The organism is Brevinematales bacterium, from assembly GCA_026415355.1.
In the GTDB taxonomy this organism is placed as follows: Bacteria; Spirochaetota; Brevinematia; order DTOW01; family DTOW01; genus SKYB106.
Genome location: JAOAHF010000002.1, coordinates 1 through 115,343, shown reverse-complemented (window position 1 = coordinate 115,343; position 115,343 = coordinate 1). Strand labels below are relative to the sequence as shown.

At 31.9% G+C, this 115,343-nt stretch carries 106 protein-coding genes and 2 tRNA genes (1 of these 108 running past the window's edge); 61 read left to right on the top strand and 47 right to left on the bottom strand.

The window, feature by feature from the left end; genetic code table 11:
* Positions 1-1,223, top strand: the 3' portion of a protein-coding gene (locus tag N2712_01190) for a thioredoxin domain-containing protein (GenBank protein ID MCX8028597.1). It extends 796 nt beyond the left edge of the window; only the last 1,223 of its 2,019 coding nucleotides appear in the window; its start codon lies off the left edge, out of view; the stop codon is at positions 1,221-1,223.
* Between the two features lie 112 nt (positions 1,224-1,335).
* Here the strand turns inward: N2712_01190 and N2712_01185 are convergent, their stop codons facing one another.
* Positions 1,336-2,616, bottom strand: coding sequence for a Mur ligase family protein (locus N2712_01185; protein MCX8028596.1), 1,281 nt, complete (start codon positions 2,614-2,616; stop codon positions 1,336-1,338).
* 237 nt (positions 2,617-2,853) lie between these two features.
* Between N2712_01185 and N2712_01180 the strand changes: the two genes are divergently transcribed.
* Positions 2,854-5,319: a CoA-disulfide reductase gene (locus N2712_01180; protein ID MCX8028595.1), complete on the top strand. Its 2,466-nt coding sequence runs from the start codon at positions 2,854-2,856 to the stop codon at positions 5,317-5,319.
* Here N2712_01180 and N2712_01175 read toward each other — a convergent pair.
* The 8 genes from N2712_01175 to N2712_01140 form a co-directional block, all read right to left on the bottom strand.
* Positions 5,308-6,063 carry a hypothetical protein gene (locus N2712_01175; GenBank protein ID MCX8028594.1) on the bottom strand — a complete coding sequence of 252 codons (756 nt, stop codon included), beginning with the start codon at positions 6,061-6,063 and terminating at the stop codon, positions 5,308-5,310. The genes N2712_01180 and N2712_01175 overlap by 12 nt on opposite strands.
* Complete coding sequence (purL, locus tag N2712_01170) at positions 6,038-8,260, bottom strand: phosphoribosylformylglycinamidine synthase subunit PurL (protein MCX8028593.1); 2,223 nt, start codon at positions 8,258-8,260, stop codon at positions 6,038-6,040. The genes N2712_01175 and purL overlap by 26 nt, the downstream gene beginning before the upstream one ends.
* Positions 8,261-8,478: 218 nt before the next feature.
* Positions 8,479-9,054: a DUF2231 domain-containing protein gene (locus tag N2712_01165; protein MCX8028592.1), complete on the bottom strand. Its 576-nt coding sequence runs from the start codon at positions 9,052-9,054 to the stop codon at positions 8,479-8,481.
* Positions 9,055-9,073: 19 nt separating this feature from the next.
* Complete coding sequence (locus N2712_01160) at positions 9,074-10,756, bottom strand: cbb3-type cytochrome c oxidase subunit I (protein MCX8028591.1); 1,683 nt, start codon at positions 10,754-10,756, stop codon at positions 9,074-9,076.
* Between the two features lie 15 nt (positions 10,757-10,771).
* Entirely contained in the window at positions 10,772-11,470 is a 699-nt protein-coding gene (coxB, locus tag N2712_01155) for a cytochrome c oxidase subunit II (protein ID MCX8028590.1), read from the bottom strand.
* Positions 11,467-12,249 (bottom strand): SCO family protein, encoded by a 783-nt coding sequence (locus N2712_01150; GenBank protein MCX8028589.1) that lies wholly within the window; start codon positions 12,247-12,249, stop codon positions 11,467-11,469. The genes coxB and N2712_01150 overlap by 4 nt, the downstream gene beginning before the upstream one ends.
* A gap of 1 nt (position 12,250) precedes the next feature.
* The gene (locus tag N2712_01145; GenBank protein ID MCX8028588.1) at positions 12,251-13,033 is read right to left on the bottom strand and encodes a heme-copper oxidase subunit III; all 783 of its coding nucleotides are present in this window, start codon (positions 13,031-13,033) and stop codon (positions 12,251-12,253) included.
* A 204-nt stretch (positions 13,034-13,237) separates the two neighbouring features.
* On the bottom strand, positions 13,238-14,083 hold the full coding sequence (locus N2712_01140) for an OmpA family protein (protein ID MCX8028587.1): 846 nt from the start codon (positions 14,081-14,083) through the stop codon (positions 13,238-13,240).
* Between the two features lie 2,070 nt (positions 14,084-16,153).
* On the opposite strand from N2712_01140, the gene N2712_01135 reads away from it, so the two are divergent.
* Positions 16,154-17,845: a polysaccharide deacetylase family protein gene (locus N2712_01135; protein MCX8028586.1), complete on the top strand. Its 1,692-nt coding sequence runs from the start codon at positions 16,154-16,156 to the stop codon at positions 17,843-17,845.
* Between the two features lie 211 nt (positions 17,846-18,056).
* Here the strand turns inward: N2712_01135 and N2712_01130 are convergent, their stop codons facing one another.
* From N2712_01130 to N2712_01120, 3 genes are all read right to left on the bottom strand, one after another.
* Positions 18,057-18,674 (bottom strand): hypothetical protein, encoded by a 618-nt coding sequence (locus N2712_01130; GenBank protein MCX8028585.1) that lies wholly within the window; start codon positions 18,672-18,674, stop codon positions 18,057-18,059.
* A 528-nt stretch (positions 18,675-19,202) separates the two neighbouring features.
* Complete coding sequence (gene cysK / locus N2712_01125; GenBank protein MCX8028584.1) at positions 19,203-20,168, bottom strand: cysteine synthase A; 966 nt, start codon at positions 20,166-20,168, stop codon at positions 19,203-19,205.
* Positions 20,169-20,413: 245 nt separating this feature from the next.
* Positions 20,414-23,386 carry a hypothetical protein gene (locus N2712_01120; protein ID MCX8028583.1) on the bottom strand — a complete coding sequence of 991 codons (2,973 nt, stop codon included), beginning with the start codon at positions 23,384-23,386 and terminating at the stop codon, positions 20,414-20,416.
* A gap of 136 nt (positions 23,387-23,522) precedes the next feature.
* Between N2712_01120 and N2712_01115 the strand changes: the two genes are divergently transcribed.
* From N2712_01115 to N2712_01105, 3 genes are all read left to right on the top strand, one after another.
* Positions 23,523-23,921, top strand: coding sequence for a hypothetical protein (locus N2712_01115; GenBank protein ID MCX8028582.1), 399 nt, complete (start codon positions 23,523-23,525; stop codon positions 23,919-23,921).
* Positions 23,922-25,157, top strand: a complete 1,236-nt coding sequence (locus N2712_01110) for a putative sugar nucleotidyl transferase (GenBank protein MCX8028581.1) — start codon at positions 23,922-23,924, stop codon at positions 25,155-25,157.
* A 78-nt stretch (positions 25,158-25,235) separates the two neighbouring features.
* Complete coding sequence (locus N2712_01105; protein MCX8028580.1) at positions 25,236-25,994, top strand: hypothetical protein; 759 nt, start codon at positions 25,236-25,238, stop codon at positions 25,992-25,994.
* Position 25,995: 1 nt separating this feature from the next.
* Here N2712_01105 and N2712_01100 read toward each other — a convergent pair whose 3' ends face one another.
* Complete coding sequence (locus N2712_01100; protein ID MCX8028579.1) at positions 25,996-27,177, bottom strand: hypothetical protein; 1,182 nt, start codon at positions 27,175-27,177, stop codon at positions 25,996-25,998.
* Positions 27,178-27,342: 165 nt separating this feature from the next.
* Between N2712_01100 and N2712_01095 the strand changes: the two genes are divergently transcribed.
* Entirely contained in the window at positions 27,343-28,323 is a 981-nt protein-coding gene (locus tag N2712_01095; protein ID MCX8028578.1) for an FAD:protein FMN transferase, read from the top strand.
* 2 nt (positions 28,324-28,325) lie between these two features.
* Here the strand turns inward: N2712_01095 and N2712_01090 are convergent, their stop codons facing one another.
* Both N2712_01090 and N2712_01085 read right to left on the bottom strand, forming a co-directional pair.
* Positions 28,326-30,236, bottom strand: a complete 1,911-nt coding sequence (locus tag N2712_01090) for a hypothetical protein (GenBank protein ID MCX8028577.1) — start codon at positions 30,234-30,236, stop codon at positions 28,326-28,328.
* A 219-nt stretch (positions 30,237-30,455) separates the two neighbouring features.
* Positions 30,456-31,370 (bottom strand): CPBP family intramembrane metalloprotease, encoded by a 915-nt coding sequence (locus N2712_01085; GenBank protein ID MCX8028576.1) that lies wholly within the window; start codon positions 31,368-31,370, stop codon positions 30,456-30,458.
* 525 nt (positions 31,371-31,895) lie between these two features.
* Between N2712_01085 and N2712_01080 the strand changes: the two genes are divergently transcribed.
* From N2712_01080 to fmt, 5 genes are all read left to right on the top strand, one after another.
* Positions 31,896-32,465 carry a TMEM165/GDT1 family protein gene (locus N2712_01080; GenBank protein ID MCX8028575.1) on the top strand — a complete coding sequence of 190 codons (570 nt, stop codon included), beginning with the start codon at positions 31,896-31,898 and terminating at the stop codon, positions 32,463-32,465.
* 126 nt (positions 32,466-32,591) lie between these two features.
* Positions 32,592-33,185 (top strand): TetR/AcrR family transcriptional regulator, encoded by a 594-nt coding sequence (locus N2712_01075; GenBank protein MCX8028574.1) that lies wholly within the window; start codon positions 32,592-32,594, stop codon positions 33,183-33,185.
* Positions 33,182-35,782, top strand: coding sequence for an MMPL family transporter (locus tag N2712_01070; GenBank protein MCX8028573.1), 2,601 nt, complete (start codon positions 33,182-33,184; stop codon positions 35,780-35,782). Before N2712_01075 ends, N2712_01070 begins: the two co-directional genes overlap by 4 nt.
* A 179-nt stretch (positions 35,783-35,961) precedes the next feature.
* Positions 35,962-37,296 carry a hypothetical protein gene (locus N2712_01065; protein MCX8028572.1) on the top strand — a complete coding sequence of 445 codons (1,335 nt, stop codon included), beginning with the start codon at positions 35,962-35,964 and terminating at the stop codon, positions 37,294-37,296.
* Positions 37,297-37,429: 133 nt separating this feature from the next.
* Positions 37,430-38,353, top strand: a complete 924-nt coding sequence (gene fmt, locus N2712_01060; GenBank protein ID MCX8028571.1) for a methionyl-tRNA formyltransferase — start codon at positions 37,430-37,432, stop codon at positions 38,351-38,353.
* Position 38,354: 1 nt separating this feature from the next.
* On the opposite strand, the gene N2712_01055 is transcribed toward fmt, so the two are convergent.
* A complete protein-coding gene (locus N2712_01055) occupies positions 38,355-39,113 on the bottom strand; it encodes an enoyl-ACP reductase (protein MCX8028570.1) in 759 nt (252 codons plus the stop codon).
* A gap of 105 nt (positions 39,114-39,218) precedes the next feature.
* Positions 39,219-40,010, bottom strand: coding sequence for a 4-hydroxy-tetrahydrodipicolinate reductase (dapB, locus tag N2712_01050; protein MCX8028569.1), 792 nt, complete (start codon positions 40,008-40,010; stop codon positions 39,219-39,221).
* Positions 40,011-40,240: 230 nt separating this feature from the next.
* Here dapB and N2712_01045 point away from each other — a divergent pair.
* The 7 genes from N2712_01045 (at position 40,241) to N2712_01015 (ending at position 45,505) form a co-directional block, all read left to right on the top strand.
* Positions 40,241-40,313 (top strand) — tRNA-Arg (locus N2712_01045).
* Between the two features lie 20 nt (positions 40,314-40,333).
* On the top strand, positions 40,334-40,729 hold the full coding sequence (locus tag N2712_01040; GenBank protein ID MCX8028568.1) for a 50S ribosomal protein L23: 396 nt from the start codon (positions 40,334-40,336) through the stop codon (positions 40,727-40,729).
* A 58-nt stretch (positions 40,730-40,787) separates the two neighbouring features.
* Complete coding sequence (gene rplB, locus N2712_01035) at positions 40,788-41,615, top strand: 50S ribosomal protein L2 (protein MCX8028567.1); 828 nt, start codon at positions 40,788-40,790, stop codon at positions 41,613-41,615.
* Positions 41,616-41,618: 3 nt separating this feature from the next.
* Positions 41,619-44,063, top strand: coding sequence for a hypothetical protein (locus N2712_01030; protein MCX8028566.1), 2,445 nt, complete (start codon positions 41,619-41,621; stop codon positions 44,061-44,063).
* Positions 44,064-44,123: 60 nt separating this feature from the next.
* A tRNA-Thr gene (locus N2712_01025) sits at positions 44,124-44,197 on the top strand.
* 16 nt (positions 44,198-44,213) lie between these two features.
* On the top strand, positions 44,214-44,369 hold the full coding sequence (rpmG, locus tag N2712_01020; GenBank protein ID MCX8028565.1) for a 50S ribosomal protein L33: 156 nt from the start codon (positions 44,214-44,216) through the stop codon (positions 44,367-44,369).
* A gap of 14 nt (positions 44,370-44,383) precedes the next feature.
* Positions 44,384-45,505, top strand: a complete 1,122-nt coding sequence (locus tag N2712_01015; GenBank protein MCX8028564.1) for a DegT/DnrJ/EryC1/StrS family aminotransferase — start codon at positions 44,384-44,386, stop codon at positions 45,503-45,505.
* A gap of 167 nt (positions 45,506-45,672) precedes the next feature.
* Here N2712_01015 and N2712_01010 read toward each other — a convergent pair whose 3' ends face one another.
* The gene (locus N2712_01010; GenBank protein ID MCX8028563.1) at positions 45,673-46,317 is read right to left on the bottom strand and encodes a hypothetical protein; all 645 of its coding nucleotides are present in this window, start codon (positions 46,315-46,317) and stop codon (positions 45,673-45,675) included.
* Positions 46,318-46,540: 223 nt separating this feature from the next.
* On the opposite strand from N2712_01010, the gene N2712_01005 reads away from it, so the two are divergent.
* From N2712_01005 to N2712_00985, 5 genes are all read left to right on the top strand, one after another.
* The gene (locus N2712_01005; protein MCX8028562.1) at positions 46,541-46,792 is read left to right on the top strand and encodes a HypC/HybG/HupF family hydrogenase formation chaperone; all 252 of its coding nucleotides are present in this window, start codon (positions 46,541-46,543) and stop codon (positions 46,790-46,792) included.
* On the top strand, positions 46,789-47,880 hold the full coding sequence (hypD, locus tag N2712_01000) for a hydrogenase formation protein HypD (GenBank protein MCX8028561.1): 1,092 nt from the start codon (positions 46,789-46,791) through the stop codon (positions 47,878-47,880). The genes N2712_01005 and hypD overlap by 4 nt, the downstream gene beginning before the upstream one ends.
* Positions 47,881-47,888: 8 nt before the next feature.
* Positions 47,889-48,923: a hydrogenase expression/formation protein HypE gene (gene hypE / locus N2712_00995; GenBank protein ID MCX8028560.1), complete on the top strand. Its 1,035-nt coding sequence runs from the start codon at positions 47,889-47,891 to the stop codon at positions 48,921-48,923.
* A 13-nt stretch (positions 48,924-48,936) separates the two neighbouring features.
* Entirely contained in the window at positions 48,937-49,296 is a 360-nt protein-coding gene (locus N2712_00990; GenBank protein MCX8028559.1) for a hydrogenase maturation nickel metallochaperone HypA, read from the top strand.
* A 236-nt stretch (positions 49,297-49,532) separates the two neighbouring features.
* Positions 49,533-50,483, top strand: coding sequence for a MoxR family ATPase (locus N2712_00985; GenBank protein ID MCX8028558.1), 951 nt, complete (start codon positions 49,533-49,535; stop codon positions 50,481-50,483).
* A gap of 71 nt (positions 50,484-50,554) precedes the next feature.
* On the opposite strand, the gene N2712_00980 is transcribed toward N2712_00985, so the two are convergent.
* The 4 genes from N2712_00980 to N2712_00965 form a co-directional block, all read right to left on the bottom strand.
* Positions 50,555-51,694 carry a diguanylate cyclase gene (locus N2712_00980; protein ID MCX8028557.1) on the bottom strand — a complete coding sequence of 380 codons (1,140 nt, stop codon included), beginning with the start codon at positions 51,692-51,694 and terminating at the stop codon, positions 50,555-50,557.
* A 170-nt stretch (positions 51,695-51,864) separates the two neighbouring features.
* Complete coding sequence (locus tag N2712_00975; GenBank protein ID MCX8028556.1) at positions 51,865-52,911, bottom strand: ankyrin repeat domain-containing protein; 1,047 nt, start codon at positions 52,909-52,911, stop codon at positions 51,865-51,867.
* Between the two features lie 17 nt (positions 52,912-52,928).
* Positions 52,929-53,375, bottom strand: coding sequence for a hypothetical protein (locus N2712_00970; protein ID MCX8028555.1), 447 nt, complete (start codon positions 53,373-53,375; stop codon positions 52,929-52,931).
* A gap of 163 nt (positions 53,376-53,538) precedes the next feature.
* Positions 53,539-53,766, bottom strand: a complete 228-nt coding sequence (locus tag N2712_00965; protein ID MCX8028554.1) for a hypothetical protein — start codon at positions 53,764-53,766, stop codon at positions 53,539-53,541.
* Between the two features lie 436 nt (positions 53,767-54,202).
* Here N2712_00965 and rpmE point away from each other — a divergent pair, with 436 nt between their 5' ends.
* The 6 genes from rpmE (at position 54,203) to N2712_00935 (ending at position 60,536) form a co-directional block, all read left to right on the top strand.
* On the top strand, positions 54,203-54,403 hold the full coding sequence (gene rpmE / locus N2712_00960) for a 50S ribosomal protein L31 (GenBank protein MCX8028553.1): 201 nt from the start codon (positions 54,203-54,205) through the stop codon (positions 54,401-54,403).
* A gap of 2 nt (positions 54,404-54,405) precedes the next feature.
* Positions 54,406-55,677, top strand: coding sequence for a UDP-N-acetylglucosamine 1-carboxyvinyltransferase (murA, locus tag N2712_00955; protein ID MCX8028552.1), 1,272 nt, complete (start codon positions 54,406-54,408; stop codon positions 55,675-55,677).
* A complete protein-coding gene (locus N2712_00950; protein MCX8028551.1) occupies positions 55,674-56,942 on the top strand; it encodes a hypothetical protein in 1,269 nt (422 codons plus the stop codon). The genes murA and N2712_00950 overlap by 4 nt, the downstream gene beginning before the upstream one ends.
* Before the next feature lie 250 nt (positions 56,943-57,192).
* Entirely contained in the window at positions 57,193-58,185 is a 993-nt protein-coding gene (locus tag N2712_00945; protein ID MCX8028550.1) for a flagellar basal body P-ring protein FlgI, read from the top strand.
* A 31-nt stretch (positions 58,186-58,216) separates the two neighbouring features.
* On the top strand, positions 58,217-58,969 hold the full coding sequence (locus N2712_00940) for a response regulator (GenBank protein MCX8028549.1): 753 nt from the start codon (positions 58,217-58,219) through the stop codon (positions 58,967-58,969).
* A 1-nt stretch (position 58,970) separates the two neighbouring features.
* Positions 58,971-60,536, top strand: a complete 1,566-nt coding sequence (locus N2712_00935) for a HAMP domain-containing histidine kinase (GenBank protein MCX8028548.1) — start codon at positions 58,971-58,973, stop codon at positions 60,534-60,536.
* A 152-nt stretch (positions 60,537-60,688) separates the two neighbouring features.
* Here the strand turns inward: N2712_00935 and N2712_00930 are convergent, their stop codons facing one another.
* Positions 60,689-61,753 carry a DUF4912 domain-containing protein gene (locus N2712_00930; GenBank protein ID MCX8028547.1) on the bottom strand — a complete coding sequence of 355 codons (1,065 nt, stop codon included), beginning with the start codon at positions 61,751-61,753 and terminating at the stop codon, positions 60,689-60,691.
* A 191-nt stretch (positions 61,754-61,944) separates the two neighbouring features.
* Here N2712_00930 and argH point away from each other — a divergent pair, with 191 nt between their 5' ends.
* Complete coding sequence (gene argH / locus N2712_00925; GenBank protein ID MCX8028546.1) at positions 61,945-63,252, top strand: argininosuccinate lyase; 1,308 nt, start codon at positions 61,945-61,947, stop codon at positions 63,250-63,252.
* Positions 63,253-63,301: 49 nt separating this feature from the next.
* Here argH and N2712_00920 read toward each other — a convergent pair whose 3' ends face one another.
* The 5 genes from N2712_00920 to mnmE all read right to left on the bottom strand — a co-directional run bounded on the left by N2712_00920 (position 63,302) and on the right by mnmE (position 68,000).
* A complete protein-coding gene (locus N2712_00920; GenBank protein MCX8028545.1) occupies positions 63,302-64,225 on the bottom strand; it encodes a M23 family metallopeptidase in 924 nt (307 codons plus the stop codon).
* Positions 64,197-64,871, bottom strand: a complete 675-nt coding sequence (locus tag N2712_00915; GenBank protein ID MCX8028544.1) for a protein-L-isoaspartate(D-aspartate) O-methyltransferase — start codon at positions 64,869-64,871, stop codon at positions 64,197-64,199. The genes N2712_00920 and N2712_00915 overlap by 29 nt, the downstream gene beginning before the upstream one ends.
* A gap of 1 nt (position 64,872) precedes the next feature.
* The gene (locus tag N2712_00910) at positions 64,873-65,700 is read right to left on the bottom strand and encodes a FliA/WhiG family RNA polymerase sigma factor (protein ID MCX8028543.1); all 828 of its coding nucleotides are present in this window, start codon (positions 65,698-65,700) and stop codon (positions 64,873-64,875) included.
* A 139-nt stretch (positions 65,701-65,839) separates the two neighbouring features.
* Positions 65,840-66,529: a PD-(D/E)XK nuclease family protein gene (locus tag N2712_00905; protein MCX8028542.1), complete on the bottom strand. Its 690-nt coding sequence runs from the start codon at positions 66,527-66,529 to the stop codon at positions 65,840-65,842.
* 13 nt (positions 66,530-66,542) lie between these two features.
* Positions 66,543-68,000, bottom strand: coding sequence for a tRNA uridine-5-carboxymethylaminomethyl(34) synthesis GTPase MnmE (gene mnmE / locus N2712_00900; protein MCX8028541.1), 1,458 nt, complete (start codon positions 67,998-68,000; stop codon positions 66,543-66,545).
* A 374-nt stretch (positions 68,001-68,374) separates the two neighbouring features.
* On the opposite strand from mnmE, the gene hemW reads away from it, so the two are divergent.
* Positions 68,375-69,511 (top strand): radical SAM family heme chaperone HemW, encoded by a 1,137-nt coding sequence (gene hemW / locus N2712_00895; protein ID MCX8028540.1) that lies wholly within the window; start codon positions 68,375-68,377, stop codon positions 69,509-69,511.
* Between the two features lie 92 nt (positions 69,512-69,603).
* Here the strand turns inward: hemW and N2712_00890 are convergent, their stop codons facing one another.
* Positions 69,604-70,098 carry a DsrE/DsrF/DrsH-like family protein gene (locus tag N2712_00890; GenBank protein ID MCX8028539.1) on the bottom strand — a complete coding sequence of 165 codons (495 nt, stop codon included), beginning with the start codon at positions 70,096-70,098 and terminating at the stop codon, positions 69,604-69,606.
* Between the two features lie 11 nt (positions 70,099-70,109).
* Positions 70,110-70,352, bottom strand: coding sequence for a sulfurtransferase TusA family protein (locus N2712_00885; GenBank protein MCX8028538.1), 243 nt, complete (start codon positions 70,350-70,352; stop codon positions 70,110-70,112).
* Positions 70,353-70,478: 126 nt separating this feature from the next.
* Between N2712_00885 and N2712_00880 the strand changes: the two genes are divergently transcribed.
* The 4 genes from N2712_00880 (at position 70,479) to gatA (ending at position 73,492) form a co-directional block, all read left to right on the top strand.
* Entirely contained in the window at positions 70,479-71,297 is an 819-nt protein-coding gene (locus tag N2712_00880; GenBank protein ID MCX8028537.1) for a pirin family protein, read from the top strand.
* 161 nt (positions 71,298-71,458) lie between these two features.
* Complete coding sequence (locus N2712_00875) at positions 71,459-71,695, top strand: bL27 family ribosomal protein (protein ID MCX8028536.1); 237 nt, start codon at positions 71,459-71,461, stop codon at positions 71,693-71,695.
* Between the two features lie 4 nt (positions 71,696-71,699).
* A complete protein-coding gene (locus N2712_00870) occupies positions 71,700-72,059 on the top strand; it encodes a TraR/DksA C4-type zinc finger protein (protein ID MCX8028535.1) in 360 nt (119 codons plus the stop codon).
* Complete coding sequence (gene gatA, locus N2712_00865) at positions 72,056-73,492, top strand: Asp-tRNA(Asn)/Glu-tRNA(Gln) amidotransferase subunit GatA (protein MCX8028534.1); 1,437 nt, start codon at positions 72,056-72,058, stop codon at positions 73,490-73,492. Before N2712_00870 ends, gatA begins: the two co-directional genes overlap by 4 nt.
* A 197-nt stretch (positions 73,493-73,689) precedes the next feature.
* On the opposite strand, the gene N2712_00860 is transcribed toward gatA, so the two are convergent.
* Positions 73,690-76,269 (bottom strand): ATP-dependent Clp protease ATP-binding subunit, encoded by a 2,580-nt coding sequence (locus tag N2712_00860; protein ID MCX8028533.1) that lies wholly within the window; start codon positions 76,267-76,269, stop codon positions 73,690-73,692.
* A 170-nt stretch (positions 76,270-76,439) separates the two neighbouring features.
* Here N2712_00860 and recN point away from each other — a divergent pair, with 170 nt between their 5' ends.
* From recN to N2712_00840, 4 genes are all read left to right on the top strand, one after another.
* Positions 76,440-78,143 carry a DNA repair protein RecN gene (gene recN / locus N2712_00855; GenBank protein MCX8028532.1) on the top strand — a complete coding sequence of 568 codons (1,704 nt, stop codon included), beginning with the start codon at positions 76,440-76,442 and terminating at the stop codon, positions 78,141-78,143.
* Positions 78,144-78,271: 128 nt separating this feature from the next.
* Positions 78,272-79,561, top strand: coding sequence for an extracellular solute-binding protein (locus N2712_00850; GenBank protein ID MCX8028531.1), 1,290 nt, complete (start codon positions 78,272-78,274; stop codon positions 79,559-79,561).
* Positions 79,562-79,687: 126 nt separating this feature from the next.
* On the top strand, positions 79,688-79,894 hold the full coding sequence (locus N2712_00845) for a hypothetical protein (protein MCX8028530.1): 207 nt from the start codon (positions 79,688-79,690) through the stop codon (positions 79,892-79,894).
* Positions 79,895-79,904: 10 nt separating this feature from the next.
* Positions 79,905-80,372: a CoA-binding protein gene (locus tag N2712_00840; GenBank protein ID MCX8028529.1), complete on the top strand. Its 468-nt coding sequence runs from the start codon at positions 79,905-79,907 to the stop codon at positions 80,370-80,372.
* Positions 80,373-80,378: 6 nt separating this feature from the next.
* Here the strand turns inward: N2712_00840 and tmk are convergent, their stop codons facing one another.
* From tmk to N2712_00825, 3 genes are read right to left on the bottom strand one after another with little or no spacing between them, the layout of a single operon-like run.
* The gene (gene tmk / locus N2712_00835; protein MCX8028528.1) at positions 80,379-81,005 is read right to left on the bottom strand and encodes a dTMP kinase; all 627 of its coding nucleotides are present in this window, start codon (positions 81,003-81,005) and stop codon (positions 80,379-80,381) included.
* 1 nt (position 81,006) lies between these two features.
* Entirely contained in the window at positions 81,007-81,252 is a 246-nt protein-coding gene (locus N2712_00830; protein ID MCX8028527.1) for a metal-sensitive transcriptional regulator, read from the bottom strand.
* Between the two features lies 1 nt (position 81,253).
* On the bottom strand, positions 81,254-82,462 hold the full coding sequence (locus tag N2712_00825) for an OmpA family protein (GenBank protein ID MCX8028526.1): 1,209 nt from the start codon (positions 82,460-82,462) through the stop codon (positions 81,254-81,256).
* Positions 82,463-82,652: 190 nt separating this feature from the next.
* On the opposite strand from N2712_00825, the gene N2712_00820 reads away from it, so the two are divergent.
* The 3 genes from N2712_00820 to N2712_00810 all read left to right on the top strand — a co-directional run bounded on the left by N2712_00820 (position 82,653) and on the right by N2712_00810 (position 85,963).
* Positions 82,653-83,960 carry a sugar phosphate nucleotidyltransferase gene (locus tag N2712_00820; protein ID MCX8028525.1) on the top strand — a complete coding sequence of 436 codons (1,308 nt, stop codon included), beginning with the start codon at positions 82,653-82,655 and terminating at the stop codon, positions 83,958-83,960.
* A gap of 255 nt (positions 83,961-84,215) precedes the next feature.
* Entirely contained in the window at positions 84,216-85,010 is a 795-nt protein-coding gene (gene flgG / locus N2712_00815; GenBank protein ID MCX8028524.1) for a flagellar basal-body rod protein FlgG, read from the top strand.
* An 11-nt stretch (positions 85,011-85,021) separates the two neighbouring features.
* The gene (locus N2712_00810) at positions 85,022-85,963 is read left to right on the top strand and encodes a M23 family metallopeptidase (GenBank protein ID MCX8028523.1); all 942 of its coding nucleotides are present in this window, start codon (positions 85,022-85,024) and stop codon (positions 85,961-85,963) included.
* Positions 85,964-86,076: 113 nt separating this feature from the next.
* On the opposite strand, the gene N2712_00805 is transcribed toward N2712_00810, so the two are convergent.
* The 4 genes from N2712_00805 to rpsL form a co-directional block, all read right to left on the bottom strand.
* Positions 86,077-86,559: a hypothetical protein gene (locus tag N2712_00805; GenBank protein MCX8028522.1), complete on the bottom strand. Its 483-nt coding sequence runs from the start codon at positions 86,557-86,559 to the stop codon at positions 86,077-86,079.
* A gap of 2 nt (positions 86,560-86,561) precedes the next feature.
* Positions 86,562-86,942, bottom strand: a complete 381-nt coding sequence (locus N2712_00800; protein MCX8028521.1) for a pyridoxamine 5'-phosphate oxidase family protein — start codon at positions 86,940-86,942, stop codon at positions 86,562-86,564.
* A gap of 185 nt (positions 86,943-87,127) precedes the next feature.
* Positions 87,128-87,598, bottom strand: a complete 471-nt coding sequence (gene rpsG / locus N2712_00795) for a 30S ribosomal protein S7 (protein MCX8028520.1) — start codon at positions 87,596-87,598, stop codon at positions 87,128-87,130.
* A 15-nt stretch (positions 87,599-87,613) separates the two neighbouring features.
* On the bottom strand, positions 87,614-87,988 hold the full coding sequence (gene rpsL / locus N2712_00790; protein ID MCX8028519.1) for a 30S ribosomal protein S12: 375 nt from the start codon (positions 87,986-87,988) through the stop codon (positions 87,614-87,616).
* A 150-nt stretch (positions 87,989-88,138) separates the two neighbouring features.
* Here rpsL and N2712_00785 point away from each other — a divergent pair, with 150 nt between their 5' ends.
* The 6 genes from N2712_00785 (at position 88,139) to folK (ending at position 95,780) form a co-directional block, all read left to right on the top strand.
* The gene (locus N2712_00785; GenBank protein ID MCX8028518.1) at positions 88,139-88,570 is read left to right on the top strand and encodes a hypothetical protein; all 432 of its coding nucleotides are present in this window, start codon (positions 88,139-88,141) and stop codon (positions 88,568-88,570) included.
* A gap of 205 nt (positions 88,571-88,775) precedes the next feature.
* A complete protein-coding gene (dnaA, locus tag N2712_00780; protein ID MCX8028517.1) occupies positions 88,776-90,206 on the top strand; it encodes a chromosomal replication initiator protein DnaA in 1,431 nt (476 codons plus the stop codon).
* A gap of 168 nt (positions 90,207-90,374) precedes the next feature.
* A complete protein-coding gene (locus N2712_00775) occupies positions 90,375-92,876 on the top strand; it encodes an adenosylcobalamin-dependent ribonucleoside-diphosphate reductase (protein MCX8028516.1) in 2,502 nt (833 codons plus the stop codon).
* Between the two features lie 204 nt (positions 92,877-93,080).
* On the top strand, positions 93,081-94,409 hold the full coding sequence (locus N2712_00770; GenBank protein MCX8028515.1) for a sigma-54 dependent transcriptional regulator: 1,329 nt from the start codon (positions 93,081-93,083) through the stop codon (positions 94,407-94,409).
* Positions 94,376-95,179, top strand: coding sequence for an MBL fold metallo-hydrolase (locus tag N2712_00765; GenBank protein MCX8028514.1), 804 nt, complete (start codon positions 94,376-94,378; stop codon positions 95,177-95,179). Before N2712_00770 ends, N2712_00765 begins: the two co-directional genes overlap by 34 nt.
* Before the next feature lie 97 nt (positions 95,180-95,276).
* Positions 95,277-95,780 (top strand): 2-amino-4-hydroxy-6-hydroxymethyldihydropteridine diphosphokinase, encoded by a 504-nt coding sequence (gene folK / locus N2712_00760; GenBank protein MCX8028513.1) that lies wholly within the window; start codon positions 95,277-95,279, stop codon positions 95,778-95,780.
* Here the strand turns inward: folK and fliF are convergent.
* The gene (fliF, locus tag N2712_00755) at positions 95,752-97,452 is read right to left on the bottom strand and encodes a flagellar basal-body MS-ring/collar protein FliF (GenBank protein MCX8028512.1); all 1,701 of its coding nucleotides are present in this window, start codon (positions 97,450-97,452) and stop codon (positions 95,752-95,754) included. The two genes, folK and fliF, sit on opposite strands and share 29 nt — an antisense overlap.
* A 212-nt stretch (positions 97,453-97,664) precedes the next feature.
* Between fliF and N2712_00750 the strand changes: the two genes are divergently transcribed.
* Positions 97,665-98,096 carry a hypothetical protein gene (locus N2712_00750; GenBank protein ID MCX8028511.1) on the top strand — a complete coding sequence of 144 codons (432 nt, stop codon included), beginning with the start codon at positions 97,665-97,667 and terminating at the stop codon, positions 98,094-98,096.
* Positions 98,097-98,185: 89 nt separating this feature from the next.
* Here the strand turns inward: N2712_00750 and ruvB are convergent, their stop codons facing one another.
* Complete coding sequence (ruvB, locus tag N2712_00745; protein MCX8028510.1) at positions 98,186-99,190, bottom strand: Holliday junction branch migration DNA helicase RuvB; 1,005 nt, start codon at positions 99,188-99,190, stop codon at positions 98,186-98,188.
* 563 nt (positions 99,191-99,753) lie between these two features.
* Here ruvB and N2712_00740 point away from each other — a divergent pair.
* Together N2712_00740 and N2712_00735 are read left to right on the top strand one after the other, a co-directional pair.
* Positions 99,754-100,077: a hypothetical protein gene (locus tag N2712_00740; protein MCX8028509.1), complete on the top strand. Its 324-nt coding sequence runs from the start codon at positions 99,754-99,756 to the stop codon at positions 100,075-100,077.
* Between the two features lie 9 nt (positions 100,078-100,086).
* On the top strand, positions 100,087-100,383 hold the full coding sequence (locus N2712_00735) for a hypothetical protein (GenBank protein ID MCX8028508.1): 297 nt from the start codon (positions 100,087-100,089) through the stop codon (positions 100,381-100,383).
* A 32-nt stretch (positions 100,384-100,415) separates the two neighbouring features.
* Here N2712_00735 and N2712_00730 read toward each other — a convergent pair whose 3' ends face one another.
* Positions 100,416-101,525 (bottom strand): hypothetical protein, encoded by a 1,110-nt coding sequence (locus N2712_00730; GenBank protein MCX8028507.1) that lies wholly within the window; start codon positions 101,523-101,525, stop codon positions 100,416-100,418.
* A 204-nt stretch (positions 101,526-101,729) separates the two neighbouring features.
* Here N2712_00730 and N2712_00725 point away from each other — a divergent pair, with 204 nt between their 5' ends.
* Together N2712_00725 and N2712_00720 are read left to right on the top strand one after the other, a co-directional pair.
* Positions 101,730-102,239 carry an ankyrin repeat domain-containing protein gene (locus N2712_00725; protein ID MCX8028506.1) on the top strand — a complete coding sequence of 170 codons (510 nt, stop codon included), beginning with the start codon at positions 101,730-101,732 and terminating at the stop codon, positions 102,237-102,239.
* A gap of 166 nt (positions 102,240-102,405) precedes the next feature.
* Positions 102,406-103,026, top strand: a complete 621-nt coding sequence (locus N2712_00720) for a hypothetical protein (GenBank protein ID MCX8028505.1) — start codon at positions 102,406-102,408, stop codon at positions 103,024-103,026.
* Positions 103,027-103,118: 92 nt separating this feature from the next.
* Here N2712_00720 and N2712_00715 read toward each other — a convergent pair whose 3' ends face one another.
* A complete protein-coding gene (locus tag N2712_00715) occupies positions 103,119-104,300 on the bottom strand; it encodes a pyridoxal phosphate-dependent aminotransferase (protein ID MCX8028504.1) in 1,182 nt (393 codons plus the stop codon).
* Between the two features lie 169 nt (positions 104,301-104,469).
* Entirely contained in the window at positions 104,470-106,251 is a 1,782-nt protein-coding gene (aspS, locus tag N2712_00710; GenBank protein MCX8028503.1) for an aspartate--tRNA ligase, read from the bottom strand.
* A gap of 168 nt (positions 106,252-106,419) precedes the next feature.
* On the opposite strand from aspS, the gene dgt reads away from it, so the two are divergent.
* On the top strand, positions 106,420-107,685 hold the full coding sequence (dgt, locus tag N2712_00705) for a dNTP triphosphohydrolase (protein ID MCX8028502.1): 1,266 nt from the start codon (positions 106,420-106,422) through the stop codon (positions 107,683-107,685).
* A gap of 67 nt (positions 107,686-107,752) precedes the next feature.
* On the opposite strand, the gene N2712_00700 is transcribed toward dgt, so the two are convergent.
* From N2712_00700 to N2712_00690, 3 genes are read right to left on the bottom strand one after another with little or no spacing between them, the layout of a single operon-like run.
* Positions 107,753-108,208 (bottom strand): hypothetical protein, encoded by a 456-nt coding sequence (locus N2712_00700; protein MCX8028501.1) that lies wholly within the window; start codon positions 108,206-108,208, stop codon positions 107,753-107,755.
* A gap of 11 nt (positions 108,209-108,219) precedes the next feature.
* Positions 108,220-108,555 (bottom strand): hypothetical protein, encoded by a 336-nt coding sequence (locus N2712_00695; GenBank protein MCX8028500.1) that lies wholly within the window; start codon positions 108,553-108,555, stop codon positions 108,220-108,222.
* Between the two features lie 15 nt (positions 108,556-108,570).
* Positions 108,571-108,726, bottom strand: coding sequence for a hypothetical protein (locus N2712_00690; protein ID MCX8028499.1), 156 nt, complete (start codon positions 108,724-108,726; stop codon positions 108,571-108,573).
* A gap of 239 nt (positions 108,727-108,965) precedes the next feature.
* On the opposite strand from N2712_00690, the gene N2712_00685 reads away from it, so the two are divergent.
* From N2712_00685 to N2712_00665, 5 genes are all read left to right on the top strand, one after another.
* Complete coding sequence (locus N2712_00685; GenBank protein ID MCX8028498.1) at positions 108,966-109,742, top strand: SDR family oxidoreductase; 777 nt, start codon at positions 108,966-108,968, stop codon at positions 109,740-109,742.
* A 1-nt stretch (position 109,743) separates the two neighbouring features.
* Positions 109,744-110,436 (top strand): phosphoribosylglycinamide formyltransferase, encoded by a 693-nt coding sequence (gene purN / locus N2712_00680; protein MCX8028497.1) that lies wholly within the window; start codon positions 109,744-109,746, stop codon positions 110,434-110,436.
* A 119-nt stretch (positions 110,437-110,555) separates the two neighbouring features.
* A complete protein-coding gene (locus N2712_00675; protein MCX8028496.1) occupies positions 110,556-111,125 on the top strand; it encodes an RNA polymerase sigma factor in 570 nt (189 codons plus the stop codon).
* A 2-nt stretch (positions 111,126-111,127) separates the two neighbouring features.
* The gene (locus N2712_00670) at positions 111,128-111,898 is read left to right on the top strand and encodes a hypothetical protein (protein ID MCX8028495.1); all 771 of its coding nucleotides are present in this window, start codon (positions 111,128-111,130) and stop codon (positions 111,896-111,898) included.
* Positions 111,843-112,715, top strand: a complete 873-nt coding sequence (locus N2712_00665) for a hypothetical protein (protein ID MCX8028494.1) — start codon at positions 111,843-111,845, stop codon at positions 112,713-112,715. The genes N2712_00670 and N2712_00665 overlap by 56 nt, the downstream gene beginning before the upstream one ends.
* On the opposite strand, the gene N2712_00660 is transcribed toward N2712_00665, so the two are convergent.
* Complete coding sequence (locus N2712_00660; protein ID MCX8028493.1) at positions 112,716-113,849, bottom strand: hypothetical protein; 1,134 nt, start codon at positions 113,847-113,849, stop codon at positions 112,716-112,718.
* 252 nt (positions 113,850-114,101) lie between these two features.
* Here N2712_00660 and N2712_00655 point away from each other — a divergent pair, with 252 nt between their 5' ends.
* A complete protein-coding gene (locus N2712_00655; protein ID MCX8028492.1) occupies positions 114,102-115,229 on the top strand; it encodes a hypothetical protein in 1,128 nt (375 codons plus the stop codon).
* The last annotated feature ends 114 nt before the right edge of the window (positions 115,230-115,343 follow it).

The window sequence follows — 115,343 nt, the reverse complement described above, 5'->3', positions numbered from 1 at the left end:
TTGAAAAAATGTTATATGATCAAGCGTTTGGAATTGTTGCATATTCGTTATTTTATGATCTTACGCATGATGAATTATTGAAACAGACTGTCATTGAGATTTTTGAATATCTGATTTCTAATCTTTTAGATAGGGAAGGTGGATTTTTATCATCTGAAGATGCTGAGAGTAATGGTTTTGAAGGTGAATACTACACTTGGAGTACTGATGAGATAAAGTTTTTGCTTGAGGATAGCTATTTGTTTTTTTATGATTACTTTTATCTTGAGGATGATGGTAATTTTCTTGAAGAAGCAACCAAAAAGAAAACTGGTAAAAATGTTTTGGTTTTTAAGAAGCGTTATGTAGATAGTTTGAGATATGATGAATATCTTAGGATTAAGTCCTTAATTAGTAGATTAAGGTTGGAGAGAGATAAGAGATCTAAACCATTAAAAGATAATAAGGTACTAACAGATTGGAATGGCATGGTTATATTTGCTCTTGCTTTGGCAGGAATTCTTTTGGACAGAGAAGATATGATAGAAACTTCTAAAAAGGCTGCTGAGTTCATAATTTCAAGACTTTATTTAGATGGAAACTTGTATCACAGATATTGTGATGGTGAGGTGGCAGTTGAAGGAATGCTTGATGACTATGCCTTTTTGGCTATGGGACTTTTTCAGCTTTACCAAGCGACTTTCGATGATAGATATCTTCAGTATGCGATTGAAATTACTAAAAAAGGTATTGAAAAATTCTTTGATAGTAAAAGCGGTGGTTTTTTTATCTCGAATAGTTATGAATTACCTATAAAAACTAAAGAATTTTCTGATTCTTCGTATCCTTCTGGAAATTCTGTTATGCTTAGAAACGTTGTTATACTTTATAACATAATTTGTGATAGTTTACTTGAGAATGTTATTCAGAGAACTGTAGATATTTCATATTCTTACTTTATTTCATCACTTTTGAGTTTTACATTTCTACTTTACTCGATAAACCTTTGGATGAGAGAACTAAACAAAGTAATTGTCGTTGATAAGGATGTAAAGGATGCTATTAAGATAGTAAAGTGCTTTCCGACAAATACTCTAATACTCTTAAAGAGTGGTTACCTGAATAGTGTATCAGGAATTTTTAGTAGCATTAAAGGTAAAGGATTTTTCGTGTGTAGAGGTAAAACTTGTTTACCAGAAGTTCAAGATGTTGATGATGTAATATCGAGAATTAGGAATTGTTGAAGATTTCTAGTGTTGCTGGATATTTCAAGAGATGGAAGATTTGTATCTTTCTTTGATTTTTTTTGAATATATTTAGTTTATAATGCTAGCTTTGCAAAAAGCGCTAAAGTATTTACATGCCAAGTTCATTAATTACATTTTCGTACAATCTGAAGCTACCTATTATTAGTGTGTTTATGTTTTCACAATTTACTTGGTCGGAGACTGATATGTTTCTAAATCCTATTTCTGAAAGTTCTGATTTTAGAGTATTACTTCCATCTGAGCTAGTTTGTTTTATTATTTCTACTTTTTGTATGTAATTTCTGTATTTACCAATAACTTTTGATATTCTTTTTATATCTTTGTCATTCATAAATGAAGCGATTAGTTTAAATTTATCATAGTTAAGTATTTTTAAGTAGTTTTCTATTACGGCATTTACAGATTTTGGGGAGTGAGCTACGTCAAAAACTATTAGTGGTCTTAGTTTTAGGATATCAAATCTACCTTTTATTCTGACAGGTAATGATTGTATGTAATGTGCTGGTATATCAAAAATTTTTCTTACTGCCTCGTACGATACTAATATATTCTCTACGAAATGCTTACCTATCATGGTTGTAGAAATGTTGAAAACATTCTCACTTGGTATATGTTTTACAGTTGCTATTGTTCCTTCGGAGTTTACCTCCGTTTTTAGTATTTTGTAAATATCATTTATGAATGTTAGTTCACAGTTTTTAATTCTTGATACTTCCTCTATTGTTTTCCTAGCGCTTTTTCTCTGACTAGATGATACTACTGGGATATTGGGTTTTATTATACCTGCTTTTTCATATGCTATTTTATCTAGTGTTTTACCTAGTACATTTGCATGATCGTAGTCTATAAGCGTGATGACTGATACTTTCGGAGTACAAAAGTTTGTTGAGTCAAGTCTGCCACCAAGCCCTACTTCTAAAACTATGTCGTGGATTCCTTTATTCTCGAAATATACCATAGCCATAACAGTCAGAAAGTCAAAAGTTGTTAGTTCTATATTATTTTTCTCAATAACTTCCCTTACTATTGTGGCTATTTCTGAGAAGTCTTCATTAGAGATATCTCTTTTAATACCGTTTTCTAAAATAGATATCCTTTCATTTACACTCAAAAGATGTGGAGATGTATATAAACCTACTTCTTGTTTGAGGAATTTTGACATTAAATAACTACAAAAGTACGAGACAGTTCCTTTACCTTTTGTACCTGCTACATGTATTATGTTTTTGGATTTGTAGTTTATACTGAGTAAATCAAGGGTTTTTTCAACATTCTGAAAACCTGTAATATTTTTGAACCTTCTGGAGTTTTCGAAGTCTGTAAGGGTATATATGTATTCAAGCGTTTTGTGATAATTTGTCTCTGACATAGCTTTTTCTCTGGGTGATTTTTATATTAAAGATTTTATATCCTGATTTAGTTTTTTCAAGTTATTCTTCATGTTAGTGATGAAATGTAAAATTTATTCATAAGCTGGTTGAAGTTTAGAAAATTCTTAATTTTGAGCTGTGATGTTTTTAATAATAATGTGATTTGTTGTTGTAAACTTTATTTTAAGTTATATTATCATATACTATATACTGGTAGGAGTTTATGGAGGGATAGTATGAAGTGTGTTATAGTTGGTGGAGTTGCAGGTGGAATGTCTGTAGCTGCTAGACTAAGGAGACTTGATGAGAGTGCTGAGATAGTAGTTTTTGAGAGAGGAGATTATATATCTTATGCAAACTGCGGTTTACCTTATTACATAGGAGGAGTTATAAAAGAGAGAGAGAATTTGCTAGTTCAGACTGTTGAAGGTTTTGTTAAGAGGTTTAATGTTGATATTAGGACTAGGAGTGAAGTTTTAAAAATAGATAGAGATAAGAAAGAAGTTTTGGTTAAGGACTTAAGGACTGGTAATGAATATACTGAGAAGTATGATAAACTTGTTTTATCGCCTGGTGCTATACCTGTCAAACCGCCTATACCTGGTATAGATTTATCTAACATATTTACCCTTAGGGATATAAAGGATACTGATAAGATAAAGGATTTTATTGATTTAAATAAGCCTCGTAGAGCCGTTATAGTTGGAGCGGGATTTATAGGTCTTGAGATGGCTGAAAACCTATCACACAGAGGTATTTTGGTTACTATTGTTGAGGCTATGGAACAAGTTATGGGGGTTATTGATTTTGAAATGGCTGCTTTAGTTCATCAACATCTCAAGACTAAAAACGTTGAGTTTTATCTAAAAGATAGTGTAGCTAGTTTTGATAAAGAAATTGATGGTAGAATATCTGTTAATCTAAGCAGTGGTAGGAAATTAACGGTTGATATGGTAATTCTTTCTATTGGTGTTAGGCCTGAAAGTAAATTAGCGAAAGAAGCAGGTCTTGAATTGGGGGAGAGGGGGCACATAGTTGTTAACGATTATTTACAAACTTCTGATCCTGATATATATGCTATAGGTGATGCTATTGAAGTTTACCACCCTGTAATAAAGAAGAGAATAGGTATTCCTTTAGCATGGCCTGCTAATTTACAGGGTAGAATTGTTGCGGACAACATTGTTTTTAACAACAAGAGAAAGTACAAAGGTTCAATAGGTACTGCAATTGCTAAAGTTTTTGACATAACTGTTGCTGTTACTGGTGCAACAGAGAAGCTACTTAGAAGAGAAGGAATACCTTACAAGTATATTATAATCCATCCTTCATCACATGCTGGATACTATCCTGGCGCTTTACCTATGTCTATTAAGCTTATATTTTCTCCTGATGATGGGAAGATACTTGGTGCTCAAGCAGTTGGTTATGAGGGAGTTGATAAGAGAATAGACGTTTTATCTACTGCTATACAGGCAGGATTGACCGTATATGATTTGGTTGATCTTGATCATGCTTATGCTCCACCATATTCGTCGGCTAAGGATCCTGTTAATATAGCAGGTTATGTTGCTGAAAATGTTCTAACTGGTAAGCAGAAAATAATAACGTGGGATGAATTTTTAAGTAGTGATAGATCAAACATTTTTGTTCTCGATGTAAGGACAAAGGATGAGTACGATTTGGGACATATTGATGGTGCTGTTAATATACCAGTTGATGAAATAAGAAACAATATTGATAAATTACCAAGAGACAAAAAGATAGTTGTATATTGTGGAGTTGGACTTAGAGCTTATGTTGCGTGTAGAATTTTATATCAGCACGGTTTTGAAGAAGTCTATAATTTTACAGGTGGTTATAAAACTTATGAAGTTGTGACTCAAAAGCAGGGTAATGAAGATATATTTGCTGGCTATAGAGTTGATTTATCTGATCTTGTAACTCAGGAACCGTTGAAAGAAGGTAATGGTATGGTAGTTGAAGTTGATGCTTGTGGGCTTCAGTGTCCAGGTCCTATACTTAAGCTAAGGGAGACGGTAGATAGAGTTCCTAGAGGAGCGAGATTAGTAATAAAAGCAACTGATCCTGGTTTTGCTAATGATGTAAAGGCTTGGGCTGATGTAACAGGTAATAAACTCTTATCTATAAAGCAAGAAAAAGGTGTTATAGAGGCAATTTTAGAAAAATCTTCTCAACAAACTATCTCTGATACAAGGGTTGTTTCAAACAGCGATTCTGCTACTATAATAGTTTTTGATGATGATCTAGATAGATTAATAGCGTCGTTTATCATAGCTAATGGTGCTTTGTCTGCTGGTAAGAAAGTGTCTATGTTTTTCACTTTCTGGGGGCTAAACGCACTCAAAAGAGATTCTAAAGTAAAAGTTGAGAAAGATCTTGTATCAAGAATGTTTGGTATTATGTTACCTAAGGGTACCAAAGATCTCAAGCTATCTAAAATGAATATGTTTGGTATTGGGCCTAAGATCATAAGATGGATCATGAAGAAAAAAAATATTGCTACACTCGAAGAACTTATACAGAATGCTATGAAAAGTGGAGTTGAAATAGTTGCTTGTCAGATGTCTATGGATGTTATGGGTATAAAAAAAGAAGAGTTGATTGATGGCATAAAAGTTGGAGGTGTTGCAACATATATAGCAAATGCTTCGAACTCGAATCTTAACCTATTCATCTAAGGGTTCATAGGATATGAAAATTTTATTTTCAAAGAGGTTTTGTGAAAACCTCACTTCCAATCCTAGTGTTATATCCAGTGGAATGAATATTTTTATTTTTGTAATGTAAGGATAAAGATGATATCCACCGAATACTCCGTTATATCCAAATCCTACGTTTAGTTTAGTGTAATTAATGTCTACTATTCTGATTTCTGAAAATATCTGTATTGTTGGATAGCTTAGTTGAGTTTTAAACATTGAAATGCATAACTTTTGTAAGAATTCACTGCTTACGAACTCAAGATAACATTTCAAGTCTAAGTTTGGATAAAATAGATTTAGTTTGCTAATATCAATTCCAGCTTTTAGGTTTTTAGTGATTTCAAAACTAGTGTTAAGTCCGCAACTCAGCTTAATTATTTGAGTTTGAAAGCTTACACCATTTATTTCAATTCTACCTAAAACTGAAATTTTGTTGAATTTAAAGCCACTATCTAGTATCGTTATGATGTCATATAGGTTGTTTTCTCCTTCGTAAATGTAGTAACTAGGGTTTACTAAATAGTAGTTTTTAAAGGATCCATAATCTGATAAATTGAACAAAGCATTAACTAATATGTTGTTATACTCTATGCCTACTTCTAGTTGAATATATTTTCTTATATCCGAAAACCCACTAGATAGTGTAACCGTATTGTAGTTGTTGAATGCATAGATGTTGATTGATATTATTAGACTAAAAATTATTGCTATAATATGCATTCTTTAGCTCTTCTTTTGTGATGATTATGCTTTCTTGGTTTTTAAAGCCTTTTATGATGAGTTTATTTTCTTTTATTACTTCTCCTATTACTCTGAACTTGAGGTTATAATGGTGAGATATTGTTTTGATAGTATCTAAGAATTCAGGATCGAATGAGAATATGCCTCTACTTTGGGTTTCTGAGAATAATGCTATTGTTGGATATACTGGTAATGAAGATAAGTCGATTGCTGCTCCTAATTCGGTATCTACCATGCTTTCGATGATTGATACTATTAATCCACCTTCTGATAGATCGTTTGCTGATGATATAAGTCCATGTTTTATAACAAACCTTGCAAACTCTTGTAGTTTCTTTTCAACTTCAAACTCTATTATAGGGGGTTTACCGCAGAGTTCTTTATCTAGGACCTTAAGTATTTCTGCCATACCGAAATCTTCTTTTGTTTCGTTACCAATTAAAGCTATAAGGTCTCCGGGTTTTTTGAATTCGCTATCTACTATTTTGCTTATATCGTCTATTATACCTACGCATCCTATAGTTATTGTGGGATAAATTGGCTTATTTTCGTATTCATTGTAGAGTGATGCATTTCCGCCTGTTACGGGTATATTAAGCTCTTTACAAGCTTTAGCTACGCCTTTTATGCCTTGTTGTATTTGATGTGATACGTTTTCATTATCAGGTGATCCAAAGTTCAAGCAGTTTGTTATTCCTGCAGGTTCTGCTCCTACGAATGATACATTTCTTGCTGATTCAGCTACTGCTACCATAGCCCCTATGTAAGGATGTGAGTACATATATCTACCGTTGCCATCAACTTTAATTGCTATTCCCTTATTCGTTCCTTTTATCCTAATTACGGAAGCACCAGCTTTGCCAGGTGGTATAACAGTGTTTGTTTGAACAGACCAATCATACTGCTCATATATCCATTTCTTTGAAGAGATATTCGGAGATGATATTAACTTTAGTATGGTTGATTTGTAGTCTTCTATGTTTACAGTAGGTTTTATATCTCTTATTCTTCTAACTTCTGGATCCTCTTTTGATGGTTTTAAGTAGAATGGTACCTCTTCTACGAGGTATTTAAGTGGTAAATCTGCTATTACTTTATCTTTATATTTTATCACACAGTGTTTTGTATTTGTTATTTTACCTATTACAGCCCAATCTAATTCCCACTTTTGTAGTATTTTTGATACTTCTTCTAGCTTTGATGGTTCCACTATTGCTAGCATTCTTTCTTGAGATTCAGATAACATTATTTCATAAGGAGTTATGTCACTAACTCTAACTGGTACTTTTTCAAGATTTAGTTCGATTCCAACCCCTCCTTTGGATGCCATTTCGCAAGAAGAGCTGGTTAATCCAGCAGCTCCCATATCTTGTATTGCTACTACAAGTTTTTTTTCCGCTAATTCGAGTGTTGCTTCTATAAGTTTTTTCTCAACGAAAGGATCTGCTATTTGGATGCTGGATTTATCCTCTTTTGAGGATGTATCAAGTTCTGCTGAAGCAAAAGTAGCCCCATGTACTCCATCTCTCCCTGTTTTTGCTCCGTAGTACACAACTAAGTTACCAATTCCCTTAGCTACTGACTTGACTAGGTTATCAATTTTTGTTATTCCGACGCACATTACATTGACTAAAGGATTTTTTTCATAAGCATCCTCGAAATAAACTTCTCCTGCTACTGTTGGTACTCCTATACAGTTTCCGTAATCTGATATACCTTTTACAACTCCTTCGATAGTATATCTTACCTCTGGTTTTGAAGGATTGCCAAATCTTAGAGAATCAAGAAGTGCTATAGGCCTTGCTCCCATAGCGAGTATATCTCTTACTATACCTCCAACACCTGTTGCAGCTCCTTGGTATGGTTCAACTGCGCTAGGATGATTGTGACTTTCTATTTTGAAAACTATTGCGATATCATCGACTTTTATAACACCTGCATTTTCTCCAGGTCCTTGGTAAATGTATTTACCTTCAGTTGGTAATTCTTTTAGTAATTTCCTGGTATGCTTGTATCCGCAATGTTCACTCCATAACGCACCAAACATCCCAAGTTCAACTTCATTAGGTTTTCTACCTAGGTAATTAATAATCATTTCATACTCTTCTAAAGAAAGGTTTAGAACTTCCAATTGCTTCTTAACGTTTTCTTCTATAGGTTTTACTTCAGTTGACATTTTTCTCTCCAGATAAGTTTTATAGCTATAATTATAAAATATCCAATCGTTTCTACTCAATTTGAAAGAAACTAGAATTTGATGAGTATTTTTAATTCCTTGATTTTTACTAGCTTTATGGTTAGAGTTATTATCTTAGTTTGGTAAGATAACTGTTCAGAAGTCAAAGCTTTTTCTATTTGTTAGTTATTTAATGTTAGTAAGAGTTAAGGCTATCTTTACATTAAGTACTGGTATATAACACCTATACCGTATTCATATACCATTACTCCGCCTAACCATCCTTGATATAATAGTAATAGTACTGAGAATGCTAGAATAGACAAATATATCCACCTAACTAGACTTTTTGCTTTTTCATCTTTAACTACTTCGTATAGTATTCTTATACCTAGTATTACAAGGTATATTATGCTGAGTATTATTCCTAGTATTTCATGAGCTTCGAATACTTCATGTGCTTCTTTTATAACGGGTTCTTGCATGTTATAGTAGATGTATAATCCACTTATTGTTCCTAATAATACTCCTCCTACTGCTACTATAACCATGAAAAGCTCTATTATGTCTGGTTTTCTTTTGGTTATAAGGTATAGTATTTCAGCTAGTAAAAGGAATATTGGGAATCCTATAGCGAAATGAGTTGTTGGTGGATGTAGTTTGGTAATGCTAGGATATACTTGTATTTTTTCAACTTCAGAAGCTGGTATTTTACCTTTGTCATGTGCGAATATTGATGTTGTTGATAATGTAACTAGTAAGATGGTTAGCAAAATTAATAGTGTTTTTTTCATAATTACCTCCTAAAATCTATTAGAAATGTTCATGATATCCTTTATAAAAAGAATACGGATGCCAGTCTTTTGAGACTTCTATATTTTCTTTTTTGAAATTCCCTATTGTAACGGGGGTGTATGTAGAACTCCATTCAAGTGATGGTGATTGCCAGGGATTTAATGTTGCTTTCTGATCTTTTCTAATAGATATAAATATGTTTACTACGAATAGTAATATTCCAATGAAAATTAGTACTGCTCCTACTGTTTGTATTTGATTTACTAATACCCATTCTGGTATGTTTGGGTAGTCTGCGTATCTTCTAGATATACCTAATACTCCTGAAAAAGTTTGGAAGAAATAAAATATATTTGCTCCGATGAAAGAAAGAGTAAAGGACCAGATACCTAGTTTTTCATTGTACATTTTACCTGTGACTTTTGGAAACCAGTACATTATCCCTGCTAAAGCTGCGAATGTAACTGACATTCCTAGAACATAGTGGAAATGTCCTACTACAAACATAGAGTCAGTTAATCCTAGGTTAGCTGAAACCATTGATAGTAGTACTCCAGTTAGTCCTCCTATAAGAAATGTGAAAAGTCCACCTAAGACGAATAGCATCGGTGTTGTAAGTTTTATTGATCCCTTGTACATGGTTGCAAGCCAGTTGAATATCTTTATACCTGTTGGTACACCTACTAGTATTGTAGTGTAAGAAAATGCAACTCTTGCCCAATCTGGTATTCCTGCTGCAAACATGTGATGAATCCACACAGTAAAGCCTATTAGTGATATAAGATATATTGCTATAACCATTGAAATATATCCAAATATAGGTTTTCTTGACATAGTTGCTATGACTTCAGAATATATTCCAAATGCTGGTAATATCATAACGTATACTGCTGGATGTGAATAAAACCAGAATATGTTTTGATAAAGTAATGGATCTCCTCCTACTTCAGGATTAAAAAAGTTTGTACCTATATACTTGTCTAGAAATAATAGATTTACCGCTCCTAAGAATGCTGGAACACCAAATAACTGTATTAAATTTGCTCCTAGTATAGTATGTACAAATAGGTTTACTTTTCTTAGGTTCATTCCTTTTGCTCTCATAGATAGTATTGTAGCAACAAAATTAACAGATCCTGCAGTTGCAGCTATTCCATATAGGTTTATAATGAGTGTATAAAATGCTACAGGACCTGCATTAGGATTATTAGCAAATGGTGGATATGCAGTCCATAGTGTCTTTATCCAGTTTCCAGGTATCATGGTAAGTAATACCATGACACTTGCTCCAAGGAATACCCAATAGCTAAAAGCATTTAACCTTGGAAATGCTACATCCTTTGCTCCTATCATAAGTGGTACAAGAAAATTACCGAATGCTCCAGTCCATACTGCTACTGCCCACCACAAAAGCATTAATACACCATGTCCGGTAAGTAGGAAGTTATAAAGATCTGCTCCTTCTTGACCTGCTATACTAGGCAACTGTATACCAGGATTTGTGAGTTCATACCTTATAAGCATTCCCATTATTCCTGCTATGAGAAAAAAAGCAAAGGATGTGAAAAAATATAATATTCCTATCTTCTTGTGATCTGTAGTAAATATCCACTCTTTAAGACTTCCTGAATACCAAGGTTTATCATCATGTTTTTTCGTATCTTTTTCTTCACTGAGTATTTCTTTTTTGATATTCTCCATATATACCTCCAATCATTACTTTTGAGAAAGCCATTTATTAAACTCTTCCTCGTTTACTACTTTTAGTACAGCAATCATATAGGAATGCCAACTACCACAGTATTCTCGACAAAAAGCATAATACTCTCCTTCTTTATTTATCTGAAACCACATGTAAGTTATTCTACCTGGAACTACATCTTCTGTTATCATTGCTGGTTGAACATAAAATGAGTGTACTACATCTCTTGAAGAAAGAAGTACTCTTATTTTTCTGCCTACTGGTAAATAAAATTTTTCCTCTTCAGATTTTTCGAATGGTTTTTCTGGATTGAATGATGTGACTACGGTTTTGCCGTTTTCGTATTCTATTTCCCATCCCCACATAAAAGCAGTTATTTTTACTTCAATACCATCTGCAGGTAATGTCCTTTGGTACATGAAATTTGCAAATGAGTAGGTTGCTAGAAATATTGCGAGTATAGTTGGAATTACAATCCAAACTATCTCAAGTGTAGTGTTACCTTCAATATGAGCTCCTTCCTCGTTTTTACCCTTTATATACCTGTATCTTATAACTATGTATATTCCTATTACTAATATAGAAACAAAGAATATTATTGATGTAATAAGCCAAACTAAGTAAGAATTTTCCCAATATGCTCTAGGTTGGGCTATGTTTTCAGCAGTATTTAGAAAAGGGAAAATCATTTTTGAAAGTAAATCCAATATCATTCTGTTCTCCTCCTAGATAGTATTATTGAAATTGTGACAGTGATTCCAACTAGGATAATTCCTATACTACCAAAAATTATGGTAGGATTAATTAGGTATTGTCTCGTTTTGATGTCATAGGAGTAACATACTAAGAATGCTAAGTCTATTATTGAGTTTATAGAAAACTTACTTATGCTTGCTTCTGCGAGTGCTAGGGAAATATTACCTTCTTTGGGATTAGACCCTAAAAGGTATCTGGTTATTTTGCCTTCAGGTGATAAGAATATCAAGACTAGAGTATGTACAAAAGTATTATCCCTAACTGAGAAGAAAAACTTGAAACCAGTTGAATTTGTAAAATTATTTAGGCTATCTTTGGTTAGTATAGCATATTTTACTCTAGGGTCTTTATAATTTCTTGAATGTAATTCTTTAAATTCTTTCATGGTTTGAAGTGTATCATTGTAATCAAATGATAGAACTAGAAGACTAAAATCTCTTTTTATATTTTGTATACTGTTCAAAGTACTGTGTAATGTTAATGGACATCCTGTTGTACAGTTAAAAAAGATAGGTAGTATTATTGTTGGTTTACCTTTCGTAAAATTTTTTATTGAATTTGTTGAACCATCTTCAGTTATGAAATTAAAATCTTTTGTTATCTTTCCAATATAGTTTTTTTCATCTATTACCATCACATTTGGATCTAGGAATGATGTAGTATGTTTCATAGATGGTGTTGAATATAAAATATTTTCTATGAATAATATCAATACTATAGCTAAATGCCATTTCATTCTAAAACCTCCCATATCCACCTAGTAGGTATGCAGTTGATGCTACTAGAAGCCAAGCAATGTCAACAAAATGCCAATACAAGCTACCTGCCTTTATTGGTGTAATGTATCCTAATGCTTTATTTGAGTTTATAAGTAGGATTATTTGTATCAAAATACCTACTAAGACATGAGATGCATGAATACCTGTTAGTGAATAAAATATTGTTCCGAATATACTCGATGATATTGTGAATCCTTCTTCCCATAAGTGTGTCCATTCGTAAGCATGGATAGCTAAAAATGTACTACCTAATAGTATGGTTAGTATAAGGCCTAACTGGTATCCTTTGAGATTATTATTTTCAAGGGACTTTTTTGCTTTCCATATTGTGTAACTAGATGTCCACAATATAAGTGTTAAAAGTCCAACTAAATAGTAGTTAAACTTAGGTATTGATAATATCCATTGATCAAAGTATTGTACTCTAGCAGATATGAAAGATACTATTATTACTCCAAATATTATAGTTTCAGCACATATAAACCATATTGTACCTCTAGCACCAAGTTTTTCATCTCGGCCTATATAAAATATTTCTCTAGTCCAACCTGCTGAACTGAATACTATTATCGCTAGACTAGCTCCTATTATTATTGTTCCAACTAATTGAGAGTTATAAACAAAGTAAAATAATATACCAATAAATATTAGAAATACCGAAATAGCAGAAATAAAAGGCCATATACTTAGGTGTTCTTGAGATTCAATTTGAAATCCTACATTTTTTATAGTGTTTTTCATGGTATAAATAATATTAAAAACACTTTTTAAATTCAATAGAATTTTTCTAGAACTATGAAGACCACGAATTACATATTTGGTAGTGATGTTCTTGAGTTATTTAACAGATACTAACCGATTTTGGTATGGAATTCTTTGTAAGTTTAGAGTACTTATGGTTGCTGATTTGATAAGCTTGAGGGGGTATCCCCCTTTTAAGATTACTTACTTTATGAGTATAAATTCAACTCTTCTGTTTCTTGCTCTACCTTCTTCTGTATCATTTGGTGCTATAGGTCTATCGAATGAGTATCCTTCTGTTGTTATTCTATCTTCTCGCAATCCGTTCCTTACGAGTTCTCTTTTGACTGATTCTGCTCTTGCTTTTGATAGTTTTAGGTTGTAGTCATAAGATCCTATGTTATCTGTGTGTCCTTCTACTCTTATTCTATATCCTCCAAATTTTTTGAGTTTATCTGCTACCCTTCTTACTATTTGAGCTCCTTTGGGAGTTAGTTCTGCACTGTTAAATGCGAATTCAATGCTATGTACTCTTATTTTATATCCATATGGTGTTACTTCAATTAGTATATCAGTTGGTAAAACAGCAGGTCTAACGGATGTTTTATTGCCTAACTTGTCTGAAATTTCGAAACTTAAGGGATATTCTTCTGCACTGTCAACTAAATCTCCGTTATCTCCTGTACCATCCCATATTATTTCTGTTGGTGGAATTCCGCTACCTTTAAATTCTTTGAAGACTTTTTTACCATTAGGATACCATATTTTAAATACCCAGTTTTCTATCTCGGAATCGTCTGAAACGTTTATTTTGAAAGTGACCTCATCATCAACTCCGTCATTGTCTGGTGAAAATATCGATGGCTCAAAAGATATTTTTGTTTGAGGTGGAGTTATATCTAATTTTACTGATATTTCAGGTGATACTGGTTTATTACCGTCTATATATTCTGCATCAGCATATATTATATACACATCATCTTGTACTATGTTTCCTGTGTTATCTGTTCCATCCCATATTATGTTTGTTATAAACCTTCCGCCTTCCATGTTCCAGCTTCTTAGGACTTTTCCAGTTCTTGGATCTTTGACATATATATTAAGCTTTTGAAGGCCGTTGAAATCGTCGATAAATATATTTATGTTTGCTTTGTCAAATATTCCATCGTTGTTTGGTGATATTTCGTATATATCTGAAGATATAAGGATATTTCTGAGTTTAGTTGATATTAATATACCTTTTATGTTTGTTATGAAGATATTTCCTGCTAAGTCTTCACCTTTGAGATAGAAAGTGTAGTTTCCGTCTGGTAATAATTTCCCATTATCTCCTAATCCTGTCCACACTATCTTATCCTGTGGAGTGATTCCTAATTTCCAAGTTTTTAGTTTGTTATCTTTTTGATCTTCTATCCAACACTCCCATTCATCTCCTGTTGTAAGATTTCTTAGAAAAAATGTTATATCATCTTTATTTCCATCTCCATTTGGTGAAAATATTAGGTATGGTACTGATACACTACCTATTGGTGGTGTATTGTCAACTATAACTCTGAATATCTTTGATGCTGATTCATTTCCTTCTATATCCTTAGCAAATACTTGTAATGTATATTCGCCGTCTGGTACAACTTTACCTTTTGTGTCTGTTCCATCCCAGTGTACAAAGTTTGGTACGTTTACAGATTCTTTTGGTATGAATAATCTTCTAAACAACTCTTCAAAGTCCAAGGAGAAATCTCTTCTGATTTTAGATTCAATTGTTTTTACAACATTACCTTTGTTGTCTTTGATTATTATTTTCCACTCTCTTAGAATACCACTTTCCTGAATGTTTAGATTTATTTTCACTTTATCTTTTCTACCATCATAGTTGGGAGAGATATAAATTGTTTTTTGTTCGGTTGCTGTTCCAAAGTTTAAGAATTTTAGATTTTTTGATAGGTTTACATTGATTGTATTTTGAGTGTTTTCTTTTGCTGTATCTAGGTTTATTTCAATTTTGGGTGGAGTGGAATCTATAGTTCCCAATGCAAAATCAAATCCAAACCAATGTCCTATGTCTCTTATTCCTGAGGATGAATTTACTATGTTGAGTAATGAATAATGAAACCTAATGTCAAGTCTTTCTATACCCCATTGTCTTTCTATAGCATATCTCAGTGTTGTTCCTACTCCCCATCCAAGTCTGTTGTTACCTGCTAGTCCACCTCCTTTTATTATTATAGTATCTAGTATATTTATTTTGAGTCCGCTGTTTACTTCAGCGTTAAGTCCCCATGCACCTAAAGTAACTCCTGCGTCAACTGAAAACTTGACAGGATCGGTTCTCAAAAACATTAAGTCAATACCACTTTTGAGAGTAGGTAATGATGGAAAAGGGTCATAGTTTGATATGATAACAGGTAATCCTAGATTCAAAAGGGAAGTTCCCCAAGAAAGATCCTTTAATCCAAGACCTGGGGTGAAATCTCTTATAGGTTTGTAAGTGAAACCTAAGTTTATACCTATGCTTACTCCACTAGTTGCAGTAATTCCAAAGCCTATGCCAAGTTCATCGGCAACATCCTTTGAGAATGCTAGTGTACCACCAAAGATATTAGGTCCTGATGGTAATCCATAGTAGAGTAATTGTCCTGAAAATGTACCTATTAGAGTAGGGTATGATATTCCTAGTATTCCATAAGTACCAGTTGAAGTAAATCCACCTAATGAAGTTGTTATCGAAAATTGCTTTAGGTAAGCGCCTGAAGAGGGGTTTATGAGTATTGAAGAGGAAGTTTCTGTGTTTGCTAAACTACTTCCTCCTACAGCTTGATCGTTTGCAGATATGTTGGCATTTAGAAATTCACTACCTTTTACTAAGTCGGCGAAAAGATTGTAACTGATGACACTCAAAAATAGGATTGATGCTACTATTTTTTTCATATACACCTCCTTAAGTACTTTTTATGTATTCTAAATATAACCATTTGTCTTTTAAAAATAAAGCTGAGTTGTAAGTATGACTTGTTTTAATAAAAAATTCGCTTTGATTTTTAGATAAGGTGTTAAAAATAAATTTAGCATGTCTATTTCCGAAGTATTATACTGAAAGTTGAAAATGGGTAGTATGGTTTTATGAGAATCGAGTTAATTGTGATAAATCTTATTTTGAAAGTTAGTTTGGTTGTTTTTGCGTTTAGTTCATCTTATGCTAATAGCATCGTGTTATGTTATCATAAGATTGGTTACTCTATGAAAGATATATACTCTGTTTTACCAGAGATGTTAGAGCTTCAAATTCATGAAGCAAATAAAATGAATTTTAAACTAGTTGGCTTGGATTACTTTACGAATACTATGGCTACTTCAGAATACACTATTTCAATAACATTTGATGATGGATGGAAGTTACCTCAAAGAACTATTGAATTTCTAAAATCTAAAAATACGAGGACAACATTTTTCATATATCCAAAAGTTATTGGGGGTAAGGATTTTTTTTCTTGGGATGAGATAAAAGGCTTATCTTCTAGTGGTTTTATAATTGGCTCTCATAGTTATTCTCATCTTTTTCTAAAGGATTTACCGAGTGATATACTCTACCAAGAAGTTGTGTATTCCAAAAAATATATAGAAGATAAGGTAGGTATCGAAGTGTTTGCTTTTGCTTATCCATTCGGTGTTGGAGATAGTTCTGCGTATAAACTTGCTTCAAAAACATATAAAGTTTCTTTTACAGTTGATGATAGTCCTATTGTGGGTAGTAAATCAAAGTATTATAAGTTACCAAGATATATTATATTCAACCATACTACTTTGGGTCAGTTTAGAGAGTTTTTAGATAGTGTTTATGGAAATTCCAATCTTGACTATAGGGTTTATCATGTGAAAAGTGAAGTAAAAGGTCTGAAGGCAAAATTGTATCACTTTCCTGTGGAGTATCCAGAATTTTCTGTTCTAGTTGTTCCTTCAATGTATGTTGGTCCTTCTTGGTTTAAACCTATGATTGATAGATTAAGAGAGTATAATGTTGATGTGTGGGTTTTTTATAGTGAAGTATATAGTTTTCCTTTTTACAAGTATGAAGTCTATTATGATTTGATTAAGGATATTACATTGCAAGGTGTGAGTAAGTCTCTCGAAAGTGTACTGAATATTTTACCTAGCAGAAATGTAATTATTATAACTTGGGGTGATGGGTTTGACCTTCTTTTTTATTGCTTTAATCGTATGCCTTTGAAAAAAATCCTGAAGATCCTGGCAATTAATCCATCAATTTTGGAAAGTAAAACGTTGATGGATTTGGAATCTAATATAAAGCTTTATAATTCTCTTATTTCACGTGGCAAATACGATTTTAATAATGTTTCTGAAGGAGTTAAAGTATCAGTTCTTCTAAACTTAGCTTACATTAGTCCTTATTCAAAAACACCTTTCAGTAAAGAGTTTGGAGACAAAGTTAATATTAAAGTATTTATTGATTATGTTGGTGCAAATATAAACTTGAAGTTTTCTCACTTGGAAGAAGAGAAAGTTAGAGATATTATTTATAAGATTCAATGGTCGCCTTTTCTGGTCTTCTCATTCATACAGCCTATATCCTATTTTTTAGGGTTAAACCAGTTTTGGAAGTCTATTTTGAAAGAAGGCCGTAGAATTAACTACGATCAGAAGATTTTGGTTATGTACAATGATAACTTTGAATACAATGTAAGAGTTATTACTAACGTAGTTCCATCCATAGTAGAGAAGTTTAATCTATCAACTGTTGAAATGTTTTTGTCAGGTGATGTTTTTTTGAAGATACTAGATTTCATCAAGAATTAGAGGTGACTATTAGTACTAAGATATAATTGTTTTTCCTCTGATCATGGTTAGAGTAATTAATTTTAGAACTTTTGTTGGTAGTGTTTTTTGGTAAAAGTTAAGATTTTTTGTATACTTAAGTTTGATGATAATTGTTTTAGAATAAAACCTTTTATCAAACTTTACATGTTACTTGTGTAATTACATATTTTAGGTATGCTAGTTGGAGTTTTTAGGGTAGCGGCCTAAAGTCGAATTTGTAGAACTCTTTTGCTTGTATATTAAATAATATCCCGCTTATAGTTTTCCTATCTTTTTTATTATCTCGGTAGGCACATAAATACGACCATAACATTATGTTATCGTTGTTTTCTTTAAGCCAGTAGTCAACTCTTTGGATTAAGTTTTCTGCTATATATAGCACTATATAAGTTTTCTCGTTTTGCCATAGGGATAATATTTTTGTATCTCCGTAATTTGCTACTTGAAACTTTACAAATCTCTTCTGATATTCCTTAGTTGGTAATAAGTATAATACTTCCATTCCTTCCATGAAAGGAATAGTTAGTCTTGATAGATTGATATTTGTTTTTTCATTTGTGATGTTAAGTATTAATGAATTATTCGATAATATCAAAAAGGATGATACTTTATCAATCCCTATATACTCTTTTGAAAACTCTTGTATGTATGTTGAGTAAACTTCAAGGTTTGGTAGTGATAAGTTTATATAGGTTGAATTTATGATTTTTTCGAAGTATTCCCTATTAGTTTCTGACATGTCAATCAAAAAACCAAAGACGTTCACCGATAGCATTAGAAATACGATTATTATTTTTTCCCTTATCATACATACTAATTATAAACTCATTACATTTGCTTTTTCTAAATATACTGTTGTTATATCTTCTTGGGTTAGAGTATTATTCTAACTTTGTCTCAAGGTAGTGTTAGTTTGTTTAAGTAAACAACTGATTCTGTTTAGTACACAACTGGATGCCATGTATATTATTTGCAAAAATATCTTTCCTGATGCCTTAAATCAGTGTTTTAAGCGTACTATAATAACATAGTATTTCATAGATAGGATTTTCACTTAGAATGGTTGTACCAAGATTTTCTGATGTTATTGTGTTTGAGTTCAAATTTATATTTTGGCAAATTCGTGTAAAGTTAGTGTTTTACCTACGGCTTTTTGAGCGTAGAAATGGTTCTTTCAGTGAGTAAGTGTTTATCTAAAAAATTGATATGGGGTCGTATTTTTCATGTTTCAAGTTACTACTATATTTTTGGGAGATTATGTTATATAGTGTGATATTGTTGTATAATCCTATTTTCTTTGAAAAGCGAGGTTAAATCTTACTTCTTAGAATAAGATTTAGAAGTCAAAATATTGTTTTAGTGAGAAATATCTATCACCTGAATCTGGAAGTATGGTTAGTACTTTTTTGCCTTTGCCAAGTCTCTTTGCAATTTTCAATGAAGCGAATACATTAGCACCCGAAGATATACCTGCAAATATGCCTTCACCAACTGCAAGTGCTTGTGTTGTTTTGTATGCATCCATGTCTGATACTTTTATTATTTCGTCTATTACATTTAAGTCAAGTATTGATGGAATAAATCCTGCTCCTATACCTTGGATTCTATGAAAGCCTGGTTTACCTCCACTTATTACTGGAGATCCTTCTGGTTCGACAGCAACTACTAGGGTATTTAGACAGTTCCTTTTTAGTACCTTACCGACTCCTGTTATAGTGCCTCCTGTTCCAACTCCAGCAACAAAAGCATCTATGTTGCATCCCATACTCTCTATTATTTCGGAAGCAGTAGTTTCTTCGTGTATCTTTGGGTTTGAAGGATTAGAAAACTGGTCTAGCATTATAGAGTTAGGAATTTTTATCAATAAATCTTTTGCTTTTTGTATTGCTCCATTCATACCAAGTTCTCCAGGTGTAACTACTACCTCAGCTCCATAGTTCTCAATTATGTAAACTCTCTCCAAACATAGAGTTTCAGGTATGACGATTATAGATTTGTATCCCTTAGCACTAGCTATTAAGGCTATAGCAATACCTGTGTTACCACTGGTTGGTTCTATTATAACACTGTCTTCTCTTAGTAATCCCTTGTTTTCTGCATCTCTAATCATCCCAAAAGCTACTCTGTCCTTTATGGATCCGCCTGGGGACATAAACTCTAGTTTAACATAGACATCGGCCATATTTTCGTCTACTAACTTGTTCAATTTGACAATTGGTGTATTAAAAAATAAATCAAGTATGCTATTACCTACCTCTGTCCCAGATTTTATGCTTGTTCTGTTACTTATATTGCTTTTCATATGATTAATTATGATTTTATATATTTGAATTTTTCAACTTTTTTAATTATTTATTTTTGATTAAGTAAATTGTAGTTTCGTATAAAATTTACGATTGGTAAGTAGGAGAGTTTTAGGTGGCATATACTGGATTGTTAGTTAATTTGGTTTTACTAGTTTTGAAATAATTTTTTGTTAGAGTTGTTTCCTTATTTCCTGAAAGGAGTTGATTGGTTTTATCTTTTGAATGGTTTATTGATTTTTTTTTAGAAAGGGTTGGTGTTGTTGATTATTTTTCTGTACTTATTTACTATTTCTAGGTACTTTTTTCTTATGAATGGATCTTTTATACTGATTTTTTTATCTGATATATTTGGTATTATAGCTAGTTTAGGTGGGTTGTAGTGTTTAGGTTTTTCTGCTTCTCTTTTTTCGGATATACCTCTTTCAAACATACCTCTTTGGTATTCGAGTAAGTTAAGTTCAGTGTTTTTTGCTTTTTCATATGCAAGTTCAAGTTTTCGTTCTTTGATTTTGTTTAGTATTTCTTCAAGTTCTTCTCTTATTCTTTTGGCATTACCGCTTATGTTATCTTTGCCTTCTAGTGATTTTGCTTGTTTGATTGCTTCTTCTAGTAGTTTTTCTATTTCTGAAAGCTCTTTTTCGTTTATACCATTTTCTAGCATTTCTTTTAGTGCTTTTGATATTTGCCTATACGTTTCCATTATGTCATTAATATTTACACCTGCTTGTTGTATATTCATTCCTTCGTTCATTTTTTCGTATAAGTCTAATAGTTTAGACAGAATGAATGATATTTTGTCAATTATGTTTTGGGTGCTTGATGATATTGAAAAGCTTATTCCAGATGATATTGCTTCTGTAAAGAAGTTAAATTCTTTTTCTAACTCTCTTGTGACATACTCTATTTCAGAATAAACTTGTGATAACTCTGGATTTAGTGAAAAATCATTTAGGAATTCATTTAAGGTAAGTCTAAAGTGTTTGATTGCAGTTGATACGTCTCTAAATTTATCTTTAAGTATTTCTACTGCTATCTTAGGGTATCGTAGTGCTACTTTGTCTATTTCCTTTTTGGATTTTTGTATTAAGTATTGAGATGAAAGTATATTAAAATAAACCTCCCAGAGTTTACTCTTTTGTTTTTTGTTTATTTCTGATAGTTTTCTCATTATTTCTTTGTAAATTTCGAAGTCCATATCTTTTAGGATTTTTGATATTTCTTTACTAAGATTTTCTTTTTGCTTAATAGCATTTTCAATTTGTTTTACTTTATCTAGAAAACTGCTTTTGAATTCTTGGCTCATTCTTGAGAATTCTTCGCTTTTTGTAAATTCTTTTATTTTGTCATCTATTTGATTATTGTTTTCTTTGTGTGATAGTTCTTCTAATTTATTTTCAATTTCTCTTATACTTGAAATAGATTTTAGAATATCTTTGAATTCCATTATTTTATTGACTTGCATTTCAAGTTCTGTTAAGGCTTTGGTTATATCTTCTAATTTTGTTGAGAGTTGTTGGGGGGAGTATTCTCTTTTTGATAGTTTTTCTACTATTTCTTTGAATTCCTTATCGTTTAGTATGTTGAGTAATTTTTCTGATATTTTGTCAAGTTTTTCAAATTCTTCTTTTATGCTTTTTGTTTTATCTATCTGTTCATATATATTTTTGATTGCTTCTGTAAGTTCTGTTAGATTTGTTGATAGTTCTTTTAGACTTTGTATTCTTTCAATTAGTTTTGATGTGTCTATTTTTCTTTTGTTAATTTCGTATCTTGATTCTATGATGTTTTCTTTTTGTTTTGATATTTTTTCTTTTGTTTCTTGTAATCCCTTATCAAGCATTTTTGCTATTTGAGAAAATGTTGGAAGATAAATAGTTCTCTTATCGAAACCTATGTCTCCGTATATATCTTTCGCGAAAATGGTAACTTTTACATAGTCTCCAGGTAAGAAGTTATATATGGTTGAATCTAGTACAAAACTAAAGTTTTCCTCGTATTTGAAGGATATACCGTTTATATTTGTAGGTGTTTTTATTTTTTTAGTTATTCCTATTAACGAATTACTGATTTCAATTTCCATCCAACTATTTATTATTCTATCGTTATCTACTATTTCCCCGTATCCTTCAAGAATGAATTTTGAAATGAGTATGAGATCTTTTTCTGGATATTTTATGTTTACAATAGGAATGTCATTTGTTCTAATGAGAATTTGTATACCTTCGAGATTTAAGTTTCTGCTGAATATATCTGAAACTTTTATATCAAATTCAAATTTTTTAGTAGGTTTAATCGTCAAGGTAACTTTGTTTCTGTTTAGATTTATGCTGACTTCTCTTAAATTAGGTTGTGTTATTGCATCTTTTATGTTGTGGGAGAACTCTAAGTTGAGTATTATTTTACTTCCTTTGACTGCTTCGATTGTTGGTATGTAATCATAAGAAGACAATTTTATGTTGTTGAAGTATATTTCGACAATTTGGTTTAGTAATGCTAGTTCAGATATGAATTTTGGAGTTAGTTTTTGAATTTCTTTTATTATTCCGTACTTTCGTGCGAAAATAGTTATATTTGTAGAAGATGTATAGAAAGATGTATTCAGAATGTTGTTTGAATTTGTTAGATAGTAAATGTTTTCGGCAGATGCAAAGAATTCTGCTTTGTAGGTAGGTATTAGTTTGATAGATATTGGTATTGAGGAAGATATGTAGTCATTATACTCTATGTGAGGACTTGAGAATAGAAAGTTGTATAATTCTTCTATTCCATTCTTGTTTTTGATAACGATTCCCAGTATTCCTACTAGTAATAATATGGTTATTAATAAAATGCCAATTTGGGTTTTTAGTAGCTTTTTTAGGGATTTACTTATTGTTTCTTCGTCTTTTTGTGTTAGGATATTAATATTTTTTCTATCAGCCTCTATTAAAGAGTCTATGAGAAATTGTCTTTTAGAAAGAATTAATCTTTCGATGTTAGCATTTGTTGTTGGTAATAGTTTAAGTATTTGTTTTAGTACTAATGTTATAATTACTGCTAAGGTTATAGTTATTAAGATTATGAAAATAATTGGTGGAATGATAAAGTTAAAGTCTAAAATAGTGAGCAATATAGAGAAACTCAAAGAAATTAATAGTACTCCTAATAAGGAGATGAGTATGTAGTTGAGTATGCTTATTGTTTTAGCTGATTTTACAAGTTTGGTTATATACATATACAGAAGTATAGATAAATTTACTATATTACTTCAAGAAGTAAATAGATTTTTTACTTGCTTTGTGTTATATATGTTTGGGGATGTATAAGTTTGATAGAGTTTAGATTTATTGATTAGAATTAGAGTAAGTATTATGAAGAACATAATTGTGTTTTTTTTGATGGTGGTTTTAATGTCTGGGTGTGGGATTGCTGTAAGAGAGAGCAAAGAACAAATAGATAAGATGGATATTGATGATGTATACAGGCTTGCTATAAAGTATTATTCAGAAGGTTATGTTAGGGAAGCAGAGTTTCTATACGAAGAAGTTATTAGAAAATATTCTGATATTAAAGAGCCATCTGATGCTCTGACTAGAGTTTATCTATGGTCGATATATGAATTAGGTTTTATAAACTATTTAAATAACAACTATGATAAGTCAAAGTATTATTTAGAGTTATTGTTTGAGAAATCTGGTAGTTTTGGGGATAGAATTCCCCAGGTTGTGTTAGGTCGTAGATTGTATTCAAAGATGAAGAGAGGGTTTTAAATGATAGTCCTCTTTGAAGAAACTAGTTCTGTAGAGAGATTAGAACCATTTTCGCTCGTTAGACCTTTACATGACCTGAAAAGTGGTATAATGACTGTGTATGAGAGAATAGCAAATTTGTATGACTCAGAGGTTAAGGTTATTTCACGTAAGGAAGTTTCTTTTTATTTTCCAGACAGTAAGATACTATCAGTTCAAGATATATCTAGAAAAAATGAAATTATCTTTCTTAACACGATGTATTTGTATCCGTCCCAAAATTTTAAGGATACTCTTAATACAATCGGCCTTTATAACGGTATTATAGTGTACTTACATATAAACTCTTCCGACATATCAGAGCCAGAATTATTGTTTGATGGGCTATACAAAAACGATGTTCAGATGGTAAGAGATGCTTTAACCGTAAACATTGATGAAGTAAAGATTTATACTATCAATAATTTTTGTTTTTATCCTTGGGATTTAGTTTATCTTAATACTTTTCTTATTGAGAAGGATTTTGAGATATTATCTAGGATTTCTCGTAGCTTGTATGCTACTAATATCGAGTTAGAAGGTAGCAAGGACATGATAATAATTTCTCCTAAAGCTAATATTTCAAAAGGAGTTTTTATTGATGTATCTAGCGGGCCTGTTTATATTGATACTGAAGCTAGAATAAACTCTCTTACAGTTATAACTGGTCCTGCCTATATAGGCAAGAGATCTGTGGTAAGTCAAGCAAGGATAAGAGAGGGAAGTAATATTAGAAATGTTTGTAAAGTGTCTGGTGAAGTTGAAGAGACTATAATTGATTCCTACTCGAACAAAAATCACGAAGGATTTATAGGGCATTCTTATGTAGGTCAGTGGGTAAATATAGGAGCTATGGCGACAAATAGTGATTTGAAGAATACTTATGATGAGGTTAAAGTTTTTATTAAACCTAACAAGATTGTTAACACAGGCTTACTTAAGGTTGGATGTTTTATTGGTGATTTTTCTAAGATAGGTATAGGGGTTTTGATAAATACAGGAACTATTATAGGAGTAGGTGCTAATGTTTTCTTTGAGGGTGAATTAGTTAGAAAATATGTACCACATTTTGCTTGGGGTGGTAGGGAACCTTACAAGAGGTTTCCGCTTGATAGATTTATAAACATGACCAGGGTTATGTTTTCGAGAAGAGATAAAGTGTTTGATAAATTTATTGAAGATTTGATAAGAAACTTGTATAATTCAGCAAGAGAATAGCTATTCCCAAACCTTATGTTGAGTTAGTAATTACTGGTAGAGTTTGTAATTTGAATAGTTATCTTGGGGGTAAATTCCATGGAAAATTTTATAGGTATCGGTTATAGTCTTCTCTATTCTGAGGAGGATGAAAATATGTATGATAGAATTGATATAAATGTGAAGTCAGATGAAGAATTTATTAAGCTGGTTTCTGAATTGATAAAGGGGGGTAAATATTTCTATTTAAAGTTTTACGGGATATCTCATGAGATAGAAAGGAGAGTTAATATTGTTATATCGAAAATATTCGAAAATTACTGTAGACAGGATTTATCAGACATTATATATACTTGTGTAAAGGAGCTTATATTGAATGCAAGTAAAGCAAATATAAAACGTGTTGTATTTGAGGAGAATAATGTTAATATAAATGATGAGAAGAGTTTTTTGTTGGGTATGATAAAGTTTAAGGAGGAGTTATCGGAAATCAATCTTCCAAAGTATATGTCTAAGCTAGCAGAAAAAGATTTATATATTAGTGTTGCATTTTATCACTCAAAGGATGGTGTTAGAATAGAAGTAGTTAATAATGTAAGTATGAGTGAATTTGAAAATAGAAGAATAAGGGAAAAACTTAAGAAAGCTATGGGATATGACGACATATCTCAGTTTTATTTAGAGCAAGGAGACGAACTTGAAGGTGCTGGTCTTGGTATAGCGTTGATAGTTATGCTACTTAAAGGAGTAGGAATTGATCCGTCTCTCTTCAGGATTTCAGGTCCTAACAATAGTTATGTTTTAGCGAGAATAGAAGTCCCTCTTACTGAAAGCTATGTAAGTGTTAGGAGAAAGTAATTTATCTATTAACTAAAAACCTGTTTAGCCAGAAGTCTGCTTCTTCTGGTATAATTGCTCTGGCTTTGAATAGTATATCTATAGCTTCATTTTTGTTACCTAATGCATATTCCGCTCTGGCTAGATAAACCATAGCTAGACCTCTAATTTTTGGCGTACCACTTGTATTTGATAGTAGATCCTTAAGTCTTATCTTAGCATCATAATACCTTTTAGTATTAAAGTACTTTCTGACTATTTCTTTTAAGTATTCTTCTATCTCATTTTCGTCTAAGAATATGATAGTTTCACTGTTGCTTATATATTCAGTTGTAGATTCTTTTTTCTGTTTGTTTCTAGTTTCTACTGTTTGAAAATTAGTTATGTTGATTAAGTTAGTTATAGTCAAAGTATTTGTTTGAATAATTGTGTTTGTAATGTAATTAGTTACGAGGACATTTTTGATATCTGACATTAAGATCTCATCTCTTTTGATATTTTCGCGATTATTTGTGTTTTGAATAAGCTCGATACTATCTCTAGTAGGTGATACTATAATACTATTGTGCTTTTTTGAAAAGTAGAAATTAGTTATCGCTCCGGAAAAAGGTATTACGACGTAGAATACATTTGTATCTGAAGGTAGAACATCGAAAAATATTGTTTCTTCTGGAGATAGCTTAGCTATGGGAGTATATCTAGATATATCATCTACTTGAGTTCCGAAGATTTTGTATATTAGGTATCCATCAATATTACTTACCTTATTCCACTTTATTATTGTATTTCTCAAATCTTTGTCGTATTCAACTTCGACTTTAGGAATTGGAATGAATATTAGATTTGCTGTAGAATAGTTTTGTTCAGGAAAGAAGCTTATGATATCTTTTCCTTCTCTGTTTGGAAGTATGAAATAATAGTTTGTCCCTATGTTAGGTGTAGGATCTGTTATGTAAAGGAGTTCGCCTTTTTTGGCAACATTATTGTACGAAAATCTGCCTATCATCTTGATATTAGTTATATTATTTGAAAAAGAGGTTACGTTGGATATTAGTACCGGGCTTCTGTAGATAGAAAATGATATGTTAGTGTCTGAAGTTTTCCAACTGACTAACACATCTCCATCGACTATTCCATAACTAATTAGAGATATCTGTGAAAAGCCAATGCTATTTATAGTGATAAGTATGATTACTAGTATCATGATAGAGTATAATCTCATGAGATAATTATCGTATTTCTTCAACTGTCAACTCAAACTCGAAACGGATATGTTTTTGAAGTGGTTATGAAGATAGAAAAACGACTTGGCAAACCATAATAATTATTATTAATGAAATTAATTAGGTTTTTGTTAATATTATTACTTGTGCTTTTTTTTAATAAGTTTGGTTTTTCTAATCTGGCTACTGAGTTTTTTACATACAATGGTGTTCCTATTGTTGTTAAGATATTTTCTACGAATTCTGAAATAGTTAAGAAGCTGCCAAAAGAAATTTTTGAAACTTTGACAAATCACATTTACAACTATTCGTATGAGAATGGTAGTTATATATCTCAAATCACAAAAAAAGGATACAGAAGAGCTGTTATGATAAATGATGATTTGAGATTAATGCTAGGAAAAATAATGTATTATCATTATTTAACTAAATCAATAAGTCCTACTATTGGTTACATAATAGATATATGGGGATTTGAAAAAAATTCTTTTTATGTTCCAACTCCTAGTGAGATTTCTAATGCTTTAAAGATATCTTCGCCTAGGAATTTGATATTCTCAAACGACTTTATAATACTAAAGAATAAACAGACAAAATTCTACCTAGTACCTTTTGCTATAGGTTTAGGTCTAGATAAAGTCAAAGTTATCCTAAGGAAGAATGGTATTAGTAATGCTTTTGTTTCTGTTGGTAATAGTTTTTCATTAGCTTTGGGGAGTAAAGAAAATTATGGTTGGACTGTAGGTATAATGAATCCCCAAAACAGATTGGAAAACGAAATATTTGTAACTATAAATATATCTAACTTAGGAATATATACTGCTGATATTTCTGAAAATGCTTTTGTTGAAGGTTTCAAAAATTATCATTCTATAATAAACCCTAGGGATGGTTATCCACCTCAACATAATCTTTTATCAGTATCAGTTGTTGATGATTCACTTTTAGATGCTACTGTACTTGCAAGGTCACTTTTTGTTATGGGAAAGGATGCTGGAATGTTATTTGCTGAGAAGAATAGGATAAAAGCATTATTTATAACTTTAGAAGATGGTAAAACAAGAGTGTACAAAACTTCTCATTGGATGAAAATTTTTGATAGAGAGACTACCAAAAAGGCTAAGTGATTTTATTTTTTCTTGACTCTGTAATAATTTGTACCTGCTCTCGATTTAACTGTTACGTTATAGTTCTTTTTTATGTAGCCTTCTATTATTTTTCTTTTGCTTATATTCCACATATTGTCATTTCTTCTTACCATAACTTCCGTTCCGTCAACCATTTTGAGTTTATTGCCAGGATATACCCAGTCAGGATCTTCCCACTTTTTAGGATTTCGGTACGTCAAAGGTTTATATCCGTTTATTACTGCTACTTTGTTTACATAAACCCATATGTCGTAGTCAGTTATGATTATACCTAGAGATTCTTGTATTTTTGTTAGTTCTGGTTCATAAGTATCTTCTAGTTTACTTATTATATCTGTTATCCTTGATTCTTCTTCTGTTAGAGGTCTTTCGAAAATTCCTACTTCATTCAGTAATAATATCCCACTAACTAGAAGTAAAAAGGTAACTACACCAATGATTAAGTACCTGAATCCTAACTTCCTGAACAGGTGTTCCTTAAACTGTTTTTTTGTTTCTTTGCCATTTTTGACTGAATGTATTTCTATTTGTATGTTTTGGTGTTCTTGTTTTTGGCTTGTTTCTGATATTTGTTTCGCCAATTTTTGTATTTCTTCTTCTCCTTTCGTTCCTTCTAGTTTTTCACTTTTTACTATCAATTTCAGTTTTTCAGAATATGGTAATGAGGATACTAGCTCATATAGTGATACTAATTCTTCAAGTCTTTTCCTATCATTTATTATCCTATTGTTGTCTTTTTCAAACTCCTTTAGGATATCTGATAGTGTAACATTTTTGTTGAAGATTTGCTTTATCTGGATTTTTAGTGAGTTAAAAACATTTTCGTAATCTTTCTCGTCAGGTGATTTGAGTAATATGTTTGTTGAGATATAGGGTGTTGTTTTTATTGAAAAGTCTTTAAGTAGTACATAATCCAGGTTATTTAGTCTTATGGAGTTTTTGTCATTACTTTTACCAAATACTATATTCTTTTCCTTTCCATCATTATCAACAAGAGGGATACTGTATTTATTGTCTTTTGATGTTATATTGACGTTGTTTATTAAGTTTATTCTGTCGCTTATCTCAACAAACTTTATACCTAGTGTGAATTTCTTAAAATCTTCGTAAGTATCTCTATTTGTATAGACTCTTAAATTATTTCTATTGTAGATAAGCCTGATGGTATCTATTAAGGATATTACGTCATTTCCTATTATACTTTTAACGGTAGTTAGTGGTATTGGGCTTCTGAGAAATTCTTTTTCATCGAATTCTTCTGTTGCTATAAGTATTTCACCAGATCTACTTCGTATTATGTAGTTACCACCAACTCTTATTATAGCGTTTTGAGGTAGCAGATGGTAGAGTTTTGAGGATAGGAGATTTAGTATTTTGGATGTTGTTAGATCGTTTGTTATTGATGAAAACATATCAAATATTTTCTTTCCACTGAAAGTGATGGTGAAGTTTCCATTATCGTATAATAGTACATAGGTTTTATACTTTTGTGTTATCTCTTTTAAAACTTTGCTACTTTCTAGTGCTTCTTGATATTTGTCGATAACATTTACATTGACTTTATGATGTAGGTTGGGAGATATGAATTTTATGATGACATTGTTTATGCTACTGGGTACTATAAAGTTGGTTTCAAATTCATCACTTTCTATCTGTTTTATTTCCTCTTTTAGGGATGATAGGTATCCGGATGCTATAATAACATTACTTATGTGGTTTTTGATTTTTTCAATATACGTGGAGTATCCTATTCTTATGAATGGTTTTTCATCGAGTGCTGAGAAACCTGTAAAAACTACATAACAATCCCTATCAACTCTAAAAACTCTTTGGCTGGGGTTGTTATTATACATTCTCACCAAATCAACGAATTTTTTAATAGTATTTTCCATAAAATCTCCTCTGATATGAAATTATAAAGTATAACTTTAAAACTAACACAATTTTTATTTGTTAGAAATAATGTATAAAGTTGTGTACTTGATGTGCTTTAGCAGGAAAATTATACTTACCTAATTGTTTTTAGACTTTGTTTGACTTAAGTAACAGGACTTTCATTAGTTCAAATGTTGTTTTAGTTTAGTAGAGGTATTTAAGTATCTTTTGAGATTTTATGTTGCACTTGTTTTGGAATATAATCTTGATGAGATAGATATTACGAATATTATAAGTAGCACTGATATTATTCCTGATATTCCTGCGGTGTTGTAGAGTATATCGTTTTTTAATGTGTTAGCATATATTGATATTCCTGCTGTACCATTAAGTACTCCATGCATCATTGAAGAGAGTACAACGGAGCCAGATTTTTCTCTAAAATAGTTCATTACGAATGAGAATACTATGCAGAAACCTATCATAAGGAATATACCTTCAAAGGGATGATTAGGAAAGTTGTGTCCCATTACTATTATAGGTGCGTGCCATACTCCCCATATAAGACCAGTAATTAGAGAAGATTTTATGAATCCAAACCTTTTAAACTCTTCGAATAAGAGTCCTCTCCATCCTAGTTCTTCACCAAATGCTGCTATTGCGTTGATGCTTATACCTGCTATGGTACCTGATAGCAGTATTATTAAATACAGTATCCAGATGTTATAGTTAAGATATTTACCAATTTTATCGAATTGGCTCATGATTTCTGACAATTGATTGTTATCTCTTATGTTTTTGTAAAATTCGAGTATGCTGTTTTTGAATTGTTCCCAATTTGTGTTCAGTCCTGAACCCATAAGTGTTGCTATGAGTATGTTGATTATTACTATTAACAGTACGCTAAATATTCCTAATATCCACCAGGTATTGAATTTGAATCTTATTCCTAGATCAAAGACCTTACCTCCTGATAATCTTTGGGATATTATTGCACCTACAGCAGGTCCTAACATATATGCTACTAATAATAGTGTAATTAACAACCTGTATTCACTTTGTGAATATATTCCGCTAATCCATAAAAGTAGAGCAATAGACCAGCTAAATGTAAATGAAATCAATAAAAATATTATAAGTCTTCTACTCATACAAACCTCTGAAAGATCTTGCAATATTGTAATGAATGTTTGATTTTGTAATCAAAATACTTTTTCTTGCCAACGAAGTCTAAAATTTGATGAAAAGGAGTTGTGGTTGATGTTTTTAGTGAGATAAAAGTTTTTGCTCTGGGAAATATTTGGAATTTAAATTTTGAAAGGATGTAATCAATCTCTTGAGTAGTAGGATCTATAAGTTTCTTGTGCATTTCAGAAGAAATTGGTGGAGAATTTGGAGTTTTCGGATGAAACTTTCTAAGAGTATATACACAAGTACACTGTCTTCTTAGTCAAATGTTTTATCTTTAGATAAGAGGATAATTGTCTTATAGGGGGTGTTTCATTATCATAGTATCTTGCAGACCTCTTGACTCTTGATAACTAAACATATTATCATTCTAAATAACCACCTAGAAATTCTAGGTTTTACTATAGTTACATAACTAAGCTTGATGATGTATTGAAAAATGATTTACTATTCATCTGGGTATATGTTGTTTTTAGTAGGAGATCCATATGATTATTTTATTTTTATCGTTATCAATAGTGTTTTTAATACAGCTTTTAGATAAATCCTTACTGGTAGTTCGTAAAATGTTTGATACTGAGAGTAAGCCAACTTTAGTTTTAGGTATATTCATAAGTTCGTTAGTTATAATTTTGATACCAGTTTTAATTGGATATTTACTTAACAAATTTGTACCAAAAGCATCTCTTGTACTTGCTAGTGGGCTTATTTTTTTAATGGTTGGTTTATTTATGATTTTTGAGAAAGATGAGGAGATTAAAGAAAGGTTTTCAAAACTACCGTCTTTGTTTAGAGTCATTACAAATCTTGTTGGATCAGAGCTTGGAGAAAAAACCCAAATACTTGTAATTGGGGTTATTCTAAACTCAAAGGAAACATTTTTTACTTTTGTTGGAGCAACAATAGGATTCCTGATTCCTAATCTTTTAGTTTTGTTTCTTAGAAGGCAACTACTAGAAGAAAGGATAAAAATGGTTTTAAAGTATATTGTATCATTCATATTGATAGCATTAGGAATTATAGTGCTTCTTGAGTATTCGGGTGCTTTTGTGTTTTGATTACTGCGTTTGTTTGGTAAATTTTTATAAGAAGTTCTATTCCTCGGATTTAGATTGAGAGAACTTGAAACTTGGTAGTATTATTTTTATCATATCTAACTAACTAGTAAGTTAATAGGGTAGTTTATGGAATCTCCTAAGGATAAAATAATGAATTGTGCTATAAGTTTATTTTCGACCAAAGGTTTTGATGCTACTTCAGTTGATGAGATTGCTAAGGAATCTGGTGTTAATAAGGCTATGATTTATTACTATTTTTCTAGTAAAGAGGGGCTTCTTAATAGTATCATAAGGAAAGGAGTTAACGAATTTAATGAGTTATTTGAGAAAATAGATATATCGAATTTTTCTTCTCCAAAGGAGTTTGTAAGCGAAATAGTTAGAACTGCTATAAAGCATTTAAACAGGCATATAAGTATGGCTAAAGTGTTTTTTAGAGAAGGACTTATATACAAAGATGTTATTGGTACTACGATAACAGAAACTATTTCTTTAGTACTCGATAAGTTTATATCAAAAATGAGAGAGAAGTTTAACATACCAGATTATATTTCTTTTGTGGATCAAGTTATTATAACAAATTTAGTTGTGGGGGTTATTGATCTACGGACAAGGATTTCAGAGCAAAATCAAGAGGAATTCGAAGCTTCTGAGGAACAATATTGTGATAAAGTTTCCGAGATAATTTATTTTCTTTTGATGCCTAGGGAGGCTTTATGAAGGGATATATTGAGAGATTTTTTAGTTGGGTTGTTAAGAAGAGTGATTGGGTTATAGTATTGGTTTTTGCTTTTTTAGTTGTTTTATCTTTTGGAATATTTAAATTATATATAGACAATGATTTGCTAAACTGGTTTTCAAGTGAGGATAGAATAGCGAGTTTGACTCGTTATGTGAATGAAAAATTTAAGAACAACAATCCTATACTTATTATGGTAGAGTTTGAAGATGATGTGTTTAGTAAGAGTAATTTGATTTTTGTAAGAGAACTATCGAGGTTTATAGAGGGTATTGAAGGAGTTTCTGGAGTTATCTCTATTACAGAGGTTGAGGATATAAGAACTACGAGAGAGGGTATAGTTGTAGAAAAGTTATTTCAGGAAGAGATACCCAGTGGTAGAGAACTTGATATACTTAGAACTTATGTGATGTCAAGAGAGAGTTATAAGGGGTCTTTAGTTTCTCTAGATAGTAAGTCGGTAAATATTGTAGTGATACCAGAGGCAGATTTGAAGTCTGATATCGTTGCTCGTAAAGTGAGATCTGAGGTTGATGGATTCATAAAGAATAGCAACGTAAGATGTGATGTGTATTATGGTGGTTCTCCGATGCAAATTAATTCTATGTCTAAATTGGTATCGGATAATATATTGAAACTTATTCCAGTTGTATCAATTATAGTGCTTGTAACTTTATCTTTATCCATGAGGACACTAGTAGGTACTTTTCTACCGCTTGCTACTGTTTTGATTGCTTTAGCTATGGGTATGGGTATTATGGGATATTTAGAGTATCCCTTAACAACTTTTGGTGTTGCAATACCTGTTATACTTATAGCAGTAGGTAATGCTTACTCTATACACGTTATAAACGAATACTACGAAAAATTAAGTCAGATAGGAGATAAAGATGAAGCTATAGTAAGAACCATGGTTAGAATTTTCATACCTGTACTTATGAGTGGACTGACTACTATTGCTAGTTTTGTATCAATAGGGCTTGCAAATGAAATGATATCTTCCAAAAACTTTGCTACAGTTTCTTCTTTAGGTATAGGTATTGCTACAGTGCTGACGTTAATTTTTGTCCCAGCAATTCTAACGAAATTGAACCTAATTCATATAAAACATCACCATGAGAATACAAGTAAATTAATGATGTACATATCTAGATTAGTCTTTAGTGCTAGGATACCTATACTGTTTGTTTTTATTATTGTTGCTTTGTTGTCGATATATTTTATTTCAAAAATACATGTAGAGGTTGACTATCTGAGATATTTTGATAAAGATACGGAACCAAGAAAGGTTGCTGAAGTGATAAACAAAAACTTTGATGGATTTTTTGAGTTTAAGACATATATAAAGGGGGACATTCAAGATCCAGTATTGTTGAAAATTATGTACATAATAGAAGAAGAACAGAGGTATTACCTGAATGGTAAGAGTAAACCCCAATCAATATCAGAGATAATAGCAAAGTTAAACGAAGGAATGGTTGGCCTTAAATCAATACCAGATACTAGGTATGAAGTTCAAAATCTTTGGTTTTTCATAGAAGGAAGTAAAAATGTTTCGAGAGTTGTGTCTGAAGATAAAGATGAGGTAGTAATAAATATGCTTATAGGTGGTATGTCATCTACCAAAAGATATGAGCTCATCGAGATGACTAAAAGACTTCTTTCAGAGTATTCAAATTCTATACTCATAAGTCCTATGGATGATATAGAATATACTTCAGAAATAATATCAAAAGCTATATATAACAGAATTCTCAGAGTAGGTATTACAAACACTCTTTCAAAAGAAGATTTCAAAAACCAAATAAAATCAGTTGTTAAAAATTATCTGTCTCAGAATATGCTACTTTCTACAGATTATGAGGGGAGGAGGGTATTTATTAATAAATTCTCAAAGTATATTTACGATACTTTGAAAATAGATGAAAAGTTAGTTTCTGCTGAGGATATGATGTATGCTTTATCTCCTAGTGTTTGGAATAAAATACCTATACCTTCTAAAACAAATAAGAACTCTTTTAATGTAATTAAAGAATCTGAAGTTATTGGGATTGCTAGGCTATTTACGAATATAGAGAATAAGCTACTACAAAATCAGTTAACAAGCCTTGTTATTATAATATTAGCTGTTTTGATAATGAATTTCTTTGCGTTTAGATCTTTTCTTGAGGCTCTTATATCCATAGTTCCTATAATATTTACCTTGCTTGTCAATTTTGGTGTTATGGGACTGTTTGGTATATACCTAGATTTTGTAACGGTTACAATAGCATCAATAGCTGTTGGTGTTGGTATTGATTATACTATACATTTCATATCAAGATATGTATACGAGGTTAAGAATGGTTTAGACTATGAAAGAGCATTCTATACTACATTTTCTACAACTGGTAAGGGTATAATTGCTAATGCTTTGGCAGTAGGGTTAGGATTTGCTACTCTACTAATCTCAGATATAGTACCTTTGAGAAATTTTGGCCTTATGATGTTTCTTACAATGTTAGTAAGTAGTATTTCAGCTTTGACACTATTACCTATATTCATAATAGCGTTAAAGAAGAGACTTAGGCTAGTTTAGCTGTGTATTCTTTAAGCTAAAGTTTAGTAAACGGCTTAGTGTAGATATTTAAAAAGCATAATTTTGGTTTTAAGTGGTAAAAAAAGTGTTGTTACAGAAGCTTAATTCAGGTAAAGCATCACTTGAATTAGTAGTTATAAATAGTACATAATTCTAGTAGAATTTTAAGGAGGTCTTGTATGAATCGTATTATAGTACCTTCGATTTTGGTATTTTTATGTACGAGTATATTATTTGCTTCTGAATCGAGGCTAATAGGATTGAATTACTTCAATTCTTACCCGGAAGTAGGTACATTGTTTTTAGTTGAAGATCCTTTTAACATTACTTACGTTTCAGGTTACGTTAACTATGATACGAATTTTATTATACTTGAACCTAGGCAAGGGGCTTTGGGAATATTCAATAACTCTTATGGATTGTTGAAATATGCTTTGGTAACGCCGATTGAAAGGCTTAACTTTTCTGTGATATTCAATTATTCGTATCCGGAATTAAGTTTAATAACTAATATTGCTATTTCTGATCCTTTTGATCTGCTAGATCATTTAAGAAATAGGATTGATGTAATAGTGGGCATAAGTGGTATTTTGGGTATAAAGATGCTAAAACCATACATAGGATTTGGGTATGCTAGTGACTTTACTAATGTGAATATATCCTATTATCAAGGAGATACTATAACTAACAAAATTTCTCAGAATCGTTCGATACAACAGATTAAACTCATACTTGGTAGTGTAGTTGATTTGTCTTTTATTTCAGTTGATGCTGGTGTAAAGTTGTATCTTCCTTATGCTGAGGTATCATTTAAAACAAACAATCCTACTATAAACAATTATCAAAACTTCCGTGAGAATAAAACGGAAGGTGCTTTTGGGTTTGACATATCCCTACAGCCTAAGTTGAAGTTTTCAGCTAATTCATATCTTATGGGTTTTGCAAGGTACTTTAGTTATGCATTACCTGCTAAGGAAACAGTAATAGTTGATATTGATGGTAATGGTACTCCAGAGTCACAAACTAATATATCAAAAGGCTTACAAAATGTTGTGATTAACGCTGGAGCGTCTTATAACTTATATATAAACAATCTATTTATTTCTTTTGGAGCTTCTTTTGGAATTCGTAATCTTTACTTAAAACTCAATGACCAAACAGAATTGAATGGTTCTACGTTTGTACCAGTTTTTGTATCTTTTGAAGTTCCTTTTGTTGATTGGTTTGTAATTAGGAGTGGAGTTTCAAAGAGCATATATCGAGTAACTTACTATGGGAGTGATTCAAAGCAGACTAGTGGTGTGATATCTGATTTATCGTTGGCAACGCCTTTATCATCATTATCATTGGGGTTTTCGATCAAGCCTTTGAAGGATTTATCTCTAGATTGGGTAGTTAGTTACAATTTTTTGGATGGAGTATTAGTTAATGGAACTCTACCTTGGATATTAAGTGGGGATAGTGGATTTAACAATATTACATCACTTTGGAGTATTGAATATAGAATACCATAGTATTTTTTGTAGGGGTTATTGGCCCCTTTTTAGGATTTACTATTTCTTGAATGCTAAGAAGTTTTAGTTAGATTATTTTCTTTGATTTGAGATAGCTAACAACTTAAGAATATATATGTTTTAGGAGATTTTGATGAGAATAGCTTATTTTGGTTCAGGAGTTTTCTCTAGGTATGTTTTGGAAGGAATATTGAGTAGTAGCTATGGAGATAGTGTGAAGCTTATCATAACGAAGCAAGATAAGCATAAAGGTAGAGGTAAAATTTTATTGCCTACACCTGTCAAAGATTTGGCTTTATCTAGGGGTATAGACTACGTAGATAACTATGATATTAAATCTCGAGAGTTTGTTGAATTTCTGAAAAGCGGAGATTTTGATGTATTTCTGGTATGTGATTATGGGAAAATAATACCGAGGAGTGTTTTTGAAATTCCTGTTAGAGGTAGTGTTGGAATACATCCATCTTTATTGCCTAGCTATAGGGGGCCATCTCCTATACATTATGCTATACTGAATGGTGATAAAAAAACAGGTACTACTCTCTTTTACATAAATGAAATCATGGATGCTGGTGATATAATATTGCAGAAAGAAATAACTATAGATGATAATGATGATTACACTTCACTTTCTAAAAAACTTTCTGATCTTTCGGTGGAATTAGTTTTGGATTTCCTGTCTATGGAGAATATTAATGCTATTCCACAGAATGAGAGTATGGCTTCTTATACGAGAATGATAGAAAAGAAAGATGGTAAGATAGACTGGAATGAAAGCGCAGAAAAAATTCATTGCAAAGTCAGGGCTTTTATAGAGTGGCCTAAAGCATATTGTTTCTATAAAGGAATGCTTATAAAAGTACTCAAAGCGAGGTATGTAGGGGAAGATTTAGAAGGTGAAGTTGGTCAAATTGTTAGATTAGGAGATACTCTTGGTGTAAAGACAGGTAAAGGAATACTGGAAGTAGAAAAACTACTTCCAGAGAGTTCGAAAGCGATGGACGCGAAATCGTTTATAAATGGATATAGAGTTAAGATTGGCGATAAATTTGAGTAGCTTACATACCCATTATTTCGTATCCGGCATCAACATATATAACTTCACCGGTTATTCCTGAAGACATACTGCTTAGTAAGAATAGGGCAGTATTGGCAACTTCTTCTGCTTCCACATTTCTTTTTAATGCTGCTCTTTTTGGATATTCTTCGTACATGTTCATAAATCCACTTATACCTCTTGCTGCGAGTGTTTTAATAGGGCCTGCTGATATTGCGTTACATCTTATTCCTCTTGATCCTAGATCGTAAGCAATATATCTTACGCTTGATTCTAACGCTGCTTTTGCAACTCCCATAACATTATAGTTGGGCACTGCTCTTACAGATCCTAAATATGTCATGGTGATTATCGATGCATTGTCGTTTAGATAGTTTTCGGCTTCTTTAACGATCTTGACTAAGGAATATGCACTTACATCAAGAGCAATTTTAAATGCTTCTCTAGATGTATCAATATATCTACCTTGTAATGCTTCTCTAGGAGCAAAAGCTATTGAGTGAACGATAAAGTCTATTTTCCCGTATTCTTTGCCTACAAAATCGAATAATTTTGTGATGTCATCATCCTTTGATACATCACAGGAAAAAATTCTTGCGTTTATTTCGCTTGCTAGTTCTTTTATTTTATCTTCATCTCCAAGGTAAGAAAGAAGTATTTGTGCTCCTTCTCTATGAAGTACTTTTGATATACTCCATGCAATACTCCACTTATTAGCAACACCAAAAACTACTCCTTTTTTACCATCCATTAATCCCATAATCTACCTCCTAAAATTCTTACAGAATAATAGATAAGTTTCTACTTTCAATTCAAGTTTGTAATTTGAGATTCTAGTAGGTATTGTACTTAGTTTATAGTGTTTTTACAATCCTAGAACATCTTTCATAGAAAACAAGCCTTTGTTTTGGGTGTACAAAAATTTTGTAGCTCTTAGGGCTCCTCTTGAAAATGTTTCTCTTGAAGAAGCTTTGTGTATTATTTCGATTCTTTCTCCATATCCCAGAAACATAACATTATGTTCTCCGATAACGTCACCACCTCTTATAGCAAATACTCCTATTTCTTTACTTGGTCTTTCTCCAATGATACCTTCTCTACCGTAGATGGTATTATAATCTTTTCTATGTTCTTTTATACTCTCTAGTAATTTGAGTGCTGTTCCTGAAGGAGAGTCTTTTTTCTTGTTGTGATGTATTTCAATAATTTCAACATCAAAGTTTTCGCCTAGTACTAATGATGCTTTCTTTACTAGTTCAAACATAAGATTTACACCGATGCTAAAGTTAGGACTTTGGACTATTGCTATTTTTTCTGAAGCGAATACTACCTTATCCATAATGGATTTGTCAAGTCCTGTTGTTCCTATAACTAGTTTTTTGTTGTATTTTAGGGCTAAATCTATTAGGGTACTTGTTGAGGAGGGCACTGAGAAATCTACGATAACATCACTTTTTTCGATGTAATCTTCGACGTTATCTGAAATCTTTACTCCTATGTTTCCAATGCCTGCTACTTCTCCTATGTCTCTACCTACTGATGGATTGCCTTTTTCTACAATACCACCTACTATTTTTATTTCTTTATCTTCGCTAAATACCCTAACATTTGTAGTACCCATTCTACCACTGGCTCCATTTATTAAAACATTTATCATATTACACCTCCTTGATGAAGATAATTTTTTAATAACTATTAGTTGAATTAAAAATTCAGTTTTGTTATAGTTATTAACAAGGTAATAAGAGAGTTTGTTAGATAAAATGTTAAGAAAATTCACAGGTATACTTATAGAGTAATGAATACTGAGTGTAGGTATATTTTGCGAAAAGTAATTTGATAAAAGATGGTTTAGTTTATTATAATTACTAAAGCATTATAGGTTTGGCGCCCATAGCTCAAAGGATAGAGCATCTGCCTTCTAAGCAGAGGGTTGTGGGTTCGAGTCCCGCTGGGCGCACATTCCTACTGGAGGATACGATGCCTAAATCCATAATCATATCGCCGCTGCTTTCGGAGAAAGCGCAGTTGATGATGTTTGATAAACAGAATAACCCTACGGGGTATTATGTTTTTAAAGTGAGAAAAGATGCTACGAAAATGGCAATAAAGCAAGAAATTGAGAAGCTTTATGGGGTTGAAGTTGAAACCGTTAATACTATAGTTGTTCCGAGAAAGAGAAAAATATTCAGAAGTAGGGTGAGATATAGTGAAGGATGGAAATCAGGGTGGAAGAAAGCTTACATTAAACTTTCTAGGGGTATTATCCCTATATTTGAAGAATTACAGCCAGTAGAGGATCAATCTAAAGCAAGAGATTTTAAGAAGGAAGATAAGCAAAAAGATAAACAGAAAGAAAAAGAAAAGAAGAAGTAGGTTTTAGTTAAAGATTAGTTTTTGTTGGATTTAATCTAAATTTTGTTTGGAGGAGTTTATGGGTATCAAGACTTACAAACCTGTCACAAATGGTTCTAGAAATAGAACGGGTTACGATTTTTCTGAGATAACTGCTGAAGAACCATATAAAGGGTTAACTGTAGGGTTAAGAAAAAAAGGTGGAAGAAACAATTTGGGTAGAATGACGGTTTTCACCAAAAGTGGTGGACACAAAAAGCTTTACAGAATAATAGATTTTAAGAGAGATAAAAGAAACATGTGGGCTAGAGTTGAAACAATAGAGTATGATCCTAATAGAACTGCTAGGATATGTAGAGTTGTTTATGAAGATGGTGAAAGAAGATATATTTTAGCACCGCTTGGTATAAAAGTTGGTGATAAAATAATGGCTGGCGAGAATGCACCAATTGAACTTGGTTGTGCTTTACCTCTTAAGAACATACCTGTTGGAACTATGGTACACAATGTTGAGTTGTATCCAGGTAGAGGTGGACAAATTGCTAGAGGTGGTGGTACGTTTGCTAGACTTGATGCTAAGGAAGGTAAATATGCAATATTGAGAATGCCTTCGGGTGAAATTAGAATGGTTTTGTTGAATTGCTATGCTACTATAGGACAGGTTAGTAACCCTGATGTTGTGAATATAAGAATAGGTAAAGCAGGTAGAAGTAGGTGGTTAGGTATAAAGCCAAAAGTTAGAGGAGTTGCAATGAACCCAATTGATCATCCGCATGGTGGTGGTGAAGGTGGTAAGCAAAAAGGATATCCATATCCAATGACACCTTGGGCTAAACCAACTTTAGGGTACAAAACAAGGAAGAAAAATAAGTCAACTGACAAGTATATACTCCAAAGAAGAAAATAGTTAATGTTATTAATACCCTTAGGTTTAATAGGAGTATATACATCTTTCTCGAAAGAGTCTATATTAACAATACCTCTTATTGAAAAGCTTGCAATACAAAACGGTTTTAAAGCTATAGGAATAGCCGATCCTAATTTCTTATGGATGGAGAAAATACTACATCTTCCGAAGTCTTCTGTTATATTTTTTCCTGCTATTAGGAATTATATAAGTGGACAAAATGAGAAAATAAAAGTATATATCCTTCCTAGGGATTTCTCTTCTCTTGAGATAATAGGTAGAAAAGAGCAGATATCTATCAGAGATCTAAGATCCTTGAATATAGTAGCTTTCTACACGGGGAGTAATTTAGAACACTTCAAGTATCTTTATGAATCTTTATTGGGAAAAGTTGGCCTAGGTATAACCAATCATAATATTAAGTTTGTTGAGACTGCTTCTTCAAAGGTTGATTATATAATTCCGTTTAAGTACTCCACAGCACCTAGTTATCTTGAAAAGTATGAAAATATAGTTAGGAAGTTTATTCGTAATTTTTCTTCGTTTCCTAATGCTCTCTCAATGCTTAGAGAAGTTGAACTTCTACCTAATCAGATAGTGAGTAAAATATTGTACACTGTTGAAGTATTGAAGGATATAAGGGATTATGAATATCCAAAATATCAAGAGAATGATGAATATTTTGCTTCACTTTTGTGGAAGAAAATAGTGTCAAAAGCTACTCCTGATGAAAAGATAAAAAAAGAATTTAACAAAATTACAAGTCTGGGGTTGTCTGAGTTTTTCTATAGGTTATTAAATTCATTTGAAGAATTCTCGGGTAATGGAGTTATAACGTCGAATTTGTTGTCAATGTCGTTTATATTTGAGAAGTTGGGATTAATTAAGATAAATAAATCAAAAGTTATTTCGCTAAGCCATATTTTGTTTGAAAAACCACTTCATGTTGATGTTGTGGTCTCGTCTAAGGAAAAGTTTCTTGAAATACTCAATAGAAACTTTGAAGATAAGTTGTTTCATAGAGTTTATCCTGTGCACTATAGATATAGTTTTATTAGTGATGAAATTAGGGGTTTACCTAAAGAGGATAGAGATGTTCTTGAAAGTTTGCTGAAAAATTCTGTTTATGGTTTTAGAGTGAGTAATAGACTTTTTTATTCTAGTAGCTATTTGAGGAAGAGAATAAGATTCAAGGATAATGTCCCTGTAGAGTTTTGTGGTAAGTACTATGATGTTGTTCTAGATGTTAAGAAATTAGAGTATTTCCCTAGTAGTAGGAATTTGGGGAATATTTCAAGTGTTATCAAGAATGATAAATTGTTTGTGACTCCAGATACGATATCAGTTTTTTGGAATAAACTTAGAAATGAATATGAGGTATCGGGAATCAATAGTCTTTTAAAACTTTTTTACCTAGGAAAAGTGTTAGCATTAAAGCCATATTACAAGCCAATGGTTGATGAGTTGATATCTCAAAAGTTACCTATTTTTGTGGATAGTCTTTTTAGAGATGTTAAAGATGAGGATATAGAAGTATTACTTAATATTCTTTGGTCCAGAGATAAAAAGTATACTGGAGTAGGTGAAGTTGAGCTTTTTAAACTTCTTGTTGATAATAACATTGATAAACAGACTTCAGAAAAGATCATCAGATTTGTAGCAAAGTATAAGAATATAGTAGGTATAAAGTCATATGAAGTTCCAAACTTTTATAATTTTCTATCCTACATAAGGTTAAAACAAGAAGATGAGGTTAAGTTTATAATTACTCTGATAAAAGGTGTTTTGAAATCTCGAAGAAATAGTTTTGTACTTTTTCAATTTTTGAAAAACTTGGGAATTTCCGTTGAAATTGATATAAACTTATCTTCCATTAGTAAGATAAAATACGATAATGGTAGATATATTTTGCCTTTGTCTGTTTCTGGTGTAGAGATGGGTGTTCTTGAAAGAATAGTTAAAGAAAGACAAAACGGTAATTTTAAGAACTTTTCTGAATTTTACGCAAGAGTTGGAAAAGATTTTCCTAGAGAGAGTAACAAACTCATTAAGATAGGTTGTTTTGATAGTATTGATACTAGAGAGAATCTATTGAGGATAGGTGGTAGTTTATCCTACTATGATAGAAAGTCTATTCTCATAAGGGATGAGTTTAAGATACTTGGTTTTTCTCTTTATCTGCTGAGAAGTAATTTTAGAGGATATCGTGAAAGAATCAAGGTTGGTAGTGTGAAAGATGCTTTTGTTCAAGATGAAGCAAGAATATTTGGTTTTATTCCTTATGTTGACAAATATGGTAATTTTTTTATTCAAGATGAGGAAAACACTATATTTGTTAGAAATAGAACGTACACGAACTTGAAAATCGGAGATTACAAGGTTTTTGAAGTATCGAGTAGGGATGGGTTTTTGGGTAAGAATTTCTTTTTGAAAATGATCGTTGTTTAATTCAAACCTATCAAGTTTGAAATAGGTTTGTTTTTATGTTTATAATTCTAGATACTAATTGCCCAGGTAGCTCAGTAGGTTAGAGCACTTCCTTGGTAAGGAAGAGGTCGTCGGTTCGAGTCCGATCCTGGGCTCATTAGGAGTTATATTATGGCTACCGATGTTATATCGATGGTTTGTCAAGAATGTAAAAATAAAAACTACTACACTAAAAAGTCAAAGAAACTCCAGAGAGAGAAGCTTGAACTAAAGAAATATTGTCCTAGATGTAACAAAAGAACAATTCATAAAGAAGGCAAAGCTTAAAAGCTATTTTTGCTATGAATGTACCTTTACTTGATCTAAAGAGGGAATATAAGCTTATTAGAGAAAAAGTTTTAAGAGATATAGAAGAGATATTTGAAAACCAAGCGTTTATACTTGGCAAGTATGTTAATCTTCTTGAAAATAGGCTAAAATCATATTTGGGTGTTGAGGATGTAATTGGAGTTTCTTCGGGAACTGATGCACTTTTGATATCTTTGATGGCTATTGATATAAAGTTAGGTGATGAAGTTATAGTACCATCATTTACGTTCTATGCTACTGCAAGTAGTGTTTCTAGGTTGGGTGCTAAACCTGTTTTTGCTGATATTGATCTTGAAACATATAATATAATGCCTGATGAAATAGAAAAAAAAATATCATCTAAAACAAAAGCTATAATTCCAGTTCACCTTTATGGTAATCCTGCTAAGATTGATACTATAATTAATATAGCCAACTCTAGGAATATAGCAGTAATAGAAGATAATGCTCAATCTCTTGGTGCAGAATATGATGGTAAGAAGACAGGTACATTTGGTTTATTTGGATGTATATCTTTCTATCCTACAAAAAATCTAGGTGGTGCAGGAGATGGTGGAGCAATATCAACTAATGATATACAGCTTGCTAAAAAGGTTAGAATGCTTAGGGTGCACGGCTCAGAGAAAAGATACTACCATGACTACATAGGTGTAAATGGAAGACTTGATGAAATACAAGCATCTTATATTAACAACAGATTAGACAGGATAGAGCAAAATAATCAAGAGAGGATAAGTATAGCAAGTAAATATAACTCTTTACTAAAAACGCTTGAAGAAAAGGAATTACTTTTTACCCCTAGATCAACAGATTCTTCAAAGCATATATACCACCAATACACTATAAGAATTCCAAATTACAGAGATAAGTTGCGGGAGTATTTAACAGGTAAGGGGATTGGAACGGAAATTTATTATCCTTTACCGCTACATCTTCAGAAGTGTTTTTCAGAATTGGGATATAAAGAAGGAGATTTACCGAATACAGAGAAGGCTTCAAAAGAGGTACTTTCTTTACCTATCTTTCCAGGGCTTACGGATGAGGAAATAGATTATGTTGTACAAACTATTATGGATTTCTTTAGGTCCATTTAGCATTGAAAGAAATTGTAATCGAAACTTTTAGAGGTAAAATTCTTGCTTACTTGAATTCTATGTAGTGTAAGATTTATGCATAAGCTTAGAAAATGAAATAACTTTCTAAGATTCTTTAGAGTATTTTAACAACTTTTTCATAGGGTATTTGCTAATATTAGGAGACTTTAGAAAGTGTAGGTTGCGGATACAAATAATACTGGTATCCCTACCATACTACCTAGTGGTAGATATATATTAGCTATGCTGTTTAACCTCAATTCAGGCGATATTGTTAATTTATCGAATATTCTGAAATTAAGTCCGATTCCTAGGTTAAACTTAAGAGATATTCTTGGGTTGTATGGATCAATTGAAATTTCAAAAGGTAGATATATATCCCATGTTTCAAACCTCCAAACACCTGTGCTACCGACTAGAGGATAAAATACCATATCGAAGTACCCAAAGTAAGTTAAAATATTAATTTGCCCATAGATGTTAATACTTGGTACATAAGAGATATCACTTTTAAAAATATTACCTACTACAAATACATCGCTTAGAAGTGAATTGAATAGAAGAGATAAGGGGTATATTTTTATACCTATGTTCAAGTCTTGGTATACACCATGTCTTGCTCCTATACCTACATTAGGTAATGGTAAAGGTATTGAAGTGTAATAAAAAAATGCACCACCTATAGACAACTCAGTATCGAATTTCCCGTTATCTATTATCTTTCTTCCTGCAGAAGGAGAACAGCTGACTGTTATCAGACTTATCCAGAGTAGTACCGTTACTAAAGTGAATAATGTTGCTATCTTTTTCATAGCATGCAATTATGAAGTATGTTAATTTGTATTAACAACTAACTTGATTACCAAATAGGAATTTTTCTAAGCCTTGTTGAACGCTTGTTTTAGATAAATATTTGTTTTTTGTTAAATGGTAAGACTGAATTTGAAATCCTACAAGAAAAATAGACTTTTATATGTTGGTTGTTTCTAGGTAAACGAATTAATTACTCTTAATAGAGAGGTGAGGTTAGGTAATATGTGTTTGGGTATTCCGGGTAGAGTTGTTGAGATTGATTATGGTTCTGAACCTTTAATGGGTAAGGTTGATTTTAGTGGAGTTAAGAGGGAGGTTTGTTTGGAGTATATACCTGATGTAAAGGTAGGTGATTATGTAATAGTACATGTTGGTTTTGCGATAAGCAAATTAGATGAAGAGGAGGCTCAAAGTGTATTTAGGTATCTTGAGGAAATGGACAAAGTTTCGGAGCAGATAGGGGGACAAGAATGAGATATGTAGATGAGTACAGGAATTCTGAAATTGCCAAGAAGTACATAGATGAGATATGGAAGGTCACTAAGGGTAGTTGGACAATAATGGAGGTTTGTGGGGGTCAGACACACACTATTGTTAGGTTCAACATAGATGAAGTTTTACCCCCGAGTATATCTTTTATACATGGTCCGGGGTGTCCTGTATGTGTTACACCGATTGAAATAATTGACAAGGCTATAGAGATTGCGTCTTTATCTAATGTTATATTTTGTTCATTCGGTGATATGCTTAGGGTTCCTGGATCTCATAAGGATCTTTTTGCTGTTAGAGAAGAAGGTGGTGATGTTAGAATTGTTTATTCTCCGATGGATGCTCTGAAAATTGCTATCAAAAATCCAGATAAAGAGATTGTGTTTTTTGCTGTTGGTTTTGAGACGACTGCACCTGCTAATGCTATGGCTGTTTATCAAGCTAAGAAGATGGGTATTAAGAATTTTTCAGTTTTAGTTTCTCATGTTTTAGTACCACCTGCTATTGAGACTATTCTTAAGTCTCCGAAAAATAAGGTTAACGGTTTTCTTGCTGCTGGGCATGTATGCTCTGTTATGGGGTATACAGAGTACGAACCTATAGCCAAGAAATATAAGGTACCGATAGTTGTTACGGGATTTGAACCTTTGGATATACTTCAAGGAGTTTTAATGTTGGTAAAACAACTTGAAGAAGGTAGGTATGAGGTTGAGAATCAATACACAAGGTCTGTTAGGAGGGAGGGAAATATAGAAGCACAGAGTTTGATAAAGGAAGTTTTCGAGATTGTCAATAGAAATTGGAGAGGTATAGGTACAATATCGGGTAGTGGTCTTGGTCTTAGGAAAGATTATGAAGATTACGATGCTGAGAAGAAATTTGGGTTGACATTCAAATCTGTTTCTGAACCTGAGGATTGTATAAGTGGATTAATACTCCAAGGAGTTAAAAAACCTTATGAGTGTAGTGCATTTGGTACTAAATGTACTCCAGAGTATCCTTTAGGGGCACCTATGGTATCTTCTGAAGGTGCATGTGCTGCTTATTACAAGTATAAGCTACACAAGGTTTAGGAGGTAATATGAATTTTGATTGCCCAGTTCCTATAAATGCAAACGAAAGAATAAGGATGGGACATGGTGGAGGTGGAAGATTAACAAATAACCTTATAGAGAATTTATTCAAGCCTATACTTTCTAATGAGTATCTCGATAAACTTCATGATGGAGCAGTAATTGATTTACAGTCTAGAAGAATAGCGTTTACGACTGATTCTTATGTTATAACACCTATATTCTTTCCAGGAGGAGATATTGGTAAGCTTGCTGTAAATGGCACTATTAATGATTTAGCGATGTGTGGTTCTAGACCTATGTTTTTGTCTTTGGGGTTGATAATTGAGGAAGGATTTGAGATAGATAATCTCAGGAAAATACTCTGTTCAATAAGGGAAAGTGCTGATAAGATTGGAGTGAAAGTTGTATGTGGTGATACAAAGGTAGTAGGTAGAGGAAAAGGAGACGGAATTTACGTAAATACCTCTGGTATAGGTATTATTGAACATAATCTTGAAATCTCTCCTACAAGTGTTAAACCTGGAGATGTTGTGATTTTAAGTGGAGATATAGGTAGACATGGGGCTGCTATAATGGCCTTAAGAGAGGGTATAGATTTTGAAACATCAATTGAGAGTGATTGTAGAGAATTGTGGACACCTGTTGAAAACTTATTATATAGTTCTATAGAAATACACTGTATGAGAGATCTTACTAGAGGAGGACTTGTTAGTGCGTTAAACGAAATTGCCAAAGCCAGTAATTTGGGAGTTTATATTTACGAAAAAGATATAGAGATTATAGATGAAGTCAAAGCTGTATGTGAAGTCTTGGGGCTTGATCCTCTTCATATGGCTAATGAAGGTAGATTTATATGTATTGTTCCTGAAAGTGATGGGGAGAGAGCTACTTCTATTATTTCGAATACTCTTGGAACAAATGCAAGGATAATAGGTAAAATAACCGAAGACAACAAAGGTCTGGTTGTTATGAAGTCTATAATAGGTAGTAATCGCCTACTTGATATGATGAGTGGCGAGCAGCTACCTAGAATATGTTAGGGGGAGGTATTGTATGCACGAGTCTTTGCTTGCTAAAGATACTTTGGATCTAATACTGAATGAGGCTAAGAAACATAATTCATCGAAAGTTTTAAAAGCTAGTATAGTTATACATGATGCAGAAGACATAAGTATAGAATCGTTTAAGTTTCATCTTAAAAATTATGCACAAAATACTATTGCGGAAGATATGGAGATTGATATTGAATTTATACAAGTTCCTATAGTTTGTAACGATTGTGGCAATATATTTTACGCTGATGAGCATAACTACATTTGTGAAAAATGTGGTAGTCAGAATACCTACATATCTGCCGAAGAGTGTATAATGGTAAAGTACCTTGATGTTGATATTGAAGAGGCGAGATTGTAGGTATATTATTTGCTGAGTTCTTTTTGTATTATAGTTTGAGTAATCTTACATAATCCTCCTTTAGAGGAATCTACTATAATCAAGCTGAATGTAGAAAGTGTGATTTAAAATAAATCGTATTTGTTTAGAGAAAAAAGATACGAATGTTTTTTAACTTCCTTGTTTGAGAGCTTTAGTTAGTTCGGTGCTGTTTTGTTGAAAAGAGGTAAATTATATGTTTAGGATACTTTTACTTTATGGTGATACTTAATGAGTTGAAGAAAGAAAAATCCAAAATAATTGTAGGTCAAGATGATGTTTTTACTAAAATAGTTGCTTCTCTTTTTGCTGGTGGACATGTTTTGATGGTTGGTGTACCAGGATTGGCTAAAACGCTTTTGGCAAATACTGTTGCTAAGATGTTTGATCTTGAATTTAGGAGGGTTCAATTTACTCCTGATCTTATGCCTGCGGACATTATCGGTTTTGACATAATTGAAGAAGATCCTGAAACTGGGAAAAAAGTTATTAAATTCCATAAAGGACCTATATTTACAAATATTTTGCTTGCTGATGAAATAAATAGAGCATCCCCTAAAACTCAATCAGCTCTTCTTGAGAGTATGCAAGAAAAAAAAGTTACAACCTTTGGAAAAACTTACATACTTGATGATCCATTTTTCGTTATAGCAACTCAAAATCCACTAGAACAGGAAGGTACCTACCCATTGCCAGAAGCACAGCTTGATAGGTTTATGATTCAAATAAATATGCGATATCCTTCTTTTGAAGAAGAGTTGGAGATATGTAAAATAACTCCTGATATTTCAAGGATTACACCTATTGTTGACTTGAAATCATTCTTTGAGTATCAGAGAGAAATTGATAAGGTGTTTGTATCTGATAAGATTGTGGAATACATAGTTAGGATTGTTAGAAATACTAGGCCTTCAGATAGTGATATTCCCAAAGTTAAGGAATTTGTTGATTGGGGAGCAGGCCCTAGAGCTTCTCAACATCTACTCCGTATTTCAAAATCTTTAGCATTCTTAAGAGGAGACAAAAAAGTTATCAAAGAATATGTTGATGAGATTGTGTTTGATGTTTTGAGGCATAGAGTTATATTGAATTATTCTGCAAAAATAGAAAATGTATCTCCAGAGGATGTTATTCTATCTGTTATCCAAAGAGTTTCTTCAAGCATTTAAGATAATTTTGTTTGTACATTCTAATAGTTCTTCTGATTATGTTGTTGATTTTGGAATAGCCTTTTTAGGGTTTATTTGTCAAAAAGGTAAACTAATGTTTCCAATATCTTGTTATCTTTGAAGTTAATTGCTAAGAAAAGTCCTTCGCATCTTTCTACTTTCACTGGTACCTCAAGTACAAATTCACTATCACCAAGCATTATCTTATCTAGTGTTATTATGCTAATGTCTTTGTAATTAGTATTATTAGTTTTTATTAACATACCTGATTTACTAATATCCATTAATGCTCCTTCTACTATTTGGTTATTTATTCTTAGGAATACTTTTGAAGGTTTTTCTAAAGTTAGTCTTGGTGACGTTCTTCTGTCTTCTTGGTCTACATAGTCAAATCTGTCTGTTATTCTGTTTTTTCCTCTTGATTTTGAAAAGTATAGCATTTTATCTGCGGTGTTCATTATTTCATCGAAGTTTTCACCATCAAAAGGAAAAGAAGATATACCAATGCTAGTTGTTATTTGTATATTTTTCTGTTTAAAATACGTTTCAACACCTTCTCTTATTCGTTCTGCTACTATTCTTGCACCTATTCTTTTAGTTTCTGGACAGAAGACCACAAATTCATCTCCACCGTATCTAAATAGCAAATCTGATTTTCTCATATTTGAGATAACTATTTTTGAAAATTCTGATAGTATTTCGTCTCCAAATCTGTGTCCATGGGTATCATTGTAATATTTGAAGTTATCTAAGTCAATTAATATTACTGAGAAGTATCCACTATAGCGTTTAATTCTTTCTATCTCGTAGTTTATTAGTATTTTCATCATGTTGTAGTTGTATGCAAGAGTTTTACTATCTTGTAGCATTGTTTCAAGTAGTCCTATAAATTTTTCCATTTCTATTATCTTTGGATTATAAATTTTGTGATTGTTGAGAAAATAATCAAAACTTATTATTCTTATGTCATAGTTTGGAAATCCCTTTCTTATGTCAAATATGTTTTCCCAGTGATAGACTACTTCTTTGTCACTCATTTCAATACCGAATACAAGTCTGGTAGTATCTCTGAAAAGGTTAATTTTATCCTTTATTGCATTTTTATTGCCTTTAATAAACTCATGATATACTTTTTCGATATCTTTTACGTACTCATTTGATAAAAACTTTTCTTTTGAAGTATAAAGAAAAAATTCTTTTACTTCTAACATATACTTTCATTTTATCAAATAACAATTGAAATTTCAATTAAATTTAAAAAGTAATGGTATCTATAGAAAGTCCTTTTAATTGAGTTAATAAGAAAGAGAAGGTACTCGAATAGATCCGATCCTCAAAAGCGATACTAACTGACCAATATTGTTACCACTAGAATATCAATCTACAATATATAATTTGGTCTTCTTGAAATTCTAGTCAGTCTAAAACCATTATCCAATTTTATGCTCTCTGATATTGTAAAGGTTTCCTTGAGATGATCAACTATATTAGAGTTTTCTATGCCTGATTTTGTGCTTTCCGATCCTGAATCATAGATACCCAAAGGATTAGTAATTTTCCTAACCGTTCCTTGAATTCCGGAAAACACTCTTACCATGTGGTAAAAAATCTTTGCATCACTTAACAAACTTTCTCCTCCTTCAAAACTCTTTACAAAATCAAGAACTTTAGTGCTACGATAGATATCTGCCAGAACTATAGCAGGCGTCCCTTTACCATCCATGACCCCAAGATCCTTTACGTCTTTTATAGTTGCCATGATAACATCTACGTTATCTCTCATACAAGCCAGATGCAGTGGAGTCATACCACTATTGTCTCTATTCTTGCTGTCTGCCCCCTTGCTTATAAGGGGAAGAGCAACATCAGAACTGTTGTAGTAGAACGCATAGTGAAGTGGTGTCCACCCCTGAAAATCTCTAGCATTTATATCTGCCCCTCTTTTTAATAGAATTTCCGCAATTCTTCTAAAATTATTAATACATGCTATGTGCAGTGGTGTCTTTCCTTCAAAATCTACGGCATCCACCCTAGCTCCTCTTCTCAAAAGAAGATCTACTATCTTCTTGTTATCCCTATCCACCGCTATGTGCAGTGGTGTAAGACCATAACTTGTCTTTTCATTAACATCTAGTCCAATATCTACAAGGAACTCAACCATAGAATATTCTCCTGAACCAACGGCATAATGTAAAGGAGTCTGACCATTTTTATCGTCCTTGAATTTAAAGTTAAGTCCTTTTGAATACAAAAACTTGGCTATACTAGTCCTGCCGTAGGAAGCACAATGAGTTGCTAATGTTTTGGAAGATTGTTCATTCTTGAGAATTTCAGAAAGTGTAGAGATAGGTATCTCTTCAATAGTTTTCAGTTCGTCATTCCTTGTAGCACCTAGAATATTTTCCAGATAAAACTCTTCACTTTTCATAACATTCCTCCTTATTATCATACCTCGCTTTTAATAAATTCTTCCAATTCGTCAAAGAATTCATCCTTGAAAAATTTGCTTTTCCATATTCTTTTAAATATTACTGGTCTGAACATTTCAGGATACAGTGCTATAGTGGGAGTTATACCCTTGAAGGCCTGTATTTTCTGGAGATCTTCTATTTTTTGAAGATCTACCTCCACATCTCTAGTGAGAGACTTTTTGCCAGATCCTCCTTCTGGATAATTACCAAAATTCACAAAAACAACATATCCACGATACTCTGGTGGTTGCCCTGAAACATCTTTCAAAAATTGCGCTATCTCCTCTTGTGACCTAAATCTCTCATAGGCTACTGCGTTAGCAAGAGACTCCGAAATAACATAGTAATGTACATTTCCCTGTGAATTTGTGTCTCTAATAGGAGTATAAAAATATGCATGTCCCAACTCGTGATAATACACCGACTCAAAAGATACTTGAAGACTAATATTTTCTTCTTCTGCTTGATTGTATACCCTTTCAAGACATATAAATATGCTTGGATATTCCAGCCTTAGTAATACATTATCATATTTAGGCTCCCCAGTTTCCTTGAAATTAGAGACAAAGACACCTACACAGGGCCTATTTTTTGTCTATCTCTGGTCTTATCTTCGGTTTAGGTGGGCATAACAAATCTATAAGCTCCTTATTCACAAAATACAATGGTGTTTCTATTGCCACATTCATCAAATAATCCAGCTTTGAGACTACACTAACAGGGTATATATCTCTTAGAAAATCTTCATACTTCGTAGAGTTAATATTCTCAACACTCCCAGCACCAAGGTAAATACTCTCATTCTTTCCCATATCAAGACTCCACTACGAGTGTATCATAAAACTCTAAACCTTTATTAGCATTCTTTGTATAAGAGTAATCTGAATACCATGTGCTCATAACTCATCCAAGTAGTTTTTAAATCTTTTCTTTCATAAGAAAAGACAAATAGAAAGTTTTTAATTTATTGTTTGATACTTGAATGAAAAATTGGATAGAATAGGATATGAAACTGGAATACTCAATAATAGGTAAGTTTTCAGATCACCTCCTTTTGGTGTTATTTTCAAAAGAAAGAAAACAGAGAAGCAAGAGATGTTATATACTAAAAATATCCATTTCCATAACCTTAAGCTATTTTATGAAGCATCTCTCAAAAAATTTCAGACTTTATTGTTTAAAAAGGACTTTTCTTGAAAGAAGTTGTTGTTTGAGTGTATAATAAATACTAAATGTTGTGAGGATGGTATGAAAAAAGGAATTCATCCTGCTTTGAAAGTCTCGAAGGTTAGATGTGGTTGCGGTAATGTTATTGAGATATTATCCGTTTTTGATGAGGAATATATAGAAGTTTGCTCAAATTGTCATCCCTTCTATACTGGTAGAAAAAAAATAGTAGATGCTGGTGGTAGAGTTGATAAATTCAAGAAGAAATACAAAGTTAGGTAGTTATGGATAAGTTGGTAGTTGAGGGAGGGATAAAATTATACGGTGAGGTTGAGATTAGTGGAGCTAAAAATTCAGTTCTTCCTATAATTTCTGCTACCATCTTATTAGAAGATGATGTTATTATACACAATGTACCTGATTTAGAAGATGTCAGAGTAATGAAAAAACTCCTTGAAATACTTGGTAAAGAGATCAAATTTTCCAATGGTACGATGGTAATAAAGAGTAAGACTGAGGAACCGTATGAAGCACCTTATGAGATAGTTAAGAAAATACGTGCTTCAATAGCGGTTTTAGGTCCCCTTCTTGCTAAGAGAAGAAGAGCTAGAGTTTCTTTTCCTGGTGGTTGTGCTATAGGACCTAGACCTGTTGATCTACATATAAAAGGGATGCGAATACTTGGTGCTAGTGTTAAGGTAGAGCATGGTTACATTGTTGCTGAAACTGATGGACTTACGGGTGGTTTCGTTAATATGCTTGGTATTAATGGTACTAGTGTTGTTGCTACTGAAAACGTTATGATGGCTGCTACGCTTGCTAGAGGAACTACTGTCATTGATAATGCTGCTATGGAGCCTGAAGTTGTAGATCTAGCTAATTTTCTCATAAAGTGTGGTGCTAAGATAAAAGGACACGGAACTAATACGATAGTGGTAGAAGGTGTTAAAAAGCTAAAAGGATGTGAATACACTGTTATACCAGATAGAATTGAGGCAGGTACTTATATTTTAGCAGGTATGATGACGGGTGGAGAGGTATTACTTAGAAATGTTGAGCCAAGCCATTTAACTGAACCTATAAATGTTTTTAGACAAATGGGTGCAAGAATCGAGACTACTAAAGATACTATACTTGTTAAGGGTATAGATAGATATGAACCTGTTAATGTAGTTACTTTGCCTTATCCTTTATTCCCAACAGATTTGCAGGCTCAGCTTATGGCTGTTTTAACAAAATCAAGGGGTATAAGTGTGATAACTGAAAGAATATTTCAGAATAGATTTGCCCATGCGGCTGAAATGAATAGAATGGGAGCGGATATAACTATAGAAAACGCTTCCGCAATAATAAGAGGTGTTGAGAAGCTTTATTCTGCTACTGTTATGGCTTCAGATTTGAGAGGTGGTGCAGGATTGATAATTGCACTTTTGGGAGCAGAGGGAAAAGGTGAGTTGCTTAGACTCTACCATGTTGATAGAGGTTATGAAAGAATTGAAGAAAAACTTTCTAAACTTGGAGCAAAAGTCTCCAGAGAAAAAGCTGATCTTATATGATTTCTTGGTTTCTTAATTTTTTGAGTATACAAAAGTTACTACTTCAAAAAGGGAAGATTTATCTTGTTTTTCTGTTAATATCAATATTTGTATTTTCTTCTTTTGTTGTTGTAATTCTAGGTGTTAGGAATGCTGTTAATAAAACTGTCGAGGAGAGTATAGGTTCCAAGTTACCACCAGATACTATAAAGGTAACTCCTAGAGTTATACCGAAGACTATATTTGCAGGTGAAGTCAAAGGTTCTAGAATTACTCAAAATGAATACATGAAAATCTCAAGGATAAAAGGTGTTAAAAAAGTTTATAGGGTAATGGAGGTACCTTTTCCAAGTAGTGTTATATTGAGAGTGTTTGGAATAGTTGGTAGATCTGATATGATTACTTATGGTATTGATTATGAGCTTGTTAGAAAAGATATATTTAAGGGGTACTCTTTCAAATATGTGGAAGGAGAAAAGAGTATACCTTTTGTGGTCCCAAAAAGTATAATAGAAGGATACAATCTAGCATTTGCTAGGGGACAAGGTACTCCAACTGTTAATGAAAATATTCTCAAAGGGCTGAAGTTTTCTTTTTTTGCGGGTAAATCGAGTTTCAGAACATTACCAAAGTACTTTGAGAAAGAGGGACAAATAGTTGGTATAAGTGAGAATATACCTGCTTTGAGTATATGTATGCCTATAAATGCTGCTACTTACCTTGCTAAAGAGTTAGTTCCTGAGTACAAGCCAAGTTTCTCAATGTTGTATGTTGAGGTTGTTTCTCATGAGTATGTTAATTCAGTTATCGAAAGAATAAAAAGGATGGGATATGTTATTGAAACTTCAACGGATAAAACTGTTTTTGTTGAGAATATAAAATCATTCATATCTTACATAGTTTTGGGATTGATAATTCTTGTTGGAATATTTGCTGTTGTTTCTGTTTTTATATCAATTATGCTTTTTGTTGCTACTAAAGTTGAGTTTTTGTCACTCCTAAGACTATTAGGAGCAAATAAGTTGTATATTTCTCTTTCAATATCAATATTGATTACTCTTATTGTTTTTGTTTTTTCTCTTATTTCTAGTTTGATATCTCAGAGTGTATTTACTAGTTATGCATCAATTCTTATAGATCAATATGATGTTATTAAGACATTTGTCAAAAAAGAGTTTTTCCAAATTACATCGAGTGATATTCTAGTTCCGGTAGTTTCTAGTGTAGTACTTTCGATTTTGTCTTCTGTATTTGTATCGTTTAGATTTTTAGTTAAAACAGTTTAGAAATAAGTTCGTCTGGTGAAAAGTGATTAATTGATATTTAAGAAGTTTTAGTTAAGTTTTGTGAAAGGTTATGGTAAGCTAATTTAAAGGTTGATAATGGGTTTTTGAGGTTGAATTAATGAGTTCAGAGTTTAGTTGATCGGTGATGTTTTGACTTAAATGTAATACCTATTGCTAAGTTGGTTATAGATTCAGGATTTTGTGTTTGTTAAAAACTTTTGTTGATTTCTTTGAAAACGAAAATTTTAATATGAGGTTTTTGTGTTTTGTTTCTTTAATGTTACTTATATTGCCTTTAGGTTTGTATTCTGAAAGTTTGAAGATAAAAGATATTGCTAGGATAGTTGGTAGTGATAGCATACAGGTTTACGGATATAGTGTCGTTGTTGGTCTTAAGGGAACTGGAGATACTTCAAAAAACTATGCTACTTCACTTTCAATAATAGAGCACTTGAGAAAATTTGGAATAGATATATCTCATACTAATATTCAAATGAGGAATACTGCGTTTGTTTTGGTTTCTGCTAGAATACCTAGTAATTTTAAGAAAGGTACTACTTTCGATGTAAATGTTTCTTCAATATTTGATGCTAGGTCACTTGAAGGTGGATTTTTAATTACTACTCCACTTAAGGATTCTGAGGGTAATGTAGTAGCGTATGCGCAGGGTAGTGTAATAACTCCAAAGGGCAATGTGAAGACAACTGGAATTGTGCCAAATGGAGGATTAGTTAGTGTTGATTTAGGAACTTCATCAATAGATCAAGGTAGTTTTAGATTGTTTTTCGAAAATTTATCTCCTCCTTCTATAAATGGAGTTATTAAATTACTGAAGGAGAATTTTGAGAAAATTAACATAAAAGTTATTGATGTTAACACTTTAGAGATAGAGATACCGCAGGAGTTTCAAGGTAATGAGTTTGATTTTGTATCTAGAGTTATGGATACTGAAGTTAGTATTCCGGACGAGTCTTTTGTTGTTATAGACCAGAGGAGTAGCAGCATAATAATAACCGGTAATCCTAGAGTTTATAATACAAGTATTTCTTATAAGGGAATGAGAATAGAGTTTGGAGAACTAAACTTCTTTGAGAGAGGTGAAGTGTATTATATTCCATCAAATTATCTAAAAGATTTTGTTGATCATCTATCGAAGTTAGGTGTAAAATCTGACGATTTGATTCAAATTTTACTTCTCATGAAGGAGGCAGGAGCTATAAGATCGAGATTTATTGTTTATTGAAAAATGAATTTAAAACTCATATCATAATAATATGAAGATTTTATTGGTTGAAGATAACCCATTAAATATCAGATTATTTTATGATACTTTAACAATGAAGGGGTATGAAGTTGTTGTTGCTATGAATGGTAATGAAGCATTGAATGTTCTTAAAACTATATTACCAGACATTATAATACTTGACTTATATATGCCAGGTATGAGTGGCTTTAGATTTGCTAATACTATATCAAAGGATTTGAAGTATTCAAAAATACCTATAATAGTTGTTAGTGCAAGTTCGTCAGTGTACGATGTTAAAGAGATGGCTTCGTATAATATAAAAGCGTATCTTGTTAAGCCTGTATCTCCTACAAAACTACTCGAAACTGTAAAAAAGATTATAATTGAAGAAGAGCTCAAAGATGTTCCATCTTATGTTTCAAAGTTAAACAAAGATACTACTACTACTACTCAATCATCCATTAGTTCTGTTTCAGATTCTTCGAATCAAGGTAGTTTTGAAAATAGCAGTGTGAAAAAAGAGCTTGAAACGGGTATAAAAGTTTCCGTTGATGATCTTGTTGAAGGTATGGTTTTAGGTGCTCCAATTTTGAAGAATAAAGCTGTGATATATAAAGAAGGTTTTGTGCTTGATGATAAATCAATCGAGAAAATTAAGTCTCTAGGAATACGCGAAGTATATTTAACAAGGGAAAGTTTTGAAAATTTTAGAGATATAATTGGTATCAAAAATGATACCGAAAACTTGAATTTTGATCCATTCAAAGAATTCGATGAGTAGTATGAGTAATGATAGTTTTTATAGCAAATTAGTGGATATACTATCTCTTGAGACAAGACTTGGTAGTGTTTTTCAGGATTTATATTCTTTGCTAGAATCTGAATGGGGTGTCAAGGAGTTTGTTTTTGGAGATTTCGAAAATACAGTATTTGTAGGTAGTCAGGATATTTATTCTAAGTTTGTAGAGTATGTAAGGAATTTGCGTAATTACGAGGTAGGAAAAGAATTTTGTTGTTTCAAATTTGTAGATAGGTACTTTATGTGCTTTGATATTCCTAGTACTGTAGAGAAGGGAAATATAGTTGTTTTGTACCATTTTGTAGATAACTATCTAAGAAACTATGTAAAGTTTGAAGGTATATATAATAGGTTTAAGTATCTGAAGTCACTTGTTTTTGCTATAGAACCTCTAATATACGAAGTTTCTATAAAAAGTGCTTTTTCTCAATCTCTTTTATCACTTGTGACATTTACGGACATAGAAAAATCTTTAGTAGGGATTTTAAGTGGTAATGTAATAAACGTAATATCAAGTTTTGGTGAAGATATTAATTTTATCAAGTCTACAAATATGTTGGAACATGTAAAAAATCTAATAAAGCATAAAAAAGAGGAGTTTTTTTACATGGAGAATGGTAATGAAAATTCATCAAGGCTAGTTGGTATACTACCGTTAGGGGAGTTTGGAGATATTAAAGGTATTTTTGCAGTTTGGTTTAACAAAAACAAAAATTCTATAACGGATATTGACAAAGAAATCTTGAAAGTTCTTTCGTTTGTTATGACACATAGAATAAAATTGCATGAGATAAATACTAGCCTTATAAAGGCTAAGAGAAGAGCTGAAGAACTGTCAAGACTCAAGTCTGAATTTGTTGCTAATGTGTCGCATGAACTTAGAACTCCTCTGAATGCTATACTAGGTTTTGTTGAGTTGCTTAAAATAGGAAGTTTTTCAGAAGAAGAGCAAAAAAAATACTTGGATTATATACTTTCTGCGGGTACTTCTCTTCTTAGTATGATCAATAATATACTTGATCTTTCAAAATTAGAAGCAGGAGCAATGACGCCAGTTTTTACTGATGTTAACCTTTCTGAACTTTTAGATGATGTGAAAAAATACGGAGAAGTTCTAGCTATGAATAAAGGTATTTCTTTATTTGTTTATAATCTTATAGGTGAAGTGTATATAAAAACTGACTATATGATGATAAAATCAATACTTACAAACTTAGTATCAAATGCTATAAAGTTTACTGAGAAAGGATGGGTAAAGGTTTATCTGTACAAGGTAAGAGAGAGTATTGTTTTTAAAGTAGAGGATACAGGAATAGGTATATCAGAAGATGATATTGAAAGGATTTTTGATACGTTCACTCAACTAGAAGAAGTTAGAGTGAAAAGATTTCAGGGTACTGGTATAGGATTGTCTCTGTCAAAAAAGTTTGCTTCTATGATAGGTGGTCAAATAATACCAAAAACTAAAGGAATTGGCAAGGGTAGTATTTTTTATTTAGTTATCAAGAGTACTAACTTAAATCAGAATAATGTGAAAGTGAGTTATTAAATGTTTAGAAACTAGGAATATTTTTTAGCATGAATCAAGAGAATAGGTTCTTTGTTTTCCTTATATATAAACTAAACTACCAGCTTTTACTAAGAGCATCTTTTTTGAATGATCTTCAAGATAGAAAAATTACTTTGTAATTTATTATGGTATTATCTTTTTATGTCCTCGTATCTTTCTGTTTTCTTCTCGACTATTGGTATGACAGATATAGTATGTGTTCCATCAGATGATGTTCCAACGATAGGTATGTTTCTTATTCCGTCTGGTAAGTACATTTTTAGGTAGAATTTACCATCTTTGTCAAGCTTTATTTTTTCTCCGAATATAGTTACTGTTGCATCTGGTTCGGTTTGTCCGTAAACAGTTAGTTCAGTATGTACCTCGAGCCAGAATCCTTTTCTATGGGGTGGTCTTTCTGGTATAGCAAATGAGCTAACAAACTCTGCGGATGATAGGTTAAAAGGTAGTTCTAATGCTCTTATCATCATTCCTGAACCAACAACCTCATGTAATACTCCAAGTCCTGATGCCTTCAATATATCGTCGGTTACTATCATCCACTCTTCATCATAATAAGGTGATATACTTCCTCTTGGTACTCTGACTATGTTAGACCTTGCTATGACTATGAAATTGCCGTCAATTATCACCCCTAAGTCTACGCAATAACTTCTATCATACTCTGGTACATTTATATACCAATTGTTGGTATAGTCATTTACGTATACATCGAAGAAGGAGTTAGCATTTAGCCCATTAAACATTTTTTCTACTCCAGTAACATCATAAACCCTTACTACTAACTGTTTGCCATGTTCCGCTCTTGGCAATAATCCTAGTTCTTCTCTCTTTCTATGTGAGATCTCCCAGTATACATGTGTCCAGTATGGATCTTGTACTAGCAATACTATTTTAGTATCTCCGTACTCGTAAGGTAGTTCTCTAGTTTGCTCTACAAAATATACAACACTCTGTTCTGTTTCATAAATTTGTGATGATGAAATTGTTGTTTCAATACTTTTTTCTATTTGTTCAAGTATCTTTTTAGTTTTGGTAGCTTTTGAGGATGTTTGTTTTCTAGTAGTTTTGGTTGTTGTACTATTTTGTAGAAGATTAATTATTTCATCTTTTGTCATTTTTGAATTAACGCTTAACCCTTTTTCTTTAGCTAGGTCTATAAGTTCGTTTTTTGTCATTTTATCAAGATTTTTCATAAAATCCTCCTAAAATTCTTCTTCCTATGATAGTATAAACTACCTATCTCAAGTTTTCAACAAAACCAAAAAAAAGAAGAATTTGGTTGTATCAACTTTAAGCTTTAGTTATTTGTTGTTTGTTCTTTGAGAGGAGGCTGGTAATACTTTGATAATAAACTAGAGTTTTGTCAGTATATAAGGAGATTTTTATGAAGCTTTGGCAAAAAAGTAATACTCCCATTTTAAGTATAGTAGAGGAGTTTGAAGTTGGAAAAGATTACATATATGATAGCAAGTTGGCAACTTATGATGTAAAAGGTACTTTAGCTCATGTAAAAATGTTAAATAAAATTGGTATTCTTACTGATGATGAGACTAGAAAGGTAGTTTTGGAATTAGAGAGTTTGCTTAAGAAGTTTGAGAAAAGTCCTCCCCAACTAAAGATTGAGGATGAAGATATACATACTTACATTGAGAACTACATAACTTCAGTATTAGGTGATGTGGGAAAAAAAATACATACAGGTAGGAGTAGAAATGATCAAGTTTTGACTGCTATAAGGTTGTATGAAAAGGACAAACTCAATCAGATTATTGAGAAGATCGATATGGTTATCAATAGGATTATTGATCTTTCTAAGAAATACAAAGGTAAACCTTTTATAGGCTATACTCATCTAAGACAAGCAATGCCAATTACAGTTGATTTTTGGTTGAGTTCTTTCATAGAGGCATTTGAGGATGATAGAAAATTCATTAAGTATGTATATGATTTTATTGATAGAAATCCTCTAGGTAGCTCAGCAGGTTATGGTGTCCCTATAACTTTAGATAGAGAATATACTACAAAACTTTTGGAGTTTTCTGATTATATCAGAAACCCTTTGTACTGCCAAAACACTAGGGGTAAGTACGAGAGTATGGTTGTATTTTCACTGGTTGTTCTTCTATCAGATGTGTCTAGATTTTCTAATGATATTATACTGTATTCATCTGATGAGTTTGGGTTTATAAAACTTTCTGATGAGATAACAACAGGTAGTAGTATAATGCCTCATAAGAAAAATCCAGATGTATTTGAACTTATGAGAGCTAAGCCTAAAAAGTTACTTGGTTATTTAGTTTCAGCGATTAGTATAGTGTCTTCTCTCGTCAGTGGATACAGTAAGGATTTACAAGAAACCAAAGAATTTGTGATTGAAAGTCTTGAGGAGACGATCAAGGTTCTTGAAGTTCTGTATGAAGTCTTGGACTATCTACACATAGACGAAGAAGGTGTTTTCTCGAAAATGAAAAAAGATATATTTTCAGTTCATATTTCGTTTTGGGTGATGAATAAATTCAAGATTCCATTCAGGGATGCTTACAGAAAAGTGGGTTCTTTGATACAATCTTACAATGAAGCAAGAGATAAGAGTTTGTTTGAATTACAGCTTAAAGATGATGAAATTGGACTTGAAGTTGCCAATATTCTAAGAATGAGTGTGAAAGAGCTTTACTGTATGTTTGTTAAGTAGAGAATTGATTTTTACAAACATTTTTGGAATGATTTCAACAGAATTTTACTTAATCTAGTTCATCAGAATTTAGATCATGATTTGTTTCTGCTTGAGATTTACTCATTTTCATGATTACTGATGGGTCAAATGCTACGTATCCACCTATTCCTAAGATGTACATACCTAGATGTAAATGTGGTGAAGTTGAAATGCCTGTTTGTCCTATTTTACCTATGATTTGTCCTTTGTTTACTTTTTCTCCAACGTTAACGTGGCGTTCTTTCAGATGAAAATATGATGATATTATACCGTTCCCGTGGTAGATGTATATTGACTCTCCGTTTGCTATAAAATTGCTAGATATTACTACAATACCACTTCCCACTGCATACACATTATCATCGGGTTCATAACTAAAGTCTATACCTCTATGATATCTTATTCTGCCATCTGGATATAACCTAGAAACTCCAAAAGATGATGTTATTCTGTTTGATGATGGCAAAACGAAATCAATACTACTATTTATAAATGTATTTCTGTTGATACCATTTATTGTGCTTAATATATAAGCAGTATCTTTTGCTATTTTTTCTTTTTCTTTTAGAACCTGTTTCGAGTGTTTTGTTAGTTTTAGTTTTCTAGGTTTCTCTTTTATTTTGTCAACATAATCCAAAATAACGTTTGTTTGGAAAATTATGTTATTTTTCTTGTCAAGAACTGTTATAGGTAATGACTTAATCATTACTTCTGGTGGAATTGGTATAAAAGATATATAGATATTTGATATCTGATAAAAAGGAAACTTTATGTTTGTGTTATAAGAAGCAATAGTAAATATATCACTAGCATTTTCTTTGGTAGATATGGTTATTAAATCTCCTGTCGAGTATATTATACTTTTTGAGATTTCGAAGGTTTGAGAATAAGTTAATGGTATTAAAACTACTATTGCTAGTATGCTAATTTTTAGTTTTTTTAACGTTCTCATCTTTGAATCCTTCTTCTCCTATTAGTGGTACAAACCTACAACACACGTCATTGGTAGTTTCAATTGAATTGTGGTGTTTTTTTACGATTACTAGTCTTTGTAATTCAATGCTACCTACAGGTAGGGCTAAAATTCCATTTTCTGATAGTTGATCGACTAGTATTTGAGGTATTTTAGGACATGCAGCACTTACGACAATCCTATCATAAGGGGCATAATCAATTAATCCTTTACTTCCATCACCTATTACTATTTCGAAATTAAGGTATCCGAGATTTTTTAGTCTGTTTTGTGCTGTTATTGCGAGTTCTGGTATAATTTCTACTGAGTACACAAAGTGAGCAAGTTCACAAAGTAGTGCAGTAAGGTATCCACTACCTGTTCCTATTTCTAGTACTTTGTGAGATTTGTTTATATCCAATCTTTTAAGCATGATGAATATCATAGTTGGTTGAGATATAGTTTGCCCATATCCTATTTCGAAGGCATTGTTTAGATATGAATTTTCTTTTATATTTTCTGGGAAAAAATACTCTCTAGGTACTCTATCAAATGCTTCTTCTAGTTTTTCATCTAAGAGGTTTTCAGATTTTAGTAGCCTTTTTAATCTTTCTTTGGATTTCTTTATAAATTCTTCTCTTATCATTTTATTTGTCTTCTTTTGATTTGATAAATGGTTTAAGTTTCTCTTTGAGTAGTTCAAGTGCTCTTGCGTGTAATTGTGATACTCTTGATTCTGTTACGTTTAAGACAGCACCTATTTCTTTTAGAGTAAGTTCTTCATGGTAGTATAGCATAATAACTTGAAGTTCTTTTTCTGGTAACTCTTTTATGGCTTCCTTTATTTTTTCTATGATTTCGTTTCTTATTACAATGTTTTCCGGATTAGTTAGTTCATCTGGTGCTTCTATTACATCCTCAAGTGTGATAGTACTGTCTGATGAGGAGTCAGGGAATAGTATGTCATCTAGTGAGTTTATATAGTTTCTTGAATTCTGAAGTTTTATTGATGTTTCCTCAAACTCCTCTAATGAAACGCCTAACCTTTCTGCTATCATATCTTCACTAGGTTTTTCGCCTAGTTCGTACTGGAGTTCAGAAAAAGCTTTCTGATATTCTTTTTCTATTTGCCTAACAGATCTAGGTATCCAGTCCATTTCTCGAAGTTTATCATATATGGCACCTCTTATCCTTATTATAGCGTATGTTTTAAACTTTACTCCTCTGTCTGGATCAAACCTGTCAATTGCGTCTATAAGCCCGTCTATCCCCCAACCGATGAGATCATCGTAATCTGATTGATTGTTTACAGTTATGTTCATGTTGGCAACGACATATTTAACTAGAGGTGCATATTTCTCTATGAAAAAGTTCCTAATTTTTATGTCTTTAGTTTTCTTATATTCTCTCCATCTTCTTTCTTCTTCTTCGGGATCAAGCTCATATTTTGAAAGATCTATATTAGGTCCCCTCACACATTCCCTCTTAAGATATTATCTTTCAATGCGGATACTTTATTCAAGTTTGTCTAGTAGAATTAAAAATGGTTAAATTTTTATTTTCAACATTTTACTTAAATTTCGGTGTAGGTTAAGTATTTGAGTAAATATAAGACTAATATTTTTTGTAGATGCAATGCGTTCTGAAAATACAGGTTCTGCAATTATCTATAGAGGGTTTTGGTACGAATTTACGTTTTTCTATGATTCTTATTGCTTTTTTAAGCTTCCTAGATATGTTTTCAGTTTTGAATCTCCTGTATTTTATTGTTCCTGTATCAAATGAAAAGGTACCCATTCTTATCTCATTCTTTCCATTCATTAAGGTATCATTTTTAGATATGATGAAGGAATAGTAAGAAACTTCAAGAAAGATACTTTTGATGTTATACAAGCTCTTTTTGTATTCGAAAATTTCAATGTAATTGTTTTCTTCGTATATTGCGTCAACTACTCCTACTAGTTTGAGTTTATTGAATGTTGTTTCGAATCTTTGTTCTGTAAATTTTGGAAATATTGTTTGTTTTCTTACTTTTCTGTAGTCTAGAAATTTTTGTATATTACTGATTTCTGTTTGATAGTGAGGATTTTCATTTTGATATTTGTTTAGTAAGTGTCTAATTCTATACAAGTCCTTTTCTTCATTTACTTTCTTCATAATATCATGTAGGTTTATACCATGTTTCATACTCCGTGTTGGTGTTGTTTTTATTCCTGTTATTTTACTTAGAAACCAGGTATAGGGGCACTTTAAAAGATTTATAAATTCAGTTTTTGATATTCGGGTGCTCCTATCTTTAAACATGTGTAGTTGCATATTATTTTCCGATGCAGAAATTTTGAAATATTTTGTCCATAAGGTCTTCTGTTGTGACTTCACCTATCATTTCTCCTATATAAGATAAAGCATCTCTTATACCTATTGCTATAAATTCTTCTGACATTCTATTTAGTGTAGTTTCGTATGCCTCTTCTAATGAAGATATTGTATCTTCTATAAGTTTCCTTTGCCTTTCGTTGTTTATGAGGATGTTGTTAATTTCGTCTTCAACATCACCTACTAGGTTTTTTATGATACTTTTAGAAAGTTCATTGATGCCGTATCTATACTTTGCGGAAACTAAGAAATATTCGGAAACATTCAAATTAGCATCTTCAAAGATTTTTGATACTTTATGTTTTACTTTCTCTAGTATGGGTAACTTTTCTGAAGTTGTTTGTAGTTTTTGAACTTCTACTAGAGTATCAATTTTGTTAATCACCACAAATACGTTTTTGTTCCTTATATAATCTTTTATCATATTTACTAAATTTATATCAGAGTCTGAAAGTTTTTTTGATGAATCAAAGACTAGTATTATAGCATCTGCTGATAGGATACTATCTATGGTTCTTTTTATCCCTTCTGTTTCAATGGGGTTTTTTGATCTTCTTATGCCTGCTGTGTCGGAAAGACTTATGGGTACTCCTTCTATTGAGATTATCTCTTTTACTACATCTCTTGTAGTTCCAGGTATATTTGAAACTATTGATCTATCTTCTTCAACTAGAGCGTTCATGAGACTCGATTTACCGACATTGGTTTTCCCTGCGATACATATTTTGAGTCCTTCGCTGAAAAATCTTGATTTTTGAGACCTTGCTAATAGCTTTTTAAGCTTGAGTATACAGTTTTTGATAGAAGATTTTATAAATTCCCAGTCTCTATTGGCAAGATCTTCTTCTGGGTGATCTACTAGTACTTCAAGGTATGCAAGAAGATTTAATAATTCTTCTTTGACACTTTTTATCTCTTCGGATAGTTTCCCATCGAGTATATTACGTGATATTTTGACATTAGATAGATTTTTACTCGTTATCAGAGAATTTACTGCTTCTGCTTGTAGAAGATCTATTTTGCCGTTTAATACTGCTCTTTTTGTGAATTCACCTGGTAATGCCATCCTCAATCCTTGGGCTTTAAGCAACTCCATTATTCTACCTACGATTATTGGATTTCCATGACAACTTATTTCTACTACATCTTCTCCTGTATAAGATTTAGGTTTTCTCATCAAGGCTACAACTACATCATCGATCTTTTCGTTTTTATCGATGATATTTCCATACAAAAGCGTATGTGTTGCCATGTCTTTTACTCTCTTTTTCCCTTTAAATATTCTGTCAACGGCTTCAATTGCTTTATCTCCAGATATTCTTATAACGGTAATTGCTGAGTGCATATTTGGAGTTATTGGAGCAAAAATTGTATCTTCGTCAAGAAATACTTCTCTCATAGTTAGATTTTAAATATCTCTGGAAGCTATTTTAAATCTATTAACAAAACTTCTTGAAGTCTGATAGTATTTAGAAGAGCTGTTGGTTACTAGATGAAATGATAGATTTCTAATAAGTTAATACAAATCTCAAGTCTTCCTTGTTATAAAAGTATTTAAACTCAGCTAATATCTTTGTAAATTACTTATTAACACAAGATTTTGTTCAAAATTAGTATCTAAAACTACAATAGCTATATATTATTATCAAATTAAAGATAATCTTAGGATTATAAAATTTGCATAATTTTGGTGGCTTTATTTTAGTGGAAAACTTTATTAACTTTAGTAAGAAGATTTATCTTGAGACATATATTTTCTACGCTTAGCCTTCAATGAGAGACATGATAGGACTTTACATACATATTCCTTTCTGTAGGAAAAGATGTATATACTGTGATTTTGCCGTTATTGATATGAATAACAAGATTGTTACTAATCTATTTGATGTTTATGTGAAGTTTATTGTTGAAGAACTCAGATTGTATGAAGGTTTTTTATCAAGAGTTAGAACTGTTTATCTAGGTGGAGGAACACCTTCATTGTTGGGGAGATATTACCTTGATTTGCTTATAAGAAAACTTTCTCAGTTTGTAGATTTAAATAGTATTGTTGAATTTACTATTGAAGTTAATCCTGAAGATGTAGATGGTGAGTTTGTTGAATTTTTGAAAAGTAGCCCTATAAACAGGATAAGTTTAGGAATACAAAGTATGGATGATAGACTTCTTAGGTTACTTTCAAGGAGGAATACATCTTATACTAATACTGTTGCTTTGGAGTTATTGAGAAAATACTTTGATAATGTTAGTTGTGATGTAATATATGGTATACCTTCATCTACGTCTGAAGATACAGTAAGAACTTTAGAGAAAATTCTGGATTTTGAGGTTAAGCATGTTTCTGCGTATAGTTTGACTGTTGAAGAATATACAGCATTAAGCTATTTTGTAAAGAAAGGTATAGTTTCTTTGAGAGAAGATGCTGAAGATTTTTTCAAAATTCATGATTTACTCTCTTCAAAGGGATTTGAACATTATGAAATATCAAACTACGCTGTTAAAGGATTTGAGTCTAGGCATAATATGATATACTGGGATAGGTGTGAATATGTTGGAATAGGTTTGGGAGCATCAGGATTCTTAGAAAACCGGAGATATAAGAATACTTTGAGTATAAAAGAATATATATCAAGACTAAGCAAAGGACTATTACCGGTTGATGAAGTTGATGAAATTGATAATTATAAGGCATATCAAGAGTTAGTTATGTTAGGTTTTAGAAAAAAAGATGGTTTTGATATTTATAATGTCAAAAAGTTTTTGGATGAAGATGGTTTTAATAAGTTTTTGAATAGAGTTAGAGAGATCGAAAGCTTGGGTTATCTTAAACTTTTTGAAGGTAAAATAATACCCACACTTCAAGGATGGATAGTTTCTAACTACATAGTAAGGGAACTTACAAGCTTGTAAGTTATATTTTCCTTGTATTTGAGAGTTGTTATTTTCTAGTTACTATATTTGCATCTTAAACAATATCAAAATCCTTTTATGCTTTTAATGCGTTATGCTATGAAATGTGCTACTGAAGACTCTTTGGCGATTCTAAGGTACTCTGGGACATCTACGATTTCTTTTACGAAATCCTCAAGATCATCTTTAGAGAGTCCGAATACGTTCATTGCTAAAGAGCAAGCGACGATTTTTACTCCTAATTGGTTTGCATAATCGAATAGTTCTTTCAAGGTAGGTATTTTCTTCTGTTTAAGTAAGATTTCGAGCATTCCTTTACCAATTCCACCGAAGTTGAACTTGGATAGTTTTGCTTTATCAACAGAAGGCTTATTTATTATGCCAAACAGTTTTTGTATCAAATTCCTTTTATATTTTCCAGATAATTTCTTTTTTGTTATTAGGTTTAGACCCCAAAAAGTGAAATAAAGTGTTACATCCCAGCCGGTTGCTTTTGCACCTGTAGCCATAACAAGAGATGCCATCGCTTTATCGTAATCGTCAGTAAAAACTACTATTGATAAAGAGTCTTTTTTCTTTTCTTCCATACCCAATCCTCCTATCTTTTCTTAAAATACATAATCCATAAGTTACCTTGCGCTTCAGTTGCTAAATGCTCATGACCATCTTCTACAAAACTTCTAGGTACATCTCTAGAAGCAGGTTCATGATCTGTTATTATTCTAACAATTTCCCCAGATTTCACTTCACTTTCAATAAACAACTTTGACTTAATATATGTAAAAGGACATACTAAACCTCTTATATCTAGTTCCTTGTCGACTTTATATGATGTATCCATAGATAACCTCAAAAAGTACATTATAATTTTATAATAAAAATTTAAGAAAGTCAAATTTTGAAAACATCTATTTTGTAAAAAGTTTGAAAATTTGAATTTTGTGATATTTTTTGTAAATTACTAAACATGAGAAAGTATTCAGATATTGAATTCATGCTAGGAGCTATGGAGTTGGAGGAAGGAGCTGGAGTTAAAGTTAAGAGATACATTGGACAGACTTACAGTTATTTTGATCCTTTTCTACTTCTTGATGAGTTCAAAAGTGATGATTATGAAAGTTATTCTAAAGGTTTTCCACCGCATCCACATGCAGGTTTTGAGGTTATGACTTATATGCTTTCTGGTAAATTGCGACATAGTGACTCAAAAGGTACTGTTGAAGTAATGGAAGAAGGTGATATACAATTTATGAATACAGGAAGGGGAATAATACACTCAGAGATGCCTTTGTTTTCTAAGCAAAAGTTGCTTTGGGGATTCCAAATGTGGATAAATGTATTATCGTCTTTGAAGATGTCTGAACCTTTCTATAAGAAGTATAGACATAAAGTTGTAGTTGATGGTGATGTACTTGTAAATATAGTTGCAGGAGAGTACAAAAATGAAAAAAACTTGAATTTTAGTAGGAACCTTACAACATACATTTTAGCAAAGCTTTGTAAAAACCAGAAGGTAAGTTTTGTAGTGCCAGAACATCATACTTCCTTTATCGTAGTTTCAGATGGTTTAATAAAGTTGAATAGTGAAAGTATAACCCATTCAAATATTGCTTTTCTGAGTAGAGGTATTGTGGATATTTTAGCTATTGATGAATCAATTATTATTTTTGCTAGTGCTAAATCAGTAGGTGAGAAAATAATAAAATATGGTCCTTTTGTTGTGAATACTAAAGATCAATTATTAGAGGTTATAAATGAATATAGGAATAATTTCCATGATATATAGAGAATTCTGTTTGGATTTGGTGGGAGAGAATTTTTTTGATAACTGTAGGAGTGTATTTTAGCTTTTTGTGGTTTCAAAATTCTAGATTTTGATCTTTTTTGAAGTTTTAAGTTTAGATTTTCATCTTTTAAAATACAGGAATTAATTTTTGGAGGGCTTATATGGCTAAAGATCCTAATGTAAAAGATAGGAGTAGAGGTAAAGGTTTAGGTGTGAAGTTGTATGATAATGAGTATGCAAGAGCGGGTAATATAATAGTGAGACAGGTAGGTAACAAGATATATCCAGGTGAAAATGTAGGACAGGGTAGAGATTTTACTCTTTTTGCTCTGAAAGATGGAAAAGTAAAATTTTATATGAGAAAAGGGAAGAAATATGTTAAAGTAGTGGAGGTATAAGTTTATGTTATCCAAGCAAAAACTTGAAGAAATGAAAGAAAAACTCAAAAAAGAGAAACTTCAAATATTATCTGATATTTTCGGTGAGGAAATGGCTATAAAATACTTTACTAATAATTCAGAAGGGGATATCGTGGATAGGGCAAGTGATTTTTATGAGTCTCAACTTCTTGCTAGTATATCAGGAATACAAAGAGAAATAATAGACAAGATAAATGATGCTCTTAAGAGAATTGATGAGGGAACGTATGGGAAGTGTAGGAGTTGTGGTGTTGATATAGAAATTGAGAGATTAGAGGCAATTCCTTATACAGATATTTGTTCAAATTGTGCTAGAAAAAAGCAGGAGGCTAGAATTAGGTGAAAAACTTAACTATTTCACAAGTTATTGAAGGGATAAAAAATAAAAAGTTTTCGGCTTTTGATCTTATTTCTAGTTATATATCTAGAATAAAGGAAGATTTTAATTCTAAGAAACCTATAAATGCTTTTATAAAAATCGATGAAGAAAATGCTTTAAAGTTTGCTAAATACATTGATCAAAACATAGATAAACTTGAGGGTAAGCTGTTAGGTGTTCCTATAGGTATAAAAGACAACATAAATGTAAAAGATTTACCTACAACATGTGGGTCTAAAATATTGGAGGGTTTTGTTTCAGTTGAAGATGCGACGGTAGTAGAGAAGATAAAAAAAGAATGTGGTGTAATAATTGGCAAATTAAACATGGATGAGTTTGCTATGGGATCTTCTAATGAAACTTCTTACTATGGTATAGTTAGAAATCCCCACGATAGAGATAGAGTACCTGGAGGATCTTCTGGGGGGTCTGCTGCTAGTGTTGCCAGTGATATGGTTGTAGCATCATTAGGGTCTGACACTGGTGGGTCTATAAGACAACCTTCTGCATTTTGTGGTACGGTTGGATTAAAACCAACTTATGGTCTTGTTTCTAGATACGGACTTGTGGCTTTTGGTTCTTCCTTAGATCAAATAGGTCCTATAACAAAAACTGTTGAAGATGCTGCTATACTTCTTGAAGTTATTGCCGGTTATGATCCCAAGGATTCTACTTCTGTTAGAGTTGAGGATACTTCGTTTTCTCAGGGTCTTAAAGATAAAATAGATCCATATTCTATAAGTGTAGGTATTCCTGAAGAGTATTTCACGGATGATGTTCAAGAAGAGATAAAAAGTAGAATTCTGGATATAATATCTATTCTTGAAAGGAAGGGTGTTAAGGTAAAGAAAATTTCGTTGCCTAGGAGTAAATATGCTATACCTACTTACTACATAGTTGCTCCCGCTGAAGCAAGTTCTAATCTAGCTAGATTTGATGGTGTAAGGTATGGTTACAGGGCGGAAGCAAGATCTCTAAAAGAAGTTTATTATAATACGAAGACTGAAGGTTTTGGGAAAGAGGTGAAGAGAAGAATAATGTTGGGTAATTATGTTTTATCTGCTGGATATTATGATGCATATTATCTAAAAGCTCTCAAAGTTAGAACACTACTTAAAGAAGACTTTACAAATGCTTTCAAAGAAGTTGATTTTATAGTATCTCCTACAACTCCAACTACGGCGTTTAAAATAGGAGAAAAAACTTCGAATCCTATAGAAATGTATCTTTCGGACATATTTACTGTTACGGTTAATCTTGTTGGTACTTGTGCTATATCGATACCTGTAGGCTATGATAGAAATAAGCTACCTATAGGTATGCAAATAATTGGAAAACCATTTAAGGATAAAGAGTTACTGAGATTTTCATATTTCATTGAAAGGTTGTTTGATTAAAGTTTCTTTGAGTATTTTATTTAACAATAAGTACGGGTTTAGAAGTTAACTTTTTATTTCTGACTATCTAACAGACAATAATTAGATTCTAATCTGATATTCTTCTACTTTTTATGGGTTAGTATGGTATATAATTTATATCTAATAACTATACTGAAAATACTTTGGTTTTACCTAATCATTCTTCAGCGTAGATTTCAGTTTTTGATATTTACATCTGCTATATGATGTTTTTTGTTGTCAATTACTTTTCTTTTTGATTTATTGTTTTTTTGGTCTTGTTGTTTTTCTTGTAATTTGACGACTTCTATTTTCAGATTTACCTTGTCTTCTGAAATACTATTGCATACGACAAGTATTTTCTTGTTTTCTTTTGCTAATGAGGATATATCGATTCCTTCTTCTATTATTTTTTGTGCTACTACATCCTCGATATACTTTCTGATTGTTTTTCTTAATGGTCTTGCTCCCATCTTAGGATCAAATCCTTTTTCTGCTAAGAATTCTTTGACTTCTTCTGATATAGTTATTGATATGTTATTAATTTCTAGATCTCTGTTTATTTCATTGATCATCTTAGCTACTATATCTTTAACGATATCTTTGGATAGTGGTTTGAATACAACTATTTCATCAAGTCTATTTATAAATTCTGGGCTGAAGTATTTTTTTACGTCGTCGAGTAATTTATCTTTCATATTTTCGTATTCCATAGCTTTTTCTTGTGATAACTTTGCAAATCCTAGATATCCTTTGTTTGTTATATCTCTTACTCCTAGATTTGAGGTCATTATTATGACAGTATTTGAGAAATTGACGATATTGTTAAGGCTATCTGTTAACCTTCCATCATCCATTACCTGTAATAGTATATTGAAAACATCGGGATGTGCTTTTTCTATTTCATCAAAGAGTATTACTGAGTAAGGTTTTCTTCTTACTGCTTCTGTTAATTGTCCACCTTCTTGATATCCCACGTATCCTGGTGGTGCACCAACTAATCTCGAAACTGTGAATTTTTCCATGAATTCACTCATATCAAGTCTTATAAGGTTATCCTCACTACCAAACAAAAACTCAGCTAGCGATTTAGCTAATTCAGTTTTCCCTACGCCTGTTGGCCCCAAGAATAAAAATGAACCTATAGGTTTGTTTTTTGGTTTAAGTCCGATTCTTGCCCTTCTTATTGCTTTTGATACGACTTCTATTGCCTCATCTTGTCCTATTACTCTTTTCTTAAGTTCGGTTTCGATGTTTGCTAATTTGTTTATCTCCATACCACCTAGTTTCTTTACAGGTATTCCTGTCATTGATGATAGTGTTTCTCTTATGTCATCAACTGTAACAGGTATTATTAGGGATGATGTTCTTTCCATCCATTCTTGTTTTTTTATCTCATATTCATTTCTTAGTTCATTTAGTTTATCTCTGTAGAATGCTGCTTCTTCGTAATTTTGATTGGTAACTGACTGTTTTTTCTTCATTTCTAATTCTTCGATTTCTGCTTCCAAGTCGGATAATTCTTTTGGTTTTGAGAACGATTTCATTCTTACTTTTGCGCCTGCTTCATCGATCAAGTCAATGGCTTTGTCTGGTAGGTATCTTCCTTGTATGTACTGTTTTGATAGATATACGGCTTGTGTTATTGCATTATCTTCGTAGACAACTTTGTGAAAATCCTCATATTTCTTTTTTATACCTTTCAATATTTCTAATGTGACTTCTACTGATGGTTCCTCAACGAGTATCATTTGGAATCTTCTTTCGAGTGCTTTATCTCTTTCTATGTATTTTCTATAGTCATCAAGTGTAGTAGCTCCTATGAATTGTATATCTCCTCTCGATAGTTCGGGTTTGAGTATATTAGCTGCGTCAATTGCTCCTTCTGCTGCTCCTGCTCCTATGACTGTATGAATTTCGTCAATGAATACGATTACATCTCCTGCGCTCTTTATCTCGTTTATTATGTTCTTAAGTCTGTCTTCAAATTCCCCTCTGTATTTAGTTCCTGCGACTATTGCTGGTATGTTTAGCTGTATAATTCTCTTTTCTGTTAGGTATTCAGGTACTTGCCCTTTTACTATCCTTTGAGCAAGTCCTTCAACTATGGATGTTTTACCGACACCTGGAAGCCCTGCTAATACAGGATTGTTTTTCTTCCTTCTTACTAAAACTTGTATTGCTCTTTCGATTTCTCTATCTCTACCAATTACCGGATCTAGCTTTCCTTCAAGTGCCAATTTACAAAGATCCGTTCCAAATTCATCGAGTAATGGAGTCCTTACTTTCTTTTTTATTTTTTCCTTTTGTTCGACTTGTCTCATTGATGATGTTATGCCATTTGAAATTCTTGCAACTACTCTTCTTAGTGCATCTACTGTTATGCCATTATTTTCGAGTACTATATATGCTATACCGCTGTATCCACTCATGATTGCTATGAGTATATGTTCTGGCCCTATATAGTTGTGTCCTAGTTTTTTTGCTTCTTCTAAAGCAACATCTAGTATCTTTTTAACGTTTTGACTGAAAGGTAAGGATCCCATGTTTATAGGTCCCATAGGATTTCTTATAGCATTTTCTATGTCAAACTTTAGTTTTTCTGTGTCTACTCCTAGTTCTCTCAGTGCTGATACTGCTCTATTTTCGTTTTCGTTTATTATTCCTATTAGTATATGCTCTACTTCTATCTTGTCGTTTCTTAGTTTCTTAGCAACTTCTTGTGCTAGAATGTTTAAAATCTTCTTGCTATTAGGTGTAAGTCCTTCAGGAAACATACATATCCTCTCTGTATAAAAAATTTAAAGAAACATCAAACTAAAATCAAATTATTATGATAATTTTCGGTAAAGTGTCGTTTTAAAATTTCTTAAGTAAAACTCGGTATACAAAAGTGAGAAGTATAGATTTTGATATAACTGTTTGTTTAAATTTAAAATAGACATATATGCTCGAGTTTATAAGGATAAGAAACTATGCTATTATAGATGACCTTGAACTGGAGTTTGGAGAGGGATTTAACGTTTTTACAGGCGAAAGTGGAGTGGGTAAGTCCATTATTGTTGATGCTTTAGGGTTTTGTTTAGGTGATAGAGCAAATCCTTCTATTATAAAAACGGGTAGAGATAGAGTAGTAGTTGAAGCTGTATTCAGGATAAATAATGAAAGAATTAAAGAAAAGATAACTAGTTTAGACTTTGTTTTAGAGGATGATAGGATAATAATAAAAAGAGAATTTGATTCTAGTGGTAGAAGTAGGATAACAATTAACAGTAACACTGAAACTGTTTCTAGACTTTCTGAACTTTCGGATTTTTTGGTTGATTTTCATGGGCAACATGAGCATCAAAGCCTTTTAAATCAAAAAACTCACATAGACTATCTTGATGCGTTTGGGGGATTTTATAATGAACTCATAGAGTTGAAAAATATTTATGAAAGAGCACTAAATCTCAGAAGAGAAATAAAGGATCTCCAGAACAAAATATCTCAAAATAAAGACAAGTTGGATTTTCTTAGGTATACTGTAGATGAACTTAGAGGAGCAGATCTCAAAGAAGGTGAGGATATTGAGCTTGAAGATAGGTTTAAATATGTAAGCAACTATGAACAAGTTTTGGAGATAATAAAGGAGGTAGTGTCGTTTTTGGAAGATTCGGAGTATTCATCTATATCTACAATATCTAAAGCCATTGGAAAGTTGAAGTTTGGTGTTAGGATTAATCCTTCATTTGAAGATCTTGTAAAGAATCTTGAAGATGGGTTATCTCAAATAAGAAGCGTTTCTAATGAGCTTAACCGCTTAATTAGTAAGATAAACATAACTCCTGATGAAGTAGAGTATATAAATCGAAGACTTGATCTTATTAGGACGCTGAAGAGAAAATACAACAAAAATTCTGTTAGTGAACTGATTGAATATATGAGACAGTGTGAAAAAGCTATAAATGATTTGGAGCTGGGTGATGAAAACTTAGTAAAACTCCAAGATGAGTATAGTAGAGTCTTGGGTGATCTAAAAAATGCGTGTATAGAATTGTCAACCAAGAGAATCAGAAAAGCTAAAGAGCTTGATCAGAAAGTTGAAGGTTTATTAAGATTGCTTGGTATGGAGAAAGCAGTCTTCAGAACGGACTTTAAGTATTACAAATCTGATGACGGTATGATAGAGATAAATGGTACAAGAGTAGATGTTAATGAGAAAGGTATAGATAGAGTCGAGTTTATGATATCTACTAATCCTGGATTGGAGGTTAGGCCTTTGAGGAGTGTGGCTTCAGGTGGTGAGATATCAAGGATTATGCTTGCTATAAAGAGTGTACTTGCAAATGTATCTGAAGTTGATATGATGGTTTTTGATGAGATAGATGTAGGTATCGGAGGGAATACTGCTAATATTGTAGGAGATCTTATAAAAGATATATCTAAAAAACAACAGATAATAGTTATAACTCATCTTCCGCAAGTTGCTTCGAGGTCGGATGTACATTTTAAGGTTGAAAAAATCTTTGAAAGTAACACAACAAAAGTTATAGTTAAAAAACTATCATCATTTGAAGAAAGGAAGAGAGAAATAGCGAGGATGTTTGGAAACGAAACTGAAACAGGTTTGAAACATGCAGAGGAGTTGCTTACGAAAAGTTTGAGGTAGGTTTTTTAAGTGCTTTTTGTTAATATTAAACTCTGGAGTTTATCTCTCAGGAGATTTTTATTTAATACTATTTTATTGATATCTATTTGTCTTTGATATAAAATTACGGAATAAAAGGGGAGGATGCTATGAAATTTACTAGATTGATTTTATACCTACAAGTACTGTTGTTTTTGACAGTTCAATCTTTTGGTCAAGTTGTGAAAGTTAATGTTTGGCATGCGTATCGTGGTGATGAAAAAAAGGCAATAGAGCAGGTTGCAGACACATTTAACATAACATTCTTTGATGTTCAAATTACCCTATTACCTGTTCCGTTTGATGCTATAAATGATAAATTAAGGACTATGGTACCTCTTGGTAAAGGTCCTGATCTTTTCATATTTGCTCAAGACTTTACTGGTGAGTGGGCTAACAATAATATAATAGTACCTATAGATAACTTGATTACCAAAGAGATCGTTTCACAGTTTCCAAAGTATCTTCTAATGGCTTATGTATATGGTGACAACGATAATTTGTGGGCTTTACCTATGTCGTTTAAGAATCTCATATTATTCTACAACAAAAATTACATTTCTAAGGTACCTGATACTTGGAGTGAGTTAATAGATCTTGCAAAGAAATTTACAGATCCTAGATCTGGTCCTTATGGTAGGAGAGGTTTTGTTTATGATATGGGTAATTTCTACTATCATACAATGTGGATACAAGGTTATGGTGGTAGGATATTTGAGAGAAGGAAAGGTACTGAATACTTTCCGTTACTTGACTCTGAACCGGTTTATAATTCTATAAAGTATGTTTTAAGACTTAAAAAACTTATAAATCCAACAGGTGATCCTAAGGGTGAAGTTGGAGCAGATGGTTCAACCGTTACGGAGTTATTTAATTCTGGTAATGCATTATTTGTTGTAAATGGTCAGTGGTTTAGAGCTGAAATATCTCCTAAAGTGAATTATGGAGTTGCACCATTTCCAGTTATAGATGATTTACCAGGGATAAAAGGATCTGGACGAAGAGCAATACCTTTCTTGACGGTTGAAGGTATATTTATGTCATCTAACGTTAAAAATAGGCAGGCCGCATTTAAAGTTATGCAATTTATAACAAGCCCTCAAGCAGGTAGAATTTTTGCCAAAGTTGGTAAACAGACTCCTGCGAATGTTGGTGCGTATCAGTATTCAGAGGTTAAGAATGATCCTATATCTCAGATATTCATAGAGGCCGCTAAAGAAGCAATACCAATGCCGAATGTTCCTGAAATGGCTTTAACTTGGTCTCCGGCGACAAGTGCTTTGGTTGAGTCTACAGGACTTGATGCTGATGATCCACAACTTGACTCAAAAATAAAGAATATTTGGAAAAAAAGACAGGCAGAGCTTGTTAATCTTATAAAAACAAGTCTGAGAAGGTAATTAAATAGGGGGCTTATGCACCCTTTGTTTTTGTATTATTTTTAGGGGAATTTTAGTAACTAAGTTTTTTCCACTTACGAAACATAGTTTGAATTCTTGTAGAATTTTAGTTATACTTAAATAGATATGACTTATGAGATTATAATTAGTGGTATGATTTGTAGTGGATGTATAAATGCTATAAAAATGGCTATAACTACTGCTGATAAAGATTCAGTAATAAAGGAAATTAAAATAGGCAAGGTTATAGTTGAGTCATCAAGTATTGATAAAATAAAAAATAGTATATCTCTTTATGGATATAAAATAGAAAGAATTGTAGAAAAACTGTAAGGAGGTTTGTATGGCGGATGCTTGTGATATGGATAAGAGTAAAGGTAAAGAATTTTCTATCAAGTTTAATAATCCAGAAGAAGATGAAAAAATAAAGGATTTCCTTTTGAAAACCAAGGTTATAGCGGTAGTAGGGTTATCACCTAAAGAGGATAGACCTAGTAATGCTGTTGCTAGATATCTTAAGGAAAAGGGATACAAGATAGTTCCTGTTAATCCGGGGTATGATGAGATACTTGGTGAAAAATGTTACAAATCTCTATCTGATATACCATTTCAAGTAGATATTGTTGATATCTTTAGAAATCCTGCTGAAGTAGTACCCGTTGTTCAGGAAGCGGTTAGACTAAAACCAAAGTGTATATGGCTTCAGTTGGGAATAGTGAACAATGATGCTAAAAAAATAGCTGAAGAAAGTAGTATATTCTTTGTACAAGATAAGTGTATTAAAATAGAACACCAAAAGTTGATAGGTTAGCTTCTTCTAAACTATATAGCCGGTTTGTTGGATAATAATTTGTTTTACACACTTGTAAACATTTTCGAAGTCTTCGGTTGCGTTAATGTTAAAAATATTTTTTATATTCTTGTGCCCTTGTGATAAGAATAGTTCATAGTTTGATTTGACTTTTTTGGCAAATTCTATTCCTTTACTTTCAATGCCATCTTTTTCTTCTATTCTGCTTAAGGATATTTCGGGTGGACAGTTTAGGTAAATTAGAGTGTCTATATAAAAATTCCTTATAGAGTATTCTGTTAAGTCTATCAAAATTCTTTTTAGTTTTTCATCATCGGTGTTCATTATTTGATATGCATATGTTGATACAAATGATCTATCCATTATTATTATATTGCCTTGGATGGATGATGGAATAATGTAGTTTCTTATTAAAAATGCTCTATCGGATGTGAAAAGTAGAGATTGTTCAAATACGTCTAAGTTTATTTCTTTTGATACTAGTATAGACTTTAATCTTTTACCAAGTTCTGTTGGACTTGGTTCAGAAAACCATAATACCTTATTTTGAAACAGTTCTTTTAGGTCAGATGCTAGTTTTTTTGAAATAGTTGATTTCCCACTACCATCTATTCCTTCAAATGCTATTACCATGTTACTCTTCCATCATTTTTTCTAGTAGTTTTTTTAGTCTCTTTTCATCTCCTGTACTAATACACTTGCCAATGTCGTCTAGTATAAGGATTTTACCAGCACTTTTGAGAGCATTGTAAGCAGCTTTTATCTGTTGGAATATGAGTTGACAGTCATCTTCATCTTCTATCATTTTTATTATACCATCAATTTGCCCTTTTATTCTGTTTAATCTAAATATTAGGCTTCTTTTATTTTCATTTTCCATATTACTTACCCCATATTAATTTTATTTCAACTCTTCTATTTTTTGCACGATTTTGAGGAGATGTATTGGGAACTTTAGGTTTTGTTTCACCGTAACCTATATAGGATATCCTGTTAGGATTTATTCCTAAATTGATTAGTATTTTTGCAACTTCTTTTGCCCTTAGTTGTGATAGTTTTAGATTGTATTCATCTTCTCCTATATCGTCAGTATGTCCTTCTACAATTATATCGGCTTGATTGTATTTTTTTAAAATTTCTGCCAAGTTTGATAGAGTTTTTATGAACTCTTGTTTGATTGTATATTTATTGAAGTCGAATACTATATCTGGTATAGTGATATTTATTTCGTTTTCTGAGGATAGTACTTCAATATTTTCTTGTTTTTTTAATGCTTCTTGAACTTTTGAGATGACTTCTTTTTTTTCGTCTTCTTTTAGTCTATTTACAATCTCAAGTGAGCTCTCTGAGGATCCTGAATATATTATTGATATACCGTTTTTGTATAAAGCATTAAAAAAGTAGTTTTCCTTCATATAGTAGGGTTTACCTTCTGCTATATCCCAGTAGTATTCTATTTCCGAAGCACCGGAAAGATATTGAATTATCTTGGTTCTACTAAAGTAATCTGAAAAACCGTACTTTATGTTTATGATTGCGATTTCTTTATCTTGGATGTTGGTAGTTCGTGAAAACTTGTAGTGAGCATTGAATTCAATCTCAACCAAGTCAAACAATTCTGTGAAACCTATTTTATGAAATTCTTTACCTCTGAAGAACCATTCATCTCCGGGTTTTATATCTCTTTTGACAAATACAGGTACATCTCTAACGACTGGCATGATGAATTCTTTTGATATACTCATTTTACCATTTTCTTCCATTACATATTTACTTATGTGAGTTTCGTCAAGTTTAAATTCGACATCTTCTGAATAGTCTTTTGAAAAGACATAAAAAATACCTTCAATTCCATAGTATTTTCTCCCACTAACTGTTGATATACTTTTTACATCAATTGATGCTTTGTTCAGTATTTCTACATATTTGACAAATGTGTTGTTTGTGTATATATTTTGTTTGACAAAACTTTTGACTCTTAATATTTCATTTGTATTTAGTTTCCAACTAAAGTCATATCCATGTAATAAGTATCCAATCAAAAGATAAATTACTGTAATGTAGGTTCTAATATTCGTAACTTTTTTCATAAATTCTCCTGTACGTACGAATAATAAAAAGTATTTTTGTATGCTTTCAAATATCCTTATTAGGTGTTTCATGGTATTTAGAAGTTGAGTGTGACATTTTTTATATTGAACTTAAACAAAATTTTTTACTTTTTATCGGAAGGGATTTTCAAATTGAATAGCAGAAATAAATTTGTTTATCATTCGGCTTATGAGGGTTTTGATACTGTGTGGTGGTAAAGGTAGGACACTTTGGCCTATATCTAGAGATAATTTACCTAAACAGTTTAGTAAGGAAATATTTGGAAAGTCTCTTTTTCAGAGTACTCTTGAGATGTGGAGTTCAGTTGTTAGTCCAAATATGATAGTTGCAATTGCTCCTCAAGAGAATAGGTTTTTTGTAATATCTCAATCTATCGAGGTTTTTAAGACAGAATCTGTTCAACAATTGGTAGAGCCTAGATCTCAGGGTACATTGAAAGCTGTATCAAGAGGTATTTTACATCTCATACAGTCTGAAGTTGATAAGTATGAAATAGTTGTTGTATCGAATTCAGACCAAATTTGGAAGATTGATATCTCGCAATTCTCAAAAACTTTAAACTCTACTATCAATAAATTACCACCTGGTAAAGTTTTAATGATTTCAACGTCAAAGTCGCAATATCTTAGAGATAAAATAGAAGTAAGAAAAGATCAAGGTGTTCCTTTTAGAAGATTTGTTGGGTTCTCTGATAAATCTAGGATGTTTAATATTGGATTATATATATCATCTGTAGTTGGGTTTAGGGATTTAATTCAAAATGCTTATAGCAAATCTATTGAAAGTATAATCGAAGATGAATATTTAGATGGAACTAGATTTGAAGATGTTTTAGTTAAGATGTCAAATGAAGTTTTGGTTGATGATTGGGGAGTTGAAGTTGTTGATATTGACAGTATAGATAATGTTTCAGATTTACTTGATAAGGATGATAAGGGTAATTATATTAAGGGTGATGTAATAATAAACAATTCTAAGAACATAACTGCTATATCAACAAAAAGATTGATAGCTGTTGATGGTTTACAAGATGTGAATATAATAGAAACTCCTGATGTTGTGTATGTTGGTGCAAAAAGACATAGTACTTCTATTATGGATCTCATAAAAGGGAGAGAAGAAGTTAAGTATGGTGTGACTGAGTACAGGCCATGGGGAAGTTATACTGTTATAGACAAAGGTGAAAATTACCAGATAAAAAGGATAGTAGTTAATCCGGGAGAAAAGTTAAGTTTACAACTTCACTATCATCGAAGTGAACATTGGGTTGTAATTAAAGGAACTGCTAAGGTTACTATTGGAGACAATGTTATTTTTTTAAGAGAAAATGAAAGTACATTCATACCTAAAACCGTTAAACATAGACTCGAAAACCCTGGTAAAATACCACTTGAGATTATAGAAATACAAATAGGTGACTATATAAGTGAAGATGATATAGTAAGGTTTTCCGACCTTTATGGTAGGAGTCAATAATTAGGTTTAAATAGAAATAGATCTTAAGATTTCGTTGGTTGGAATTGGTTATATTCTTTAATTTAATCTCTGTTGCGTTTTTTGTAGTTTTAGTAAAAATGTTGGTTTGTTATTTAGTGATTTTTATTTTGGAATTTTTACTTTTGGAGTTTTGGTTGAGGGTATAAGAGTATATTTTATAATGGTGAATGTATGATATTTTATAATACTTTAAGTTTGGTGTTTTGAAACGAAAATTTAATAAGAGGTGGAGATATGGTTAGATCTCTTTGGACTGGTGCTTCTGGAATGATAAGTGGTCAATTTAATATAGATGTTATATCTAATAACTTGGCAAATATCAATACCACTGGATACAAGAGAAGTAGAGCAGAATTTGAAGAACTTTTGTATCAAACTCAGAGAATGGCAGGGACTCCTTCATCTGAACTTACGATTTATCCTGTACCTATACAAGTAGGATTAGGTGTTAAGCCTTCTGCTACATTTAAGTTTCATACACAAGGTGCATTGCAGAATACTGGAAATAAACTTGATGTAGCAATTGCAGGAGAGGGGTATTTTAGGATAGTTATGCCTGATGGTACTTATGCTTATACGAGAGATGGATCTTTTAAACTTGATTCAAACGGTGAGCTTTTGACTTCAAATGGATACAGATTTGATCCCCAGATAGTTTTCCCGGAAGGTTTTAGGTTTGAAAGTATAAAAATACTTGATAATGGAATGGTTTATGCAAAAGTTTGGGATTCAAACGATGAAGTAGAAGTAGGTCAGATAAAGTTATATAGGTTTACTAATCCTGCTGGACTTGATAGTATAGGAGAAAACCTTTTCAAAGAAACACCAGCATCGGGTCCAGCTTATGAAGGGATACCATCAAAAGATGGTTTTGGTAAAATTCATCAAGGATTTCTTGAGATGTCAAACGTTAATGCTGTTAGAGAATTCGTTGATATGATAGTGGCTCAGAGAGCATATGAATTTAACTCGAAAGCTATTCAAACAACAGATAATATGTTAGGTACGGCAGTCAACTTGAAAAGATAGTTTAGTTTGATATGAGTATACAGAAACAACTTTCGTTCATTAATTCGAGGATAAGAAGAAGAATGTTGTGTACTTCTATAGTTAATTATTTTTATGGAGTGCTACCTGTTTTGTACCTGAGTATATCTTTAGTGTTTATAATTATTTCGGGTTACATTTTTCTGTCTACTATAACTGTTCCGATTGATGGTTTATCTCGTATTGTTGTGTCAAGAATAGAAGTTCCTTCAAGTGATCCTATCAAGTTAAAGGAGTACATGGTTAGGAAAGGTGATACACTTATGAATATATCTAAGAAACTAGGTGTATCTATTAGTACTCTAGTTTCTCTAAATAAATTGTCATCCCAATTTCTTCATCCTGGTAGAAGATTATTATATTCTGAAGATGACGTAATAAGGTATAGTAATAATCGTAGATTTTCCGTTTTTGATGTATCGAGAAGATATAATGTTAATCCTTATGATGTATTTGTTGCAAACGGTTACAAGTTTCACTTTGACAAAGAGTGTTTGGTACCAGGAGTTCAATTGAGTTGGAGGAACGTATCCGATATACTTGGTATAGGATTTTTGAAACCACTTATAGGTAGATTTACGTCAGGGTTTGGTTATAGAAAACATCCAGTTTTAGGTGTTGTAAGGTTCCATTCTGGACTTGATATATCTGCTTCTTATGGTTCACCTGTTAAAGCTTCTATGTCAGGTGTGGTTGAGAAAACGGGGTATGATGAGGATGGTTATGGATACTACATAGTAATAAGACATCAAAACAACATGAAAACATTATATGGACATTTGTCAAAAATATTTGTTAATAGTGGACAGAAAGTAAATAGAGGGCAAATAATAGGTAGAGTTGGTGATACTGGTATGACAACAGGACCTCATTTGCACTTTGAGGTTATAAAAAACGGTAGAAGGATAAATCCAAAAAAGTTTATCCTAAGATAGCTTATCCTAATTAGTTGAAAAACTTATAAACCACACGGAATGGGATTTCTAGTGTTGTAAGGAAGCTTTTTTAGCTCGAAGTGTATAGAATACATCTTTAATGTTGTAGTTTGCTACTTAATAACTACAATCGGTTTTGCCGATTCTGGACTTGGTGCTAATGAATATTTCATATTAAATTCAATTTTTACTACAAAATTTTTAGAGGGTATTATTTTGGAAGTTTCCATTTCTTCTAAGAATTCATTCAGAAATGATGGTGATAGTGATTTGGTTTCTAGTCTTTGGATTACATTATTGAAAAAATCACTTTCCTTTGTATACACTTCAGGAATACCTTTTAGTTGAAATCCATCTAAAGCCTTTCCATTCCAATCAAATATTGAAACACTTACAGATTTTGACGATTTAATGTTATTAACTACGTCTTGTTTACTTTCTATGAAGCATATAGAATTTTCAGATTCGTTTATGTCTACGACAAACTTAGGTTCAACTATTGGGTATCCATCATTACGTGTGTAACCAAATGCTATTATACCTTTGTTTTGTTTCAAGAATTCAAGTAGTTTATCGTCTATAAGAGTTGCATTCATATTTATCCTCCGTAAAGTTCATATTCTCTAAATTCTACTTCTGTAACTGCAAGAGGTTTTGGGAATCCCATACTTTGGATTGCCTTTGAAAACTTTTCGTATATCTCACCAGAGGTATGGTTTTTTGCAAAGCCTATTATTTTTAGAAACTTTATATTTCCTTTTAGCTCATTATCCCACTTGGAAATGCATAATTTGGGGTTTTTATTTAGGTTGTATAACGTTTTGTTTGGAAATCCAGAAACGAAAAACAGTCTTGTTGGCTCTACCTCTAAGATAAATCTTGGAGATATATTTACAATTCCAAACTCACTTACTGTGCCTACTACTGAAATACCATTACCACTTTTTAAGAATTCTATTGCATTATTAGGTAATATCATATTACCTCTTTAACTAGGTATAATAATACACAGTAGAATACCTAATTGTCAAATTTCATACTCAGTATCTGATGGTTCGAGAAACTATACTTAAAACTAAGATACCTTAATGATATTCTAACGTTTAGGTGAATGTTCTATAATGAGAACTGAGATGTGTTAATTCAATAGTGCTTAAATGTATTTTACCATCTATAATGGGCAAATGCTTTGTTAGATTCGGCCATTTTATGAGTTTCTATTTTCTTCTTTATGGCGTTACCTTGTTCGTTATATGCGTTTATTATCTCATCTGCTAATTTTTCTGTCATGGGTCTTCCCTGTTGTTCTCTACAAGCTGATACAAGCCATCTTATTGCTAGTGATAATGCTCTTTCTGGTCTAACTTCGACTGGTACTTGATAAGTTGCACCACCAACTCTTCTTGATCTAACTTCAAGCTGGGGTTGTAGGTTTTCTATTGCTTTTTCAAGCACCTGTAAAGGATCTTTTTTAGTTTTTTCCTTTACTATTTCAAGTGCAGAGTACATAATATTTTGTGCTTTTATTTTTTTACCGTCTTTCATTATAATGTTTATAATCTTTGATACCAATACACTATTATATTTGTGATCAGGGAGCGGAATATGTTTTTTGTATGCTTTTTTCTTTCTCATTTTTACCTCCTAGTTTTAGGATTTAGGTTTTTTAGCACCATATTTAGACCTGCTGGTTTTTCTACCCTCAACACCAAGAGTATCAAGAGCGCCTCTTATTATGTGGTACTTTACACCTGGCAAGTCTTTTACTCTACCGCCTCTTACTAGTACTATTGAGTGTTCCTGTAGATTATGCCCTATACCTGGTATATATGCTATGACTTCAACTTTATTTGATAGCATCACCTTTGCTATTTTCCTTAAAGCAGAGTTTGGTTTTTTAGGTGTCATTGTAGTTACTCTTACGCATACTCCCCTCTTTTGAGGGCATCCTCTTAAAGCTGGAGACTTACTCTTTTTCTTTACTTTTTCTCTTCCTTTTCTTACAAGCTGGTTTATTGTAGGCATACTAATAACCTCTAAAGCGCTAATTATTTTAGAGTAATAAGTGGTCTAATTTCAACTAAACCTTAAAAAAACTTCAATGGTGTTCAAATTTTTCCGAGTACTCTCAAGTTGAGATTTGAAATTGATGTTTCTTGATAATTAATCGAGATTATGAAGTTTGACAAAACTATATCAAGAGAAATTGCTCTTCAAGGTATATACCAAGATTTGTTTGGAATTCCATGTGATGAGATAATTAGTATGAAGTGGGTTGATGATGTTTTTAAAGAAGAACTTGAGTTTAGAAATAAAGAGTTTATAATGCAATATGCTAAAAAAATACTTGATTATTACTTCTCAAATAAAAATAAAGTTGAGAGTATGTTTAAGAAGTTTTATGCTAAAAACCCAGACATGATTTTTATTATTGATAAATCTATACTCCTTTTAGGGTTAACTATGCTTATTTTGGGCGATAATTCACCTAAGATAGTAATAGATGAAATTGTCAATATATCCAAATCTTATGGTTCTACTAATACTGTTTATAAGATGGTAAATAAGTTCATGGATCTTGTTGTAAAAAACCAAAATATTTCTTAATTACGCTTTATGATATCTGCATATGACGTATTGTAAGATGTTTGTTTAATTTTGATTCTGTTTTTTGATTTGATATTTATTTATATTACTACTGTTTAGAAGGTTAGGTATTTTAGTGTAGTAGTTTATAGAAAGATCAAAATTACTGTTGATAGATTGTTTTTGGATTGTTTATAAATATATTTACCTCTTTTAAGGGGATTGTATGGATACTTTTTTGAAGGTGTGGGAGGAGTTTGTAAATATTGTTACTTTGGAAAATCAGCTTGACAAAGTTATTCTTTCAAAGGTTAAGACTTATTGTAAAGATGGTAAATTCTTTATTTGTGTTGGTGATGAATTTACTAGGACTTGGATTGAGAAGAATTATTTTGATAGGATTGTTTCTACATTTAAGTATTACGATGTTGATGTTGAGATTATTGTAAGTCCTGATAGTGAGGATGATAGTAGTATCAAAAAATCCCAAAAGAATTTTAGATCAACTAATTCCAAAAAGTTTCAGAATATAGAGGATGTTGATCTAGAGAAAGTAAATGGTAATGTTGTAGTTGTTGAGAAGGAGGAGGTTGAAGTTGCTATTCCTGACATAAACCCTAGATATACTTTCGATAGATTCATAGTTGGTAGTGGTAATGATTTTGCTTATCATTCTGCTTTGAATGTTAGTAAGTATCCTGGTATGAGTTATAATCCGCTATTCATGTATGGAGGGGTAGGTCTTGGTAAGACTCACCTTCTTCATGCTATTGCTAACGAGATATCAAGAACAAAAAAATCGAAAAGGGTTTTATATGTTACTAGTGAACAGTTTACAAATGAATTTTTTAAAGCTTTGTCTTCTAAGAACTTGCATTCGTTTAGATTAAGGTATAGGGAAGCTGATGTATTGCTACTTGATGATGTTCAGTTTTTTAAATCATCTATGAAGCAAGCTATTGAAGAACTGTTTCATACATTTAATAAACTCTCTCATGATAAAAAGCAAATGGTATTTACAAGTGATAGGACTCCGAAAGAACTCGATGAGATAGGGGACAGAATGATAAGTAGGTTTGAAGGAGGATTAGTTGTTGAGATAAAACCTCCTGATTTTGAAACTAGGCTTAAGATTGTAGAAAAAAAGTTTGAAGAAGAGGGAGTTGATATTGATGTTTCTATAAAAGAATTTATAGCTAATTCTATTCAGAGTAATATTAGATCGCTTGAGTCTGCTGTTAATAAAGTGTGTGCTTTCTTGTCTTTTAAGAGTGGTAGAGTTGATTTAGGTACAGTAAAGGTACTTATTAAGGATCTCCTAGAAGTTAATGTGAAGTCTAAAGAGTTTAACGAAGTAGTTTATACTATTGATGATATACTAAAGTCTGTTGCTAATTATTACAATACTACAGTGAGTGATTTACTTGGAGAAGGTAGAAAGGATGAGCTTGTATTTGCTAGACAAGTTGTCATGTATCTTGCTAAGAGGCTTACGAATTTGACTTTTTCAGAAATAGCGGAGAAGTTTGGTAAGGTTCATAGTACTGCGGTCAGAGCATACGAAAGAATAGATGCTCTTATAAAGAGAGATTTCCTAGTCAAAGAGCAGATAAAGGAGGTCTTAGCTAAGATTAAGAAGATAAAAAGTGGATTGTAATTTTCTAAAAGTTTTAGTTTGACAGGGATGTTAGGTGGAAATAAAAAGAGTGATTTAGATGGTTTATAGGATAGTTTGTATTTTACTGGAGACTAAGGGGTAAAGTTTTTATAAATTTATAAAATGTTTTTGATCTAATCCGAATTTGTTGAGTAAAGGAGGAGTTATATGAAAATGGAATTGTCAAAAGATACGTTAGAGTGGTTTGGTGGAGATGAACTTAGGGCTAGAGTTTTTGCTGAAAAATATGCTTTGAGAGATTACAATGGAAATATACTAGAGAAGATACCACCTGAGATGTGGAGAAGAGTTGCCAAAGCGATATCTTCTGTTGAAGAAACAGATGAAAAAAGAGCTGAATGGGAAGAAAAGTTTTATTGGTTACTTGAAGATTTTAGGATGATACCCGGTGGTAGAATAATGTTTGGAGCGGGACAAGTTGAAAGAAAAGCGACTCTTCTTAATTGTTATGTTTTACCTATAAAGGGAGATAGTATTGAAGATATATATGAGACTATGAAGGAAATGGCTAGGACTTATAGTTATGGTGGTGGAGTAGGTATAGATATATCTGTTTTGAGACCTAAGGGTAGTCCTGTTGGAAATGCTGCATATAGCTCTACAGGTGCTGTTTCATTTATGGACTTGTATTCATTAACAACAGGTACAATTGGACAAAGTGGAAGGCGTGGAGCTTTGATGATTACTATACATTGCTCTCATCCTGATGTTGAAGAATTCATAACTATAAAAAATGACCCACTTAGGATAAAAGTTAGGTATGCTAATATATCAGTTCTTATAACTGATGAGCTTATGGAAGCAGTACAGAGGGATGATACTTGGGAATTGTGGTATCCTGATATAATGAGAGAAAGAGATTTACAAGCTGAGTTTGGAACGATAGATATAAACGAAATATTAGAATTACTTAGAAAGAGAGAAGACTTTATAGAAATTGATACATCTAGGAGAAGCTTCTATCATTTTCCAGAGAAAAATTATTTTTATGTTGCCAATAAAAATGAAATTAGAAAAAAAAGGATTTACAGAGTTATAAAAGCCAAAGATCTTTGGGATAAGATTATACATAATGCTTGGGCTTCTGCAGAGCCAGGGCTTATCTTCTATTCTACTATGAGAAAAATGTCTACGTCTGAGTACAATGATATGCATATACTTACGACTAATCCTTGTAGTGAGATTCCACTTGAACCCTATGGAGATTGTTGTTTAGGAAATGTAAACCTTGAAAGATTTGTTATAAATGAGTTTGGAGATGATGTTGAAGTGGATTGGGAGAATCTAGAGAAAGCTGTTAGGTATACAGTTAGGTTTTTGGATAATGTTTTGGAGTATAACAAAAATCGTCATCCTCTCAAGGAACAAAGTGAAGCGTCAATGAGGAGTAGGAGAATAGGGGTAGGCTTTACAGGACTTGGAGATATGCTAATAAAAATGAAAATAAAATATGACAGTGATGAAGCGATAGATTTTGTGAATGATCTATTTAATAGAATAAAGCACATTGCTTATGACGAGAGCGTTAATCTTGCGATTGAGAAGGGGACTTTTCCTAACTTTGATCCAAAAAAGCATTTACAAAGTCCTTTTATAAAGAGACTCGATAAGGTGGTTCAAGAAAAAATAAAAAAGTATGGGCTTAGAAATGTAGCTATTTTAACGGTTCCTCCTGTTGGTAGTGGGGCATTGCTTGCAGGAGTTACTAGTGGGATTGAACCAGTTTTTGCGCTCTCGTATATAAGAAGAAGTGAATCTTTGAGTCAAGATTTTTTCAAGGTGTATCATCCATTGGTTCAAAGATATATGAGTAAGTTTGGAATTCAGCATGAGGAGGAACTACCGAAATTTTTTGTTACGGCGCATCAGATAGATCCTTACTTTAGAGTTAAAATGCAAGCAACAATTCAAAAGCATATAGACCATAGTATATCTTCGACGGTGAATTTACCTGAATCTACAACAGAAAAAACTATAAGTGACATATATTTCTATGCTTGGAAGTTGGGTTGTAAGGGAATAACAGTTTATAGAGAAGGTAGTAGAGAAGGAGTGCTGATAACGGAAGATAAGAATAAGAAAAAGGAAACCTCTGAGAAGAAAGAGTTCAAAAGACCTAGAATACTCACTGGTGAAACTATTAAATTTAGGCTTCCGCAAGGTGCTCTTTATGTTACGGTAAATAGAGATTCGGATGGAGTGATAAAAGAGGTATTCATAAACATCGGTAAAAGTGGTGGTAATGAAAAAGCAGATGCTGAGGCAATAGGTAGGCTTATAAGTATATATTTGCAAGATGGTGGCAGCATAGATACTGTTATCAAACAGCTTGAGGGTATAAAAGGAGATGAAACTTTTTGGGATCAAGGTGTTGCTTTACATTCTATACCTGATGCAGTTGCAAAAGCATTAGCTATAATACATAGAAATGAGTATGAAGAGAGGCTAAAATCATCAGAATTGGTGTCTGATGAGACTAAAAATACAAAAGAAAAAGTTAAACTTGATAATACCAATGGTTCAAATGGTAAAGGTGTTTCTGGAGTTAATCTAAGAATGGAAAAATGCCCAAGTTGCGAAGAAAGGACCCTAGTTTATGAAAATGGATGCTATGTCTGCAAATCTTGTGGATATACTAAATGTGCTTAATTTGCATATATTTTGTTAGAATAGTAATTTCATATATGTTATGCCTAGGTTATGTAGGATTTACTTTCCTTATCTATCTTGCCTTCTTTGAGAAGTTACATCAAAAATGTAAGTGTATTAGATACTCTGAGTTATTAGTCTTTTAGGTTATTTTTGAGATGTAAAATGAAAAATAAAATGGGCAATTTATAAAATTCTATAATTATGTTAAGGGTTCTTGTGGTAGATGATGAGAATGGTATAAGAATGCTTTTTGAAGAGATGCTAAAAGAATGTTGTATTGTGGATACTGCAGAAGATGGACATAAGGGATTCGAAAAAATAAAGAATAATTTATATGATCTTGTTTTCCTTGATTTAAGAATGCCAGTTATGAGTGGTATTGATGTTTTGGAAAGATTGAGTAAGTTGAAAACTGATGTAAACTCTCCTCCTTATGTAGTTGTTTTGACTGCTATAGATGACATTGGTACAGTTGTAAAGTGTATGAAATTAGGTGCTTATGATTACATAGTTAAACCTGTTAATGTAGGTAGAGTTGAGATTGTTGTGAATCAAGTGAAAATGTTGGTTGAAAGATACAACGAGATTGAGGATTTGAAAAGATCTCAAGGGGGAGTTAAGTTTGTAGGAAATAGTAATAAGGCTAAAGAGGTACTTTCGAAGATAGAACTTGCTTCGAAAAGTGATGTTAGTGTGTTAATAACGGGTGAAAGTGGTGTTGGTAAAGAAGTTGTTGCCAAGCTTATACATTTTAATAGCAAAAGAAAAAACAAAAAATTTGTTCCTGTAGACTGTTCGTCTTTACCGGAGTCTCTAATAGAAAGTGAGCTTTTTGGATATGAAAGAGGAGCTTTTACTGGTGCTTTTGCAAGAAAAATTGGTAAAATTGAATACGCTAATGAAGGTACTTTGTTCCTTGATGAGATTTCAAATATGCCTTTAAATGTGCAAGCAAAGCTACTTAGATTTTTACAAGATAAAACATTTACTCGCATAGGTGGTCTTGATGTCATTGAAGTTGATGTTAGAATTATAAGTGCTACTAATGTTGATATTAGAACGCTTATTAAAGAAGGTAGATTTAGAGAAGATCTGTTTTATAGATTAAATGTTTTTCCAATATATGTACCTCCCCTAAGAGAAAGAAAGGAAGATATACCTCTACTTGTTGAGTATTTTCTGAATATTTATTCAATAGTGTATGGTAAGAAAATTCAATTTACAAGTGGTGCTATTAAAAAGCTTATGAGTTACAGTTTTCCAGGCAATGTTAGAGAACTACAGAATTTAATTTTGAGATATGTTGTTATGTCAAAAGATGGTGATGAAATAGATGATATATCGTTTGATAGTTATGTAGAGGTTCCATACTTTACTAGACTCTACTCCTTGAGGGAACTTGAAGATATGTACATAAAATACATACTTGATTATACAAATGGTAATGTTACAAAAGCATCAGAAATTCTAGGTATATCTAGAAGGAGTGTATATAATTGGATGAAGAAAAAGAAGGACAAAGGTTTATGACTATAAAGTTTTTGGGTACAGGTACCTCTACAGGTGTACCTGTTATTGGATGTAAATGTAGTGTTTGCTTGTCTGACAATCCTAAAAATAAAAGAACTAGGACGTCTACTTTTGTTGAGTACCAAGGTAAAAAGTTTATTATAGATACAACTCCTGATTTTAGACAACAAGCTATTAGTAATGGTATTTTTGAAGTTGATGGAATACTTATAACGCATTCGCATGCGGATCATATAAACGGTTTTGATGATGTTAGGCAACTTAATTTTGCTATGAACTGGAAAATAATACCTGTGTTTATGAATCGGACGTCATACTGGGAATTTCAGTCTAGGTTTGATTATATATTTAAAGATCTACCTCAACTAGCGGGTGGAAAACCACTTGTTAGAGTTTATATTGTAGAAGATTATGATGATATTGTTTTAGATGGAGTTAGAGTAAAAACTTTTTTTTACTATCATGGCAACATAAAGGTAAATGGTTATAGATTTGGTAGTATGTCTTATCTGACGGATGTTAGTTTTATACCTGGTAGGACACTCGAAGTTTTGAAGGGAACAGAGATTTTGATTATTAGTGCTTTAAGGTATCTTCCTCACTCTACTCATTATACTGTTTCCGAGGTTATAAATCTCACAAGATTACTTAAACCAAAAGTTACATATCTTATACACATGGGACACGAAATAGATTATGATGAAATATTGGGATATCTCAAAGGATTGAATATTATACCTGCTTATGATGGACTTGTTGTTGAAGTATGATTAATACTGATATAAGACTCCAGATTTTGTTAAGAGACATCGGTTAATATTACAACATAGAGCAATAGAGGTAGTTTTATAGTTTTGGAGATAATGTGTGAAAAGGAAAAGGAAAATAATATTATCAATTGGATCAAATGTTGAACCTAGGTATGGATATATACTTAGTGCTATTGAGTATCTCAGAGAAGGTGTTAGCATTATAAAGTTATCAAGTATATATGAGACTGATCCTTGGGGATATTCAAAACAAGATAGATTTCTAAATCTGTGTGTCTTTGCTTATACTCACTTAAAACCTTTTGAACTTCTAAGGTTTGTTAAGGATGTTGAGAGATTAGTTGGTAGGAAAGAGACATTTAGATGGGGGCCTAGGGAAATCGATATTGATATTGTTTATTATGATAGTCTTATAGTTGATACGGATAATTTAATCATTCCTCATCCTGGTAGATTAGAAAGGAATTTTGTTATGGTGCCTTTGTTTGAAATTTATCCTAGTTTTGTTGATCCTGAGTATGGTGTTAGTGTTAGTTGGATTATCAATAAGTATTTTGATTTAATGAATGTTGCTACTCTTCTGAAATCCAGGTTCTTATAACTCTTGCTGCTATATCTGGTTTTTCTCTTGCTATGCTTATTATACTTTCGAGTAGTTCCATTCTAGCTTTTTCTTCAACTGATAGTTCAACCATAGCGCCTTCTTGTTCTGCTGCTCTAAGTGCTGCTTCTCGCATAAGTTGTTGTTGTCTTGCAAGTTCTTCTTCGCGTATTCTTCTCCTTCTGGCAATTTCCTTCATTATTGCTCTGTATAATAACATTAGCAAGAATAATATAATCAATACAAGTATGCTTGCTAGTAATATTCTTCGTATTTGGTATCTTCTTAGGAGTTCTTCATCTTCTTTTTGGAATTGTTTTGTTCTGTCAAATTGAATGAATGTTACCACTACACTATCGCCTCGTAGTGGATTAAACCCTATTGCTCTTTTGACCCATTCTTGTATTCTGGCAAGTTCTTCTTCTGATGGTGGGGTGAATTTCCTCTTTACTCTACCCCTTTCGTCTAATACAGGTTCTCCGTCTTTTAGTTCTACTTCCCAAATTCCGTCAACTGCTACTGCGACACTAACACGATTTATATCATAAGGTTGATTTTTTTGATTAACCTTTTCTTTACTCAATTCGTAGTTTACGATGTCTTCATTTTTTTGATAGGTTGTAAACCTATCTATTTTTTCCTTTATTCCAGGTGGTACATTAGCTTCTACTCCTGGAGGACCTTCAGGTATATAAGCAGGTCCCTTGAAGTCTTCTTTTGTTGTTTTTCTACTTATAGGTACGTTTATCTCAACTTGGCTTTCATCGTATGGAGTTAGTGGGTTATCTTGCTTCACTACGGTAGGTATTATTTTGTCTTGTTGTATTTCTTTCTTGTCCCATCTCATCTCAACTTCAGCACTTACTATTATTCTATCTTGACTTATAGCTTTTGAGAGTTCACTTTGTATTCGCTCAATTAGTTCTCTTTTTATTTTCTCTTTTATTTTTATCTGTTCTCTTGCTGCTCTTATATCATCTGAAATGTCATCTGAGACTAAGAGATCACTCAGTACGTTACCTTGATTATCAACTACTACTATGTTTTCGGGTTTAAGTCCATCTATACCTCTAGCTACAAGTTCTACTATTGCTTTGACTTTTTTCTTGTTTTCTCTTATATCAGAATATGGTGATGGTGTTATAATTACTGAAGCGGTTTTTTCTGTTTCATCTTCCTTAAAAAGTCTTTCTTTCTGGAATGGTAAAACTATCTTAACATCCTCAATGTCATCGATCATCTTGAGGTGTCTTTCAATTTCCCCTACTATTGCTCTGTGTAGATTGACATTTCTCTCGAAATCAGTTGTAGTGAATGATTGTACGTCAAACAACTCAAAACCTTTTATGTTATTTGGTATTATACCTTCCCAAGCTAGTTGCATTTTTGCCTTTTGTTTTATTTCATCGTCTGCTACTAAAACAAATTTATTATCTTTCGTTTCAAATGGAATGTTTAGTTCAGTAAGTTTTTTAGTTACTCTTGCAAAATCCTCAGGTGTTAATGCTTGAGGATAGAGTAGTACTTTTGTAGTAGGTCTTGATATTAATACTGCTACGACAATTGCAACTACTATTGCAATGATTGATGATATAACTACTACCTTCGAAGTTAAGGGTAATTCTCTAAACCTTGAAAAGATATTTTTCAAAAATTCAAGTATTTGATTCATTACAAATCCCTCCCCATTCCTACTACTATATTATTTTTCATTTAGTTTTTATTTTCAATATAGGTTCCCTAAATTTTGTGGATGATTTTATTATATTTGGATAACAGAATATACAATGAAGTTTCAAGAGTATGAATAGTGACTTTGAGAAGTGTGTTATGTTGTTATTGTTTTTGTAATTGAAAGTTTTCATAGAATATAATTTTATCGTTATGGATAATTTTCTCAACATAGTTATTGCACTTCTTATTGTTGTGGGATCAGTTTGGGCTGTTTTTAGGTTTATTAATTTTCTTGCGGTTTTACTTAGGGCTAGAGTAGTGAAAAATAAAAAAATACAACTTCCACCAAAATACCAGAGATTGTTGAGTGATAAAAGAATTTTAGTTTTGTATTTCTCTTCACCTTTGAGTGAAAAAGGTAGAAACAAAATGACTAACGTTATGAAGCTTGTTGACGAAGAATATGGCAATGTTGTCAGATTTAACCTTGTAAATGATAAGAAAGAAGCGGAAAAATTCAACGTTATTAGTGCTCCTACAATTGTAATTATAGATAGTGAAGGGATAGTTAGGGAATATAAAACAGGTTTTATTCCATTTCCAAAGGTAAAAGGTATGATTGAAAAATATATCAAAAAATAGAACTATTGAAGGATACTTATAGTAGTAATAACTTAATATCTACTGAAGTCGTGATGATTAAAATGTATGATTTTTGATGTGATTAGAGATTAAAAAAGACTATTATTTTTTTGTATTCCTAGGTGTTTGTATGCTAGTTCTGTTGCGATTCTTCCTTTGGGAGTTCTTTTTATAAAACCTTTTTGTATAAGAAAAGGTTCAAATACATCCTCGATAGTATCTTCTTCCTCTCCTATGCTTGCTGACAGTGTTTTTAATCCTACAGGTCCTCCTTGATACTTATCGATAAGTGTAAGTAATATCTTTCTGTCTATTTCGTCTAATCCTTCCTCGTCAATCTCAAGTTTTTTTAGCGATTTTCTTGTAAATTCTACATCCAAGTGTTCTACTTTCTCAACGACTGCGAAATCTCTTATTCTTCTTATGATTCTATTTAATATTCTAGGTGTTCCCCTTGATCTTCTTGCTATTTCGCTAATTCCTTCCTCTGATATATTTAGTTTGAGTATCTTGCTTGTTCTTTTACATATCTTTACCATGTCTTCATAAGAATAGAAATCAAATCTCAATATTATTCCGAATCTGGATATCAATGGTGATGTTAAAAGCCCAGTTCTTGTTGTAGCACCAATCAATGTAAATTTTGGTATATTTATCTTAATACTTCTAGCTCCAGGACCTTCTCCTATTACTACGGATACTACATAGTCTTCCATAGCAGAGTATAGTACTTCCTCGAAAGCAGGTTTTAGTCTGTGTATTTCATCAATGAATAAAACATCTCCCTTCTGAAGGTTTGTTAGTACTGCTACTAAATCTCCGATTTTTTGGAATGCATTTGATACTGTATAAATAAAATTTGTTCTTAACTCATTTGCTATTATCTTTGCTAGAGTTGTTTTACCCAATCCAGGTGGTCCTGAAATAAGTACGTGATCAAGTGGTTCATTTCTTTGAATTGAAGATTGGATGAAAACTTTTAGGTTTTCTTTTATTCTGTCTTGCCCTATAAACTCATCTAATGTTCTGGGCCTTATACTTTCTTCATAAAACTCTTCCTCTGTTTGCTTCTTTGGTGATAATATGTCTTCCATAACCTAAATTATAAATGTTGACATAAGCTATTATTAACATTGTTTCGCAAAGCTTTTGATTAGCCTATATAAATTCAACTCTTTGTTGCAAAGAGTGTGTATAAATTAATATTATTTTTTATATAGTGTCTAAATTTTAGACAGAAAATCGTATTTATTCCGATTTCCAGAAATATATGAATAATTGCGTAAAAAATACCATTTCTCTTAACTTTGGATATTGGTATGTTTTTTGTGTACAAAATTGTTATATTGAGTCGTATGTCTCACCTGTTTCTGAGTGTATTCCTGGATTTGTTATTTCGTAGTGTACTAGTTGTTTTAGTCAAAAGGGTGTTTGTATTGTCAAATGGTTTATTAAGTAACATTGTTACAGTAGGTCTATCATTAGAGTTGAGAGTATTCATTTATATTGTTAGCGATGTTTTGTTGATATCTATTTTTGGAGAGTATTTATCTTTTGGTTTTGAGTAGAATGGTGTACTTGAAGTTGTTTATATTGAGAGATACTTTTTGGAGGTTTAGTTAGTAATTTAGAAATAATTGTTTTTATAGGAGGTTTTATGGAAAATAACTTTTTCAAATTTGTGTTGACTACCATGAAACTTTTGAAGACTCAAGTAGTGGAAGAATGTAGGGCGTATCGTATTTACAGAAAAGTATTTTATGTTACAGAACAAGAGTATGCTAATATTATTATTATTAAGAAATACACAAGAGATTATGTTATACTTGGTGGATATAAGATTGGTAATATTGTAGTGAGTGTTTTTGTGAAAGATTTGTCGTATGAAGATATGAAATTGTTTATGTTTATTACGCGTAAATCTGATACTGGAGAGTTGATAATAGATCTCATTAAGGATATTGGTGATACTTTGAATTAGGAGGTTTGTATGAGATACAATTTTGATAAAGGTAATAAGTATCCATTTATTGTTAGGTTGGTGGAAAAGGTGTTTAGTATTAGCGATGAGTTAGAGGTATACAGAATATTTGACAAATATGTTGAGACTTATATAGGTATATATAATAGAAAAAAGATTAATAAAATTTTGGGAGTTATAAGTTTTGTTTGTGTAAAGAGATTTGATAACGAAGATTCTATTCTTATTTTAAAGGCAAAGTGGAATCGTAAATATAAAAAGCTTAAAGTTACGCTTGTTAAGAGGATCTTAGTATCGTTAAATTGATTTTAATCTTGCTTGTGTTAATTTTATTGTACTTAGTTTTTTGTTGAGATAGTTTTGATACCTAAATTGCCATTGTCTAGGTATACTATGTTTATTAAGTTACTTTCGATAAATGTATCTAGAAACTTATAAGGTCCGTAAGTCTGGTTTTTGAATTCAACGTACCAGAAGTTATTGCTTTTGTATTCTATTAAAATGTTTTCATTTTGAGTGATTTTTGCTAGTACATCGTCGTAAGGTCCGCAAATGCTTTTTTTACGCATTATGAATTTTTTACCGTTAAGTAAAGTGTTTACTAAGTAGTTTTCTTTATATGAGTTTATATCTGTTACTATTCCATCGACTACTAATTTTGTATGATTAGAGATATTAGAGATGATTGTGGTGTTTGAATTTGTGTATAGGACTATGGTTTCATTCTCTGTTGTTATTAAAGAATAAAGATTTTGTGGTAGTTTTTTATCTGGGTACAGAAACCAAGTACCTCGCATTTTGTATGCGAAAGTTTTTTGAGAGGAGTTGTAAAATTTTTTTGGTCCGAGTATATAATCATAGCTACCATACTCAGATTCGTTAAATTTAATAAAGTGTCTATTTTTATAGATGTATATGAAATAATAAGTGTTGTCTTTTTCTGCGAAGGTTAAATTGTATGCATAATCATAAGGTCCGTAATCAAAACCATTTATATTTACAAAGTATTTACCCCCTACTAGGTTTGTTCCGTCGAAGTTACCTCCTATATTGTATATGAAGCCAAAATAGCTACCATCGTAGGATGATTTGAATTCTGTTACGTATCCATAGTAGCCCATTTCTTTATCTCCTACTTTGACTAGCCATCCTAGGGTTGGTTTACTGGCAATTACATAAACTCTACCGTCTTTCAGGAATCCAAAATCGGTTATTTTGTAATATCCACCAAAAGTTTGTTTAGTTGTTGATATGAAGATTGCTTTTCTTTCGAAGCTTCTTAATAATTTTTCAAAAGAGTAAACATTGACTGTTTGATTTGAGTAGTAAGCAACAGCAAATTCGCCTTTGGGACCTGCTTTTACGTTTATTACCTCAACATTTGAAAAGTTGTAACTACTACAAGATAATAGAGCGAGTAATGGAATGAAAAATACAGCTTTATTCATGGCATAATTATGAAAAATGTTGCTAGTTTGTTTTCCAGTTTGCTAATGTAGTTTTGTTAATGATGGTATTTCAGTTAAATTTATTAGTGTGTATAGGTACATGTTCTGAAGAGAAGTATGAATTTTGTTAGTTTGGATTGAAACTAGGATTTTTTATTTATAAAATCTGAATATGTGGGTTTTATGAATAGAATTTCTTTGAGTATGGTTAGTTTTCTCAGCTTTGTATTAGTTGTTTTTTTGGTGTCTTGTGCTCCTACTAAGTCTACAATGAAAACGGATAAAGATACTTCTACTTCCAAGAGACAAGTTAAGGTAGTTAAATACAATAAGGAAGATGTAGATCTAGGTCTCAGTAATCAAGGTGACAAGGTTACTTCGAAGAAAGATATCATGGATGTTAACAAAGGTGAAAAAGATAAGATTTTGTATACAAGTTATCTTGATAGAATGTTGAGAATAGCATGTGTCAAAGGAGATGTCGGTATGGTTATAAAGCTTATACAGATGGGTGTTGATGTTAATTCAGTTGATATAGATGGAGATACACCGCTTCACCTTGCAGTTATGTCAAATAACTATGAGATTGTTAGAATACTTGTTGCAAATAAGGCAGTTGTGAAAAAAAGAAATAAGAAAGGATACACTCCGATAGATATTGCTAGAGAGTTGGGATATAGTGATATATATAGGTTACTTTTGAGTTCAAAATAGTTATAGAGTTAGTATAGAAAAATTTGGATTTTCATTTTATGTAATTTGAGGATTAGTTGATAAGTAAGGGAGTTGGGATTGGTTGGATTAAAAATAGTTTTTAGTTTGAAATTTGACAAAGTATGTATAGTTTACTATCTTTTAGTAAAAATATAAGGAGGTTTTTATGCCGTTTAAGGTAGTTGATTTGAAATATGATAGTGGTGCTATTCCTAGAGTATCTTCGAAGACTATGTCAATACACCATGATAAACTGTATGCTGGTTATGTTAATAAGAGAAATGAAATTGAAGAGCTTTTGAAAACTGTTGATAGGAGCAAAGCTGTTGCTTCTTATAGTGCTTATAGGTCTCTTAAAGTTGATGAAACTTTCAACGCTAATGGCCAGATATTACACGAAATATACTTTGCGACTATTACACCGAATCCAAAGAAACCAGATGATAGTTTAGAGTTTGTCAAGAAAGCAAAAGAGGATTTTGGTTCTTGGGATGCTTTTATAGAAGACGTAATTGCTTGTGGTATGGCTGCTAGAGGTTGGGCTATTGTTGCTTATGATTTTAGAGATGGTAAACTTCATACTTTCTTAGGAGATGCTCATAATCACGGTGGGGTTTGGGAAACATGGCCTGTCTGGGCTATTGATGTTTATGAGCATGCTTATTTCATTGACTATGGTTCTGATAGAAAATCATATTTACTGGGAATTATTGAGTATGCTGACTGGGATGAAATAAATAGAAGATACCTAAAAGCAAAAGCTATTGAAGAAATATTTAATAGGTAAACTGATTCTACGCTAAGAGGAGTAAAAACTCCTCTGTTTCTCTTTATTGTGTTTATTTATGAAATATGATCTTCATTTTAGTCTGTTTTTATTTATTCGTTGTTTATGAACTCTTTTAGCCTTTTTATTCCTTCTTTAATGGTTTCCATGTTTGATGCGAAAGATAATCTTATGCAGTTTTCGTCTCCGAAAGCATTACCTGGGACTACTGATAGTAATTTTTTATCAAGTAGCTCTGAACAGAAAGAAACGGAATTTTTGATGTTACCGTTATAGTGATTTGATACATCTATGAAATAGTAAAATGCACCTTGAGGTGGTATAACTTTTATTTTTTTAATTGACGACAATTCGTCTTTTATATAGTTTCTTCTACATGTGAATTCTTCTTTTATTTTCTTGATGTCTTCTTCGTAATGATCCAAAAAACCTAGTAAAGCATATTGAACTATTGATGATGTTCCTGAAGATATATGACTTTGTATGGAGTCCATAATGTTAGCTAATTCTTCAGAAGCACATACATATCCTAGCCTCCATCCTGTTATTGAATGTGATTTTGAGAATCCATTTATTGTGAGTGTTATCTCTTTTGCTTCTGATGATATCGAAGCAATGCTTATGAATTCACCTTCGTATATGTAATTTTCGTATATTTCATCTGATATAATATAAAAATGTTTCTCTTTTGCTATTTCTACGATCTTTTCAAGTATATCTCTTGGGTACAAGACTCCAGTCGGGTTGTTAGGACTGTTAATTATGATTGCTTTAGTTTTAGAAGTGACGAGAGATGATAATTTTTTAATATCTGGTATGAATCCATCTTCTATTTTTGTCTTTAGTATTACAGGTTTTGCACCTACTAGCTTTATTTGTTCTATATAGCTTACCCAATAAGGTGATATGATTATGACTTCATCTCCTTCGTTACAGATTGCTGATAGTGCTAAATATATACTTTGTTTTGCTCCTATTGAGATAACTATATTTTTTGCTGAATAGTCTACATTATTGTATTTTTCATACTTTTCTGCTATTTCCTTTCGGAGTTCTTGTATACCTGCGGTTGGTTTGTAGGTATTTGTTCCATTGCTTCTTAAGTATCTCTCAATATTTTTAATAATCCATTCAGGTACTGGAAGGTCTGATTCTCCGGCAGTTAGGTTTATTATATCATATCCTTTTGATTTGAGCTCTTTAGCTTTTGCATTTATTGATAGTGTAGCTGATGGTTCAATTTCAATTGCTCTTTTAGATAAGGAAAAACTCATTTTACCCTCCGAAGTTTTACCTCATTTTAAATGAGAGATAACCTAAATTCAAAAAACTAAATATGATATAATCTGCTCTACAAACCTAGTATTATCTAATGCTTCGTTATGAATTTACATACCTCGGCGTAAAATGTATTTGGTTGACTAGGATCTGTTATTTATCAAGTTACTGGTTTTCTTCTACATCAACAGATATACCTAGTTCTTCCAATTGTTTTCTTTCAACAGCTGAAGGTGCATTACTCAGTAGACAGATAGCCTTTTGGGTTTTTGGAAATGCTATTACATCTCTTATACTGTCCATGCCTTGCAATATTGCTACAAATCTATCTAGACCTATTGCCAATCCTCCATGAGGTGGAGCACCGTATTTAAATGCTTCAAGTAGAAATCCGAATTTTTCGATAGCGTCTTTTTCAGATAGTCCTATTAGTTTAAATATCTTTCTTTGTAGTTCTTGATTGTGTATTCTTATGCTACCTCCACCTATTTCTGTTCCATTTAGTATTATATCATAGCTTTGAGCTCTTACTTTTAAAGGATCAGTATCTAATAATGGTATGTCTTCATATAGTGGTGAAGTAAAAGGATGGTGTAGAGGATCTAATCTATTTTCTTCTTCATTCCATTCGAAGAGAGGGAAATTTACAACCCACAAAAACTTAAGTTCTTTTGAGTTTATGAGATCTAGTTTTTGTGCCATTCTAAGTCTTATATGTCCTAGTGTTGTTGTAGCGATTTGCCATTTATCTGCAACTATGAGTAGTAGTGATCCTTCTTTTGCTTGAGTTTTTTCTATTATTTCTTTCCTTACCTTTTCGCTGAAAAATTTTGTAAGATTTGATTCCAAATCTCCGTTTTTTACTCTAAACCAAGCAACTCCTTTTGCTCCGAATTCTAATACCCATTCTCTTAAGAAATCTATTTCACTTCGTGATACTTCGTCACCTTTTTCTACTACGATGCACTTTATGACGCCATTATTTTCTATAGCGTCTCTAAATACCTTAAACTCTGTATTTCTTGCTATATCTGTTATATCTACAAGTTCCATACCAAATCTTGTATCGGGTTTATCTGATCCAAATCTATTCATAGCATCTTTGTAAGAAAGTATTGGGAATGGTTCTGTTATCTGAATACCGTAAACTCTGTTTAATACATCTTTTATCATTCCTTCAACTGTATTAATTACTGTTTTCATATCAACAAAAGACATTTCTAAATCAACCTGAGTAAACTCTGGTTGTCTATCTGCTCTCAAATCTTCGTCTCTGAAACATCTTGCTATTTGGTAGTATCTGTCAAATCCGGATACCATAAGTATTTGTTTGAATATTTGGGGGGATTGTGGTAATGCATAGAATTTACCTTTGTTTAATCTACTTGGTACTATAAAATCTCTTGCACCTTCTGGAGTAGATTTGATAAGCATTGGTGTTTCTATCTCTAGGAAGTTATTGTTATTTAGATAGTCTCTGATAACTTGTGTTATTTTATGTCTTTTTATTATGTTGTTTTTCATCATTTCGGACCTTAGATCTAAATACCTATATTTGAGTCTTTTCTCTTCGGATACTATGTGAGGACTGTCAAAAGGTATAGGTGGTGTTTCTGATGTATTTAGTATTTCAAAATCTGTTACCCATACTTCTACTTTACCGGTTTTTATGTTGGGATTTATACTTTCTTCGGGACGGTTTTTGACGATACCTTTGATGGCTATTACGTATTCGTCTCTTAGTTCACTTGCTTTTGAATGTATATCTTTGTTAACTTCAGGATTGAAAACTATCTGGACTATGCCTTTTATATCTCTAAGATCAACAAATATAACTCCTCCATGATCTCTTATGGTTTTGACCCAACCATTCAATGTAATTTCTCTACCTATATATTCTTCAGTCACGTCGCCGCAATATACTGTTCTTATCCATTTGCTATCCATAGCTAAACTCCAAAATTTTGAGTTATAATTATAACTAATATATAGATTGTCTTTAAACTTATTCCTGTTTTGAATTTTGTTTGGTAGTGAAGGGTATTCTTAATATTACTTTTGGTTGTTATTCAGAGTTTGTAGCTCATTTTGTAGTAGAGTTATAATACGAGTGGTATGAGGTTTAGAGTTAGATATTTGTCTTTTGATAAAGATAGAATGCTGGCCGAAAAACGTAAACGTGGAGATAAGAGAACTGATTTTGAAATTGATAGAGATAGAATAATACATAGTAGTGCGTTTAGAAGACTTCAAGCAAAGACTCAGGTTTATGGTGCTGGTCTTATGGATTTTTATAGAACACGACTTACGCATTCGATTGAAGTTGCTCAAATAGCTAAGTCAATAGGAATAAGACATGGAATAGATACTGATTTACTTGAAGCTATATCTCTGGCTCATGATATTGGACATCCTCCATTTGGGCATACAGGTGAGAGTAAATTGAACGAGCTTAACAAATTTGAAGGATTTGATGCTAATGCCCATAATATTGTTATACTAGCATTTCTTGAAATAAAAATAATTGGTAAGAATCTGGATGAAAACAAAGGACTTAATCTAACAAGATCAACATTGGATGGACTTTTAAAGTACAAATCAACTAAAGATAAAAGTCCTAAGTTTCTATATGAGTATCAACTTTTCAAAAAGACTATAGACTGGATAGATCCTAATTGGAATCAAGATAAACCGGTAGAGTATAAAAGAAGCATAGAATCTCAGATTGTAAATTGGGCTGATACTTCTGCTTATTCAGTGCATGACTTTGAAGATGGTATAAAAAGTGGACTCCTAAGATCGCATCTTCTAAATGACATTTTACTTGATAGGATAATTCGAAGACTTAGTGGTAGAGTGCCTATTAACGAAGTTGAGAAGATATTTCTAAAAATAAAGAGGATGATAGAGGATATAGAAGATTCAGCTTCAGAAGTTGAAAGAAAGAAGAAACTAAAAGCTACTACATCAAAACTTATAAATGAGTTTGTCGTGAATACTAATCTTGTTAGGATTGATGACAAAGAGAGTAGGTACAGTTATAAGCTTCAAGTAAAAGAATCTACTAGGAACAAAAACTTGGTTATGAGAGCTTTGGAAGATGAGCTTATATATAGAAGCAAAAATATACTGAGGACTAGGAAGAAGTGTGAAATGATAATAGAAAAGCTATATGAGGTATTTTCAGATAAGAATTCGCGAAATCTCTATCCAAGAGAGTACCAAGAGTATTGGGATTACTTTTCTGCGAGTAGTGATGATGAATGGAGACATAGGCTTGCTACATGGTATATTGCAGGTATGACTGATAACTTTGCTATCAAAACTTATAAAGAACTATTTGATCCCAACACTCTAGTTGATTTATTCATAAGCATCTAGAGTATTATAGTACATTTCTATTACTTTTCTAACCTCCTTCCCTTTTGCAGGTTACCTTATAAATATTTTAAAAACCTTTGTATTTAGTTATTGCTTCAGATACCCTATGGATTGCATGGATTAGTGTTTTTGTACTTATATCATTGGGATCGATTTTTACTAGGTAGATAAGAACATATTTACCTTCACTTTGCATTATGGAGAAGACACCATATTCGTTATATTCACTGTCGTAATACCCGCTATTTAGGAGTGCCTTTGAAAGTTTTTCTGTGCTTATGTCGTTGTAGACCTCTATAAAATCTATAGCGCTAACATACATAGGGTAAGCTAGTATAAAAACAGTGTTGTAGTTATGCTGAACTACCCAAGAGTTTGTGGAAATTTGCTTTTGGAAAATATACTTACTTCCATTGTATCCTATTAGTATCCTATTGATTAGATTGAGAGTTTTTTCGTCGTTAGAATATCCGGTTAGTACTACCGTGATAGTCAAAAGAAATATAAATATATGTTTTCTCATAAAGTACCTCCTTAATCGTAGTTACCTTTTCTTATCAAGTCTTTATAAGTGCTTAAGAGAAATGTCGATATTAGTAACATTGCTTTGAATTTGCTTTGTGTAAACGATGATCTTCTGAACGATAAGTTATACAGCAAATACCATTTGTTATTGTATGTGTACATTGAGAAAAAACCGCTTTCTAAAGAAGAGCTGTTGGATTTCAAAAAGAACATAAGTTCTTTAAGGTTTTGAGAAGTTATTTCTTTATATTCTTTGAGTACTGTAAACATGTATATTATATCAAGTTCTTCATCACCAGTTTCGGGACCTAACTCAATAGTAAATTCATTTTTTTCTTTTCCCACAGTGTATTCTATTCTCTAAGCTTTTTCTGAAATCCTTGATATGAATTTGTATCCATCTAATTTTAGTGTACTGATTATTGTATCTAGCTCTTTTAGAGTTAAAGAGAAGCAGTTTACTGAAGAGATTTTTAATAGTCCCAAAATGGTTAATATTAATATAAAATATCTCATAAGACCCCCTTATATAAAATTTTTGTAATAGACTCTTGATAAGAATAGGGCAGAAGAATTGTCTCTAATTCTAACAAGATTATCTATTACACCAATAATGTGTATTATTAAATGAAGTTTTTGTAGATTTTTACTAATTAATATCTTACTAGTAAGCTTTGTGATAGTAATGGTTGTTTTAATGGGTTTGGTAAGAATTCAGTTTGAATAAGGAGATATTTTATTTAAATAATTTCCTTATGGAGTTAGGTATAAAAGGTAAGAAAGCTTTAGTTACCGCAAGTAGTAAAGGTATTGGTAAGGGAATAGCGAAAGCTTTAGGGCTTGAGGGAGCTAAAGTGATCATATCTTCGAGTAACAAAAATAATCTAATTGCTGCTGAAAGAGAGTTTAGGGATATTGGTATAGATGTAACTTCTGTTGTTTGCGATCTTTCTAAGTCGTCAGATGTTGAAAATCTTTATAAGTCTGTTGGAGAGGTAGATATATTTGTTTTTAATACTGGTGGACCAAAGCCAGGAGATTTTTTTGATGTGAGTTGTGAAGATTGGTATTACGCATTTGAACTTATACTTATGTCTGCTGTTAGGCTTACAAGGTATTTTTTACCGAAAATGTTAGATAAAGGTTGGGGTAGAATTGTGTATATGACGTCTATGGCTGTGAAAGAGCCTATAGAGGGACTTATGCTATCTAATGTTTTTCGCTCTGGTTTGAATGCTTTTTCGAAGTCTCTTTCAAGAACTATTAAGAAAGATAATATAACATTCAATGTAATATGTACTGGTAATATCTATACAGATAGAGCTATAAAGCTTATTGAGAATAGGAGTAAAAAACAAAACAAAAGTTTTGAAGAGGTTAAGAAGGAAATAGAGTCTTCAATACCTCTTGGAAGGTTTGGTAGTGTTGAGGAGATATCTGAGTTTGTTGTATTTTTGTGTTCAGAGAAGGCTAGTTATATAAATGGTGCTAGTATTCAGGTTGATGGTGGGTTTATAAGGGGTGTTTTTTAGTATGGTGTGTCTTTTTATTAGGTTGAGAAGATTTATACTTTGGTTGCTTAACAAAAGAGATAAGCTTAGAATAGGAATATTAATATCGGGTCGTGGTTCAAATATGGAAGCAATAATAAAGAGCTGTAGAGAAGGTAGAATAAACGGAAAAGTTGTTATTGTTATAAGTGATAATCCTTCAGCAAGAGGACTTGAAGTTGCTAGAAGTTATGGAATTAAATCTTTGTATATATACCCAGGTAAGTACAAAACTAAATTTGAAACTGATAGAGAGTGGGAATATGTAAGGGTTTTGAGGAAGTATTGTGTTGATATAGTTGTTATGGCGGGATTTATGAGAATAGTAAAGGAGCCTTTATTATCTTCGTTTAAAAATAGAGTAATAAATATCCATCCTTCTCTTCTACCTAAGTATCCAGGACTTGAAACACATACAAGAGTTTTGGAAGCTGGTGAAAAGATACATGGTTGTACGGTTCATTTTGCTAATGATATAGTTGATGGTGGTAAGATTATCATGCAAGCAAAAGTTAAGGTATTTCCTGATGATACTCCGGACACATTAGCTAAAAGAGTGCTAGAAAAAGAACATCAAATACTTGTAAAAACACTTTCTCTTATTGCTAATGGTGAAATCTCTTTTGATACGTTGAAAGAACCAATAGTGTATGATGTTAACGATAAAATACTTTAGTTTTTGTTACCTGGTGTAGAGTGCGAGATTTATTGTAAAACTTTATTATGGTTTAGTGTCCTGGTGTTTTAAAAGTTTTTGATGGTTTCTGGATTTTCTTTCTGACACTTTTTGATTTTATGACTCGTTTTAATTATGTGTTAAGATATTATTATTTTCCTTTACCATATCAGTATATGGATACAGAAGCAGAGTTGATATACAGGATAATATGTGGTGATGAAGAATCGTTTAATGAGCTTTATAATAAGTATAGTAAACTACTCATAAAATTTGTTTATAGATATACTAGAGATGTCGATATGTCTGTTGATGTTGTACAAGAGACTTTTGTAAAACTCTTGGAGAACATCAAAAGATACTCACCCAGAGGTAGCTTTAAAAGTTTTCTTTTTAAAACTGCAATCAACATAATAAGGGATAGAAAGAGAAAAGAGAAAAGAGATAGAAAGATGTTTGAAGAGATTACCCAGAGTTTTAGTTATAATGATGATAGTGAAAGCATGAAAGAACAAATCATGGATATAATAGATTCTCTTCCAGATAGGGATAAGGAAATGATAATTTTTAGACTCGAGGGATACAAGATAGAAGAAATTGCTGAATTTGAGGGTTGTAGTGTGAGGACTGTCAAGAGAGTTTTGAAGAGAGTAATAAGTGAAATAAAATCAAAAATTTCAGGAGGTTAAGTATGAGGCATGTTGATATAGAGAAGATGATTTTGGGGCTTGATGATAATGATTTGAGTCATATCATAAATTGTAAATATTGTCAAAGTTTGTACGATTCATTTAACTATGAGGTCGATGAAAGAGCTATAGAGGCTATAGAAAGTAATGTTAGGTCAAGAGTTTTTGAAAAATTCTATCAGTTTAAGAAGATGGCTTTGATAGATGAGGATGATAAGTATCCTGAAAATGTATCTTTAAACTCTAGGTTGGGATTGTTCTCTATAGTACTTTCAGGTATGACTGTGGTCCTTATTATTTTTACAATGTTCATAGTTACTTCTAATATCTTGAATAGTACTTACAGTTATAAATATGCTGGTAGTCTATTGGAATTAGGTAATGTGAGTGAGAAGTCTTTGCTTGATAAAGTTAGTCTTTCTTCGAATGGTACTTCTTTGATCATATCTCTTCCTGATGGTTTTGAAGGGAATCTTGCGCTTATTCCTTCTTCAAATTTTAATGAAGTTGTTTTGAAGATAGGAGGGATCGTCTATAAGTTTCAAGCAAGTGAGGTTAAAATTCTTATTGATAATGGCAAGGTTTGGGTTAATGGTGAAGAGCTAGAAAAAAGCACTGGAAGTTTATACCAAAATAAAATATATTTGAAGAGTGGCGAAGTTTTTGAGGGTAATTTGATAGAAATAAAAGACAACTTTATAATTTTCGAAACTAGGAATGGAAGGAAAAGTTTTAGCAAGAAAGATATTGAGAAAATTAAGTATTCTGATTAGTTTGTTTTTATTTAGTTATGCTGCTTTCTCTGATGTTTTAATACTGAAAAATAATGAAGTATTTAAAGGTAAGTTGCTTTCAAAGAAAGGGGGAGTAGTTTCGTTTAAGACATATGATGGTAGAATTCTTAATTTTAGTGAGGGGAATATAGCTGTTATAGAGTTCATATCAGAAAAGGTAGTTGAGGTACAGATGGATGGTAGGAGTATCAAAGGAGTTGAGGTGGGTAGAACAAAAGATGGAGTTATAGTTAGAACTGTTCTAGGAGAAACTGTTGTGGAATCTTTTAAGGTTAAGGAATTATCTAAAGAATCTTTAAGTCTTTTTATTGTAACTAATTACTTTACTAACTATTATACTAATTATTATTCCCTTACCAATGAGGTTAGCGTAGTAGTTACAAACTTTGTTTATGTAACTAATTATACTTCTGTTAGTGATACGAATATTTATTATTCTAATAATAACTTTAGGATTTCTTTTTATGTGGGTAGTAGCTATGATTTTTTAAACTACTATTTTGATTATGGTATTGATTTTAGTATAAAGTTTTATGAAAAGTTTGGGGTTGGTGTTGTTATTACTAAACTCGGATTGGGAGTTGCTGGGACTTATAACTTTTTATATTATTTTTCTGACTGGTTTGGAGCAAGGGTAGGTCTTGGTGGTTATTTTTCAGTTGTTAGTAGCTATGCTGTTGTGATAGGAATTAGTAGTAGAACATTAATTCGCGATTTTGAGTTTTCTGTACCTATAGAATTGTATGTTATAGACAATAAGACTGTTTTATCTATAAGACTTTCTATGGTATTTTGATTATATATCTTTGTAATAAACCCTGTATATTTTGTGTATTCTACCACCCATTTTTTCTATTCCTTCGTTTATCATTCTATTGTCTTCAAGTGTCCAGGATAATTCCCCAAACTCATAACCCATCTTTCTTGAGTTTTCGTAGTTTGTGATGTATAGTAGTAGATCAAGTCCGAGACCTCTATACTGTTTTTTAACACCTGCTAGTAGCAGTCTAGCACTTTTGAATTTATTTTTAGGCTTTAGGTATAATCTACAAGCTAGGCATAGTAGTTGCTGTATGTAAAGTAAGTTTAAGTTTTTACTTCTGCATTTTATTAGTACTTCGTTTAAGTTATGTACTGCCGCAGAAAATGCTACAGGCTCTCCATTTTCATTTTCTACTATTATAACTAATTCTGGATAAACTATTGATACTAGAAATTCTGCTATTTCTATTTTATCTTCTTCAGTTAAGGGTATGAAAAAAAAGTTTTCTGACCAGCTGTCGTGGTATATGTCAACTATTCTGTCAACTTCATTCCATATGTCTTTGATATTTATATTTCTTATCTTGAATTTAGTTCTTTTGAGTATCTTTTCCTTAAGTTTTATTAGTTTTTCATCTAGTGGTAGTGTTGTATCGTAGTACCATGCGTACAAATCTTTTGCTTTTTTAAATCCATAGTTTTCAAGAAGTTTTTTATAGTAATCTTGATTATGTGGCATCATAATGTAAGGAGGAGTATCGAATCCTTCAATTAGTAATCCCCATTCTTCATTTGTTGAGTAATTAGCAGGTCCGTATATGGTGTTTAATCCTTTGTTTCTTAACCATTCTACAGCTTTATCAAATAGAGCATTTGCTACTTCTTGATCGTTTATGCTCTCAAAAAAACCAAAAAAACCATCTTTTTTGTTGTACCTTTGATTATGTATATTGTTTAGTATACTTGCTATTCTACCTACAGGATTATTATTTTTGTATGCTATGAAGAATTCTGCTTCATTATGTTTTAAGAAAGAAGACTTTTTTCTGTTTAATTTTCTCTTTATATCCATAAGTAATGGTGGAACCCAGTTAGGATCGTCTCCTTGGATGTAGAAGGGAACCTTTATGAATTCGTTTATGTTGTTACAAACTTTTACCTCTACCATGATTACCTCCTTCGACTTAGGTAAATTTTATTGACATTGTATCTCTAAAAACAATTTATTGTGATTCTTTTTCAAAATGAAATGCTTATAAGTCTCTTAGTTTTGAGTTTTTTAGATGTTTTTTACGGACTAGTGAGTTAGTTATGGAAGGTTTCTGGGTTAATTTTGTGTAACCTTAAGTTTAAAAGGTTTGCCTTTTGAATTCATAATTCTTCCGTGATTGGTTTGTTTAATGTTAAATTAACAGATAATGTGCTTTTTTTAATTGCGATCTATATAGTAGTTATCTTTAGGCTTTTATTCTTTGATATGGTTTCTTGGGATTACGAAAATTGTATTTCATTGTGGTATCAGACACTTGAAAACGAAGGATTCAGTGCTTTTTCAAGGTCGTTTTCAGATTATTCACCTACCTATCTCTATTTGATCTATATCCTTACATTTATTCCTCTTCCTCCTTTATACTCTGTTAAAGTGTTATCTGTAATATTTGATATTTTGCTTTCATTTTTTGTTTCAAGAGTTGTTTATAGACTTACATCTAATGCTGTTTTGTCAAAGTTATCATTTTTATTGGTTTTGTCACTGCCTACTGTTATTATGAACAGTTCTTATTGGGCTCAAAGTGATTCAATTTATACTACTTTTGTACTAGTTGGAGTCTTGTTACTTATCGAAAAAAGGTATTTGCTTGCATATACATCTATTGGAGTAGCGTTTGCTTTTAAGTTGCAAACTGTTTTTATAATTCCTGCTTTAGCGATTATTACTCTGAATAAACTTGTTCACGATAAAGATATGAGATTTTTGTTTTATCCTTTTTTGATTTTGATACCTTACGTAATAGCTATAATTCCTTCCTTGTTTGCAGGAAGAGATTTAATAGATCTTGTTCTTATATACTTTAGTCAGACACAAACTTATGTTGATTTAACTTTGGGTGCTCCTAACATATATACACTTATTCCTGAGTCACTGAAGAGTGAATTTAATAATACGATATTTTACATAGGTTTAGGTGTAAGTTTTTTAATAACATTTTTGTTTGTTTTGTATTATTTTTTAAATTACTCCATTTATAAGGAATTTTGGAGTGAGCAGATTTTGGTTTTGTTTTTACTTTTTGCTCTTATAGAACCATATCTTTTGCCTAGGATGCATGATAGATATTTCTACATGGCGGATATTTTATCTATTGTTTTTGCTTTTAGATTTGGTAAATGGTTTTTGCCTGTAGTTGTTGTGCTTTCCTCTTCTCTTGCGTACATACAAGTGAATATTCTTTTGGGGCTTGCTATGGTTGCTATACCACTTGGAATAATTATAAGTTGGTATGTTTTTTACTCGGCTAAAATTCTGAGAGTTGGGTTCTCAAAGTAGTAATACTGTCAGACTAGACGAATTTTATGTTACTCTCAAGTACATCTAATAGTTTCAATTTTGTCTTACAGTTTTGTCTCTACTGATTTATATGATGTGAGATATGTCTATTAT

Bases quoted from the DNA above. Each gene is read 5' to 3' on its own strand.
- coxB (MCX8028590.1), bottom strand. From the start codon at position 11,470: ATGATATTGGATTTACTTTCAAAAATGATTTTCCCTTTTCTAAATACT.
- N2712_01015 (MCX8028564.1), top strand. From the start codon at position 44,384: ATGAATGTACCTTTACTTGATCTAAAGAGGGAATATAAGCTTATTAGA.
- fliF (MCX8028512.1), bottom strand. From the start codon at position 97,452: ATGAATCAAATACTTGAATTTTTGAAAAATATCTTTTCAAGGTTTAGA.
- N2712_00825 (MCX8028526.1), bottom strand. From the start codon at position 82,462: ATGAAAAAAGTTACGAATATTAGAACCTACATTACAGTAATTTATCTT.
- N2712_00940 (MCX8028549.1), top strand. From the start codon at position 58,217: ATGAAGATTTTATTGGTTGAAGATAACCCATTAAATATCAGATTATTT.
- rplB (MCX8028567.1), top strand. From the start codon at position 40,788: ATGGGTATCAAGACTTACAAACCTGTCACAAATGGTTCTAGAAATAGA.
- N2712_00945 (MCX8028550.1), top strand. From the start codon at position 57,193: ATGAGGTTTTTGTGTTTTGTTTCTTTAATGTTACTTATATTGCCTTTA.
- N2712_00845 (MCX8028530.1), top strand. From the start codon at position 79,688: ATGACTTATGAGATTATAATTAGTGGTATGATTTGTAGTGGATGTATA.
- cysK (MCX8028584.1), bottom strand. From the start codon at position 20,168: ATGAAAAGCAATATAAGTAACAGAACAAGCATAAAATCTGGGACAGAG.
- N2712_00660 (MCX8028493.1), bottom strand. From the start codon at position 113,849: ATGGTAGAGGTAAAAGTTTGTAACAACATAAACGAATTCATAAAGGTT.
- rpmG (MCX8028565.1), top strand. From the start codon at position 44,214: ATGGCTACCGATGTTATATCGATGGTTTGTCAAGAATGTAAAAATAAA.
- N2712_00920 (MCX8028545.1), bottom strand. From the start codon at position 64,225: ATGAGAACGTTAAAAAAACTAAAAATTAGCATACTAGCAATAGTAGTT.
- N2712_01115 (MCX8028582.1), top strand. From the start codon at position 23,523: ATGAAGAACATAATTGTGTTTTTTTTGATGGTGGTTTTAATGTCTGGG.
- N2712_01165 (MCX8028592.1), bottom strand. From the start codon at position 9,054: ATGAAAAAAACACTATTAATTTTGCTAACCATCTTACTAGTTACATTA.
- rpmE (MCX8028553.1), top strand. From the start codon at position 54,203: ATGAAAAAAGGAATTCATCCTGCTTTGAAAGTCTCGAAGGTTAGATGT.
- N2712_00985 (MCX8028558.1), top strand. From the start codon at position 49,533: ATGGTGATACTTAATGAGTTGAAGAAAGAAAAATCCAAAATAATTGTA.
- mnmE (MCX8028541.1), bottom strand. From the start codon at position 68,000: ATGAGAGAAGTATTTCTTGACGAAGATACAATTTTTGCTCCAATAACT.
- N2712_00665 (MCX8028494.1), top strand. From the start codon at position 111,843: ATGGAAGGAAAAGTTTTAGCAAGAAAGATATTGAGAAAATTAAGTATT.
- dapB (MCX8028569.1), bottom strand. From the start codon at position 40,010: ATGATAAATGTTTTAATAAATGGAGCCAGTGGTAGAATGGGTACTACA.
- N2712_01105 (MCX8028580.1), top strand. From the start codon at position 25,236: ATGGAAAATTTTATAGGTATCGGTTATAGTCTTCTCTATTCTGAGGAG.
- N2712_01130 (MCX8028585.1), bottom strand. From the start codon at position 18,674: ATGATAAGGGAAAAAATAATAATCGTATTTCTAATGCTATCGGTGAAC.
- N2712_00675 (MCX8028496.1), top strand. From the start codon at position 110,556: ATGACTCGTTTTAATTATGTGTTAAGATATTATTATTTTCCTTTACCA.
- N2712_01080 (MCX8028575.1), top strand. From the start codon at position 31,896: ATGATTATTTTATTTTTATCGTTATCAATAGTGTTTTTAATACAGCTT.
- hypE (MCX8028560.1), top strand. From the start codon at position 47,889: ATGAATTTTGATTGCCCAGTTCCTATAAATGCAAACGAAAGAATAAGG.
- N2712_01005 (MCX8028562.1), top strand. From the start codon at position 46,541: ATGTGTTTGGGTATTCCGGGTAGAGTTGTTGAGATTGATTATGGTTCT.
- N2712_00730 (MCX8028507.1), bottom strand. From the start codon at position 101,525: ATGAATAAAGCTGTATTTTTCATTCCATTACTCGCTCTATTATCTTGT.
- N2712_00905 (MCX8028542.1), bottom strand. From the start codon at position 66,529: ATGTTTAAAGATAGGAGCACCCGAATATCAAAAACTGAATTTATAAAT.
- dgt (MCX8028502.1), top strand. From the start codon at position 106,420: ATGAGGTTTAGAGTTAGATATTTGTCTTTTGATAAAGATAGAATGCTG.
- purL (MCX8028593.1), bottom strand. From the start codon at position 8,260: ATGTCAACTGAAGTAAAACCTATAGAAGAAAACGTTAAGAAGCAATTG.
- N2712_00965 (MCX8028554.1), bottom strand. From the start codon at position 53,766: ATGGGAAAGAATGAGAGTATTTACCTTGGTGCTGGGAGTGTTGAGAAT.
- N2712_01085 (MCX8028576.1), bottom strand. From the start codon at position 31,370: ATGAGTAGAAGACTTATAATATTTTTATTGATTTCATTTACATTTAGC.
- N2712_00820 (MCX8028525.1), top strand. From the start codon at position 82,653: ATGAGGGTTTTGATACTGTGTGGTGGTAAAGGTAGGACACTTTGGCCT.
- N2712_00800 (MCX8028521.1), bottom strand. From the start codon at position 86,942: ATGATATTACCTAATAATGCAATAGAATTCTTAAAAAGTGGTAATGGT.
- N2712_00890 (MCX8028539.1), bottom strand. From the start codon at position 70,098: ATGGAAGAAAAGAAAAAAGACTCTTTATCAATAGTAGTTTTTACTGAC.
- tmk (MCX8028528.1), bottom strand. From the start codon at position 81,005: ATGGTAATAGCATTTGAAGGAATAGATGGTAGTGGGAAATCAACTATT.
- N2712_00830 (MCX8028527.1), bottom strand. From the start codon at position 81,252: ATGGAAAATGAAAATAAAAGAAGCCTAATATTTAGATTAAACAGAATA.
- N2712_00775 (MCX8028516.1), top strand. From the start codon at position 90,375: ATGAAAATGGAATTGTCAAAAGATACGTTAGAGTGGTTTGGTGGAGAT.
- N2712_01135 (MCX8028586.1), top strand. From the start codon at position 16,154: ATGAGAATCGAGTTAATTGTGATAAATCTTATTTTGAAAGTTAGTTTG.
- N2712_00785 (MCX8028518.1), top strand. From the start codon at position 88,139: ATGAAGTTTGACAAAACTATATCAAGAGAAATTGCTCTTCAAGGTATA.
- N2712_00850 (MCX8028531.1), top strand. From the start codon at position 78,272: ATGAAATTTACTAGATTGATTTTATACCTACAAGTACTGTTGTTTTTG.
- N2712_00975 (MCX8028556.1), bottom strand. From the start codon at position 52,911: ATGAAAAGTGAAGAGTTTTATCTGGAAAATATTCTAGGTGCTACAAGG.
- N2712_00875 (MCX8028536.1), top strand. From the start codon at position 71,459: ATGGCTAAAGATCCTAATGTAAAAGATAGGAGTAGAGGTAAAGGTTTA.
- murA (MCX8028552.1), top strand. From the start codon at position 54,406: ATGGATAAGTTGGTAGTTGAGGGAGGGATAAAATTATACGGTGAGGTT.
- N2712_00770 (MCX8028515.1), top strand. From the start codon at position 93,081: ATGTTAAGGGTTCTTGTGGTAGATGATGAGAATGGTATAAGAATGCTT.
- N2712_01040 (MCX8028568.1), top strand. From the start codon at position 40,334: ATGCCTAAATCCATAATCATATCGCCGCTGCTTTCGGAGAAAGCGCAG.
- N2712_01120 (MCX8028583.1), bottom strand. From the start codon at position 23,386: ATGTATATAACCAAACTTGTAAAATCAGCTAAAACAATAAGCATACTC.
- N2712_00720 (MCX8028505.1), top strand. From the start codon at position 102,406: ATGCCGTTTAAGGTAGTTGATTTGAAATATGATAGTGGTGCTATTCCT.
- N2712_00700 (MCX8028501.1), bottom strand. From the start codon at position 108,208: ATGAGAAAACATATATTTATATTTCTTTTGACTATCACGGTAGTACTA.
- N2712_00880 (MCX8028537.1), top strand. From the start codon at position 70,479: ATGAGAAAGTATTCAGATATTGAATTCATGCTAGGAGCTATGGAGTTG.
- N2712_00860 (MCX8028533.1), bottom strand. From the start codon at position 76,269: ATGTTTCCTGAAGGACTTACACCTAATAGCAAGAAGATTTTAAACATT.
- N2712_00935 (MCX8028548.1), top strand. From the start codon at position 58,971: ATGAGTAATGATAGTTTTTATAGCAAATTAGTGGATATACTATCTCTT.
- N2712_01065 (MCX8028572.1), top strand. From the start codon at position 35,962: ATGAATCGTATTATAGTACCTTCGATTTTGGTATTTTTATGTACGAGT.
- flgG (MCX8028524.1), top strand. From the start codon at position 84,216: ATGGTTAGATCTCTTTGGACTGGTGCTTCTGGAATGATAAGTGGTCAA.
- N2712_01150 (MCX8028589.1), bottom strand. From the start codon at position 12,249: ATGAAATGGCATTTAGCTATAGTATTGATATTATTCATAGAAAATATT.
- N2712_00870 (MCX8028535.1), top strand. From the start codon at position 71,700: ATGTTATCCAAGCAAAAACTTGAAGAAATGAAAGAAAAACTCAAAAAA.
- N2712_00715 (MCX8028504.1), bottom strand. From the start codon at position 104,300: ATGAGTTTTTCCTTATCTAAAAGAGCAATTGAAATTGAACCATCAGCT.
- N2712_01160 (MCX8028591.1), bottom strand. From the start codon at position 10,756: ATGGAGAATATCAAAAAAGAAATACTCAGTGAAGAAAAAGATACGAAA.
- purN (MCX8028497.1), top strand. From the start codon at position 109,744: ATGGTGTGTCTTTTTATTAGGTTGAGAAGATTTATACTTTGGTTGCTT.
- N2712_01140 (MCX8028587.1), bottom strand. From the start codon at position 14,083: ATGGAAGGCGGAAGGTTTATAACAAACATAATATGGGATGGAACAGAT.
- dnaA (MCX8028517.1), top strand. From the start codon at position 88,776: ATGGATACTTTTTTGAAGGTGTGGGAGGAGTTTGTAAATATTGTTACT.
- N2712_01070 (MCX8028573.1), top strand. From the start codon at position 33,182: ATGAAGGGATATATTGAGAGATTTTTTAGTTGGGTTGTTAAGAAGAGT.
- N2712_00840 (MCX8028529.1), top strand. From the start codon at position 79,905: ATGGCGGATGCTTGTGATATGGATAAGAGTAAAGGTAAAGAATTTTCT.
- N2712_00685 (MCX8028498.1), top strand. From the start codon at position 108,966: ATGGAGTTAGGTATAAAAGGTAAGAAAGCTTTAGTTACCGCAAGTAGT.
- N2712_00950 (MCX8028551.1), top strand. From the start codon at position 55,674: ATGATTTCTTGGTTTCTTAATTTTTTGAGTATACAAAAGTTACTACTT.
- argH (MCX8028546.1), top strand. From the start codon at position 61,945: ATGAAGCTTTGGCAAAAAAGTAATACTCCCATTTTAAGTATAGTAGAG.
- N2712_00990 (MCX8028559.1), top strand. From the start codon at position 48,937: ATGCACGAGTCTTTGCTTGCTAAAGATACTTTGGATCTAATACTGAAT.
- N2712_00735 (MCX8028508.1), top strand. From the start codon at position 100,087: ATGAGATACAATTTTGATAAAGGTAATAAGTATCCATTTATTGTTAGG.
- N2712_01185 (MCX8028596.1), bottom strand. From the start codon at position 2,616: ATGTCAGAGACAAATTATCACAAAACGCTTGAATACATATATACCCTT.
- N2712_01175 (MCX8028594.1), bottom strand. From the start codon at position 6,063: ATGCATATTATAGCAATAATTTTTAGTCTAATAATATCAATCAACATC.
- N2712_00930 (MCX8028547.1), bottom strand. From the start codon at position 61,753: ATGAAAAATCTTGATAAAATGACAAAAAACGAACTTATAGACCTAGCT.
- N2712_00805 (MCX8028522.1), bottom strand. From the start codon at position 86,559: ATGAATGCAACTCTTATAGACGATAAACTACTTGAATTCTTGAAACAA.
- rpsG (MCX8028520.1), bottom strand. From the start codon at position 87,598: ATGAGAAAGAAAAAAGCATACAAAAAACATATTCCGCTCCCTGATCAC.
- N2712_01110 (MCX8028581.1), top strand. From the start codon at position 23,922: ATGATAGTCCTCTTTGAAGAAACTAGTTCTGTAGAGAGATTAGAACCA.
- N2712_01090 (MCX8028577.1), bottom strand. From the start codon at position 30,236: ATGGAAAATACTATTAAAAAATTCGTTGATTTGGTGAGAATGTATAAT.
- recN (MCX8028532.1), top strand. From the start codon at position 76,440: ATGCTCGAGTTTATAAGGATAAGAAACTATGCTATTATAGATGACCTT.
- N2712_00670 (MCX8028495.1), top strand. From the start codon at position 111,128: ATGAGGCATGTTGATATAGAGAAGATGATTTTGGGGCTTGATGATAAT.
- N2712_01180 (MCX8028595.1), top strand. From the start codon at position 2,854: ATGAAGTGTGTTATAGTTGGTGGAGTTGCAGGTGGAATGTCTGTAGCT.
- N2712_00690 (MCX8028499.1), bottom strand. From the start codon at position 108,726: ATGAGATATTTTATATTAATATTAACCATTTTGGGACTATTAAAAATC.
- N2712_00750 (MCX8028511.1), top strand. From the start codon at position 97,665: ATGGATAATTTTCTCAACATAGTTATTGCACTTCTTATTGTTGTGGGA.
- hypD (MCX8028561.1), top strand. From the start codon at position 46,789: ATGAGATATGTAGATGAGTACAGGAATTCTGAAATTGCCAAGAAGTAC.
- N2712_01010 (MCX8028563.1), bottom strand. From the start codon at position 46,317: ATGAAAAAGATAGCAACATTATTCACTTTAGTAACGGTACTACTCTGG.
- N2712_01145 (MCX8028588.1), bottom strand. From the start codon at position 13,033: ATGAAAAACACTATAAAAAATGTAGGATTTCAAATTGAATCTCAAGAA.
- N2712_00725 (MCX8028506.1), top strand. From the start codon at position 101,730: ATGGTTAGTTTTCTCAGCTTTGTATTAGTTGTTTTTTTGGTGTCTTGT.
- N2712_00915 (MCX8028544.1), bottom strand. From the start codon at position 64,871: ATGATAAGAGAAGAATTTATAAAGAAATCCAAAGAAAGATTAAAAAGG.
- hemW (MCX8028540.1), top strand. From the start codon at position 68,375: ATGAGAGACATGATAGGACTTTACATACATATTCCTTTCTGTAGGAAA.
- N2712_01030 (MCX8028566.1), top strand. From the start codon at position 41,619: ATGTTATTAATACCCTTAGGTTTAATAGGAGTATATACATCTTTCTCG.
- ruvB (MCX8028510.1), bottom strand. From the start codon at position 99,190: ATGGAAGACATATTATCACCAAAGAAGCAAACAGAGGAAGAGTTTTAT.
- N2712_01055 (MCX8028570.1), bottom strand. From the start codon at position 39,113: ATGGGATTAATGGATGGTAAAAAAGGAGTAGTTTTTGGTGTTGCTAAT.
- N2712_01100 (MCX8028579.1), bottom strand. From the start codon at position 27,177: ATGATACTAGTAATCATACTTATCACTATAAATAGCATTGGCTTTTCA.
- N2712_00740 (MCX8028509.1), top strand. From the start codon at position 99,754: ATGGAAAATAACTTTTTCAAATTTGTGTTGACTACCATGAAACTTTTG.
- rpsL (MCX8028519.1), bottom strand. From the start codon at position 87,988: ATGCCTACAATAAACCAGCTTGTAAGAAAAGGAAGAGAAAAAGTAAAG.
- N2712_00980 (MCX8028557.1), bottom strand. From the start codon at position 51,694: ATGTTAGAAGTAAAAGAATTTTTTCTTTATACTTCAAAAGAAAAGTTT.
- aspS (MCX8028503.1), bottom strand. From the start codon at position 106,251: ATGGATAGCAAATGGATAAGAACAGTATATTGCGGCGACGTGACTGAA.
- N2712_01075 (MCX8028574.1), top strand. From the start codon at position 32,592: ATGGAATCTCCTAAGGATAAAATAATGAATTGTGCTATAAGTTTATTT.
- N2712_00810 (MCX8028523.1), top strand. From the start codon at position 85,022: ATGAGTATACAGAAACAACTTTCGTTCATTAATTCGAGGATAAGAAGA.
- N2712_00885 (MCX8028538.1), bottom strand. From the start codon at position 70,352: ATGGATACATCATATAAAGTCGACAAGGAACTAGATATAAGAGGTTTA.
- fmt (MCX8028571.1), top strand. From the start codon at position 37,430: ATGAGAATAGCTTATTTTGGTTCAGGAGTTTTCTCTAGGTATGTTTTG.